General features: G+C 57.3%; 84 protein-coding genes, 4 tRNA genes, 1 pseudogene and 1 riboswitch. Of the genes and pseudogenes, 37 read left to right on the top strand and 52 right to left on the bottom strand.

Annotation, left to right across the window (positions count from 1 at the left end; genetic code table 11):
- Nucleotides 1-53: 53 nt before the first annotated feature.
- Both AB5Z02_RS03135 and AB5Z02_RS03130 read right to left on the bottom strand, forming a co-directional pair.
- A complete protein-coding gene (locus AB5Z02_RS03135) occupies nucleotides 54-758 on the bottom strand; it encodes an IS6-like element IS26 family transposase (protein WP_001067855.1) in 705 nt (234 codons plus the stop codon).
- Nucleotides 759-822: 64 nt separating this feature from the next.
- Nucleotides 823-2,073: pseudogene (locus tag AB5Z02_RS03130) on the bottom strand (transposase); the annotation flags it as partial.
- Between the two features lie 191 nt (nucleotides 2,074-2,264).
- On the opposite strand from AB5Z02_RS03130, the gene AB5Z02_RS03125 reads away from it, so the two are divergent.
- Nucleotides 2,265-2,882, top strand: coding sequence for a recombinase family protein (locus tag AB5Z02_RS03125; protein ID WP_047439809.1), 618 nt, complete (start codon nucleotides 2,265-2,267; stop codon nucleotides 2,880-2,882).
- On the opposite strand, the gene AB5Z02_RS03120 is transcribed toward AB5Z02_RS03125, so the two are convergent.
- Nucleotides 2,879-3,202 (bottom strand): hypothetical protein, encoded by a 324-nt coding sequence (locus AB5Z02_RS03120; RefSeq protein ID WP_047439811.1) that lies wholly within the window; start codon nucleotides 3,200-3,202, stop codon nucleotides 2,879-2,881. The two genes, AB5Z02_RS03125 and AB5Z02_RS03120, sit on opposite strands and share 4 nt — an antisense overlap.
- Nucleotides 3,203-3,939: 737 nt before the next feature.
- Between AB5Z02_RS03120 and hsdR the strand changes: the two genes are divergently transcribed.
- The 10 genes from hsdR (at nucleotide 3,940) to repC (ending at nucleotide 15,018) form a co-directional block, all read left to right on the top strand.
- A complete protein-coding gene (gene hsdR / locus AB5Z02_RS03115; protein ID WP_103261034.1) occupies nucleotides 3,940-6,405 on the top strand; it encodes an EcoAI/FtnUII family type I restriction enzme subunit R in 2,466 nt (821 codons plus the stop codon).
- Between the two features lie 120 nt (nucleotides 6,406-6,525).
- Nucleotides 6,526-8,013 (top strand): N-6 DNA methylase, encoded by a 1,488-nt coding sequence (locus AB5Z02_RS03110; protein WP_103261035.1) that lies wholly within the window; start codon nucleotides 6,526-6,528, stop codon nucleotides 8,011-8,013.
- The gene (locus AB5Z02_RS03105; protein WP_103261036.1) at nucleotides 8,013-9,764 is read left to right on the top strand and encodes a restriction endonuclease subunit S; all 1,752 of its coding nucleotides are present in this window, start codon (nucleotides 8,013-8,015) and stop codon (nucleotides 9,762-9,764) included. Before AB5Z02_RS03110 ends, AB5Z02_RS03105 begins: the two co-directional genes overlap by 1 nt.
- On the top strand, nucleotides 9,764-10,471 hold the full coding sequence (locus AB5Z02_RS03100) for a DUF3800 domain-containing protein (RefSeq protein ID WP_081990753.1): 708 nt from the start codon (nucleotides 9,764-9,766) through the stop codon (nucleotides 10,469-10,471). Before AB5Z02_RS03105 ends, AB5Z02_RS03100 begins: the two co-directional genes overlap by 1 nt.
- Nucleotides 10,465-10,950, top strand: coding sequence for a hypothetical protein (locus AB5Z02_RS03095; RefSeq protein WP_197058106.1), 486 nt, complete (start codon nucleotides 10,465-10,467; stop codon nucleotides 10,948-10,950). The genes AB5Z02_RS03100 and AB5Z02_RS03095 overlap by 7 nt, the downstream gene beginning before the upstream one ends.
- A 395-nt stretch (nucleotides 10,951-11,345) precedes the next feature.
- On the top strand, nucleotides 11,346-12,128 hold the full coding sequence (locus AB5Z02_RS03090) for a hypothetical protein (protein WP_047439892.1): 783 nt from the start codon (nucleotides 11,346-11,348) through the stop codon (nucleotides 12,126-12,128).
- A gap of 20 nt (nucleotides 12,129-12,148) precedes the next feature.
- Nucleotides 12,149-12,751, top strand: coding sequence for a hypothetical protein (locus AB5Z02_RS03085; protein ID WP_047439890.1), 603 nt, complete (start codon nucleotides 12,149-12,151; stop codon nucleotides 12,749-12,751).
- A gap of 240 nt (nucleotides 12,752-12,991) precedes the next feature.
- The gene (locus AB5Z02_RS03080) at nucleotides 12,992-13,327 is read left to right on the top strand and encodes a helix-turn-helix domain-containing protein (RefSeq protein WP_015848536.1); all 336 of its coding nucleotides are present in this window, start codon (nucleotides 12,992-12,994) and stop codon (nucleotides 13,325-13,327) included.
- Entirely contained in the window at nucleotides 13,314-14,192 is an 879-nt protein-coding gene (locus AB5Z02_RS03075) for a helicase RepA family protein (protein WP_323136994.1), read from the top strand. The genes AB5Z02_RS03080 and AB5Z02_RS03075 overlap by 14 nt, the downstream gene beginning before the upstream one ends.
- A gap of 25 nt (nucleotides 14,193-14,217) precedes the next feature.
- Nucleotides 14,218-15,018: a replication protein C, IncQ-type gene (repC, locus tag AB5Z02_RS03070; protein WP_052200084.1), complete on the top strand. Its 801-nt coding sequence runs from the start codon at nucleotides 14,218-14,220 to the stop codon at nucleotides 15,016-15,018.
- Between the two features lie 201 nt (nucleotides 15,019-15,219).
- Here repC and AB5Z02_RS03065 read toward each other — a convergent pair whose 3' ends face one another.
- The 9 genes from AB5Z02_RS03065 to AB5Z02_RS03025 all read right to left on the bottom strand — a co-directional run bounded on the left by AB5Z02_RS03065 (nucleotide 15,220) and on the right by AB5Z02_RS03025 (nucleotide 22,787).
- On the bottom strand, nucleotides 15,220-16,359 hold the full coding sequence (locus AB5Z02_RS03065; protein ID WP_047439882.1) for a site-specific integrase: 1,140 nt from the start codon (nucleotides 16,357-16,359) through the stop codon (nucleotides 15,220-15,222).
- Nucleotides 16,360-16,520: 161 nt separating this feature from the next.
- Nucleotides 16,521-17,882, bottom strand: coding sequence for a tRNA uridine-5-carboxymethylaminomethyl(34) synthesis GTPase MnmE (gene mnmE, locus AB5Z02_RS03060; RefSeq protein WP_042063286.1), 1,362 nt, complete (start codon nucleotides 17,880-17,882; stop codon nucleotides 16,521-16,523).
- Between the two features lie 99 nt (nucleotides 17,883-17,981).
- Nucleotides 17,982-19,628 (bottom strand): membrane protein insertase YidC, encoded by a 1,647-nt coding sequence (gene yidC / locus AB5Z02_RS03055; protein WP_005355794.1) that lies wholly within the window; start codon nucleotides 19,626-19,628, stop codon nucleotides 17,982-17,984.
- Between the two features lie 5 nt (nucleotides 19,629-19,633).
- Nucleotides 19,634-19,882 (bottom strand): membrane protein insertion efficiency factor YidD, encoded by a 249-nt coding sequence (yidD, locus tag AB5Z02_RS03050; RefSeq protein ID WP_010672280.1) that lies wholly within the window; start codon nucleotides 19,880-19,882, stop codon nucleotides 19,634-19,636.
- The gene (gene rnpA / locus AB5Z02_RS03045; RefSeq protein WP_005339313.1) at nucleotides 19,849-20,208 is read right to left on the bottom strand and encodes a ribonuclease P protein component; all 360 of its coding nucleotides are present in this window, start codon (nucleotides 20,206-20,208) and stop codon (nucleotides 19,849-19,851) included. The genes yidD and rnpA overlap by 34 nt, the downstream gene beginning before the upstream one ends.
- Complete coding sequence (gene rpmH / locus AB5Z02_RS03040; RefSeq protein ID WP_005307156.1) at nucleotides 20,208-20,342, bottom strand: 50S ribosomal protein L34; 135 nt, start codon at nucleotides 20,340-20,342, stop codon at nucleotides 20,208-20,210. Before rpmH ends, rnpA begins: the two co-directional genes overlap by 1 nt.
- 270 nt (nucleotides 20,343-20,612) lie before the next feature.
- Nucleotides 20,613-21,347, bottom strand: a complete 735-nt coding sequence (locus tag AB5Z02_RS03035) for an amino acid ABC transporter ATP-binding protein (protein ID WP_005339311.1) — start codon at nucleotides 21,345-21,347, stop codon at nucleotides 20,613-20,615.
- Nucleotides 21,348-21,359: 12 nt separating this feature from the next.
- A complete protein-coding gene (locus AB5Z02_RS03030; RefSeq protein ID WP_013724235.1) occupies nucleotides 21,360-22,028 on the bottom strand; it encodes an amino acid ABC transporter permease in 669 nt (222 codons plus the stop codon).
- Nucleotides 22,029-22,787, bottom strand: coding sequence for an amino acid ABC transporter substrate-binding protein (locus tag AB5Z02_RS03025; protein ID WP_005339308.1), 759 nt, complete (start codon nucleotides 22,785-22,787; stop codon nucleotides 22,029-22,031).
- Nucleotides 22,788-23,098: 311 nt separating this feature from the next.
- Between AB5Z02_RS03025 and dnaA the strand changes: the two genes are divergently transcribed.
- From dnaA to gyrB, 4 genes are all read left to right on the top strand, one after another.
- Nucleotides 23,099-24,469 carry a chromosomal replication initiator protein DnaA gene (gene dnaA / locus AB5Z02_RS03020; RefSeq protein WP_005339307.1) on the top strand — a complete coding sequence of 457 codons (1,371 nt, stop codon included), beginning with the start codon at nucleotides 23,099-23,101 and terminating at the stop codon, nucleotides 24,467-24,469.
- An 83-nt stretch (nucleotides 24,470-24,552) separates the two neighbouring features.
- The gene (dnaN, locus tag AB5Z02_RS03015) at nucleotides 24,553-25,656 is read left to right on the top strand and encodes a DNA polymerase III subunit beta (RefSeq protein WP_005339306.1); all 1,104 of its coding nucleotides are present in this window, start codon (nucleotides 24,553-24,555) and stop codon (nucleotides 25,654-25,656) included.
- Nucleotides 25,657-25,658: 2 nt separating this feature from the next.
- Entirely contained in the window at nucleotides 25,659-26,762 is a 1,104-nt protein-coding gene (gene recF, locus AB5Z02_RS03010; protein WP_005339305.1) for a DNA replication/repair protein RecF, read from the top strand.
- Nucleotides 26,759-29,170 carry a DNA topoisomerase (ATP-hydrolyzing) subunit B gene (gyrB, locus tag AB5Z02_RS03005; RefSeq protein ID WP_043820698.1) on the top strand — a complete coding sequence of 804 codons (2,412 nt, stop codon included), beginning with the start codon at nucleotides 26,759-26,761 and terminating at the stop codon, nucleotides 29,168-29,170. The genes recF and gyrB overlap by 4 nt, the downstream gene beginning before the upstream one ends.
- 68 nt (nucleotides 29,171-29,238) lie before the next feature.
- Here the strand turns inward: gyrB and AB5Z02_RS03000 are convergent, their stop codons facing one another.
- The 5 genes from AB5Z02_RS03000 to AB5Z02_RS02980 form a co-directional block, all read right to left on the bottom strand.
- Nucleotides 29,239-30,003: a GNAT family N-acetyltransferase gene (locus AB5Z02_RS03000; RefSeq protein WP_368215254.1), complete on the bottom strand. Its 765-nt coding sequence runs from the start codon at nucleotides 30,001-30,003 to the stop codon at nucleotides 29,239-29,241.
- A 204-nt stretch (nucleotides 30,004-30,207) separates the two neighbouring features.
- Nucleotides 30,208-30,981, bottom strand: coding sequence for an alpha/beta fold hydrolase (locus tag AB5Z02_RS02995; protein ID WP_043820704.1), 774 nt, complete (start codon nucleotides 30,979-30,981; stop codon nucleotides 30,208-30,210).
- A gap of 89 nt (nucleotides 30,982-31,070) precedes the next feature.
- A complete protein-coding gene (locus tag AB5Z02_RS02990; RefSeq protein ID WP_368215252.1) occupies nucleotides 31,071-31,775 on the bottom strand; it encodes a helix-turn-helix transcriptional regulator in 705 nt (234 codons plus the stop codon).
- Between the two features lie 65 nt (nucleotides 31,776-31,840).
- Nucleotides 31,841-32,800, bottom strand: coding sequence for a helix-turn-helix domain-containing protein (locus AB5Z02_RS02985; RefSeq protein ID WP_231721191.1), 960 nt, complete (start codon nucleotides 32,798-32,800; stop codon nucleotides 31,841-31,843).
- Nucleotides 32,801-32,891: 91 nt separating this feature from the next.
- A complete protein-coding gene (locus AB5Z02_RS02980) occupies nucleotides 32,892-33,662 on the bottom strand; it encodes an MBL fold metallo-hydrolase (protein ID WP_231721192.1) in 771 nt (256 codons plus the stop codon).
- Between the two features lie 280 nt (nucleotides 33,663-33,942).
- Here AB5Z02_RS02980 and AB5Z02_RS02975 point away from each other — a divergent pair, with 280 nt between their 5' ends.
- Nucleotides 33,943-34,356, top strand: coding sequence for an Hsp20 family protein (locus AB5Z02_RS02975; RefSeq protein ID WP_041214186.1), 414 nt, complete (start codon nucleotides 33,943-33,945; stop codon nucleotides 34,354-34,356).
- 92 nt (nucleotides 34,357-34,448) lie between these two features.
- A complete protein-coding gene (locus AB5Z02_RS02970) occupies nucleotides 34,449-34,886 on the top strand; it encodes an Hsp20 family protein (protein WP_043126193.1) in 438 nt (145 codons plus the stop codon).
- Nucleotides 34,887-34,958: 72 nt separating this feature from the next.
- On the opposite strand, the gene AB5Z02_RS02965 is transcribed toward AB5Z02_RS02970, so the two are convergent.
- Nucleotides 34,959-36,209 (bottom strand): valine--pyruvate transaminase, encoded by a 1,251-nt coding sequence (locus AB5Z02_RS02965; protein ID WP_368215248.1) that lies wholly within the window; start codon nucleotides 36,207-36,209, stop codon nucleotides 34,959-34,961.
- Between the two features lie 293 nt (nucleotides 36,210-36,502).
- Here AB5Z02_RS02965 and AB5Z02_RS02960 point away from each other — a divergent pair, with 293 nt between their 5' ends.
- Nucleotides 36,503-36,736 carry a hypothetical protein gene (locus AB5Z02_RS02960; RefSeq protein ID WP_005339294.1) on the top strand — a complete coding sequence of 78 codons (234 nt, stop codon included), beginning with the start codon at nucleotides 36,503-36,505 and terminating at the stop codon, nucleotides 36,734-36,736.
- On the opposite strand, the gene AB5Z02_RS02955 is transcribed toward AB5Z02_RS02960, so the two are convergent.
- On the bottom strand, nucleotides 36,666-37,490 hold the full coding sequence (locus tag AB5Z02_RS02955; protein WP_368215247.1) for a helix-turn-helix transcriptional regulator: 825 nt from the start codon (nucleotides 37,488-37,490) through the stop codon (nucleotides 36,666-36,668). The genes AB5Z02_RS02960 and AB5Z02_RS02955 overlap by 71 nt on opposite strands.
- 92 nt (nucleotides 37,491-37,582) lie before the next feature.
- On the opposite strand from AB5Z02_RS02955, the gene AB5Z02_RS02950 reads away from it, so the two are divergent.
- Complete coding sequence (locus AB5Z02_RS02950) at nucleotides 37,583-38,710, top strand: multidrug effflux MFS transporter (protein WP_368215245.1); 1,128 nt, start codon at nucleotides 37,583-37,585, stop codon at nucleotides 38,708-38,710.
- A 4-nt stretch (nucleotides 38,711-38,714) separates the two neighbouring features.
- On the opposite strand, the gene AB5Z02_RS02945 is transcribed toward AB5Z02_RS02950, so the two are convergent.
- The 15 genes from AB5Z02_RS02945 to AB5Z02_RS02875 form a co-directional block, all read right to left on the bottom strand.
- Nucleotides 38,715-39,398, bottom strand: a complete 684-nt coding sequence (locus AB5Z02_RS02945) for a response regulator (protein WP_005357169.1) — start codon at nucleotides 39,396-39,398, stop codon at nucleotides 38,715-38,717.
- Nucleotides 39,398-41,986: an ATP-binding protein gene (locus AB5Z02_RS02940; RefSeq protein ID WP_368215243.1), complete on the bottom strand. Its 2,589-nt coding sequence runs from the start codon at nucleotides 41,984-41,986 to the stop codon at nucleotides 39,398-39,400. Before AB5Z02_RS02940 ends, AB5Z02_RS02945 begins: the two co-directional genes overlap by 1 nt.
- 126 nt (nucleotides 41,987-42,112) lie before the next feature.
- The gene (locus AB5Z02_RS02935; RefSeq protein WP_042022978.1) at nucleotides 42,113-42,640 is read right to left on the bottom strand and encodes a potassium-transporting ATPase subunit C; all 528 of its coding nucleotides are present in this window, start codon (nucleotides 42,638-42,640) and stop codon (nucleotides 42,113-42,115) included.
- Between the two features lie 62 nt (nucleotides 42,641-42,702).
- Entirely contained in the window at nucleotides 42,703-44,760 is a 2,058-nt protein-coding gene (kdpB, locus tag AB5Z02_RS02930) for a potassium-transporting ATPase subunit KdpB (protein ID WP_368215242.1), read from the bottom strand.
- A 67-nt stretch (nucleotides 44,761-44,827) separates the two neighbouring features.
- Nucleotides 44,828-46,522, bottom strand: coding sequence for a potassium-transporting ATPase subunit KdpA (gene kdpA, locus AB5Z02_RS02925; protein WP_139746950.1), 1,695 nt, complete (start codon nucleotides 46,520-46,522; stop codon nucleotides 44,828-44,830).
- 1,047 nt (nucleotides 46,523-47,569) lie between these two features.
- Entirely contained in the window at nucleotides 47,570-48,529 is a 960-nt protein-coding gene (locus AB5Z02_RS02920) for a hypothetical protein (RefSeq protein ID WP_368215240.1), read from the bottom strand.
- A gap of 308 nt (nucleotides 48,530-48,837) precedes the next feature.
- Entirely contained in the window at nucleotides 48,838-49,296 is a 459-nt protein-coding gene (locus AB5Z02_RS02915) for a hypothetical protein (RefSeq protein ID WP_368215239.1), read from the bottom strand.
- Nucleotides 49,293-51,338: a hypothetical protein gene (locus AB5Z02_RS02910; protein ID WP_368215238.1), complete on the bottom strand. Its 2,046-nt coding sequence runs from the start codon at nucleotides 51,336-51,338 to the stop codon at nucleotides 49,293-49,295. Before AB5Z02_RS02910 ends, AB5Z02_RS02915 begins: the two co-directional genes overlap by 4 nt.
- 4 nt (nucleotides 51,339-51,342) lie before the next feature.
- A complete protein-coding gene (locus AB5Z02_RS02905; RefSeq protein WP_368215236.1) occupies nucleotides 51,343-53,070 on the bottom strand; it encodes a hypothetical protein in 1,728 nt (575 codons plus the stop codon).
- Complete coding sequence (locus tag AB5Z02_RS02900; RefSeq protein ID WP_323936516.1) at nucleotides 53,063-54,388, bottom strand: site-specific integrase; 1,326 nt, start codon at nucleotides 54,386-54,388, stop codon at nucleotides 53,063-53,065. The genes AB5Z02_RS02905 and AB5Z02_RS02900 overlap by 8 nt, the downstream gene beginning before the upstream one ends.
- Before the next feature lie 100 nt (nucleotides 54,389-54,488).
- A complete protein-coding gene (gene gorA / locus AB5Z02_RS02895; protein WP_368215233.1) occupies nucleotides 54,489-55,838 on the bottom strand; it encodes a glutathione-disulfide reductase in 1,350 nt (449 codons plus the stop codon).
- 76 nt (nucleotides 55,839-55,914) lie between these two features.
- A complete protein-coding gene (locus AB5Z02_RS02890) occupies nucleotides 55,915-57,882 on the bottom strand; it encodes an ATP-binding protein (protein ID WP_193861270.1) in 1,968 nt (655 codons plus the stop codon).
- A gap of 118 nt (nucleotides 57,883-58,000) precedes the next feature.
- Entirely contained in the window at nucleotides 58,001-61,081 is a 3,081-nt protein-coding gene (locus AB5Z02_RS02885) for a multidrug efflux RND transporter permease subunit (RefSeq protein ID WP_005339270.1), read from the bottom strand.
- Nucleotides 61,082-61,096: 15 nt separating this feature from the next.
- Entirely contained in the window at nucleotides 61,097-62,230 is a 1,134-nt protein-coding gene (locus AB5Z02_RS02880; protein WP_005355753.1) for an efflux RND transporter periplasmic adaptor subunit, read from the bottom strand.
- A complete protein-coding gene (locus tag AB5Z02_RS02875) occupies nucleotides 62,227-62,823 on the bottom strand; it encodes a TetR/AcrR family transcriptional regulator (protein ID WP_005339267.1) in 597 nt (198 codons plus the stop codon). The genes AB5Z02_RS02880 and AB5Z02_RS02875 overlap by 4 nt, the downstream gene beginning before the upstream one ends.
- Nucleotides 62,824-63,055: 232 nt before the next feature.
- Between AB5Z02_RS02875 and AB5Z02_RS02870 the strand changes: the two genes are divergently transcribed.
- The 5 genes from AB5Z02_RS02870 (at nucleotide 63,056) to AB5Z02_RS02850 (ending at nucleotide 64,213) form a co-directional block, all read left to right on the top strand.
- Nucleotides 63,056-63,132, top strand: a tRNA-Arg gene (locus tag AB5Z02_RS02870).
- Nucleotides 63,133-63,183: 51 nt separating this feature from the next.
- Nucleotides 63,184-63,259: transfer RNA gene (locus AB5Z02_RS02865), tRNA-His, on the top strand.
- Between the two features lie 20 nt (nucleotides 63,260-63,279).
- Nucleotides 63,280-63,365, top strand: a tRNA-Leu gene (locus AB5Z02_RS02860).
- Between the two features lie 76 nt (nucleotides 63,366-63,441).
- A tRNA-Pro gene (locus AB5Z02_RS02855) sits at nucleotides 63,442-63,518 on the top strand.
- Between the two features lie 179 nt (nucleotides 63,519-63,697).
- Nucleotides 63,698-64,213, top strand: coding sequence for a ricin-type beta-trefoil lectin domain protein (locus AB5Z02_RS02850; RefSeq protein WP_064339092.1), 516 nt, complete (start codon nucleotides 63,698-63,700; stop codon nucleotides 64,211-64,213).
- Nucleotides 64,214-64,247: 34 nt separating this feature from the next.
- Here AB5Z02_RS02850 and AB5Z02_RS02845 read toward each other — a convergent pair whose 3' ends face one another.
- From AB5Z02_RS02845 to AB5Z02_RS02810, 8 genes are all read right to left on the bottom strand, one after another.
- Complete coding sequence (locus AB5Z02_RS02845) at nucleotides 64,248-65,063, bottom strand: Cof-type HAD-IIB family hydrolase (RefSeq protein ID WP_368215256.1); 816 nt, start codon at nucleotides 65,061-65,063, stop codon at nucleotides 64,248-64,250.
- Nucleotides 65,064-65,152: 89 nt separating this feature from the next.
- Complete coding sequence (locus AB5Z02_RS02840; RefSeq protein WP_368215231.1) at nucleotides 65,153-66,193, bottom strand: alpha/beta fold hydrolase; 1,041 nt, start codon at nucleotides 66,191-66,193, stop codon at nucleotides 65,153-65,155.
- Nucleotides 66,193-66,852, bottom strand: a complete 660-nt coding sequence (locus AB5Z02_RS02835) for a CatB-related O-acetyltransferase (RefSeq protein ID WP_368215229.1) — start codon at nucleotides 66,850-66,852, stop codon at nucleotides 66,193-66,195. The genes AB5Z02_RS02840 and AB5Z02_RS02835 overlap by 1 nt, the downstream gene beginning before the upstream one ends.
- Entirely contained in the window at nucleotides 66,852-67,583 is a 732-nt protein-coding gene (gene trmH, locus AB5Z02_RS02830; protein WP_236767853.1) for a tRNA (guanosine(18)-2'-O)-methyltransferase TrmH, read from the bottom strand. Before trmH ends, AB5Z02_RS02835 begins: the two co-directional genes overlap by 1 nt.
- A gap of 44 nt (nucleotides 67,584-67,627) precedes the next feature.
- Nucleotides 67,628-69,745: a bifunctional GTP diphosphokinase/guanosine-3',5'-bis pyrophosphate 3'-pyrophosphohydrolase gene (gene spoT / locus AB5Z02_RS02825; RefSeq protein WP_005339255.1), complete on the bottom strand. Its 2,118-nt coding sequence runs from the start codon at nucleotides 69,743-69,745 to the stop codon at nucleotides 67,628-67,630.
- A gap of 131 nt (nucleotides 69,746-69,876) precedes the next feature.
- Entirely contained in the window at nucleotides 69,877-70,152 is a 276-nt protein-coding gene (rpoZ, locus tag AB5Z02_RS02820; protein ID WP_005307060.1) for a DNA-directed RNA polymerase subunit omega, read from the bottom strand.
- A gap of 79 nt (nucleotides 70,153-70,231) precedes the next feature.
- On the bottom strand, nucleotides 70,232-70,858 hold the full coding sequence (gene gmk, locus AB5Z02_RS02815; RefSeq protein WP_005339253.1) for a guanylate kinase: 627 nt from the start codon (nucleotides 70,856-70,858) through the stop codon (nucleotides 70,232-70,234).
- 303 nt (nucleotides 70,859-71,161) lie between these two features.
- A complete protein-coding gene (locus tag AB5Z02_RS02810) occupies nucleotides 71,162-72,214 on the bottom strand; it encodes a glycosyltransferase family 9 protein (RefSeq protein ID WP_368215227.1) in 1,053 nt (350 codons plus the stop codon).
- Nucleotides 72,215-72,436: 222 nt separating this feature from the next.
- Here AB5Z02_RS02810 and AB5Z02_RS02805 point away from each other — a divergent pair, with 222 nt between their 5' ends.
- A complete protein-coding gene (locus AB5Z02_RS02805) occupies nucleotides 72,437-73,150 on the top strand; it encodes a 3-deoxy-D-manno-octulosonic acid kinase (protein WP_005339249.1) in 714 nt (237 codons plus the stop codon).
- Nucleotides 73,151-73,220: 70 nt separating this feature from the next.
- Nucleotides 73,221-74,084, top strand: a complete 864-nt coding sequence (locus AB5Z02_RS02800; protein WP_216956763.1) for a sensor domain-containing diguanylate cyclase — start codon at nucleotides 73,221-73,223, stop codon at nucleotides 74,082-74,084.
- Nucleotides 74,085-74,090: 6 nt separating this feature from the next.
- On the opposite strand, the gene AB5Z02_RS02795 is transcribed toward AB5Z02_RS02800, so the two are convergent.
- On the bottom strand, nucleotides 74,091-74,945 hold the full coding sequence (locus tag AB5Z02_RS02795) for a carboxylate/amino acid/amine transporter (protein WP_368215225.1): 855 nt from the start codon (nucleotides 74,943-74,945) through the stop codon (nucleotides 74,091-74,093).
- A 39-nt stretch (nucleotides 74,946-74,984) separates the two neighbouring features.
- Between AB5Z02_RS02795 and AB5Z02_RS02790 the strand changes: the two genes are divergently transcribed.
- Nucleotides 74,985-75,446: a DUF6314 family protein gene (locus AB5Z02_RS02790; protein ID WP_279464078.1), complete on the top strand. Its 462-nt coding sequence runs from the start codon at nucleotides 74,985-74,987 to the stop codon at nucleotides 75,444-75,446.
- 124 nt (nucleotides 75,447-75,570) lie between these two features.
- Here the strand turns inward: AB5Z02_RS02790 and AB5Z02_RS02785 are convergent, their stop codons facing one another.
- Both AB5Z02_RS02785 and AB5Z02_RS02780 read right to left on the bottom strand, forming a co-directional pair.
- Complete coding sequence (locus AB5Z02_RS02785; protein ID WP_005339236.1) at nucleotides 75,571-75,732, bottom strand: hypothetical protein; 162 nt, start codon at nucleotides 75,730-75,732, stop codon at nucleotides 75,571-75,573.
- Nucleotides 75,717-76,616 (bottom strand): DMT family transporter, encoded by a 900-nt coding sequence (locus AB5Z02_RS02780; RefSeq protein ID WP_005357113.1) that lies wholly within the window; start codon nucleotides 76,614-76,616, stop codon nucleotides 75,717-75,719. Before AB5Z02_RS02780 ends, AB5Z02_RS02785 begins: the two co-directional genes overlap by 16 nt.
- 91 nt (nucleotides 76,617-76,707) lie before the next feature.
- Here AB5Z02_RS02780 and AB5Z02_RS02775 point away from each other — a divergent pair, with 91 nt between their 5' ends.
- Nucleotides 76,708-77,667, top strand: coding sequence for a LysR family transcriptional regulator (locus AB5Z02_RS02775; protein WP_106844425.1), 960 nt, complete (start codon nucleotides 76,708-76,710; stop codon nucleotides 77,665-77,667).
- Here AB5Z02_RS02775 and trpS read toward each other — a convergent pair.
- Together trpS and AB5Z02_RS02765 are read right to left on the bottom strand one after the other, a co-directional pair.
- On the bottom strand, nucleotides 77,646-78,659 hold the full coding sequence (gene trpS / locus AB5Z02_RS02770; RefSeq protein WP_368215223.1) for a tryptophan--tRNA ligase: 1,014 nt from the start codon (nucleotides 78,657-78,659) through the stop codon (nucleotides 77,646-77,648). The two genes, AB5Z02_RS02775 and trpS, sit on opposite strands and share 22 nt — an antisense overlap.
- A 192-nt stretch (nucleotides 78,660-78,851) precedes the next feature.
- Nucleotides 78,852-79,289 carry a universal stress protein gene (locus AB5Z02_RS02765; RefSeq protein ID WP_005339229.1) on the bottom strand — a complete coding sequence of 146 codons (438 nt, stop codon included), beginning with the start codon at nucleotides 79,287-79,289 and terminating at the stop codon, nucleotides 78,852-78,854.
- Between the two features lie 401 nt (nucleotides 79,290-79,690).
- On the opposite strand from AB5Z02_RS02765, the gene fabV reads away from it, so the two are divergent.
- From fabV to AB5Z02_RS02735, 6 genes are all read left to right on the top strand, one after another.
- Nucleotides 79,691-80,878: an enoyl-ACP reductase FabV gene (gene fabV / locus AB5Z02_RS02760; protein WP_368215221.1), complete on the top strand. Its 1,188-nt coding sequence runs from the start codon at nucleotides 79,691-79,693 to the stop codon at nucleotides 80,876-80,878.
- 92 nt (nucleotides 80,879-80,970) lie between these two features.
- A complete protein-coding gene (gene ftnA, locus AB5Z02_RS02755; RefSeq protein WP_005339225.1) occupies nucleotides 80,971-81,495 on the top strand; it encodes a non-heme ferritin in 525 nt (174 codons plus the stop codon).
- A 150-nt stretch (nucleotides 81,496-81,645) separates the two neighbouring features.
- Nucleotides 81,646-82,830, top strand: a complete 1,185-nt coding sequence (locus AB5Z02_RS02750) for an NAD(P)/FAD-dependent oxidoreductase (protein ID WP_204384766.1) — start codon at nucleotides 81,646-81,648, stop codon at nucleotides 82,828-82,830.
- 81 nt (nucleotides 82,831-82,911) lie between these two features.
- Nucleotides 82,912-84,585 carry a sensor histidine kinase gene (locus tag AB5Z02_RS02745; protein WP_201914571.1) on the top strand — a complete coding sequence of 558 codons (1,674 nt, stop codon included), beginning with the start codon at nucleotides 82,912-82,914 and terminating at the stop codon, nucleotides 84,583-84,585.
- A gap of 46 nt (nucleotides 84,586-84,631) precedes the next feature.
- The gene (locus AB5Z02_RS02740) at nucleotides 84,632-85,375 is read left to right on the top strand and encodes a LytTR family DNA-binding domain-containing protein (RefSeq protein WP_194495417.1); all 744 of its coding nucleotides are present in this window, start codon (nucleotides 84,632-84,634) and stop codon (nucleotides 85,373-85,375) included.
- Nucleotides 85,376-85,484: 109 nt separating this feature from the next.
- On the top strand, nucleotides 85,485-86,675 hold the full coding sequence (locus AB5Z02_RS02735; RefSeq protein WP_005339218.1) for an MFS transporter: 1,191 nt from the start codon (nucleotides 85,485-85,487) through the stop codon (nucleotides 86,673-86,675).
- Between the two features lie 73 nt (nucleotides 86,676-86,748).
- On the opposite strand, the gene AB5Z02_RS02730 is transcribed toward AB5Z02_RS02735, so the two are convergent.
- The 4 genes from AB5Z02_RS02730 to AB5Z02_RS02715 all read right to left on the bottom strand — a co-directional run bounded on the left by AB5Z02_RS02730 (nucleotide 86,749) and on the right by AB5Z02_RS02715 (nucleotide 89,676).
- Nucleotides 86,749-87,873: a 5-(carboxyamino)imidazole ribonucleotide synthase gene (locus AB5Z02_RS02730; RefSeq protein WP_368215218.1), complete on the bottom strand. Its 1,125-nt coding sequence runs from the start codon at nucleotides 87,871-87,873 to the stop codon at nucleotides 86,749-86,751.
- Complete coding sequence (purE, locus tag AB5Z02_RS02725) at nucleotides 87,870-88,379, bottom strand: 5-(carboxyamino)imidazole ribonucleotide mutase (RefSeq protein WP_368215216.1); 510 nt, start codon at nucleotides 88,377-88,379, stop codon at nucleotides 87,870-87,872. Before purE ends, AB5Z02_RS02730 begins: the two co-directional genes overlap by 4 nt.
- A 63-nt stretch (nucleotides 88,380-88,442) precedes the next feature.
- Nucleotides 88,443-88,745 (bottom strand): hypothetical protein, encoded by a 303-nt coding sequence (locus AB5Z02_RS02720; protein WP_005321666.1) that lies wholly within the window; start codon nucleotides 88,743-88,745, stop codon nucleotides 88,443-88,445.
- Between the two features lie 4 nt (nucleotides 88,746-88,749).
- Entirely contained in the window at nucleotides 88,750-89,676 is a 927-nt protein-coding gene (locus AB5Z02_RS02715; RefSeq protein WP_127007931.1) for a sodium-dependent bicarbonate transport family permease, read from the bottom strand.
- 108 nt (nucleotides 89,677-89,784) lie between these two features.
- Here AB5Z02_RS02715 and AB5Z02_RS02710 point away from each other — a divergent pair, with 108 nt between their 5' ends.
- The 3 genes from AB5Z02_RS02710 (at nucleotide 89,785) to murI (ending at nucleotide 93,730) form a co-directional block, all read left to right on the top strand.
- Nucleotides 89,785-90,687, top strand: coding sequence for a LysR family transcriptional regulator (locus AB5Z02_RS02710; RefSeq protein WP_107683393.1), 903 nt, complete (start codon nucleotides 89,785-89,787; stop codon nucleotides 90,685-90,687).
- 35 nt (nucleotides 90,688-90,722) lie between these two features.
- Nucleotides 90,723-90,901: riboswitch (cobalamin riboswitch) on the top strand.
- A gap of 51 nt (nucleotides 90,902-90,952) precedes the next feature.
- Nucleotides 90,953-92,818, top strand: a complete 1,866-nt coding sequence (locus tag AB5Z02_RS02705) for a TonB-dependent receptor (protein WP_368215213.1) — start codon at nucleotides 90,953-90,955, stop codon at nucleotides 92,816-92,818.
- Nucleotides 92,819-92,926: 108 nt separating this feature from the next.
- Nucleotides 92,927-93,730, top strand: a complete 804-nt coding sequence (murI, locus tag AB5Z02_RS02700; RefSeq protein WP_368215212.1) for a glutamate racemase — start codon at nucleotides 92,927-92,929, stop codon at nucleotides 93,728-93,730.
- A gap of 7 nt (nucleotides 93,731-93,737) precedes the next feature.
- Here the strand turns inward: murI and AB5Z02_RS02695 are convergent, their stop codons facing one another.
- Entirely contained in the window at nucleotides 93,738-94,229 is a 492-nt protein-coding gene (locus AB5Z02_RS02695) for an RNA-binding protein (RefSeq protein WP_005342104.1), read from the bottom strand.
- Between the last annotated feature and the right edge of the window lie 578 nt (nucleotides 94,230-94,807).

Genomic DNA, 94,807 nt, shown 5'->3' with positions numbered 1-94,807 from the left:
CGGCACTGTTGCAAAGTTAGCGATGAGGCAGCCTTTTGTCTTATTCAAAGGCCTTACATTTCAAAAACTCTGCTTACCAGGCGCATTTCGCCCAGGGGATCACCATAATAAAATGCTGAGGCCTGGCCTTTGCGTAGTGCACGCATCACCTCAATACCTTTGATGGTGGCGTAAGCCGTCTTCATGGATTTAAATCCCAGCGTGGCGCCGATTATCCGTTTCAGTTTGCCATGATCGCATTCAATCACGTTGTTCCGGTACTTAATCTGTCGGTGTTCAACGTCAGACGGGCACCGGCCTTCGCGTTTGAGCAGAGCAAGCGCGCGACCATAGGCGGGCGCTTTATCCGTGTTGATGAATCGCGGGATCTGCCACTTCTTCACGTTGTTGAGGATTTTACCCAGAAACCGGTATGCAGCTTTGCTGTTACGACGGGAGGAGAGATAAAAATCGACAGTGCGGCCCCGGCTGTCGACGGCCCGGTACAGATACGCCCAGCGGCCATTGACCTTCACGTAGGTTTCATCCATGTGCCACGGGCAAAGATCGGAAGGGTTACGCCAGTACCAGCGCAGCCGTTTTTCCATTTCAGGCGCATAACGCTGAACCCAGCGGTAAATCGTGGAGTGATCGACATTCACTCCGCGTTCAGCCAGCATCTCCTGCAGCTCACGGTAACTGATGCCGTATTTGCAGTACCAGCGTACGGCCCACAGAATGATGTCACGCTGAAAATGCCGGCCTTTGAATGGGTTCATGTGCAGCTCCATCAGCAAAAGGGGATGATAAGTTTATCACCACCGACTATTTGCAACAGTGCCCATCGGCGTAGTAGTGGATGTGGTCGATGACAAAGCCGGTGCGGGTCAGCGTGCGCCGGAGGATCGGCAGAAAATCGACCAGGAACGAAGTAGCGCGTGTGACGACGGCCGGTACGCCGACACGCGCCACGGCCTCGGCCCAGCGCGCGGCCGGCGGTTGGAGCAGGCCGTTGTGCACCGAACCGTGGTAGGTGCCGACCGCCAATGTGAGCCAGCGCTCTAGCTCGCGCAGCGTCAGGGCGGCCTTGTTTTCGGAATCGTAGTCGCCGCGCTGGTCAGGGTTGGAGAAGGTCGTTCCCGGCAGTTCGTCGTGAATCATCTGCATCGCCGTGCCGATGATCCGTTCCACGATGCCGCCATAGTGCGGCTGTCCCAGCGGGCGATAGTCCAGCCGGATGCCATGCTGCTCGCAACCCCGGCGCAGGGCCTCGCTCTTGAACTCGGCCGCGTTGTCTAGGTAGAGCAGCAAGGGCTTGCCGCTCATCTGCCAATCCATTTCCACGTTCAGTCCTTCCAGCCAAGGGCGCTTGTCGCAGGCGACATGCACGAGGCACAGGCCAACCGAAACGGCAGACGGCGCTTCCAGCGTGACGACCATGCCGAGCACGCAGCGGGTGAACACGTCGATGGCGAGGGTCAGGTACGGGCGGCCAATAGGTTGCCGGTCGCGGTCATCGACCACGATCAGGTCGATGACCGTATGGTCTATCTGCACCTGCTCCAGCGGCGCGGTCACGGCAGGAGGCTCGCCGCCCACACCTTGTAGGTCACGAGCGGCATCCTGGCCTTCCCGCCGGCGGATGACCTTGCGCGGGTCAAGGCTAGCGATCCGTAAGGCCACGGTATTGCGCGCCGGCACTCGCAGTTTTTGAGCCTTGCACACCTGAGTGACTTCGCGGTGAAAGGCCGCTAGGCTGCGCTTCTGCTTGGTCAGGAACCGCTTTTGCAGTAGCTCGTGGATGACGCGCTCGACCGGTTCCGGCAAGCGCCCCTTACCTTTACCTCCACCGGACTGGCCGGGCACCAGATCCGTCACGAGGCCGCTGCCTTGCCGGGCACGCCGGATCAGAACGTATACCTGGCGCCGAGACAAGCCCAGCGCCTGAGCCGCCATATCGGCCGCTTCGTGCCCGACCGTCTCCGACTGCGCCAACGGACTGATGATCTCCGCACGACGGCGCGCACGCTCCCAAGCCTCATCAGGCAGAGTGGCCACGCCTTGTTCTGGAATCCGTGGGGTGTCCGTCGCCATGCTCACCTCGCTTTGGTGCACACGAGTATTGAGCATAGTCGAGATTGGTGCAGATCACTTCTGATATTGAACTGTCAGGAGCTGGCTGCACAACAGCCATTACGCCCAATCAACTGGTGCAGTCGTCTTCTGAAAATGACATATTGAACCAATAATTAGGAACCACTTTAAACAGACCGATGGGGGTTTCAATGTTCATACGGGCGTATTTACGTGCATCGACAGTGGAACAGGATGCTGAGCGGGCACGAGAGCTTCTGATAGGTTTTGCTGCTGAGCATGGCCATCAGATTGCCAGTTTCTATGTGGAGAATGAGTCGGGAGCGACGCTGGACAGGCCTGAGCTTATGAGGCTGATCCGCGACGCTGCAGATCGTGACATTGTGCTGGTAGAGCAGATTGATCGTCTGGCCCGTCTCAATCAGACGGATTGGCAAACACTGAAGCAGCTTTTGGCACAGAAACAGCTCTCCATCGTTTCTCCTGAGCTTCCGACTTCCTGGGTGGCATTACAGGGGGACAGCCGCTCCGAGTTCACCAGCGCCATTTTGCAGGCTGTAAATGGCATGCTGTTGGATATGCTCGCAGCCGTCGCTCGTAAAGACTATGAAGATCGCCGTCGCAGGCAGCAGCAGGGTATTGCCAAGGCCAGGGATGAAGGGAAATACCGTGGTAGGCAGAAGGATGAGAAGAAGCGTCAGCACATCGCCAGGCTGTTGGTGACAGGCCACAGTTATTCCGCGATTCAGGAGATGCTTGGTTGCTCAAGGTACCTTATCGCCAGTGTGGCCAAGGAGGCGCGCAGTTAGCTCCAGAAGTAGTAATTTTTGATGACCGGCCCACCCTTGCGTTTTGGGCGTGGGGTTGTCTTGAGGGTTTTCGCTGTCCAGATAAGAGCGATGCTCAGCGCAGTGAACAGCCCGGCGGGCCAGTGCCAGCAGGCGAGTGCGGCAAGAGCCATTAACTGCAACCTGGCCGTGATGGGGCGCCTGGTAGCCCAGGCCAGTATTGGCCAGCACCAGTAAACCGGTGGCAGGCAGATCAGTAGCCATGCAAACAGCGTGTCGCCAAGTGCCATCAAGCCCAGCGCAACCAACGCCATGAGGGCGATATCAGCGATCGGTTTCATGGTGTCTCTCTTTTGCATGCGCCTTGTAGCTATACAGACTCCACACGAAGACAAGCGTGAAGAAGGCCAGCAAGCCTACCATTCCCCAACTGAACGCATCCATCGTGTTACTCCACCAATGAACATGATTTCAGCATGGCACTGAAGGTCTTGGTATTCAATCAACTTATTGAAAATGTTGACTTTGTTCGTTCGTGACAAAGTTGGAGTACTGGAATCCAGTGGCTTATTGACCAGTGGAATCAGCGCCCTTATCCCCGGCCAATCCCTGTCCAATTCCTTTCCACATAACTATCTATCTGGAATCTTGGTGCGGATATTCCAGATAGTGGAATGTCGCTTCAGAACGAGCACCTGGAATATTGATAGGGGCCTTCCCATCTATCTGGAATGTTCGTGCTGTTTTTCGCTCTGGAATGTTGGCCACTCTGTCTGAGGTGAGTGGGAAAACCCGGTGTGCTGGAATTGATGGGGGCAGATTCCTATCTATCTGGAATCTTGGCCTCTGCATTCAGCGAGAGCCAAACCGGCTGACTTGCTATGGGACTAACTCAAGCGATGCCCTTCAACAATCATTCACTACGACCTAGTTACGCCATTACCAGACGTTTCCTTGACCCGAAGGCATGCCATCAAGAGCTGCACCCATGTTGCTTTATGAGTCTGAAATCAATAAAACCCGGCTGAATTTATGAGAGAATCTTGAGCAATATTGTCCCCCGACCGGAAGAGTGCTCATGGCCGAGATCAACAAAGCAACCCTCACCGAAGCCGACATCATCTCGAAATACCTGCTGCCTGCTATCAAGGCTGCGGGGTGGGATGACCTGACTCAGGTTCGCCAAGAGGTGAAGCTGCGGGATGGCAAGGTGGTGGTGCGCGGCCAGATGGCGGCACGCAAGAAGGTCAAATCGGCCGATATCGTGCTCTATCACAAGATGGGCTTGCCACTGGCGGTGATCGAGGCCAAAGCCAACAAGCATGAGATTGGCAAGGGGATGCAGCAGGGGCTCGATTATGCCCGTCTGCTGGATGTGCCGTTCGTATTTGCCAGCAACGGCGATGGTTTTGTATTTCATGACAAGACCAATCCGGCCAAGCTGGAATCCGAGATCGCGCTGGAGGACTTCCCCAGCCCCGGCCAGCTTTGGGACAAACTCTGCACCTGGAAGGGTTACACCCAGGCACAGTTGCCTGTCATCAGTCAGGACTACTACTCGGATGGCAGCGGCAAATCTCCCCGCTATTACCAGCTGCAGGCCATCAACAAGACCGTAGAAGCCATCTCGAAAGGTGAGGATCGGGTATTGCTGGTGATGGCCACCGGCACCGGCAAGACCTACACCGCATTCCAGATCATTTGGCGTTTGTGGAAGGCGGGCGCCAAGAAGCGCATCCTGTTTTTGGCCGATCGGAATGCGCTGGTGGAACAAACCAAGCGTAATGATTTTCAGCCTTTTGGCTCGGCCATGGCCAAGGTCACTGGGCGTACTGTCGATCCTGCCTATGAGATCCACCTTGCCCTCTATCAGGCGCTCACCGGACCAGAAGAGTCACAGAAAGCCTTCAAGCAGGTCTCACCCGGTTTCTTCGACCTGATCGTGGTGGATGAGTGCCATCGGGGCAGCGCCGCCGAAGACAGCGCCTGGCGCGAGATCCTCGAATACTTCTCATCGGCCACCCAGATTGGTCTCACTGCCACGCCCAAAGAGACCGCAACCGTCTCCAGCACCGATTATTTCGGTGACCCTGTTTATACCTACTCCCTCAAAGAGGGAATCGAAGATGGTTTTCTTGCCCCCTACAAGGTGGTGCGGGTCGATATCGATGTCGATCTGCAGGGGTGGCGTCCCACCAAAGGGCAGATGGACAAACAGGGCAACCTGATTGAAGACCGTATCTATAACCAGAAGGATTTTGACCGCACTCTGGTGATCGACGAGCGTACCCAGCTGGTGGCCGAAACCATCACCAACTACCTCAAGAAAACCGACCCGATGGCCAAGACCATCGTGTTCTGCAACGACATCGATCATGCCGACCGGATGCGACGGGCGTTGGTCAACCTCAACCCGGAACAGATGGCCAAGGATGAGCGCTATGTGATGAAAATCACCGGCGATGATGAGTTGGGTAAGGGGCAGCTTGAGAACTTCATTGAGCCGAAAAAGCCCTATCCGGTCATCGCCACTACTTCCGAGCTGATGACCACTGGCGTCGATGCCAAAACCTGCAAGCTGGTTGTGCTGGACCAAAATATCCAGTCCATGACCAAGTTCAAGCAGATCATCGGCCGTGGTACCCGCATCGATGACAAGTACGGCAAGCTCTGGTTCACCATTCTCGACTTCAAGAAGGCCACCGAGCTGTTTGCCGATCCCCGTTTCGACGGCGAGCCGGAGCGCGTCATGGTGATCAAACCGGCAGACATCAACAATCCGGATGAAGGCTTGGGCGATATCATCGGCGATGCCGATCTGCTGCCAACCGATGAACCCGGCGACAATGACGATCCGTTTGCTCCCGGAGTCGATGAACAACCCGGCAGCTACACAACCGGTAGTGATGGTGGCCAGAGTAGCGCTGGGGGCCAGGGCGCAGGCCCGCTGGGTGGCCCCGAGCCCGGGGTCAGCAAGTATTATGTCAACGGCGTGGCGGTCAGCGTCATCGCCGAGCGGGTGCAGTATTACGATGCCGATGGCAAGTTGGTGACCGAATCCTTCAAGGACTACACCAAAAAGACCCTGCTCAAAGAGTTTGCCACCCTCGATGCGTTCACCAAACGCTGGCAAGCCGCCGAACGCAAGCAAGCCATTATGGATGAATTGGCTCAGGCGGGCGTGCTGTGGGAGGTGTTGGAGCAGGAAGTGGGCAAGGAGCTCGACCCGTTCGACCTTATCTGCCATGTGGTATACGATCAGCCGCCACTGACCCGCCGCGAGCGGGCCAACAACGTCAAAAAGCGCAACTACTTCACCAAGTACAACGACACCGCCCAGCAGGTTCTTACCAGACTGCTCGACAAGTATGCCGATCAGGGGGTGACCGAGATTGAGACCAAGGATGCGCTAAAAGTCGCCCCCTTTACCGAGTTGGGGCGCCCGCTGGAGTTGGCCAAGAAGGGTTTTGGTGGCCCCAAACAGTTCGAGCAGGCCATCACCGAACTGGAGCAAGAAATTTACCGTGAGCAGCAGAGCGCCTGACGACCTGACTGCTTCTGAACTACCATGCGGCCATTCCAATGATGGCCGCTTGTTTTATCGATACTCCTGACGCATTCGCCCCTGTATTCGTCATCATTTTTGTAAAAAGCAGAGAATTCCATGTCATCCATCAGCTCAGTCATCAAATCCATTCAGGACATCATGCGCAAGGACGCCGGTATCGACGGCGATGCCCAGCGCCTCGGCCAGCTCTCCTGGCTGCTGTTTTTGAAAGTGTTCGACGCCCAGGAAGAGGAGTTGGAGTTTGAGCAGGATAACTACCGCTGCCCCATCCCCGAGCGCTTCCTGTGGCGCAACTGGGCGGCCGATAGTGAAGGGCTGACAGGCGATGCCCTGCTCGATTTCGTCAACAACGACCTGTTCGACAGCCTGAAAAACCAGCCTGCCAATATCGATCTCAACCCCCGTGGCTATGTGGTGAAAGAGGCGTTCAGCGATGCCTTCAACTACATGAAGAACGGCACCCTGCTCAAGCAGGTGATTAACAAGCTAAACGAGATCGACTTCACCGACAGCAGTGAGCGCCACCTGTTTGGTGATATCTACGAGCAGATCCTGCGCGACCTGCAAAGCGCCGGTAACGCGGGCGAGTTCTACACCCCCCGCGCCGTCACCCGCTTTATGGTCAACCGCATCGACCCCAAACTCGGCGAGCGGATCATGGACCCGGCCTGCGGTACCGGCGGCTTTCTCGCCTGCGCCTTCGATCATGTCAAAGAGCACTATGTCGAGACCTCAGCCGACCACCAGACTCTGCAGCAGCAGATCTTGGGGGTCGAGAAGAAGCAGCTGCCGCACCTCCTTTGCACTACCAATATGCTGCTGCACGGCATCGAGGTGCCGGTGCAAATTCGCCATGGCAACACCCTCGACAAACCGCTGTCGAGCTGGGATAGCGATATCGATGTGATCCTCACCAACCCGCCCTTTGGTGGTACCGAAGAGGATGGCATCGAGCAGAACTTCCCGGCCGATCTGCGCACGCGCGAAACTGCCGACCTGTTCCTGCAGCTGATTATCGAGATCCTGAAAAAGGGCGGTCGCGCCGCCGTGGTGCTGCCTGATGGCACCCTGTTTGGCGAAGGGGTCAAAACCAAGATCAAGCAACTGCTCACCAGCGAGTGCAACCTGCACACCATAGTGCGGCTGCCCAACGGCGTGTTTGCCCCCTATACCGGCATTAAGACCAATATCCTCTTCTTCACCAAGGGTCAGCCCACCAAGGATGTCTGGTTCTATGAGCACCCCTATCCGGCTGGGGTGAAAAACTACAGCAAGACCAAACCGATGAAGTTCGAGGAGTTTGAAGCCGAGATCGCCTGGTGGGGCGATGAGGCGGACGGCTTTGCCGCCCGGGTAGAGACCGAGCAAGCCTGGAAGGTCAGCATCGACACCATTATCGAGCGCAACTTTAACCTCGATATCAAAAACCCCCATGTTGGTGAGCAGATAAGCCACGACCCTGAGGAGCTGCTGGCGCGCTATGCCAAAGAACAGGCTGAAATTCAGACCCTGCGTAACCAGCTAAAAGCCATTCTGGGCGACGCCTTGGGCAAAGGTGCGGCCAAGCAAGGGGGGCAGGCATAATGGCGATCGAGAATCTGATTACCGACCACCTGGATCTATGGACCGCGGCGGTTCGCCCCAAAAGCAGTGCCGGGCGCGGTAGCAACAGCAAGCTGGAACTCACCGGCATCAAAAAGCTGCGAGAGCTGATCCTAGAGCTGGCCGTGCGCGGTAAATTGGTGCCGCAAGACCCCAGCGATGAACCGGCCTCCGTGCTGTTGGAACGGATCGCCGCCGAAAAGACGCGGCTGGTGAAAGAGGGCAAGATTAAAAAGCCCAAAGCCTTGCCAGAAATTGGTGAGGAAGAGAAGCCGTTTGAATTACCGGATGGGTGGGTGTGGTCAATGCTTGCAGAGATCGCAGAGATCAATCCACGTAATGAAAGCGATGATACTGTTGACGCATCATTTGTACCCATGTCTTTAATCAGCACCGCATATAACGGGCAGCATGAATTTGAAGCAAGGAAGTGGGGCGAGATAAAGAAAGGTTTTACCCATTTTTCTAATGGGGATATTGGCATAGCAAAAATAACACCATGCTTTGAGAATAGTAAGGCTGCAGTTTTTCGTGGTTTAACTAATGGAATAGGTGCAGGAACGACAGAGCTTCATATAGCTAGACCATATACAGATTATGTTTCAGCATTCTTTATATTATTAAATATAAAATCGCCTATATATCTCAAAAAAGGTGAGGCAGGAATGACCGGAACCGCAGGTCAAAAGCGACTTGCCAAGGACTTTTTCTCATTCTATCCATTGCCAATTCCGCCATTTGCAGAACAGCACCGCATCGTTGCCAAAGTGGATGAGCTTATGGCCCTCTGCGACCAGTTGGAGCAGTGCAGCGAATCGCAGTTGGCGGCCCATCAGACGCTGGTGGAGACCCTGCTCGCCACACTGACAGACTCCTGCGATGCCGACGAGTTGGCGCAAAACTGGGCGCGGCTAAGCACTCATTTCGATACCCTCTTTACCACTGAGGCCAGCATCGACGCCTTGAAACAGACCATCCTGCAACTGGCAGTAATGGGTAAGCTGGTACCGCAAGACCCAAGCGATGAACCCGCCTCCGCCCTGCTGGAACGCATCGCTGCCGAAAAGGCGCTGCTGGTCAAAGAGAAGAAAATCAAAAAAGAGAAACCGCTGCCGATGATTCGGGCGGAGGAACAGCTATTTGAGCTACCAATAGGTTGGGAATGGGTTAGATTTAGCCAAGTTGCACACTCTCGCCTTGGAAAAATGCTCGATAATGCAAAAAATATTGGCAATGAATTGCCATATTTAAGAAATACAAATGTGCAGTGGGATCTGATTGAGCTTGATGATATAAAACAAATGAAAATCGATGATAATGAAAAAGATGAGCTAGCTCTTAGGTATGGTGATTTATTGATATGTGAAGGTGGTGAACCTGGAAGATGTGCTATTTGGAAGCATCATAATAAGGAAATGTATTTTCAAAAAGCACTGCACCGAGCAAGGCCTTATCAAGGGGTAATGGCAGAGTATTTACAAATTTGTTTAACTAATGATGCTGCTACGGGAACCTTAGAACAGTATTTTACAGGAGCAACAATTAAGCATTTTGTTGGTGCAAAACTGAATGAATATTCAATTCCTCTACCTCCTACTGCGGTACAAAAATTGATAGTAGCTAAAGTCGATGAACTGACGACACTCTGCGATCAACTTAAATCCCGCCTGCAAACCAGCCAGCAGACCCAACTTGCCTTGGCCGAGTCGCTGGTGGAAGGAGCCCTTGCCTGATGAGCCGCATATTTAATGTCTATTGTGATGAGTCCTGCCATCTGGAGAACGATGGTCAATCGGCCATGGTGCTTGGGGCTGTATGGTGTCCGCTGGATAAGCGCCACGAGATCGTGCGTCGCTTGCGGGAGATCAAGCAAAAGCATGGGTTGGCGCCGGATTTCGAGGTGAAGTGGACCAAGGTTAGTCAGTCGAAACTCGCCTTCTATCGTGACCTGCTGGATTACTTTTTCGATGATGATGACCTTCACTTTCGTGGTCTGGTTATCCCGGATAAATCACAGCTAAATCATGAAGCGTTTGGGCAGAGTCATGACGACTGGTACTACAAAATGTATTTCGTCATGTTGAAGACGATCTTTGAGCCGCAGAATGGCTATCGAGTCTATATCGATATCAAGGATACCTTGGGGCATGAGAAGATCAGCAAGTTGCATGATGTTTTGTGCAATAACACGTATGACTACTCGAAGAAAATCATTCATCGGGTGCAGCGGATCCACTCTCATGAAGCCGAGTTGCTGCAAGTTGCGGATCTTTTGATCGGAGCCCTGAGCTATCTGCATCGAGGGTTGACCAGCAGCCAAGCCAAGCTGGCGTTGATTGAAAGAATACGGCAACGAAGTGGTTACAAGCTGACACACAATACCCTTCTGCGAGAGAGCAAGTTCAATCTGATGGTCTGGTGCAGCAGGGGTGGATGGTGATGCAACCTATATGGCTACCTGACCTCATTCTGATGACCGCCTCTGGCGGTGATTGGGGGCGTTTTTTCTCTGCTGTTTATGCGGCCTTCGAACAAGACTTTGTACTCAACAAACCCGAGTTCAGAGGCAAGCGTCTTGGTCTGAAACGTCATCCTGAATATGCCGGGAAATCAGCGACCTTCTGGCACATGATTTCAACTGGAGAAGTTGAAGCAGAGCGAGAACCCGATTTACGTCGATGCGAACGCATCCGCTGGCCCAAACCCATCATCGAGAATGATAGCGATCCTGAGCTGAAGGTGTGGGCTGAGCCTCGTGGCAAGCAACAACGCATCCATATCTGGTTTGAAGCGGAAGGCTACCTAGTCGTGCTGGATGATCGAGGAGAATACATCCTGCCGTGGACGGCATTTTTCATCGAACATGAGCACGAACGGCGCAAGTACAACAAGCGCTGGGAACGGTATGGGAGTTATTGACTGCTAGGGGAGGGAATTAAGCTGGCCGCGCCCTCCGGAGAGGACGGGGCCGTAACTCCTTCTACGCTGACGCCAAAGGCTGGTAGATGAGATGCGCAAAGTGTAACGGTTACCCCGATGATTAGCAACCGACTGGCTGTATGGCGAAGTAATAAGGCGTGTATGCCGACACAAAGACAGATTCAAAAAAACAACCCCGGCGTAAGTTGCAAAGCAACCAAGAGGCCGGGGTCATGTTGCGGGAAACCTTAAAGAGACGCCCTCTTTCAGTCAAACATTTTTACCCCATTTTGTGATGGATAGAGTGGTAGTCGAGTGGATATCAAAGCAGGATCTCGAAGGCTCTTCAGCTAAGTGAGAGCCTGCTTGAAATATCAATATTACAAGGAGTTGCGATGCTACATGCAATCCTGCATGGCAAGGCTGGGCGTATCGAGCGGGAAGGGGAATCCCTGCGCTGGCGCGACCTGTTTAAAGGCAGCGAAGATCTGCTAACTGCCACTTTCTTTGGCCGTCTGCCCCACCTCTCGGACGGTACTCTGGGGGCCGTGCTGCACTTTCTACTCGGTGACAATCCGCTAGACCCGGCCAGCTTTCAACGGCTGGAGCTGTGGCCAAAACTGGTATCGCTGCAGGATCGCCGTTATGTCGAGCCCGATGTGCTGCTCCACTTTGACGACACGCTGGTGGTTATCGAGGTGAAGCCCCCGTTCGGTGGCGACCAGTATCGGGAGCAGTGGCTGGCGCAGGTCAATGCTGTGGTCAGTGAAGCCGAGTTTGATGACTATGAAGACCGGCTCTATTACGTGGCACTTGGCAATATCCCTGTCGCTCCGCTGTCTCCCCCCGATCTGCCGAAGCGCTTTGTCCAGATGACCTTGCGTGAATGGGAGCCACTGCGCCGCTATCTGCAAACTGCCTCCGAGTTTGAATCCTGCCGTCAGGATCGCGCCATCCGCGATGAGTGGCTGCAGGCGTTTGAGCTGTTTGGCATGGCCCCGGTGGTACCTGAATGGGCGCCGTTGTTTGCCTACGCAGGGCGGCTGGATCTGGATTGCGGGGTGATGTCAGAGCGGCAAATTACCCCACCCGCTGAGCCTACTGGTTGGGCTGCTCTGCTCGATTATGCCGGGACATTCCACCTATCTCGCCCCGATTTCTCTTTTTTGAATCACTGACTCTGGCTAAGGATGCCGTCATGCCACACGATCTTGAACAGACCACCCAGCTGGTGACCCAACTGCAACAAGCTCACCGACTCGCAGCCGGTTTCTACCAGCGTATCCTCCCGCTATTCGATCAGATCGCCAGTCAGGCGCTGGACGCCGAGTTCTGGTATTGGGAGCCCAGCGAAAATAGCCGCCCCTGCCGCTCAGGAACCCGCCCTTCCAGCAGCTGGGCATGGGACTATCTGCCACTGTTTGCATCGAATCACGCTTACCGGGACAGGAATGGCGATAAGGCTCTGCAAGGTGATAAGACGCTGATTTTTCGCCTCTATATCGATGATGATTTCCGTCAAAACTCAGCCTTGCGTGCACATACGAAGGGTCAGCCTGATCCTTTGCAACTGTCTGGCAACGCCGTGGTTGAAGTAAATCTGTACCGTTGCCTGCAGGATAGTGATAACCACCTCTGGGATCTGCTCAAGCAGGTTAGCTGGCCTGCTCATCAACCTGACTGGCAGCAAAGTGACAAATGTCATCAGCTTGAGATCTGCTCCAATCATCTGCCGCTCGCCCAGCTGCTTGCCGACCCTGATAGCGTGGCCGATTGGATCAAAGAAATGAACCATCGCTGAGCCTGTGGTTGGCTTGGGATAGCCAACCTAGTGGAGCCTAATGACTTTACTGGCGGTCTCTCGCCCAAATGTCATTTGGCTCTACCAACCCCCCTTCCTGTTCCCATCTTAAATTTCACATCCGAAAATTTTCCAGAAAACGCTGTAAGTGCCCAAAACGGGCACTTACAGCGGTCTGGATTTCGTTAGGTCCCCGGTACGCTCTTGCATGCTGATGTTTGTAACTAGGAGACAATCTGCATGCGCGAACAAAATTCGTCAGTTTTCAGTGATCCGAATGGGGCAATCCTGAAAGAGCTTTATGAGCTTAAGCAGTTGGTAATCCAGCAAGGACAGGCGCAAAAAGAGGTGCTTTCTGCCGAGGAGTGCGCTGAGTTGCTGGGGGTTTCTGTCTGCTATGTGTACCGGCTGACCAGTGAAAAGCGTCTGCCGCATTACAAGCCACAAGGCAAAAAGATCTACTTCAAGCGCGTTGAGCTGCTGGACTGGCTGCTCTCCCACCGCATTTCACCAGACGCCGAACTCACTGAGCATGTAACCAAGCGTGTGCGGCAAGCTAGCCATGGGCGGTTGTGAGGTGGGTATGACACAGGATCTGATTACATCTCTCTGCCCCCGGGATCTCCGGTCGGCTTTTATTGAACCTCCGAAACCCCTCGATTTTGTCCTACCGGGGCTGCCTGTTGGCTGCGTTGGTGCGTTGGTGTCACCGGGAGGGGTGGGCAAATCGATGTTGGCATTGCAACTGGCAATGCAGATCGCCGGTGGGCCGGATTGGATTGGACTTGGCAAGCTGGGCAGGGGAACCGTGCTCTACCTGCCTGCTGAGGACCCTTGGCCTGTACTGCACCAGCGCTTGTTTGCCTTGGGCGGAGGTCTTGATGCTGAACTTCGTGCCAACGTCGAACGAAACCTTCGTCTTATACCGCTGCAGGGCTCCAGTCCGAATGTGCTGGATAGCCATTGGTGGGAAGCGATTGCTATATGGGCTGAAGGGGTGAGGTTGATTGTCATCGATACTTTGAGGCGCTTCCACGATGCCGACGAGAACGCGGCCTGTGCCATGACGCAGGTACTGGGTCAGTTGGAGCGGCTGGCCATGAGGCTGGGATGCGCTGTGTTGTTTGTACACCACACCAGCAAATCCGCAGTATTCCAAGAAGTTGGCGATCTGCAGCAGGCAAGCCGTGGTTCGTCGGTGCTGGTAGACAATGTGCGCTGGCAGGGCTACCTCGCCACTATGACCAAGAAAGAGGCGCAGCAGCTGGGAGTATCGGCAGAGAAGAGCAAGCTTCACGTGCGGTTTGGGGTAAGCAAAAGTAATTATGGGCCGCCACTACCGGAGCGCTGGTTGGTGCGGGGGGAAGGTGGCGTGCTGTATCCCGCTCCCGCTAGGTTGGGCGTAACACGCCGAGCGGGAGGCAAACGTGTCTTGCTTTGAATTGACTCATGCTAGGCATGACCATATGCACTGTCTTGCACCCGGGTTGTTTAGGGCGATCTCGCATGGCCAACGCCGCCGTGACAAGCTGGAGGTGATTTACCGTTTCGGTGGTGGCAATCAGATCGAGTTCTCCGGGCCTGAGCCGCTGGGTGCAGATGACCTCCGTGTGCTTCAGGGGTTGGTTGCCCTGGCTGGACTTGAGTCACAAAGTAACGAGATTGAGCCAGTTGCGGTGAGCGAAACTGGGGCGATATTGCGAGATCTTCTGGATCTTCGTTGGGCTGCCAACCAGCAAAGGGTATTGGTGGTCAGAAGCAGCCTGCGCAAACTGGCCAAGGAGGTTGGATACGCCAATCCTCGGGATACCAATACTGTACGTTGCTGTATCGAGCGATTGTGGAAGGTGTCGGTGATCGCAAAGGTGGCTGGCCAGCGTAGCGGCTTTCGCTTATTGGCGAACTATGTCAGTGACACTCAGACTGATGGACTTTTTTTGGCGCTTAATCCCTTGCTGACCTACGCCATTATGGGTAATGGTCGCCATGTTCGTATCGACATGACAGAAGTTCGGCACTTGAATGGCAGCATCGCTCGGTTGTTGCATCAGCGGCTATGTGCCTGGGTGGATTGTGGTCAGAAAAGGGCAGTGCAGTTAGACACCTTGGTCGCTTATGCCTTTCCCGATGAGGTCAGCACGGCCACCCATCGCAAGCGGCAATCAAGAGTTCGTAAGGCATTGGATGAGCTGACTGCTTTGGGCTGGTCTATCTGCGAACATGCCAAGGGGCGGTTTACCATCGGCCGGCCTGCACTATCACGATAACGGTCACAAACTATCACGAAAGTGGTCACAAAGTTCACGATAACGGTCACAAGCCAATTCAGTGAAACCCAGTTACCGCTTGGGCTGCAGGGCGATCCTGAAATCCGATCTATATTATCTAAGATAATCTAGGCCAGCGCATGGTCGCGCTGGCCTATTTGTTGGCTCTTCCTGGCCATGATCTCGTCGAGGGTGCTTCTATCACTCCAATACGTTGGGAAAATCGAGCATGGCATCTCTACGCCGTGATTCAAGGATGTCTGCATAGATCTCTGTGGTTCTCAGCTCACTGTGTCCCAGCAAGCGGGAGAGGGCATAGATATCGACGCCGCGGTTAAGCTGGATGACGGCGAAGGTATGACGCGCGCTGTGGAAGGTTACCTTCTTGGTTATACCCGCCTGCAACGCCCACCGGGTGAGCTCCATGTTGTGCCAAGCCGAGTACTTGAGGCCCTTGAAGATCCGCTCTGTTGCCTTGCCTGAGCGCCCCATCAGCTGCATCGCCATGTCATTCAAATCCAGGTATTGCAGGCCGCTGGTCTTTTTCTGGGTGAAGACGATACGGTAATGGCCATAGAAAGGCTCCAGCTCGGCCCAGGTCAGCTTGTGAATGTCGGACCAGCGCAAGCCAGTGCAACAAGAGAACAGAAAGGCGCGCTTAAGAACGTCATAGCGGCACTCAGCCTGGGCCATGGCCCGAACCTCATCTTCGGTCAGATAAACCCGCTTGTTCTTCTCCCCCTGGATGACTTTGACGCGTCGTACCGGATTATCCATCAGCAGCCGCTCCTGCTCTGCTTGGTTCAGGGCTGCCCTCAACTTGTTGAAGTAGGCACTTTGGGTGTTGCGGCTCAGTGGCGTGCCGCTTTTGGTGCGGGCCTTGTGCATCAGGTAGTGCCGAAAACCCTCCAGGAACAGCTGATCGACCTCCTCGAAAGTCAAATCAGGCAGTTTATGGTACTGGCGCAAATGCTTGAGGGTAGACACCCAGATGGAATAGTTGCTCTTGCTGCCTGCCGCCTTTTGGTCGGTCACTTCCTGGAAGTACTCAAAGAAGCTGGCCTTGTGGGCGCTCGATAAATCCAGATGGTGTTTGCCGGTCTCGTATTCGAAGAGCCGCTTGGCGCGAATGGCTTCGGCTGCCCGCTGGGTTTCTTTGTTGTGAAGCCGCTGTGCCGGGGTACGCGGCTTGTCGTACAGGAAGAGATCCAGGGGCTCTCTGCTGCGCTTGTGCTTGCGGATGCCTGTGGCGGGATCAAGGTAGGAGCCGGCGTAGTAGGTTAAGCGCGCAGTGCGCTTGCCTTCGGCGTCCGGTTCGCGGAATTCGATGCTGATCTTCATGAGTGTCCCCCAAAAGTACCCCAAGAGGTTACTTCGGGGTACTCTCGGGGTAAATTCTCACGAAACAAGATCAGGTAAGAACAGCCAGTAAAAACAAAGTCCAATATTTACAATGTCTTATGTTCTTTATGGCTGCTTTTTATTGCTGATTTTTCACCACATTACTTGCCGATGCAGAAGCTGGAGAAGATACGGCCCAGCAGATCGTCGGAGCTAAATTCGCCGGTGATCTCGGAGAGGGACTCTTGCGCCAGGCGCAACTCTTCGGCCACCAGCTCGCCGGCCACGAACACTTCCAGCTGCTCTTTGGCCACCAGCAGCCGCTCGGCAGCACGCTCCAGCGCATCCAGATGGCGGCGACGGGCCATAAAGCCCCCTTCGGTGTTGCCCTGGAAGCCCATGCAGGCTTTCAGGTGCTCGCGCAGGGCAGGCAGTCCCAGCTCGGTCTTGGCGGAGATGCGGTAGACGGCGTGGCCCTGCTCCTGGCTCGGTGCCAGATCCTCGCCGGTCAGATCGGCCTTGTTGCGAATGACGGTGAGGCCGATGTTTTTTGGCAACCGATCAACAAATTCCGGCCAGATCTCTCGCGGGTCAACCGCGTCCGTGGTGGTGCCATCCACCATAAACAGCACCCGATCGGCCTGTTCGATCTCGGCCCAGGCGCGCTCGATACCGATCTGCTCCACCTTGTCCTGAGTGTCGCGCAGACCGGCGGTGTCGATGATGTGCAGCGGCATGCCATCGAGATGGATATGTTCGCGCAGCACGTCGCGGGTGGTACCGGCAATCTCGGTGACGATGGCCGACTCGCGGCCCGCCAGGGCATTGAGCAGGCTCGATTTGCCGGCGTTGGGACGACCGGCGATCACCACCTTCATCCCTTCCCGCAGCAGAGCGCCCTGTTTGGCTTCCCCGCGCACGTCGTCCAACTCGGACATGATGGCGTAGAGGTCGCCCGCCACCTTGCCGTCGGAGAGGAAGTCGATCTCCTCGTCCGGGAAGTCGATGGCCGCTTCTACATAGATGCGCAGCCGGATCAGGCTCTCCACCAGTTGCTGGATTTTGCTGGAGAACTGCCCCTGCAGGGAGTGCATGGCGCTGCGGGCGGCCTGTTCGCTGGAGGCTTCAATAAGGTCAGCGATAGCTTCGGCCTGTGCCAGATCCAGCTTGTCGTTGATGAAGGCGCGCTCGCTGAACTCGCCGGGGCGGGCAGGACGAATGCCGTCGATTTTCAGAATGCGGCGGATCAGCATGTCCATGATGACGGGGCCGCCGTGGCCCTGCAGCTCCAGCACATCCTCGCCGGTGAAGCTGTTGGGGGCTTTGAACAGCAGGGCGATGCCCTGATCCAGTACCTGGCCTTGCTCATCCCTGAACGGCAGATATTCGGCGTAGCGCACCCGCGGGAGCTTGCCGAGCACTATCCCGGCGACCTGTTCGGCGGCGGGGCCGGAGACCCGGACTATGCCGACGCCACCACGGCCTGGCGCGGTGGCCTGGGCCACGATCGTATCTGTTGTCATCTTGCTTGGCTCGTTTGTTCGCTGATAGGAAAACGTAGTGGGAGACATTGTAATAAAAAAGGCGGCCCGAAGGCCGCCTCTTTTGTCATCACGGGAAGATTAGCTGCGTGAATGCAGTCCTTTCTTCTCCAGCTGACGATAGATGATGGTCTGCTGGATGATGGAGATGACGTTGCTCACCAGCCAGTAGAGAGTCAGACCAGCCGGGAACCAGAGGAACATGAAAGTGAAGATGATCGGCATGAACTGCATCACTTTCTGCTGCATCGGGTCGGTTACGGTGGTCGGGCTCATCTTCTGCAGATACCACATGGAGGCACCCATGAGGATTGGCAGCACGAAGAAGGGGTCCTTCACTGACAGGTCAGTGATCCACAGGGCAAACGGCGCGTGACGCAGTTCAACGGACTCCATCAGTGCCCAGTAGAGGGCGATGAAGATCGGCATCTGAACCAGGATCGGCAGGCAGCCACCCAGCGGGTTGACCTTCTCCTTCTTGTACAGCTCCATCATGCCCTGAGACATCTTCTGGCGGTCATCGCCGAAGCGCTCGCGCAGGGCCGCAATCTTGGGTTGCAGCATGCGCATCTTGGCCATGGAGGTGTACTGGGCCTTGGTCAGCGGGAACATGATGCCGCGCACCAGAAGGGTCAGCATGATGATGGCCAGACCCCAGTTCTGGACGAAACCGTGGAACACAGTCAGCAGCCAGTGCAGCGGTTGGGCGATGAACCACAGCCAGCCGTAGTCAACGGTCAGGTCGAGGTGGTTAGCCACCTTGGCCATCTGGTCTTGCAGCTTGGGACCGACCCACAGCTTGCTGGTCACTTCGGCCTGTTGGCCGGCAGCCACGTCAACCAGCGGCGCCTTGTAACCGATGATGGCCTGGCCTTTGCCCGGGATCACACGGCTGTAGAAGCTGTTGGTATCGTCGGCATTCGGTGCCCAGGCAGAGACGAAGTAGTGTTGCAGCATGGCGACCCAACCACCCTTGGTGGTCTTGTTCAGGTCGGCATCCTTCATCTCGTCGAAGGTGTATTTCTTGTAGCGGGTATCTTCAGTGGAGAAGGCACCACCACGGTAAGCGCTGGCTACCATGGCATGACCTTCCTGATCCTTCGGCGTTGCTACGGTCTGCTTCAGCTGACCATAGAACTGCACCTGAACCGGCTCGGCAGATTTGTTGTCGATCTTGTAATCAACGCCAACGGCATAGTCGCCACGCTTGAGGATGAACTCCTTGGTGAAGACCACGCCCTTGCTGTCGGTCCAGGTCATCGGAACGACGACTTGATCCTGACCATCGGCCAGCTGATAGCTGGTCTGGGCGGCTTCATAGGTAGGACGACCTTCGGCCTGACTGTCCGGACCGTTGCGACCCACCAGACCGCTCTGGGCGATATAGAGGTGCTCAGGCTTGCTGGTCAGCAGCACGAACGGTTGGTCCTTGCCCTCTTCCAGTTTGTGAGACAGCAGTTCGGCAGACACGACGTCACCACCCTGGGTATCCAGGGTCAGCTTGAGCACGTCAGAGGAGACGGTGATCAGCTTGCGTGCGGCAGTCGCGTTGGCTTGCTCGGAAACCTGAGGAATATCACCGGTCTGACCGGCTTCAGGTACGAAATGTTCGGTTTGGGCCACGGTAGTCGGGGCCGGCTTCGGAGCCTTGTCGGACTCCCACTGTTGCCAGAGCAGAAAGCTCACGAACAGCAAACCGATCAGGAGTAGATTGCGTTGTGATTCCATAGTCTTCAGTTTCTTCGCTTTGGTTGCGGAACCGGGTCATAACCACCCTCGGATAAGGGATGGCATTTTAATAGACGTTTGCTAGCTAACCAAACGCCTTTTATGAAACCGTGAAGTCGGATGGCTTCTATCGCAAATTGGGAACAAGTTGGAGTAAAACGGCAGCGCGGCCCGAGCAGAGGGCTAATGATTAGCTGATACAGGCGTATCAGTTTGATAGCTACCCATTGCAACGGCGTGACAGAGTGCGCCATAGCTTTTCCAGTAACTTGAACAGTTCCTCGTTATCCATCTCTTTAACACCGGCCTTGGCGATCACCACGATGTCGATAGCGGGCAGCTGATGTTGTTTGAGGCGGAAACTTTCCCGGACCACCCGTTTGACACGGTTACGCCAGACGGCACGCTTGAGTGCTTTTTTAGGCACAGCGAGACCAAGACGAGAGTGTTCGAGTGAATTGGGGCAGGCGAGAAGCGTAATTTGCGGGGAAGCAGCCCGGACAGGCTCGGCGAAAACGCGTTTGAAGTGTTCGGGAGTTAACAGACGTAACTCCCGAGAGAAGGTGTGCTGGGTAGGCATTAAACTACCAGACGGGCACGACCCTTGGCACGACGAGCGGCCAGAACTTTACGACCGTTGGCAGTTGCCATGCGGGCGCGGAAACCGTGAGAGCGCTTGCGCTTCAGGTTGGACGGTTGAAAAGTACGTTTCATGATTCGATTCCGTATTTCTGTACAGTTTTGATTGTCACACTTAGCCGACGCGCCAGCTATAGCGTGTGACGACTAGCAAAAGAGGCCGAATTCTAAACAGAGTTCGGCTTTTAGTCAATCCGCCGTTCCCTCTCATCCTGCCGTGGTCTTGAAAAGGCCGCTGCCGAGCGTGAGGATCCAGAGGATCAAGGGCTCCGGATTATACTGGCAACCCGGGGTTAAACAAGGGATCCCTCAATAAAAAAGGCGGCCAGGCCGCCAAAGAGAGAGCTATTTAAGGACTTTCCGCAAGAACTCCCGGGTACGGGGATCCTTGGGATCGACCAATATCTGATCCGGCGGGCCCTGCTCGACGATCCGCCCCCCTTCCATGAAGATCACCCGATCGGCAACATCACGAGCAAATTCAATCTCATGGGTCACCACCACCATGGTCTGGTGCTGGCGGGCCAACTCTTTCATCAGTCCCAAAACCTCGTCGACCCACTCGGGATCGAGGGCCGAGGTGGGCTCGTCAAACAGGATCACCTTGGAGTGGGCCGCCATGGCGCGGCCAATGCCGACCCGCTGCTGCTGGCCGCCGGAGAGGGAGGCCGGATAGGCATCCTGCTTGTCGGCAAGACCAATGTCCTTGAGGATGCCGAGCGCTGTGGCGCGGGCCTCCGCTTTTGGCTGCTTCCAGACGGTGATCAGCCCTTCGGCGATGTTGTCGAGCGCTGTTTTGTTGGCAAACAGGGCGTAGTTCTGGAACACGAAGGAGGCCCGCTTGCGCAGCTCGATCGCCTGCTGTTCACTGGCCTTGGCCAGATTGAGCTCGAGATCGTCGATGGCCAGGGTGCCCGCATCCGGGGTCTCCAGCAGGTTCAGGCAGCGCAACAGAGTCGATTTGCCGGTGCCGGAGGGGCCGATGATGACGACAATTTCCCCCTTTTTGACCTCCAGATCGATGCCGTTGAGCACCTGATTGCCGTGATATGCCTTGGAGAGGCCGGTTAGCTTGATCATAAGAGCCCTCCTTTAATAGGCACGGTTAAGACGAATTTCCAGCAGATGCTGCAAGCGGGTAAAGAAGATCACCACCACCCAGTAGATCAGCGCCACCGCCATAAAGCTCTCGAAGAACTTGAAGGAGGAGGAGGCTTCCATTTGCGCCTTGCCCATTATCTCGGCCACCCCCAGGGTGAAGGCCAGCGAGGTGCTCTTGATCATATCGATGAAGTAGTTCATCAGCGACGGGGTGGCGATACGTGCCGCCTGCGGCAGGATGATCCGCTGCATCGCCTGATAACGGCTCATGCCGATACTGAGCGCCGCTTCCATCTGGCTTTTGTGAATGCCGAGGATGGCTGCGCGGATCGACTCGGCCATGTAGGCGGCGAAGTGCAGGGTCAGACCGACGATGGCGGCGGTAAAGGCATCCATCCCCACGAAGATCGGGAACAGCTGCGGCAGTCCGTAGTAGAGCAGGAACAGCTGAACGAGTAGCGGTGTACCCCGAAAGAACGAGATATAGAGCATCGCCAGCCAGTGAATCGCAGGGACGCGAAACACCCGTACTATCGCCAGGGCCAGCGAGAGTACGAGTGCCAGCACGAATCCCCACAGGGCCATTTCCATCGTGGTGCCCAGGTATTTGAGCAGGATGGGAAACAGCCCCAGCGTGTATTCGAGGTCAAATTCCATCATTTATTTGTCGGTGATGTCGGAAGCGAACCATTTCTCGGAGATCTGACGCAGGGAGCCATCCTTGCGCATGGCGGTCAGGGCCTCGTCGACCTTCTTCAGCAGCGCCTGTTTCTCCGGGGTCTTCAGGAAGGGCAGTGCGTTCTCGATTGTCTCGAACGGTGCGCCAGCCTGTTGCAGCGGCAGCTTGGACTCTTTGATCAGCTGGGCGGTGGAGACGCGGTCCATCACGAAGGCATCGATGCGACCCAGGGCGACATCCTGCTCGAAGGCGGAGTCATAGGTGCGGATGTCGATCTTCTTGTTCGGGTCGTTCTTGCGCAGCAGCTCTTCGAAGTTGGAACCCAGGTTCACGGCCACCTTCTTGCCTTCCAGATCCTTGATGCCATGAATGGTGCTGTTGCCCTTGCGTACCACGATCTGGGCGCCGTCATAGACGTAAGGCTGGGAGAAGTCGTACTTCGCCTTGCGCTCGTCGGTGATGGTGATCTGGTTGGAGATGGTATCGATGCGGCCGGTTTCCAGCATGCCAAACAGGCCGGAGAAGCTGGCGGTCACGAATTCGACCTTGTAGCCGGTGCGCTCGCCGATCTGGTTCCACATATCCACTTCAAAGCCTTGCAGCTTGTCCTGCTTGACGAAGGTGAACGGGAAATATTTGCCAGACATGCCGACCTTGATGGTCTCCTGGGCGATGGCCTGACCGGACAGGGTGGCGAGCAGGATGGCTGCGCCGGAAATCAGTTTGATGGATGTTTTCATGGTGTTTCTCTCTCTCAATGTCTTGTATTTGTAGTTGTAATAACTGGTTTGGCCCTGATGTTATTGGAATAAAATTTAAAAAATAAATGACATTTGGTTATATGAAATAACAGGAGAGAAGCACGGGATCGACCAATCCGGACGGTGGATCAAGCTGTGGGTAACTTTGGGGATGAAATCCGATCCAAAGGCGCTGGATCCTTGAAAGTCAAGGATCTTATTTGCTGGATCCACCGGGCGATGGCTGGAGATCCGGCGGCTAAAAACGTAGAATAGCCGGTCTTTAGTTAATCAATCGACAGGAGTTTAGAGTGACTGCTTCGCTATGGCAGCAGTGCCTTAACCGGCTGCAAGATGAGTTGCCCTCGGCAGAATTCAGCATGTGGATCCGGCCGCTTCAAGCGGAGTTGAGTGACAATACTCTGACCCTGTATGCACCGAATCGCTTTGTTCTGGACTGGGTACGAGACAAGTATCTCATCCGGGTTAACGGCATCATCAACGAACTCTGCGGGGTCGACGGCCCCGCCCTGCGTTTTGATATAGGCAATCGTCCCCATCCTGTTGCTGTCGCCAGAGCACCGGTACAGGGTGCCGCGCCTGTGAATAACTTGCAGAAGAGCTGGGAAAGCAAGGCTGAAGCCAAGCCCGAGCCGAACCACAAGAGCAACACCAACGTGAACTATACCTTCGAGAATTTCGTCGAGGGTAAGTCCAACCAGTTGGCGCGTGCGGCTGCCCGTCAGGTAGCGGACAATCCGGGTGGTGCTTACAACCCGCTGTTCCTCTATGGCGGCACCGGCCTGGGTAAAACCCACCTGCTGCACGCCGTTGGCAATGCCATCAAGGAGAGTAAAAAAGATGCCAAAGTCATCTATATGCACTCCGAGCGGTTTGTTCAGGACATGGTGAAAGCGCTGCAAAACAACGCCATTGAAGAGTTCAAGCGTTACTACCGCAGTGTCGATGCCCTGCTCATCGATGACATCCAGTTCTTCGCCAACAAGGAGCGCTCCCAGGAGGAGTTCTTCCATACCTTCAATGCCTTGCTGGAAGGTAATCAGCAGATCATCCTGACCTCGGATCGCTATCCGAAGGAGATCAACGGTGTCGAGGATCGCCTCAAGTCCCGCTTCGGCTGGGGCCTGACCGTGGCGATCGAACCGCCGGAGCTGGAGACCCGCGTCGCGATCCTGATGCGCAAGGCAGACGAGAACCAGATCCATCTGCCGGACGAAGTGGCCTTCTTCATTGCCAAACGTCTGCGATCCAACGTCCGTGAACTGGAAGGCGCCCTCAACCGGGTGATCGCCAACGCCAACTTCACCGGCCGTGCCATCAACATCGATTTCGTGCGCGAAGCGCTGCGAGACCTGTTGGCACTGCAGGAGAAGCTGGTCACCATCGACAATATCCAGAAGACGGTGGCGGAGTACTACAAGATCAAGCTGGCGGATCTGCTCTCCAAGCGTCGTTCCCGCTCTGTTGCCCGTCCGCGCCAGCTGGCGATGGCACTGGCCAAGGAGCTGACCAACCACAGTTTGCCGGAGATAGGTGATGCCTTTGGTGGTCGTGACCACACTACCGTTCTTCATGCCTGCCGCAAGATCGAGCAGCTGAAGGAGGAGAGTCATGACATCAAGGAGGACTATTCCAACCTGATCCGTACCCTTTCTTCCTGATAACGGAATCGAGTGGACAGATGCAGCGCGAATATTCCAACCTGATCCGAATCTTTTCCTCCTAATCACAACGGAGAGCACAGATGCAGCTCGAAATTAGCCGTGAGGCCCTGTTACGTCCTCTGCAACTGGTGTCCGGCGCCCTCGGCGGCCGACCGACCCTGCCGATCCTCGGCAACGTGCTGCTTGATGTCAGCAACGGTCTGCTGTCACTGACCGGTACCGATCTCGAAGTAGAGATGATCGGTCAGGTCTATCTGAACGGGGCCAGCGAAGATGGCCGCACCACAGTACCGGCGCGCAAGCTGCTGGATATCTGCCGTGGTCTGCCGGAAGGCGCCGAGATCCGTCTCAATACCGAAGGCGAGCGCCTGATCATCCGCTCCGGTCGTTCCCGCTTCAACCTCTCGACCCTGCCGGCGACCGAGTATCCGAACATCGAGGATTGGGAATCCGTGCTCGAGTTCGATATCAGCCAGCTGGAGCTGAAGAAGCTGATCGATGCGACCCAGTTCTCCATGGCCAGTCAGGACGTGCGTTACTACCTGAACGGCATGCTGTTCGAGAGCGAAGGTCACGGTCTGCGCACCGTGGCGACCGACGGTCACCGTCTGGCCACCTGCCGCCGCGAGGTAGTAGGGGAATCGCTGCCCGATCATCAAGTTATCCTGCCGCGCAAAGGGGTACTGGAGCTGGTGCGTCTGCTGGAGGCGGAAGACAAGCCGGTGCGGCTGCAGATCGGTCGCAGCAACCTGCGGGCTGCGCTGGACGGCTTCATCTTCACCTCCAAGCTGGTGGATGGCCGCTTCCCGGACTGGCGCCGCGTCATTCCGCGCAACAGCGACAAGGCGCTCATCGCCGGCCGTGAGGATCTGCGTCAGGCGTTTGCCCGCGCCGCCATCCTCTCCAACGAGAAATTCCGTGGGGTGCGTCTCAATCTGCAGGAAAACCTGCTGCGCATCACCGCCAACAACCCGGAACAGGAAGAAGCCGAAGAGCTGCTTGACGTACAATATGCCGCTGGCGAGATGGAGATCGGCTTTAACGTCTCTTATGTGCTCGACGTGCTGAATACGTTAAAATGTGACCAAATTCGGATTAGCCTGAGCGATTCCATCAGCAGTGCCATTATTGAGGATTTTGAACATCAGGATGCTCAGTACGTGGTGATGCCGATGCGGATCTAGTCGTGTCCCTGGTCAAACTCCAGCTCAGCGACTTTCGCAATATCCAGCAAGCCAGTCTCAAGCTGTCACCCGGCCTCAACATTCTGGTCGGGTGCAATGGCAGCGGCAAGACCAGCGTGCTGGAAGCCATTCACTACCTTGGTCTGGGGCGCTCCTTTCGCACTCATTTGACCGGGCGGGTCATCCGCCAGGGGGAGAGGGCGTTTACCCTGTTTGCCCAGTGCGAGCTGGAGGGGCGTCAGGTACCGATCGGTCTTGCCAAAGACAAGAGTGGCGAGACCCAGCTCAAGATTGCCGGGGCACAGGCCCAGCGGCTGGCCGATTTGGCGGAGCTGTTGCCGGTGCAGTTGATCCATCCCGATGGCTTCAACCTGCTGACGGGCGGGCCTCAGGCTCGCCGTGCCTGGCTCGATTGGGGCGTTTTCCATCAGGAGCCGACCTTCTTTGCCCTGTGGGGGCGAGTGCGGCGGCTGCTGAAACAGCGCAATGCACTGCTGCGCCAGAGCACCCAGTACCGCCAGCTGGCGTTCTGGGATCAGGAATTGGTGCGGCTGGGGGGTGAGCTGGCCGAGTTTCGCGCCAGTTATTGTCAGGCCATTACGCCCCTGATCAAGGAGATGACGGCGGATTTTCTGCCGGAATTCGATATCAGTCTCGGCTTTTACCGGGGCTGGGAGAAAGATACTCCCCTCGGCGATCTGCTGGAGGCGGGGTTTGAGCGGGATCGGGCGCTGGGCTATACCGGTGTCGGTCCACAGAAAGCCGATGTGCGCCTCAAGGCGAACGGGGTACCCGCTCAGGATATTTTGTCCCGGGGTCAGCTGAAGTTGCTGGTCTGCGCCATGCGACTGGCCCAAGGGCTCTATTTGAATCAACATAGCAGCCGTGGCTGTATTTTTTTAATTGACGATTTTGCCTCTGAACTGGATGTCGACAAGCGCCGCTTGCTGGCCGCAAGGCTGAAGCAGTGTGCGTCCCAGGTGTTTATCACCGCCATCGACACCGGTCAGCTCGCAGACATGATGGATGCGAATGACTGTAAGTTGTTCCACGTGGAACAGGGTAAAATCTCCGAAACGTTAGAGAAGGCAGAGAGTAAGCTATGAGTGAAAATACTTACGACTCCTCGAATATCAAGGTGCTGAAGGGCCTGGATGCGGTCCGCAAGCGCCCGGGGATGTATATCGGCGATACGGATGATGGCTCGGGTCTGCACCACATGGTGTTCGAGGTCGTCGATAACTCCATTGACGAGGCGCTCGCTGGCTACTGCTCCGATATTCTGGTCAAGATCCATTCCGACGGTTCTGTCTCTGTGCGTGACAATGGCCGGGGTATCCCGGTAGACATGCACGAGGAGGAGGGCCGCTCCGCCGCAGAGGTCATCATGACCGTGCTGCACGCAGGCGGTAAGTTTGATGACAACTCCTACAAGGTATCCGGCGGCCTGCATGGCGTGGGTGTCTCGGTAGTTAACGCCCTCTCTGACAAGCTGTTGCTGACTATTCGTCGTAACGGCCACGTCTACGAGCAGACCTATCATCTGGGTGAGCCACAGGCGCCGCTCAAGCAGATTGGCGACAGCACCGGCACCGGTACCGAAGTTCGCTTCTGGCCGAGCCCGGCCATTTTCAGCGATACCCTGTTCCACTACGAGATCCTGGCCAAGCGCCTGCGCGAGCTCTCCTTCCTCAACTCCGGTGTCTCCATTCGTCTGCAAGACGAGCGTGATGGCCGCGAGGCGCATTTCTGCTACGAGGGTGGCATCAAGGCGTTTGTTGAATACCTGAACCAGAACAAGACCCCGATCCACCCGAAGGTGTTCCATTTCACCACCGAGCAGGATGGTATCGGCGTTGAAGTGGCGATGCAGTGGAACGACGCCTATCAGGAAGGGGTCTACTGCTTCACCAACAACATCCCGCAGCGGGATGGTGGTACTCACCTCGTTGGCTTCCGTACCGCGCTGACCCGTACTCTGAACTCCTATATGGACAAAGAGGACTACAGCAAGAAGGCCAAGTCTGCCGCCAGTGGCGACGACGTGCGTGAAGGTCTGATTGCCGTTATCTCCGTCAAGGTGCCGGATCCCAAGTTCTCCTCCCAGACCAAAGACAAGCTGGTCTCTTCCGAAGTGAAGACCGCCGTTGAGCAGGCGATGGGTGAGAAGCTGGCGGACTTCCTGCTGGAAAACCCGGGCGATGCCAAGATCGTGGTCAACAAGATCATCGATGCGGCCCGTGCCCGTGAAGCGGCCCGCAAAGCCCGCGAACTGACCCGCCGTAAAGGTGCACTGGATATCGCCGGTCTGCCCGGCAAGCTGGCTGACTGTCAGGAAAAAGACCCGGCTCTCTCCGAACTCTACATAGTGGAAGGGGACTCTGCTGGCGGTTCCGCCAAGCAGGGTCGCAACCGTAAGAACCAGGCCATCCTGCCGCTCAAGGGTAAAATCCTGAACGTAGAGAAGGCCCGTTTCGACAAGATGATCTCCTCGCAAGAGGTGGGCACCCTGATCACCGCACTGGGTTGCGGTATCGGTCGCGACGAGTACAACCCGGACAAGCTGCGTTATCACAACATCATCATCATGACCGATGCGGACGTCGATGGTGCGCACATCCGAACCCTGCTGCTGACCTTCTTCTATCGTCAGATGCCGGAAATCATCGAACGTGGCTACGTCTACATCGCCCAGCCGCCGCTCTACAAGGTTAAGAAGGGCAAGCAGGAGCAGTATTTGAAAGACGAAGACGCGCTGCTGCAGTACCAGACCGCCATGGCGCTGGATGGTGCTACCCTGCACGTTAACGAGTCTGCCCCGGCCATCGGTGGCGAGGCGCTGGAGCGTCTGGTCAACCAGCACCGCTCGGTGACTCACCTGATCACCCGCATGTCTCGTCGTGCGCCGGAAGCCGTGCTGACCCAGCTGATCTATCAGCCGGAGCTGAACGAAGCGCTGCTGAACAGCGAGAGCGAACTGCTGGCCTGGTGTCAGGGTATGGAAGCCGTGCTCAACGAGAGCAACCACGGTATCCAGTACCAGATCCAGGTTCGTCGTGATGAAGAGCGCAGCCTGTACGTTCCGCACGCCGTGGTACGTCAGCACGGTGTCGACCGCGAATATCCGCTCAGCTACGACTTCCTGCAATCCGGTGAGTACCGTCAACTGGTCTCGCTGGGCAAGGAGATCGCCAACCTGATCGAGGAAGGTGGTTTCATCAAGCGTGGCGAGAAGGTCAAGCCGGTCGCCAACTTCGTGGAAGCCGTCGAGTGGCTGATGGGCGAAGGCAAACGCGGCATCTACATCCAGCGCTATAAAGGGCTGGGTGAGATGAACCCGGACCAGCTGTGGGAAACCACCATGGATCCGGAAGCCCGCCGCATGCTGCGCGTCACCATCGACGACGCCGTCGGCGCTGACCAGCTCTTCTCCACCCTGATGGGTGATGCCGTTGAGCCCCGTCGCGACTTTATCGAGACCAACGCCCTGCGCGTGGCCAACCTCGACGTCTAATCAGACTCGCTGATTGCAATAAAAAGCCGCTCACAAGAGCGGCTTTTTTACATTTGTAGTCTGCTTTATCAGAGTATTTTGCTCATGATGACCAGGTTGTGGGGTAGCACCGCGCCATCGCTAGCTGTGCGGTGACGCAACGCTGGCACTATGTGGTGAATGGTCTGGAAGCCCAGTTTGGCATAGAAGGGCTCGGCGGTCTGGGTACCGAGATTGACCTCATAAACCCCTTGCTGCGTCAGGTACTCCAGCACGGTATTGGCGAGCAGGGTGCCGGTTCCCGCGGGTTGTTCCGGTCTCACCACTACTGTGCCGATATAGGCGTAACGTCGCTCATCCTGGTTCCAGATTGATCCGGACATACCACCCTGTAATTCACCATTTTCATCGCGCAGCATCAACACAAAGGTGGGCCGGATCTTGGGATCCTGCTCGTTGACGGCCTCGATATAGAGGGTTTTACCTGTCGGGTAGGAACCGCAATGCATCCTGAAGATCGCCGTATGGTCGGGGCCTGCGGGCATATGAACCGCTTCATGCAGATAGTCACGCTCGACCAGTGGGGTGTGCACCTGAGGGTAAGTGGTGAGTATCACCACCTCATTGATGAGGTGACCCTGTTGCTGCTGTTCCAGGATCAGCTGATCCAGATAATCGAGCGGAGCGGTGAGAAAGCTCGCTTCCGGGTAGTGGACGATTACGTTCTGGTTGAAGCCAAACTCCTGCTCACGCTGTTGTAGTAGGGCAAATAGCATCAGCTGTAGTTCGCTCAGTTTATCGGGGGAGCTGTTGTCCGGCTGGTACAGTTCGAGCGGATTATGTCGAGTGGTCATTGTTTCTCCAGAGAGTAAGGAGCGGGGATGATAGCACAGACGGCCCAGCCGGATGCCGCCCGACGTTCCACGTGAAACACTGGCAGTTGAAAGGATGGGCGATCGGGCTGAGATAAAGAAAATGCCGAATTTGATGTTCGGCATTTTGATGATGAGTTCACTTGCACAGAGCTGATTCTTTATATGCAGTGTGCTATGGAAGAGTTAATAGTTTTTATGCTGTGACATGAACTGTTGAAGCATTTTACCTACCAGTTCCGGCGATTCTTGATGAGCTGAGTGAGCCGCGAGTGGAATATTGGCAAAACTGGAATCTGCGATTTTTGCTTTTAAAGCCACAGACTCCTCAAGCGAAAATATGACATCGTTATCACCCCTCATGATTAATGTCGGACAACGAATTTTTTCAACTAGGTTACTCGGGTAGCCAGATGGTGTTGTATCAAGCCAAACAGCCTTTACAGCATCGACCAGTTTTGGGAAATCAGGCTCGGGATTTGACACCTTATATAGCGCGACATCATCGGCAAACTTTGAAATCCAAAAGTCTGCTGTTAAGCCGCTTAGCAACCCGAGTGATGGATCATCAGGCTCTAATCGCCACGTTGCACCAAGTGTAACCAAACAAGAAACGCTATCGGGTTCTTGTACGGCTAGTCGATAACCTACGATACCACCATCACTAAAGCCAAATATTGAATATTTATCAACGCCCAGATAGTCGAGGAGTGTTTGGATATCTTGCTGATACTGCAAGTAACTCAGTGGCTTACTACCTAGAGGGGATTTTCCATGGCCACGGAAATCTACACTGATCAACTGATAATCCATGGCAACATATCTTTGAATGGGTATTAGTTCATTAAGGGAACCAAGGCCACCATGAAGCATCAATAAAGGCTCACCATCAGGATTACCCGAAAGTTCGTAATACAACTCACCACCGTTGACGCCGATATAACCACTTTTATTGTTCATGTTTTTGAGCAACCTCGTTTCGATCTATATGACCTAACAGATGAAATAGCACATCTGCGTCGACCCCCTCAGGATGGCGCTACCTGCTGTCAGTTTCTGTCAGCAATGAATTTCGGCTGCGGGATTTGCTGGGTGGTGCGCCACTCCTTCAGCAGGCTCTCTCTGTTTTTTGGATAGCGGCAATCTTGCGGCTGCATCCGGGTGATGCGATCGACCCGAAAGTGGCGAAAGCCCTGACGCAGTTCGCACCAGGCCACCAGTACCCGCACCTGATCGAAGTAGCCGAGGGCACAGGGCCAGACGGTGCGCTCCGAACTCTCCTCCTTGAGATCCCGATAGCTCAGGCTCACCTTGCGCTGCTGGCGGATGGCGCTGCGCAGCTGAGCCTCGTCGACGGGGCTGTCACCGCGAGAGGTGCCGATCAGCAAGGCATTGGCATGCAGCTGTTGGCGGTAGTCGGCGGGCAGCACGGCCTCTATCTTGGCCAGCGCGCTGCTGGCGGCGGTACTGAGGGCATGGTCGGCATGGGCCGCTACCCAGCGTGAGCCCAGCACCAGCGCATCCAGCTCCTCCTCGCTGAACATCAGCGGCGGCAGCATGAAGCCGGGGCGAAGCACATAGCCGATGCCCGCTTCCCCCTCGATGTGGGCGCCCTGTGCCTGCAGGGTGGCGATATCCCGATAGAGGGTGCGCAGGCTGATGCCAAGCTGGCTGGCCAGTTCCACGCCTGTGATGGCGTAGCGGTGGCCGCGCAGCAGCTGGAGCAGGGCCAGCAGGCGTTCTGAACGGGACATGGAATGACTCCTCGGGATCTCTGATTAGCCTGCCATAGCGAGGTGAGCAGGTACAGCGGGCATCATCAGGAGTTATGGCCACGAAAAGATCGTCGCCACTCGCTGGGGGAGATGGCAAAGCGGGAGCGAAAGTGATTGCGCAGGGAGGTGGCACTCTTGAAGCCGACCAGCTCGGCAATGCGATCGATGGAATGGCCGCTTACCTCCAGCAGCTCCTGACTGCACCTGAGCCGCTCCGCCAGCAGCCATTCACCCACCGAGAGGCCGGTTGCCTGATGAAAACGGCGGGTAAAGGTGCGTCTGCTCATCAGGGTGTGATCTGCCAGAGAGTCCAGGGTGTGAGGCTCGGCCAGATGGGCACGCAGGTGATCGAGCAATTGATTCATCCGGACATCGCGGGTGGAGGCGGGCACCGGCTGCTCGATAAACTGGGCCTGCCCCCCTTCCCGGTGAGGTGGGATCACCAGCCGCCGCGCCACCTTGTTGGCGATGGCCGAGCCGTGGTACTGGCGCACCAGATAGAGGCAGCAGTCCAGCCCGGCGGCAGTACCTGCGGAGGTGACCAGCCCATCATCATCGACATAGAGGGCGTTGGTATCGAGCTGCACGCAGGGAAAGCGGCGGCAGAAATCCTGCTCGTACTCCCAGTGGGTCGATGCCTTGCGACCATTGAGCAGCCCGGCGTAGGCGAGCACATAGGTGCCGAGGCAAAGCCCGACCAACCGGGCACCTCTGGTTCTGGCGGCAATCAGGGCATCGAGCAGCGCTGCGGGTGGCCGTGCTGCCGGGTCGTGCCAGAAGGGGATGACGATGATCTCCGCCTCGGCCAGCACCTCCAGCCCATGGGGAGCCTGAATGGTGAAGCCTTGCGCCGAGCGTGACTGAGGGTTGCCATCCCCGCAGCAGATCTTGAGCTCGAACAGTGGCTGGCCCGGCAGAATATCGCCGAAGATGAGGCAGGGGACGGCGCAGTGAAAAGGGCTGAAGTGATCGAAGGTCACCACGGCAACGATCGGGGTGGTCATGGTGTAGGCTCCTCTCTGCGCGCAGGCCTCTCATCATAAGCGTTCGGCAGTGAAAGCCGAAGGGTCATGTCTGGCATGGACCTTTTGTGGATCACAGTGATATCGCCTCGCCATCTTCTGGCACCCGTACCCGATCCATCATGCCCCGTTCCGCCAGATAGTCGCGCAGCTCTAGGCGTGACAGCACGGCGTGGTTGACCGCCTCCATATGGCTGGCGATCAGCGTGGCTTGCGGTGCGGCCTGATAAACGGCGGCGATATCCTCCTTGCCCATGATGATGGAACCGAGCCCGGGCACCTGTGCATTGCCACAGTTGAGGATGATGACCTCGGGCTGATGCTGTTGCAGGGCTTGCTCGACAGAGGGATGCCAGATGGTATCACCGGCCAGATAGAGGCACTGTTCATCGGGGTGGGAGAAGACCACGCCGCACACTTCTCCCATTCGCTCGCCCAGTACAGCCATCAACTGGTCGCTGCCGTGCTGGCCACCGGTCTGCTGCAGGCGAATGCCAGCAAACTCGGGCTGGTCGCTCAGCAGGCGCACATCTTCAAAGCCACTGGCACGAATGGCATCAGCATCTTTCTGATGTTGTACCAAGAGCGGCAGATGTTTGGGGATCAGGGCTCTGGCGGCATCATCCCAGTGGTCGGGATGGTCGTGGGTGACGATAACGGCGTCCACATCGACCAGCTCATCGATCGGTAGCGGCAGCTCGACCAGCGGATTGCGCAGCTGGCTGTTGGCAGTGCCTTCAAAGCCGGGGAAGGCCCCCTTGGCAGAGAGCATGGGGTCGATCAGAAAGCGGGTGCCGGCATAGTCGAGCAGCAAGGTGGCGTTGCGAACCTGGGTAATCTTCATGGGATGGCTCCATGTTGGCTGGTGGATATGCAACCAATTATGGGAGACGGAGTGAGTTGCCATCAGTGGCCCACGGGTCGATTATCATCACTATCGGGCCAACAGGTTGATGTTCTACAGGTCTGCACGGCCATTTAAAAAATTTGAAAAAATCCCCTTGAAAGGAAAAAGTGAGCCCCTATATAGGTAACAAGGCCGGAACGCTCGACAGAGGTTTCGACCAGGCGCCCGTCCATAAGGAGGGCAAACAATCCGTTATCGCTCACAAGAGGGTAATACTATGCGTTCTATCGACTTTTCTCCGCTCTATCGTTCTGCCATCGGTTTCGATCGTCTGGCGAATCTCATCGAATCTGCGGCCAGCAATGGCAATGCCGGTTATCCCCCCTACAACATCGAGCAGCTGGGTGATAGCGACTACCGCATCAGCATGGCGGTAGCGGGCTTTACCCAGGAAGAGCTGGAGCTGAGCTTCCAGGAAAATCTGCTGACAGTGAAGGGCAACAAGCAGTCCGATACCGAGCGCAACTACCTCTACCAAGGCATAGCCGAACGCGGTTTCGAGCGTCGCTTCCAGCTGGCCGACTATGTGCGGGTGAAAGGCGCCGATCTGAAAAACGGTCTGCTGCACATTGACCTGGTACGCGAAGTGCCCGAGGCGATGAAGCCCCGCAAGATTGAGATCAACGGCTGATAGCCTGACCTCATTGAATTGTTGACGTTTCCCGGGTGCCGATGACGGGCCTGTGGAGAAGTAAAACCTGTTGCTTATAGAAGGATAGGATTATGCGTAACCTCGATTTTTCTCATCTTTATTCCAATGCCGTTGGCTTCGAGCGGATGGCCCGTGAGCTGGAAGGTCTGTTCGAGCAGAAGACCGCCGCTTACCCCCCGTACAACATCGAAAAGCGCGATCAGGACGGCTATCGCATCACGGTCGCCGTGGCCGGCTTCGAGCGCGAAGAGTTGGAGCTGGAAACCGAAAACGGCACCCTCAAGGTGAAGGGGCGAAAGGCCGCCGCCGATGAGCGCCAGTTCCTCCATCAGGGGATCGCCGAGCGCGACTTCGAGCTCGCCTTCAAGCTGAGCCAGCATGTGGAAGTGCAGGGCGCCAAGCTGGAACATGGGCTGCTGACCATCGATCTGGCACGCGAGCTGCCTGAGGCGCTCAAGCCCCGTGCCATTCCGATCGGCAAGCCCGATCAGCTGGCACTGCCCGGTTAAGCAAACCGGCGTGTGATAAACAAGAGAGGCCTGCATGTGCAGGCCTCTCTGTTTTTGTATCGTCGAACTGGCTTAGTCGGCGTAGAGGGTGTTGATCTCGTCGGCCAGGATGGCGATGCCGCGTCGCACCAGCTCCTCGCTCTGGGAGTAGTTGAGGCGGATGCACTCCTGGCTGTGGCGCCACTCTGGGTCGTCGATGCCGGGGAAGAAGTAGTGCCCCGGCACGATCAGCAGGTTCTTCGCCTTCAGTCGTTCGTACAGCTCCTGACAGTGGATCGGCAAGCCCTCGAACCAGAGCCAGAGGAAGAGGGCGCCTTCCGGCTTGTGGATGTGGAAGCGCGGATCGGGGATCGCTTCGCGCAGCAGTTGCACCGCCAGCTCTGCCTTCTGCTGATAGAAGGGCTTCACCACCTGTTCGCTGAGGGCGATGATCTCGCCGCTCTCGATCATCGGGATGGTAATGGCGGGGCCCAGACTGCCCGGCGCCAGATTGATGATGCCGCTCAGGTTGGTGATGGCCTGAATGATCTTCTCGTCGGCGATGACGATGCCGCAGCGGGTGCCCGGCAAGCCGAGCTTGGAGAGGCTCATGCAGAGGATGGTGTTGGTGTTCCAGAATGGCTTGGCTTCGCTGAAGATGATGCCCGGGAAGGGGACGCCGTAGGCGTTGTCGATCAGCAGCGGAATCCCCTTGTCGCGGGCGATCTGATCGAGATGTTCGATCTCTTCGTCGGTCAGAACATTGCCGGTCGGGTTGGTCGGGCGGGAGACACAGATCACCCCGATATCGTCACCTACCTGCAGGCTCTCGAAATCCACGTGGTATTTGAACTGGCCATCGGGCAGCTTCTCGATGGTGGGCTTGTAGGCCACGAAGTAGTCGTCCGCCAACGCCGAGTCGGCATAGCCTATGTATTCGGGGGCGAGCGGGAACAGCACCTTTTTCTTGCGGCCATCGGCAAATTCACCGGCCAGCAGGTTGAACAGGTAGAAGAAGGCATTCTGACTGCCGTTGGTCAGGGCGATATTGCGGGCCGAGATATCCCATCCCAGCTCCTTGCTGAGCAGGGCAGCCAGCGCTTTGGTGAACCTGTCTTTGCCCTGGGGGCCGTCGTAGTTGGCCATCGCTTTGACCAGCTCGCCGTTGTCGAGCAGGCTCTTGGCCTCGGCCTGAAAGCGTTCCAGCATGGCGGGGATTGGGGCCGGATTGCCGCCACCCAGCATGATGGCGTCCGGATTGGTCAGCCCCTGATTGAGGTCATCCATGAGTTGGGTAATACCGGCGTGGCGAGTGAACTTCTCGCCGAACAAGGAAAATTCCATTCGGTGACAGATCCAGATTTGAGTTACGGGGATGTAGCACCATAGCTCAGTTTAAAAGCGGGTGTCGATCAAAAAGATGGGACGTTCCACGTGGAACATGGCGCAAAAATCAAGCGTGGTTAAAAGCACCAACTGTTGGTTTAAAAATGACCGAGCGGGATGCATTTTGCGACTCAATTTGGTATCGAGATATAGTTAATTTAAACAAAATCATCATGTTATGAATTGCGTGAGGATTGGCACAACTATTGGAATAGCTATCTGGTCATCTCAACCATACCGGAGCAAACCAGATGAAAAGCCTGATCGCTACCCTGATTGTGAGTGTCCTGAGCCTGAACGTGATGGCCAACGAAAACCCGCGGCCCGAGCTGGAGAGTGTCCAGCTGGAGCAGGATGTGCAGAGCGAGTTGCAACAGGCATCCCATGCCGTGGTGCAGGATGCGCTGCATAATCTCAAGCCGCTGGCGCTGGATACCCTGGTGGTGGAGGCGAGTCAGGCTGTGGCGACTCACCCCGAGAGCTGAGGTAGCGCAGGGGGGTCTGTCCCGTATGTTGTTTGAAGAAGCTGATAAAGGCGCTGTCGCTGGAGAACTCCAGCGCAGCGGCAATCCGGCTGATGGACTCGCTTTCTGCCAGCAGCTCCATGGCGCGCAACAGCCGCCACTGCTGACGCCACGCCTGATAGCTCATGCCGGTCTCCCGCATGAAGATGCGGCCAATGGTCTTGTCACTGGCACCCACCCGCTCGGCCAGCCGGTTGAGCCGATCGGGCAGGGCATCCCCCCGTTTCAACTGCTGTAGCCAGTCGCCCAGTCTGGGATCCATCGGCAGCGGCAACTGCCACGACTCCCGCGGCGCCAGCCTCAATTCTTCCATAAACAGAGCCACCGTCCGTTGTTGCTGCTCTTGCGGTTTGTCCCACGGCCAGAGCGCCATCCGTTCGATCAGTTCGTGCAGCAGCGGATTGACTGCCAGCACTTCGACCGTGCCGGGCAACTCGGGGTGCGGCTGGAAGTAGAGGGAGCGGTAGGCCACCACACCGCGCATCAAGATCCGGTGTGAGGTGCCTGCAGGCAGCCAGGCGGCGCGGGTGGGTGGCAGCAGGCAGACCCGACCTTCCAGCTCCATGGTCATGCAGCCGGATTGGGCGAACAGCAGCTGATGACGTTGATGTTGATGCAGGCCCGAGTCGTGCCAACCGAGCGCGGAGGCAATGCCGATCACGCTGCCCGTCAGCTGGTCGGGGTCAAAAGGGTGATCGGGAAGAATAAAGGCCATATGTCCGATTTTTGATGTTTATAGTCCTGCTTATTGTAATCAGACAATCGGCATCTCTCTAGAATGACGACCTCTTGTGAAGGAGGTTTGTCATGAACAACAAGTTGCCACCGCTCTGGCTGGTGGTGGGATTGATGATGTTTCCCCAAATTGTGGAGACCATCTACAGCCCGATCCTGACCCACATCGCCAGCCAGTTTCAGGTGAGTGAAGGGCAGGCATCCCAGACCCTGTCGGTCTATTTTCTGGCGTTTGCGGTGGGCGTGGTCTGCTGGGGGCGGCTCTGCGATCTGATTGGGCGCCGTCCCGCCATGCTGGCGGGTCTGCTTACCTATGGCGTCGGCACCCTGCTGGCGCTGCTGGCCAACCAGTTTGAAACCCTGCTGCTGGCCCGGGTTATCTCGGCCTTTGGCGCCGCCGTGGGCTCCGTGGTGACCCAGACCATGCTGCGCGATAGCTATCAGGGCAGCGATCTGGCACGGGTCTTCTCGGTGATGGGCATAGCGCTCTCCTTGAGCCCGGTGCTGGGGCTGCTCAGTGGCGGCCAGCTGGCGAGCGGGTTCGGCTATCTCGGGGTGTTCAGCGGTTTGCTGATACTGGCGGTAGGCTTGCTGCTGGTGACCTGCTGGCAACTGCCGGAAACCCGCCCGGCCACCACCCGGCAAGTCGCACTCTGGCCGCTGGCATGTCGGATGATGAAAGATGGCGGGCTCTGGCGCAGTGCCATGCTGGTCGCCCTGTTCAACACCATGCTGTTTGGCTACTACAGTCTGGCCCCCTTCCTGTTTGCCGGATTGGGATTGAGCACCGGCGAGTTTGGCTATTCGGGGATCTTGCTGGCGCTGGCGACTCTGCTTGGCAGCCTGCTCAACAAGCATCTGCTGGGGAGGGGGTGGCTGCCGTCATCTCTGGTCAGGTTGGCTTGCGCTCTGGCGCTGGTCGCCGGGCTGCTGGTATGGGCGAGTCAGGCCAACTTCTGGTTCCTGTTGCCCATGATGGGGATTGTGGTGGCCTTCGGGCTGGCGATCCCCAATGTGCTGAGTCAGGCGCTGCTGGCCTATCGCGAGGTGGCTGGCAGCGCTGGCGCCCTGTTCGGGCTTGGCTACTACCTGCTGCTCAGTCTGGGGTTGGCGGTGGCGGCCGGATTGCAGGATCTCGGCCTGTTGCAGAGTGGCTGCGGTCTATTGGCGCTGATTTGCAGCGGGCGTCGTTCCACGTGAAACGTCAGTTGCCGATAAAGCGGTAGCCGATACCGGATTCGGTCTCGATAAGCGTCGGTTGCTGGGGGTTATCCCCCAGCTTTTTGCGCAGACTGGCGATGACGATGCGCAAGTAGTGGGTATCCTCCTTGTGGCTCGGCCCCCAGATGTCGTTGAGCAGCTGGGTCTGCATCACCAGCTTGCCGGGGTGGCACACCAGCGCCTGCAGCAGGGCGAACTCCTTGCGGGAGAGAGGGATCTCCTCGTCTTTCATGGTCACCTTGTGGCTGCTGACATCCAGCGTCAGGCCGCACTGGGGGAAGTGGCGCCGCTCGCCGCTGCTGACGCCAGCCCGCTGGCGCAACAGCACACGGATGCGGGCCATCATCTCGCCGATGCCAAACGGCTTGCTCATGTAGTCGTTGGCGCCGGCATCCAGTAGCCGCACCTTCTCCTGCTCCGAATCGCGGGCCGACAACACCAGCACCGGATTGGGGTGATGCTCGCGAATGGCCTGCAACACCTGAATGCCATCGCCGTCCGGCAGACCGAGATCGAGGATCACCAGATCGGGATTGAGGTGGCGATACTGCTCCAGCCCTTCATTGACCCCCACCGCCTCACTCACCTGATGGCCCTCGGCAATCAGGCTGATCCGCAGAAAGCGACGGATCGCCGCTTCATCATCTATGACCAGAATGTGCGCCATCAAACCTCCGGTGAATTGAGTGCGAGCGGCAGGGAGATGCGCATGCAGGTGCCGTTGCCATTGGGGCCGGAGAAGGCCCAAATCTTGCCGCCGTGGGCCTCTATCATAGCGCGGGAAATGGCAAGGCCAAGCCCTGTGCCGCGGCTGCCGCAATCGCCAACCGGCTGGGTGTAGAAGAGGTTGAAGATCTTCTCCCGATCCGATTCGGCGATACCGACCCCGATATCGATGATGTCGATGATGAGGTCGGGTTCGGCCACCATCACCTTGAACTCGATGGGGGTGCCTGCCGGCGAGTAGCGGGAGGCGTTGTCGAGAATGTTGACCAGCACCTGCTCGATCAGGGCGCCGTGCACATAGAGCTGGGGCACATGCTGATCGAAATGGACCAGCAGCTTGTGCTGGCGCCAGGAGGAGTCGAGCCGCTTGCGGGCGCTCTCCACCAGATCCGCCAGATCGACCCAGTCCCGTTTCAGCTGGAAGTCGGGGGAGCCGATACGAGTCATATCCAGCAGATTTTGCACATAGCTGTGCAGGCGGCGCGCCTCCTCCTGCACCGAGTGGAGCAGTTCGTCGCGGTCTTCGGCGGGGATCCGGTCACCATATTCCAGCAGGGTGCTGCCAGCCCCCATGATGGTGGCCAGCGGCGTCTTCAAATCGTGGGAGACCGAGGAGAGCAGGGCCGCGCGCATCCGGTCGGTCTCCGCCTGCAACTGGCTGTCGGCCAGCCGCTCGTTGAGGTCGATCCGCGCCAGCGCGGCGCGAATGTCGGTGAGCAGCGCCTGCAGCTGATGTTCGGCAGAGGAGGAGAGCGGATTGGCCAGCGTTATGCCGATCACCAGGTCATCGCTGAGGTGGTGATACTGGGCCTCGGCGGCATTGAGGGTGGCGGTGTGGGCCCCGGCGCTCTGCTTCTGGGCCAGACACCAGTCGATGGCCGCCTTGTCGGTCTGGCCGGGCCTGTGCTTCTCGTTGCCGAGCATGTCGTTGAACTCCTTGTCGATCACCACGGTCGGCTGGCCGAGCGCCAGTGAAATGGCCTGGGCACCTTGTCTGAGCACCTCCTCCGGGCTGCTGGCGGTGGCCAGCCCCTGACTGAGGGAGAGCAGGGCATTACCCAGCTGCTGGGTCTCTCGCAGACCGATCAGCTGTTGCCGCTGGCGGGAGGCGAGCCGTCCCGCGGTCATGCCGACGATAAGCAGCACAAACAGGGTGAGCAGGTCGCTGTGGTTGGCGACGCTCAGGGAGAAGTAGGGGGCGGTGAACAGCAGATTGTGGGCGATAAAGCCCAGCACCGCCGCCAGCGTAGCGGGCACCAGACTGGTGGTGAGGGCGGTCGCCAGCACCCCCAGCACGAAGATGAGCGGCAACGCTGCTGGTGGCAGCCAGTAGGAGAGCCCCCAGGCGGCGGCCGAGGTGATCCCCATGATGGTCACCGCCAGCAGGCTGTGGTGGATATCCTTCGGCGTCGGGGCGTGCATCCCCACTTTGGGCTTGTGTTTCTCGGTATCGACCAGAGTGATTTCGAGCCCCTGCGCCTGTTTGAGCAGGTGCTGCACCAGCGAGCGGCGCCACGGCGCCTTGTGAGGTTTGCCGAGCAGCAGCTGGGAGACCTGTTGCTGTTCGGCGGTCTCCAGCAGGGTGTTGGCGACCGCCGGGCTGGATAGCGTCAGCACCTTGGCGCCGAGGTGGGAGGCGAGCGCCAGCGCCTGCTCCACATCGGCAGAGCGGCGGCCATTGCTGTCGACATGCACCACCAGCCAAGGGAGTTGGCGGCGCTGGGCAAAGCGGTGGCCGTAGCGCACCAGCGCCGAGCCGTGCAGGTCACCGAGGCAAACCATCAGCTTGCCCCGCAGCGGCAAGGTGCTCTTGCCTGCTGCCTGCCACTGCAGTTGCAGATCGCCCTCCACATGGCTGGCAGCAGTCTGCATCGCCAGCTCCCGCAATGCGGTGAGGTTGTTGAGGGAGAAGAAGGATTGCAGCGCCGCCTTGGCCTGATGGGGCACATAGACCTTGCCCTCCTTGAGGCGGCCGAGCAGCTCCTTGGGGGGCAGGTCGATCAGCACCAGACTGTCGGCTTCCAGCAGCACCTGATCGGGCAGGGTCTCTTTCACCCTGACCCCGGTCAGCTGCCACACCAGATCGTTGAGACTCTCCAGATGCTGCACGTTGAGGGTGGTGTAGACGTCAATCCCGGCGTTGAGCAGCTCCTCCACATCCTGCCAGCGCTTCTCGTGGCGGCTGCCGGGGGCGTTGCTGTGGGCCAGCTCGTCCACCACGGCGATGGCCGGTTTGCGGGCGAGCAGGCCGTCGAGATCCATCTCCTCCAGTCGCTGCTGGCGGTGCATGTGGATCTTGCGCGGCATGATGGCGAGCTTGTCGAGCAGAGCCAGGGTCTCCTGACGGCCATGGGTCTCCACCACGCCGATCAGGATGTCTACCCCCTCTTTGGCCTGCTCCCGCACCGCCTGCAGCATGGCGTAGGTCTTGCCCACGCCGGGAGCGGCGCCGAGAAACACCTTCAGCTTGCCCTTGTGCTCCTGTTCCAGGCTCGCCAGCAGGGCGTCAGCCCTTACCTCATCACGCATCCCCATGCTCCTGCATCAGAATCGCCAGCAGGGCGTCGGTGCTTGCTACATCAGCCATTGTTATCCCTATCGAGCCAGCCGCCCGTTTCGAAAATCGAGGTCATCACCAAACCGGAATGGGCGCCATCAGGCGCCCTTTTTATGATCCAGTTGCAGATTCAGCTGGAGAATGTTGACCACCTGCGGGCCAAGGATACCAGCTTGTGTGGCCGACTTGACCTGCTCCGTCAGTTGGGCGGGATCCAGTCCACGTTCTTTGGCGACGCGGTCGACCTGAGCCAGCACCGCATCCAGCGGCAGGTGGGGATCGAGGCCGGAGGCGGAGCGGGTCAGCATGGCGGGGGAGCTGGTTTCAGGCTGTGCCTTGGCGGCCTGTTCGGCGAATTCTGCCCGCAGCGGCGAGCTCATCCCCAGATTGCTGGCGCTGCCGCCTATGGTGTTGAAATCGCTGGCGGAGGGGCGGGGATGGAAGTAGTCAGCTCGCTCGAATTTCTGCCCCAGCAGGGCGCTACCGATGAGTTGCTGCTTGCTGTCGGTCAGCTGGCTGCCGTTGGCCTGCCAGGGGAACAGCAGTTGGGCCAGCCCGGTGACGGCCAGTGGATAACCCACTCCCAGCAGCAGGGTCAGGGTCAACAGGGTTCTGATTGCTATCATGATTCTCTTGCTCCAAAAGGATGGCTGGGGATGCGGGTCTGACCCGCATCCCGATTATGTCGTTACACCAGACCCAGGCCGGTAATGACCAGATCGATCAGCTTGATGCCGATAAACGGCACCAGCAGGCCACCGACACCGTAGATCAGCAGGTTGCGGCGCAGCAGGCTGGCGGCCGAGCCTTTCAGGTCGACACCACGCAGTGCCAGCGGCACCAGCGCCACAATGATCAGGGCGTTGAAGATGATGGCCGACAGGATGGCGCTCTGCGGGCTGCCCAGCTGCATCAGGTTTAGCGCCCCCAGTTGCGGGTAGGCGGCGATGAACAGGGCTGGCAGGATGGCAAAGTACTTGGCCACGTCGTTGGCGATGGAGAAGGTGGTCAGGGCGCCACGGGTCACCAGCAACTGTTTGCCGACCAGCACCACATCCAGCAGCTTGGTGGGGTTGGAGTCGAGATCCACCAGATTGCCCGCCTCCTTGGCGGCCTGGGTACCCTCGTTCATGGCCAGCCCCACATCAGCTTGCGCCAGCGCCGGTGCATCGTTGGCGCCGTCACCGCACATGGCGACCAGACGGCCATCGGCCTGCTCCTGCCGGATATAGGCGAGCTTCTTCTCTGGCGTCGCTTCGGCGATGAAGTCATCCACCCCGGCTTCGGCGGCGATGGCGGCGGCGGTTTTCGGGTTGTCGCCGGTGATCATCACGGTGCGGATCCCCATATGGCGCAGGATCTGGAAGCGAGCCTTGATACCGGGCTTGATGATGTCCTTGAGGTATACCACTCCCAGCAGTTGCTCATGGGTACAGACCAGCAGCGGGGTACCACCCTGACGGGCGATGCTGTCGACTGACTTGAGCACCAGCTCAGGCACCGCCTTGCGGTCGAGGCTGAGGTAGTTCAACACGGCATCCACTGCCCCCTTGCGATATTGATGACCGTTGCGATCCAGTCCGCTCAGGCGAGTCTCGGCGCTGAAGGGGATCACCTTGTCGCTCTCCAGCTGGCTCGGCTTGGCCATGCTCTTGCTGGCCAGAGTCAGGATGGATTTGCCCTCCGGGGTGTTGTCACCCAGCGAGGCCAGCATGGCCGCTTGTGCCAGCAGGGCAGGGTCGACGCCGGGGGCCGGGATCAGTTCGTCAGCCATCCGGTTGCCGAAGGTGATGGTGCCTGTCTTGTCCAGCAGCAGGGTGCGCACGTCACCGGCCGCTTCCACGGCACGGCCAGACTTGGCGATGACGTTCAGCTTCACCAGTCGATCCATACCGGCAATGCCGATGGCGGAGAGCAGGCCGCCGATGGTGGTCGGGATCAGGGTGATAAAGAGAGCGATCAGGTAGAGACGCGGGACCTGGGTGCCGTTGTAGTCGAGGAACCAGGGCAGGGTGGCGACCACCAACAGGAAGATCAGGGTCAGGCCCACCAGCAGGGCGTCGAGCGCCATCTCGTTGGGGGTCTTCTGGCGCTTGGCCCCTTCCACCAGTGCGATCATCCGATCCAGCGTGCTCTCGCCCGGATTGTTGCTGACGCGCACCCAGATCTCGTCGGAGACGACCGTCGTGTTGCCGGTCACGCCGCTGCGGTCGGTGCCCGACTCGCGAATGACGGGTGCTGATTCACCGGTGATGGCCGCCTCGTTGACCGAGGCGATGCCGGCGACCACTTCGCCGTCGGCCGGGATCATCTCGCCGCTGCGTACCAGCACTAGGTCCCCCTTCATCAGGCTGGTGGCGGGCACCCACTCGCCCTGACCATCTTTGGCATTGGTCACCCGACGGGCCTTGAGCTGGCTCATGCCCGCTTTCAGGCTATCGGCACGGGCCTTGCCGCGTCCCTCGGCCAGAGTTTCTGCGAAGTTGGCAAACCAGAGGGTCAGCCAGAGCCAGGCGGTCAGCTGCCAGGCCAGCGAGGGGGCGACGCCGGAGAAAGGCTGCCCCAACAGCGATTCCACGGTCGCCATGACTGCGGCCAGCCAGAGGGTGAACAGGATGGGGCTGCCAAACAGCGCCTTGGGATTGAAGCGATAGAGGGCCTCAATCATTGCCTGGATGATCTGTGATTTCTGTTTTTTGCCCTTCACCAACATGGTGTCGGTGCTCATTGCAGTGGACTTGCTCATTGGAAAGCTCCCAGCATCAGATAGTTGGCCATTGGCATCCGGATGGTGATCGACAGGGTCAGGTTCATCAGAATGCACCTCCGATCAGACTCAGATGTTCAGCCACCGGGCCCAGTGCGAGCACCGGCAGGAAGGAGAGGCCACCTATCAGCAGGACGGTGATGATCAGTAGGGTAACGAACAGCGGGCCGCTGATGGGGAAGTCCCCTTCGCTCGTCTCCTGACGGGGCGCGCGGGCCAGCTGACCGGCGATAGCCAGTACCGGAATGATGTAGCCGAAGCGACCGAGCAGCATGGCCAGACCGATGGCGATGCACTGCCAGTTGTCACCGGCGGCAAAACCGGCAAAGGCGGAGCCGTTGTTACCAGCAGCCGAGGCGTAGGCGTAGATGAGGCGTGACAGACCGTGCGGGCCATCATGGCCGATGATGGTGCTGGCATCCGGCATCAGCAGGGTGACACCACCGATCACCAAAACCCCCACCGGCATGACCAGCATGCTGGCGACGACCCACTTCATTTCGGTGATGCCGAGGCGTTTGCCCAGATAGGTCGGGGTACGCCCCACCATCAGGCCGCACAGGAACACGGTCAGAAGCACGAACAGCATCATGCCGTAGATACCGGAGCCGACCCCGCCGAAGATGACCTCACCCAGCAGCATGTTGATCATGCCCACCATGCCGCCGAGCGGAGTAAAGCTGTCGTGCATGGCGTTGACGGCACCGTTGGAGGCGGCAGTAGTCGCCACTTCCCAGATGCTGGAGAGCACAGGGCCGAAGCGGCTCTCCTTGCCTTCCCAGTTGCCAGTCATGTTGCTGGCGTCAGTGGTGAGGTGGGCGAGGGCGGGATCCGGTTTCAGCTCCTGGGAGAGGGAGACGAAGAGCCCCAGCACCAGCATGAGGGTCATGGCACCGAGAATGGCGCGGCTGTGGGCCATGTCTTTCACATAGCGGCCCAGAGTAAAGACCATGGCGGCGGCGATGGTGAGCAGGGCGACCATCTCCAGCCAGTTGGAGAGGGCGGTCGGATTCTCGAACGGATGTGCCGAGTTGATGCCGAAGAAGCCGCCGCCGTTGGAGCCAAGCTGCTTGATGGCGATCTGCGAGGCCGCCGGGCCGAGGGGCAGCAGCTGCTCCTGACCTTCCATACCGTGGAACGGCAGATAGGCGGAGAGGCTTTGCGGCACCCCTTGCCATACCAGCACTAGCGCCATGATCAACGCGATGGGCAGCAGCACATAGAGGCAGAAACGCACCAGATCCTGCCAGAAGTTGCCAAGGTTGATGGTCTGCTGGCGGGCGATTCCGCGGAACAGGGCAATGGCGACGGCTGCGCCCGTCCCTGCGGAGACAAAGTTCTGGGTGGTCAGCCCCACCATCTGGCTGAAGTAGGAGAGGCTGGCCTCACCGGAATAGGCTTGCCAGTTGGTGTTGGTCATAAAGCTGACCGCGGTGTTGAATGCCAGTTGCCAGCTCAGACCCGGCAGTTGCTGCGGGTTGAGGGGCAGCAACCCCTGAGCCATCAGGATCAGGAACAGCAGACCGAAACCGGCGCCGTTGAAGGCCAGTAGGCTGAGGGCGTAGGACTTCCAGTCCTGCTCCCGCCCATCGGTGCCACAGCAAGCCAGTGTGGCGCGCTCGACCGGTGCCAGCCAGCGAATTTTGCCTTCAAATACCCGGTAGATGTAGTTGCCCAGCAGCGGTGCCGGCAGCAGAACCAGCAGCACGAAGGCCACCGGATAGATTATTTCTTGCCACATGTTCTAGTTCCTCACTCGTGGTCACGGTGCGTCAGGGCACGCATTGGATTGCTCACGAGGCTCGGCAGTTTGCTGGCCACCGGGTAGATAATTTCTTGCTGCATATAGGTAGTCCCTCACTCGTGACTGCGCGTGAGTGCGCGCATCAGATAGGCCATCAAGGCGAGGACGAGCAGCAGATATAGCCAATTCATATCGACTCCATTGAGATAATTAGCTGCGAGAGCCGATGTAAGACCACATCGACTCTGTTGGTGTCATTGACGCTGAAAAGGGTATGTAAAACAGGCGTAAAGGCGCCATAAAGCGCCATGTGGCAGGCGTAAAATCGGCGTAAAGAACGACGGATTTGCGAGATAAATGGCGAGGAGTGATCAAAAAACCCGGCCTGAGCCGGGTTTGGATGAAGGGATTACATGGCTGTAGAAGCCGGCTGCTCGTGACAGGCCAACTTCATCAGCCCTTAGCGCATAGTGTCGGACTACCTACACAGATTGACTATGAAATAAATCTGGAAATCCTTGTATGATAAGGCTTAGTGGCCTTTTCCAGAAAAATAGTAATTTTTTGCTATTTTTCCTAAATATCGACTTTGATAGTACCAATTTCCAGAAAAATAACAATATCTAGGGCAACCGTCATCGCATGGTCATAGCGAGCAGCTTCTCGCTCAAAATCGATAACTCTACACAATGCTCAGGCGGGTAGTGCGGTCAGCGCAGCTTGTCAATCAGCTTGTTGGACTGCTCCAGCGTGAGCTGCACGTCCTGGAAGTGGTGTGGTGTTTTTGCTTGCCTGACAGAGTGGATCAAGCAATAGAAAAAGTGGGATCACTATACGATAGTCCCACTTTTCCTTGTATCAATACAGTCCCAGCGAATGATTATCCCAGCAGTGGCGGCGATTGTCAGCCCTGTATCGAGAAGACGGATTACCACATTCCGGCGAAATTGATGCCAGCAACCTCATCTCGGTGAACAGTTCTCTTATTCGTGCCATCCCCATGAGATATGCGGCGCTGAATCGGGTGCACACGCCAACATATTGCTACGGTATATCTATCTTAAACTTATAATTTATTGTTTGGTCTGTTATTCCATTAAGCGTAAATTTCTCTACAAGATTACCAGACAAATTCTCTCCAAATTCGCCTATTAACATCCTAACTGATTCTGGTTGGAGCTTTGCGAATGGAGTGCTAATGGTTATTTCATACGGCCCAGCTCTTAGTGGCGTTTCGTTATTTGAAAATGGCTTAAACCGCATAGAACCATTAATTGTTACAGTAGTGTTTTGTTGTGCCAAATAACCATCGCCGCCTATCATTATTGGACTTACTACCATCGCCATCACTGGTGAATCTTTTGGTAAGTTAGTTTCTGCACTTATCAGTAATTTGCCATCTTGAATATCTACTTCTGGATTGATAAACACATTTATTTCTGGTGGCTTACAGGCTGAGCCAGCGCATTTTGTATCTTTCTGCATTGGCCCTGCATCAGACGAATCTGTAGCTAACACTTTATTATGTGCGCTACATTGGTATTTTTCGCCACCATGCTCGTGCATTAAATAACTCACAGCCACACCTGTAAGGCGGTTTATTTCGACATGCTGCATTGGCCGCCAAGAGTTTCCCCGAGACCATTCGATGGTGTATTTAATATAATCTTGGTTGAACGTCGGTTTTAATAAGCGGAATGCAGTTAAGTCCCTACCTTGTGATTCTCCGTCTTCATCGACGATCACCAGGCCTGTCCAGCTAGCGCCTTTACCATTAGCTGCGCAATTTGAACCTGAATATCCGGGCCACCCTTTAACATCAAAACAAAGCAAGCCGGAATCGGATATATAAGGAGTTGGCCATATGGATGTTATGTAATCATATTTATCTTCCCTCTCGCAATTTATCCACATCACGGCATTCGCCATCTTTGGAAAAATCACAACCAATAAAACAGTTATGATTCCCCGCGATATGCCGACACAAGTCTTCCAGTCTTTCATACTCGCCACTCCACTAATCGCTTTAGTCACAGTAACACGAAGCCCTGCCTCTGCGCACTAAAATCAAAAAAATATCAGATAACCACGCTCAGGTGATGTAGCCAATCAGTTGATAGTGCATCGATGTTATTATATTGTCGTATGCATCGTTCAGGAATATTGCCTAAGGAAGAGGCAAGCAAGTCACCAAACACCAAAACATGTATCTATAACCAACTGAATTTAAATGGTTCAAAAATTTCAGTTTTATTGTAAGTGATATATATTCAAACCCGCCCTAACTATCGATAGGCCTTAATCATCATAATCTATTTTATCGCTGTGATATTGTCACGATTAGCTCTTATCAGTTTCTCTTTCAGCTCCTCATTTTCGTACTCAAGTTCACTGATTTTCGCTAGGGCCTTGACGAGTTTGTCGTTTAATTGATGCTGGGCCGCAGCGAACAAGGCCAGCTTGTTTTTTTCAGCCTCGTACTTCTCCTTGTAGTTCGTTTTAATTCGCTTTTGCTCGTTGAGCTTGGCTCGCACGGCCTGAATCTCTGGCACTACCAGGTTGCCTCTATCTGTAGAGATTTTTGATTTGGCGGCTTTTACCTTGGCAACAAACTCAGGGTAGTAATAGCCGCTGCCATTGCCTAGGTTAGCCTCCTCCTCTACAGCTCTTACGCTGAGTTTGCGGCTCTTAGGGATACGTTTAGGCTGACCTTGTATGATGCGTTCCAACGCCGCCTCTAAGATCATTAAGGTGTTCTCGCTTTTGTTCATACTGTCGTTACCTTAAGTTCCGGCTCAAAGGGAGTAAATATCATGCCAAAGTCTGACATTACATTTTCTGCTGCTCGTATCTGAGTGATGTAATGGCTGCGTTCGGTCACAGAAATATCGTCACCTAACGCCATATAAGCGATTAAACTGCGGTGTTTTTTCTGCCACCATGTGGCTTGTTGTTCGTCAATAATGCTACTGCCAGAACCACAATCTACGCAGAATTGTGGTGTGACCACACCATCCATATCGCAGTCATATCCCGACTTACAATAGCTGTGCATAGAGCCATGAAGGGTTAGTTTCCCCTCTTTAACCGCTTTGTAAATCACCTCCCAAGAGCCATAAATGGTTGGCACATCACCGCGCATCTTCATAATGGCCTTACCATGAGTTCCTGACAGTGTTTCATCCGAGTGCCATTGGTTGAAAATTTTATTTGCTGTGCATTCGGCATTAATATCAGCCAACAAGTTACGCATCTTGTCATCAATTTTTAAATTGTGCAGATTAGCTAGTTTGCCGCCATTGGTGTACCACTCCGTCATAGACAAATATAGATGCTTAAACTGTTGCTTAAGCGCAACCAAGGTGCCAAAGCGGTTTTTAATGCAATAAAATGCCAGCGTGCGCCGAAATTGGTGTGGAGTCAAAGGCCAAGGTTTCCCTGGTACTACATCCTCTTTCACGCGTACCAATGATCGAGGATTAGACATAAGGCACTCTTGGTAGTCGGCTTCGGTAACAGAGAAATCAAACTGCCGACAAAAGCGCTTTAATCGCTCACTCCAATTGTTGATAAGTACAGGAGGTCTTGAGCGTTTATATTGATTTACCCATAGTGTATTGGCGTATTTTTCATTCGGGTAGTTAACGTCTTTTCGCCAGTTTTCCGTAAGTACGGTCATCAGTTCAATGGCAATTTTTGATGATGCAGCCGTCACCCATGTTTCACGCTTTTCACCTAGCTTAAAGCTGTGAGATTGCAGCATGTGGTAATCCCGCCCCTCGAACGTATCTTTGTAGTAACAGCCAGGAGCTAGTTTATTCAGTTCCGAGTCTCGCATTCCACTAAAGCCGCCACAGATAATGTAACTTGCGGTGATGAGATTTGATAAGTAACGTTGGAAATGGTCTCCATGCGTTAATTTAATGCTGGGGAGTTTGTTGGCTAAAGTGGATAGAATTTTTCTCTGCTCTTGAGGTTTGTTATCTATGATTGCAGCAGCGTATTTATGTCTATTGATACTCCCATCCATATTAATAAAAGAAAACATTGAGCCAGATTTAATCTTCACATCCAAGTTGTTCTTAGCTAAATTATAGTTTTCTTGTAGGGCTTTTTCTGTGTCTGAAATTAGTTTCCGGTGTGGGTAAGCACTCTCTACTAACTCAATCGCTTTACCATAGATGGCATCACATAAACGCTCTGGAATTACGAGAGTTTGTTGCGCCTCCTTCGAACTGAGGGACTTCGCTTTTATATTGGCTTTAATGGGAGTTAAGCCCAATTCTAACTTGTGCCATGAGGCAAAGTCAGTCGCAGCATTAACTGCAACAAAAGTTTGTTCGAGCGCACTCTGGGAGAATTTTTGGGATATCAAATAGTTCTCAAACTCTACCCAGATGTTTGAATGAGATAGTGCGCTTAGGGAGCTGTGATTGCTTTTAAATAAAAACTGGTAAGCGCGTTTAATTGCAGTCAGCCGAACATAAATACTCGAGAATTTCACTGCCTTTATATTCTTAGGGCTTTTGTTAAATAACCAACCATAGGTGATGAGTTTAAGCTCTCGTTGCAATTTTGGCGTATAGTCGAACTCTTTGAAATTTAGGTTGTTTGCATTTTTTTTTCGAGAAAATGGCATGCAATTCCAAACATTTTGTCCAAAGCAGGCAGTAACCTGACCATCTCTGTCTTTGCAGACTGTGACAATATCAAGTTTGTCAAATTGCCCTTCATGGTAGAGTTTGACCACATCTATGTCCTGAACTTTATGCTGATCAGGAAAACTGCTGGAATAGAGGTGTGTAGTGTCCATTGTTTTACCTTCTGGGTGGGGGCAGCAGATTTAACAGATATGCACTGTCGTCCCAGGCTGGGTGTAAACCTTCGTCGTTTAACTTTTTTTCGGCTTGCTTTAGTATCTTTTTATTGATGGTCGGGCATATATTTACATCTATAAAGTTAATGATTTTCTGGAAATTTTTTCGGTAGTGGCTGGCATCCAAATGTAGATACAGCGACTCCTCAATACATGCCTTAAACGACAGTAAACACCAAATGTCAGAAACAGACTGAACTATTACTTGGTCAGGGCAGCCGAAGCAAGCTAGCAGATCTGCGCAGGCTAAACGCTCCCCCTCTTTTAGTAGTCCATGCTGTTGCGCTTTGCGTGAGTATTTATCAGACCTTTCGCCAAAGGGTGCCTTACAACTTCCACCGTTGGGTGTTCGACTTAAATTAGGGAGGTTGACATTATATTCCGCATCAATAACTAGTACCTCAATCCCTAAGCTTTTCTGTGCCTCTTTTACGTCAATCTTATTTTTTATCTGTGCCTCACGAATGGAAATAGTATCTTGCATCATGCCATTGTTAGCGATTTTACTCCCTTCGCTATAATGTTTTTTGCGCGTTTTAGGGGTATTGTTGAGCATGAGATCGTTAGCCAGGTCACCTTGGTGGTAAGCTGTTAACTGTGCTCCTGTTTCGCGAAAACGGCTTATGACTGGTCGTAAGCGGCGGTTAGTTTGATCGGTAAAGGTAAAGTGCTTTTCGACCCACATACTCAGGAAGGTCTCTAGCACCTTTGATGTTAAAGGTTGTGTTTTTTTTGAGATAACCGTTTGCAGCAAAGTGGCGTTTTCACCATTATGGATACATTTGGATGCAGCCAGCAATTTATCAAAAAAATCCAAGGCATACTTGGGGATTTCTAATTCATGTCCACCTATCTCAAGTTGGATGGTTTTAAACGCACGGCGCTTAAACGCTGGCATGGTGTACCACACTTCACCAGCCTTTGTTGAGGCGTTGTTCGGCTGTTTTAGTTTGAACAAATCACTGGTGTTGGCGTAAGTGTAGTAAGACAGTAAGTAGGTCGCTGCACACATCATTTTTGTTATTCCTATGGCTAGCGGGTACTGCTGCCCTTGCCACTGAAACGTCATCGTTTTTGTTTTGAAGCTACTGTTAATATGTTTTTCTGGGTTTTGGATGAACTGCTGATAGGTTTGCTTAAACAGCGACCTTAGAAATGGTAGTAGTTGATTTAGATCGCTGCGACTGTAAGCTTCAAATGGCTCACAATCGCTCCCATCTCTGATCACTATTCTATCGAAATAACTTGTCGGTAGTTCTAGATACTTAGTAAATAACGTGACCATGACTGAGCGGGTTCTTTTATAGCTATTTCCTTTGTATTGTCCTAGCATCACTTTAGTATCCATATAAGACATATAGCCTTCTAAAGATCGCTGGGTAAATGCGGGTGTATTATGCTCGTCACACCATTTTAGATACTGAGCTGTTTGTACAAATATAGTTTTATGTGAGGCTAGACTGCCGCCCTCTTCAATTTTTTCGTCGAACTGTGACTTTAATTGGTAAATAATTTGCTTGCGGTCGGCCTCGTTAAATTGCCCACCTTGTTGCAACGCTACGGTCGAAGGTAATCCCTTGAAAAGGTAGCGATTGAAGTCAGCCCTGTAGTCATCAAGCTGAATACACAACTTGGGATTCCAACCACTGATGTAGGTAACATTATTCATCGTTACCACCCAACGCCTCATGCATGATGCTATCGAGCATCCCCAATTTTACTTTGAACGCCTCTTTCTGTTTTAAGAAACGTAGATATTTCCAAGTGGTAGACTCGTTTTTGTGTCCCATCCAGCCCATTAGCAGCTCCATACACTCCACGGCTGGAAAGTTGGCTTCCAACAGATCATTGAGACGATAGGTGCCGTAGGTGGAACGCAGATCATGAAAGCGATGTGTAAATGATGGATGAACCTGTTTGAGCTGAGTCCTGAACTCTGTCCAGCGAGCCTCGATGGATTTAGCGGTTACGGGATTTCCTTGGTTGCTGACAAAAAGTGGTTCGTGCTTTTTGCACCATTGAAGAGTATCTATTGCCGCTTGATGAAAAGATGCTTGAGGAGCGCTCAAGAGCTCAATTTTTTCGTAGAGTTTGGTTAAGCGTTTTAGGCGGCGCTCTGAGGCGCGATATTCATTCAACACTGCTAACAATTGCGCTGAGATTTCAATCTGTCTTGATTTACTATATTTGGTTTGAACACCAGTTACTTGTGGTGAGAGCAATAGTTCATAGCGGTGTTGGCTTTCAGCCAGTGGCGTGGCCGTATTTAGAGCATCAATGGTTAATGTTGCGACTTCATTAATGCGTAGCCCAGTATCAATAGATAGCAGCACTTGTAAACGCAGTTCCTCTGCTGTTTGTGGTAAATGCTGGGTCAAGATAGCCAATGATTCACGACTTAATGGAGATAAGGGGCGAACGTTTTTGCTGTTCGCGTCACGTGCGACTTTTATCCTCAAATCGCTGGTTTGCACGTTATAGGTAGGGGAGAGATGTGCCAGCATCCCTGTATTTTTGACAGAGACAAATTCAATTTTAAAGGGCGCTTCCTTCTCATTCTTGATTCTGAGGTAGCCATCGTGCATCAACCACTTGTAGTAATTCACTACATGGTTCATGCGCACACTGGCAGTGCTTTTTGCCAGCTCTTCAAGTTTGACTTGTTTCAGTAAATGAGAGCGAAACTGGTATGTAGGCTTTAAACGCTTTATTGGCGGGAAGTGATCCCAAGTCAAGCCGTTATCTTCAAGGAACTGATAGTAGGCGTAAAGAGCTTTGGCACAAGAAGAGAGGTCTTTGGCTTGATTAATGGCCTTTTGATAGAACAGGTAGCTGTTCGCTTCGTGATTAAAGGTGCCATCCTGGGTAAACAGGGTGGGCAAGGAGCCAATGTTGCCACTGATGGGATCGCAAGACAACGCGCCTTGGGCATCGGTTTGAAGCTTAGTTTTGGTGCATACGTCTGCTGAAGAAATGAGATAGGACATAAATCTACCTAGAAGATGCCACTGACCATACATACAGTATAGACAGTGGCAGGGCCTTTTCCAGATTTACTTATGTGTGTGGGTTGCTTTTCCTACACCGCTACCTAAGGGTAACGAACTCTTCAGCACTGGTCGGATGGATAGCCACGCAGTTGTCGAAGTCCGCCTTGGTGGCACCCATCTTCATGGCGACGCCGAAACCTTGCAGGATCTCGTCCATCGCAAAGCCGATACCGTGCAGACCGACCACCTTCTCTTCCGGGCCGACACAGACCAGCTTCATCCGGGTGGGCTGGCGATGCTGGGTCAGCGCAGAGTACATGGCGGTGAACTGGCTGCGGTAGACCTTCACCTGGTCCTCGCCGTATTGGGCGATGGCTTCAGGTTCGGTCAGGCCTATGGTGCCGATGGGCGGGTGGCTGAACACCACGGTCGGCACCAGATCGTAGTTGAGGTGCTCGTTCGGCTTGTTGTTGAACAGCCGCTCGGAGAGGCGACGGCCCGCAGCGACGGCCACCGGGGTGAGCTGGATGCGACCCGTGTTGTCACCCACTGCATAGATGTTGGCGGCGGCGGTGTTCTGGAACTTGTCGGTCGGGATAAAGCCCTTCTCGTTCAGCGTGATGCCAGCGGCAGCCAGATTGAGGTTGTCGGTAGCCGGTACCCGGCCGATGGCCCAGATCAGGCAGTCGACGGTGAGGTGGCGACCATCTTCCAGTTGCAGGGTCAGGCTGTTGTCAGCGTTCTTGAGCACGGCTTTGGGAATGGCGTAGGTGTGCAGCTTGGGCCCTTCCTGCGCCATGATTTCGACCAGTGTCTCGTGGATCATGGGGTCGAAGTTGCGCAGCGGCGCGTGCTTGCGCACCACCAGATGGGTCTCTGAGCCGAGCGCCTGCATCACCCCTGCGATCTCGACTGCGATGTAGCCCGCGCCCACTACGGCAACCCGCTTGGGCTGGCTTTGCAGGTCAAAGAAACCGTCGGAGTCGATACCCAGCTCGGCTCCCGGGATCGCCGGAATTTCCGGGCGGCCACCGGTGGCGATCAGGATGTGATCGGCCGTGTAGTGCTCGCCATTAACCTCGATGGTGTTGCTGCTGACGAAGCGGGCGAAGCCCTTGATGACGGTGATCTGGTTCTTGCCCAGCACGTTCTGATAGGACTGGTGAATGCGGCCGATGTAGGCCTGGCGGGACTCGACCAGCTTGGCCCAGTTGAAGTTGTTGAGGGTGGTGTCAAAGCCGTAGTCGGCGCCATATTTCAGGGCATCGGCAATCTGGCCTGCATACCACATGGCCTTCTTCGGTACGCAGCCTACGTTGACGCAGGTTCCACCCAACTCTTTGGCTTCAATCAGGGCAACTTTCTTACCGTACATGGCAGCCCGGTTGGCAGAGGCGATACCGCCGCTGCCGCCGCCGATGGCGATATAGTCAAAATGCTGTGCCATTGCGAGGTTCTCCGCTCATTAAGAATGCAATCACAGCATGATGGGGATAAAGCGGCTGGCTCACAAGAGCCAGCGCTCAGTTATGTTGAATCGGCAGGCGAATATGGAACTGGGCGCCCTGGCCCGGTTCGCTGGCACAGCTGATACGGCCTTTCAGCAGTTGCACCACCAGGTTGTAGATGATGTGGGTGCCCAGACCGCTGCCACCCTGACCCCGCTTGGAGGTGACGAAGGGATCGAAGATGCGCGGCAAGATTTCTGGCGGGATGCCGCGGCCGTTGTCCGAATAGTCGATAAACAGCTCTTCTCCCTGTTGTTCCACCTTGATGGTGATCTTCTTCGGTTTGTCCCAGCTGTCGAACCCGTGGTTGATGGAGTTGAGGATCAGGTTCGAGTAGATCTGGGTAAAGCTGCCCGGGAAGGAGAAGATCGACAGCTTGGGATCGCACTGGATATCCACTTCGCACTGGCTCTTCTTCAGTTTGTGGCCAAGCGAGACCACTACCTGATGGAGGTTGTCGGCGAGGCTGAAGTTGTAGCGTGCTTCCGATGACTGGTCGACCGCTACCTGCTTGAAGCTGGCGATCAGCTCGGAGGCGCGGCGCAGGTTGCTCTGCAGCAGTTGCATCGACTCGTCGAGGTTGACGGTGAACTCGTTGAGATAGGAGCGAGACAGCTGCTTGGAGTCGATATGAGACTTGAAGTCGGCGACCCGCTCCTGCAGGTAGGAGGAGGCGGTTACGCTGATGCCGATCGGAGTGTTGATCTCGTGTGCTACCCCGGCCACCAGCGAGCCGAGGGAGGCCATCTTCTCCGACTCCACCAGGGTCTGCTGGGCCTGTTTCAGGTCATCGTACGCCTTGCCGAGCTGGTTGTTGGCTTCACTCAGGCTGCGGGTACGTTCCACCACCTTGCCTTCCAGCTGTTCGTTGAGCTGGATTATCTCCCGCTCGACCTTTTTCAGCTGGGTGATGTCGTAACCGAAGCCGATCTGGTACTTGAGGTTGGGGCCATCGTAGAAGGGTACGAAGGTCCATTGCAGTACCAGCTCATGGGCCTGCTGGTCATGCATGATGACCTCTTTGTCGGCCAGTGAACCTTCCGCCGCCAGAATATCGTTCAGCTCTTCCCGTTGCGCCGGGCTGACAAAGAGATCCAGCCAGTTGTGCTGCAACAGCTCCTGCTGGTGGTAGCCGGTCAGCAGTATGGCTGCCGGGTTGATGCTGGCGATGGTCAAATCCGGTTCCATGCAGCAGATGACCATGTTGGCGGAGTTGATCAGGGTGGCGGAGAAGTCCCGTTCCTTTTGCAGTTGTTCGACCGCCTGATGGCGAGCAACCAGCTCGTCACGCAGTCGGGTACGCATCTGGTTGAGGGTGGAGACCAGGGTATCCAGCTCATCGGGTTTCTTGCGTGGCTGCGGGCGGCCTTCCAGCTCCAGCTCCATGTCGAGCCGATCGAGGTTGAACTTCTGGGCGTAGTTGGCGATGCGGTTGATGTGCCTGACCACCAGATAGTAAATGATGATCAGGATGCAAAATGAGACCACCAGGGTCTTGATGGTCTGGCTGACCATGATCAGCACCGATTTTTCGATGAGGCGCTGGTAGATCTGCTCGAGAGAGGCGGCAACGAACAGCTTGCCGACGATTTCACCCTGATAGGTGAGGTTGAATTCGCGGGAGATATCATAGCTTTCCCGCTCGACCCCCTGGGTCAGTAGCGGGACTTCGGAGTTGCCGAGCATCTCCTTGACCATCACGAACTGCATGTTGGGCAGGTTCATGATCCCTTCAATTTGCACTTTGACCTGCTCTTCATCCAGGTTCCACAAGCTGGCGGCGATGGGTTGCAGGAACGAGGCCTCGATCTGGCCGATGCTGTCTTCGATGACGGCAACATCCTTGCGGTAATCCCAGGCGAGTTGCAGCGCCGTAATGATCATCGCCAATACGGTACTGCAGACCAGAATGTAGGAGAGCAGGCGATATGAGAGTCCGTTGCGGCCTACGGCCCTGGCGGTCTTGGTGAAGAGTCCTGACATGGCGTCCTTGCGGTCTGGATGTGGTGTTTTTTAGTTTAACTGCTTCATGCACTTATGTCGTCTTTCCTGCGAAGCATAAAAAAGGCCCCGTATCGGGGCCTTTGCATGTGATTGATGATTAATGTCCGCCGTTTGCTTTGGGCGGAATGGTTTCATCGAATACCGGCAAGGGTTTGTGCTCGGAAGCCAGATAGGTGTAGATCACCGGCAGCACGAACAGGGTAAACAGGGTGCCGATGGCAAGACCTGCCACGATGACGATACCGATACTGAAACGCTGTGCCGCACCGGCGCCAGCGGCGTAGAGCAGTGGGATCAGGCCGGCAATCATGGCGGCCGTGGTCATCAGGATCGGGCGCAGACGAACCTTGGCGGCTTGCATCACGGCTTCCATCCGGTTCATGCCGCGCAGCAGCTGCTCTTCCTTTGCTACTTCACAGATCAGGATACCGTGCTTGGTAATCAGACCCACCAGGGTGATGAGGCCCACCTGGGAGTAGATGTTCATGGTCGCCATACCCCATGCAAGGGCAATCAAGGCCCCGCTGATGGCGAGCGGTACAGAGACCATGATGACCAGCGGGTCACGCACCGACTCGAACTGGATTGCCAGCACCAGGAAGATGATGGCCAGTGCCAGCGCGAAGGTGGCATAGAGCGCATTGCCTTCGGTGACGAACTGACGGGCTTCACCCATGAAGTCGTAACGATAGCCTTGCGGCAGCTTCTCGTCGGCGGTGGTCTGGAACCAGTTGATCGCATCACCCATGGCCACGCCCGGAGCCGGAACGGCGCCTATGGTGGCGGAGTTCAGCTGGTTGAAGTGGGGCAGGGCGCGGGGCTCGCCAACCACTTCAATGCTGATCAGGCTGCCGAGCGGGATCGACTTACCGTCTGCGGCCCGCACGTAATAGCCCTTGATGGACTCCGGATTGAGACGGTACTTGCGCTCGACCTGCGGGATCACCTCGTAGGAGCGGCCATCTAGGTCGATACGGTTGACGTAACCGTCTGCCATCATGGTGCCCATGGTGATACCTATATCCTGCATGGTGATGCCGTAGGCACCCGCCTTGTCCTTGTCGATGCGGATCTTCATGGTGGCGGAGTCGTAGTTCAGATCGAGATCCGAATAGACGAACTGACCGTTACTCTGCGCCGCTGCCAGAATTTCACCGGCCACCAGGAACAGGCTTTCGAAGCTGTTCGGGGTGGTGATGACGAACTGGATAGGCAGACCACTCGATGCACCCGGCAGTTCCGGGAACTGGAAGGTGGTGATGGCCATACCCGGGATGTCTTTCACCAGATTGGCGACCCGGTCCAGCACCTCTTTCTGGCTCGCTTCACGCTGGCTCCAGGGCACCATGGAGGCGATACCGAACGCCTGGTTGGCGTTGAACACCCCGGAGAAGACCTGGGAGAAGGCGATCTCGGGCTGGTCGTCCAGGATCTTGTTCACATCCGCCATGGTGTTTTCGATGTAGTCCAGGTTGGCGTTGGACGGTGCGGTACCCAGCACGGCCATTACCCCCTTGTCCTCTGACGGTGCCAGTTCGCTCGGGATGAACTTGAACAGCAGCGGCAGGCTGGCGAAGACGATGACGGCGAACACCACGATGACGGGGCGCTTTTTCATCACGGCGTGCAGCATGCTGTCGTAGCGATCGGTCATCCGTTCCAGCAGGTGGTGGACTGTGCTCTCGAATTTGCCCGGCTTCTCGTTGGCCTTGAGCATCTTGGAACACATCATCGGTGACAGAGTCAGGGCGATGATGCCCGAGACGAACACGGCGCCAGCCAGCGTCAGGGCAAACTCCTTGAACAGAGAGCCGGTGATGCCCCCCATCAGGGCGATAGGGGCGTATACCGCAGCCAGAGTAACCGTCATGGCGATAACCGGCACCGCAATTTCACGGGTACCGATAATGGCGGCCCGGAACGGTTCTTCCCCCTCCTTGATATGACGGTCGACGTTCTCCAGCACCACGATGGCGTCATCCACCACCAGACCGATCGCCAGCACCATCGCCAGCAGAGTCATCAGGTTTATCGAGAAGCCGAACATATCCATCATCATCACCACGCCGATAAGACTGAGCGGAATGGTGATGATCGGGATGATGACCGCGCGGAACGAACCGAGGAACAGGGTGATGACCACCAGAACGATGGCGGCTGCCTCCAGGATGGTCTTGATAACCTCGTGGATGGACTCGTTGATCGCCACGGTGGAGTCATACATCACGTTGAGACGCATGGTGCTCGGCATGTTGCGCTCAAGGCTCGGCAGCAACGCCAGCACATCGTGGGCGATGTTGATGGGATTGGCTGTCGGCGCGGCGTTGACCGCCATGACCACAGCTTCGCGGCCGTTGGCGCTGGCGCGATAGATGTCGTGGCTCTTCTCAAGGGTCACCTTGGCAATGTCGGAAAGGCGGATCACCTTGCCGTCACGGGTAGCAACCACCAGACGCTTCAGCTCGTCGACATCCTTGACCTGGGTCTCGGCGTTGCCGTTGAACAGGGTGAAGTAACCGGTCGCCTGACCTGTCGCGGACTGATAGTTATTGCTGTTGAGCACCGTCATCACGTCGCTGGCGGTCAGGTTGAAGGCCGCCATCTTGGCCGGATCCAGCCATACCCGCAGGGCAAACTCGACACCGCCGTAGAGGTCAACCTTGGAGACCCCGCCCACGGTAAAGAGCTGCGGCTTGATAACCCGCTCCAGATAGTCGGTGATCTGGCTGGAATTGAGCTCCGGGCTGGTAAAGCCGAGGTAGAGCACCGCCGTGGTTGAACCGGTGGAGGAGGTGACCGAAGGGTCTTCCGCCTCTTTCGGCAACTGGGAGCGCACCGAGTTCACCTTCGCCAGGATGTCGGACAGCGCGGCGTTGGGGTCGGTGTTGAGCTTCATGTACGCGGTGATGGTGGAGCTGCCCAGCTGGCTGGAGGAGGTCATGAAGTCGATGTTGTCGGCTTGCGCGACCGCCTGTTCCAGTGGCTGGGTGATGAACCCCTGGATCAGATCAGAACTGGCGCCATAGTAGCCAGTGCTGACGGTGATCACCGTGTTGGTCACCTCGGGGTATTCCCGTACCTGCATCTTGAAGATGGCCTGAAAGCCCAGCAAGGCGATCAGGAAGCTGAGCGAGATCGCCAGCACAGGCCGTTTTATAAATATGTCAGTAAATCGCATCGCAGATCTCCGCGCTTACAGCATCGGGGTTTGTGCCGGAACGGCCAGGGCATCGTTCTCGACCACATGCACCTTGGTGTCGTTGCTCAGGCGAACCTGACCCGACAGTACGATCTGGTCACCGGCCTGGATGCCGGAGAGCACATGCACATCGTTGCCACGGCGCTCACCGGCCTTGACCACAACCTGCTTGGCTCGCAGCACTTTTACCTTGTTACCCTCTTTGTCGGTCTCTTCGCCCTCTTTGAGCACGTAGACGTTCTGACCGTAAAGGGTGAAGGAGATAGCGGTCTGCGGGATCACGATCTGATCTTTCACCGTCGGCAGAATGATGCTGGCGCGGGCGAACATACCGGAACGCAGCTGACCGTCGTTGTTCGGAATGTCTGCCTGTACCTGGATCAGGCCGCTCTGGAAGTTGACCGCAGGCTCGATGGCGGTGATATGACCGTCAAACTGGGTTTGCGGATAGGCATCCACATTGATCTTGATGGTCTGGCCCAGCTTGATTTTGGAGATATCGGTCTGGGGCACGGTGAAGCGCAGGCGCATCACGCTGGTATCCTCCAGGCGCACGATATCTGTGCCCGGCTGCAGATACTGACCGAGGAACACATTGCGCAGGCCGACCACGCCGCTAAAGGGCGCACGGACTTCACGACGGGCAATGGTCGCCTTCAGACTCTCGATATCCGCTTCCAGCGAGCGATAGGCCGCTTCCGCCTCATCCAGCTGCTCTTTGGAGATGGAGCTGGTCTTGTAGAGGTTCTGGAAACGATCGAACTTGGCTTTTGCCGCCGGCAGCTTGGCCTGGGAGGCGCGCAGATTGGCCCGCTCCACGGTGGAGTCCAGGCTCAGCAGCAGCTGGTCTGCCTTGACCGGTTTGCCTGACTCGAAGGTGATGGCGTCAATGGTACCTGCCAGTTCGGTGGAGAGGGTCACCCCCTGATTCGGCTCGATGAAGCCGATCGCTTCGATGGTCGGTACCCAATCCTGCGCCTTGGTCACCATGGCGGTGACGGGGAACTCGGGTTCCGGCCGGTTGGCCATGTATTGGGCAATCATCTTCTGTTTGAACAAATTGAAGCCGATGACGCTGCCAAACAAGGCGATCGCTATCAGCAACATAATGGCCATCCACTTTTTCATGAACAGGCTCCTGAGGTGGAAAGATTGGGGGATAAAATGGCATTCCAGCTGGCCCGGATCGCGGTTTCCAACTGCGATTCGGTCAGCGTGATGTTGTGCACCCTGCACTGCAGGGCCAGATGCATGACACTGTCCAGACTCAACACCTGGAGTGCCCGTATCGGTAAATCAATAAACAATCCTTGTTCAACGCCCTGTTCAAAAAATCGGTCCAGAGGCTCCCAGGCAGCCAGAATGACAGGATTGGTCTCCAATTCTGCCCCTAGCGGAGAGCTCTCGTACTGCAATTTGCACCGGATAGCGTTGGGTTCGTTAACAAAAATGGCATGAATATTGAGCCATAATTGGCGAAATTGTTGAAATGAAACTTTATCGATTGCTACATCGGCCATGACCATGGGCACACACTGCAAGATAGTGTGCTGGTGCAGTTGCCGGATCAGATCATCCTTGTCGCCGAAGTAACGATAGATAGTGCCGGTGGCAACATTGGCCTTCTTGGCGACTTCTGCAATCGACAGACCATGAAAACCCCGTTCACCCAGCACCTCATGGGCCGCGTTGAAGATGCTCTCTTTTTTATCCAGAATCATCAGTGTGACTTTCGATTGAATGAACGTTCATTCATTCTAGATGGGCACCAAATCAAGTCAAGGCAGCAAGGCGATTTGCGACTGCGATCTGCCCCTTTTCGGCTGGCAGCAGGGGAATAGTGGAAGAAAAGTGCGCAATATGCTTGAAAAAACAACGAACAGTGTTTCGGTGACAGAAAAGTGTAGACAAACCAGCAACCATCATTAATAATGCGCCCCGTTCGACAGCGTAGCGCCCGTAGCTCAGCTGGATAGAGCGCTGCCCTCCGGAGGCAGAGGTCACAGGTTCGAATCCTGTCGGGCGCACCATCAAAAGTGCGTCGGTTAAACGGGCGTTGTTGTGGAACGAAAACAGCTGTGGTGGCTGTAGCTCAGTTGGTAGAGTCCCGGATTGTGATTCCGGTTGTCGTGGGTTCGAGCCCCATCAGCCACCCCATTTTACAGCTTGTCAGGTACGCGAAGGTGGCGGAATTGGTAGACGCGCTAGCTTCAGGTGTTAGTGCCCCCCGGGTGTGAGGGTTCGAGTCCCTCTCTTCGCACCATACTTGCTGTATGACGAGGATGACCATAAGGTCGTCTTTGTTTTTTTGAAGTAAACTATTTTGAAAGAAATAGCCTCGGTGATTAGCGCAGTCCGGTAGCGCATCTGGTTTGGGACCAGAGGGTCAAAGGTTCGAATCCTTTATCACCGACCACATTTTGAAAAACCTCGCTTCGGCGGGGTTTTTTGCTTTCCGGCCTCCGCTGGGCCAGTATTCTCTCCCTGTTACGTCTGTTTACACTCTATTTGGGCAGCGCGCCCCGCCTTTCGGTTATGCTTCAGCCTCGAGTCACTGACAACCGGATGTCATCGGCCCATTTCAGGCATTTTTCCATGAATGACAAAATTTCCTTTGCTTGCTCTCCCGCCCTGCTGGCTGCCTTGCTGCTAGGGGGCTGTACCATCAAGCCGCCATCCACCGATGTGATGATGGGCTCAATTGCATCACAACCGCAGGAGGAGCGCTCTCTCTCCCCCTTGCTGACCAGCGGTGATTTTTGCGTTGCGGTTTCCCAGCAGAAGGTGTTGGCACAACCTTGCAGCGGAAAAGACGATCAACTGTTCGAGTGGGATCTGGGTGAGTTGCGCCTGCAGGATCTCTGTTTGCAAGCCAAAAACGACAGCGAAGTGATGCTGGCACCCTGTGACGGTCAGGCGCAGTGGGAGTGGCAGAAAGACAGGCTGTTCAACAGCAAGGTCTCCCGCTGCCTCGATGTGGCCGGGCGACGCCATACCCCCGGCACGCCGCTGCGGCTGGCTGAATGCTACGGCGGGGCGAACCAGAGCTTCAGCTGGCAGCGGCCCAATCCCTGGCTGGAGACCCTGAAAAAACAAAGCCTCACATGGTGAGGCTTTGTTGAATCGAATGTCGGGATGAAGAGGATCAGGCTGCGCTGACGCTCTCCAGCTCGAACAGTTTTTCCAGATAGGCAGCGACGCCATCTTCATCGGAGGTGAGGGTCTGCTCATACTCCGGCAGCGCCATTTTCAGGCGGTCATGGGCGTTGCCCATCACGATGCCGCGTCCCACCATGGTCAGCATCTCGAAGTCGTTCATGCCATCGCCGAAGGCGATCGCCTCCGACATATCGAAACCATTCTGCTCCAGCACGGCTCGCACCGCATTACCCTTGTGCACCCCGGCGTGCATCACTTCGAGGCAGTCCGGCAGGGAGAAGGTGACGTTGAGCTGCTCGCCATAGCGCTGGTTGAGGTGTGCCTCGATCTTCAGCAGCTTCTCGTGGTCACCGATGTAGAACACCTTGTTGATCTGCTCTTTCGGTTCCTGCTTCAGGTCATCGACCAGACGGTAGGTGAACCCTGACTCGTCGTGGAACTGCAGCAGCCAGGGCAGCTCTTCTTCCACCACCCAGTCATCACCCTGATAGACATTGAGGTGGATAGAGGGGTCGCGCTCCAGCGCAATCAGTTCGGCGGCGATCTCGGTCGGCAGCGGCTGGTTGAAAATCAGCTGATCCTGTTTGTCATGGACCACGGCGCCATTGGAAGTAATGAGGTAGATGTCCATCCCCAGCGCATCGCGGAAGCTGCGAACGTCAACGTGATGACGGCCGGTGGCGACCACGAATTTCACACCTTGCTCTACCAGGCGGTGCAGGGTATCCCGGGTACGGGGAGAGATCTGGTGCTGCTTGTTGAGCAGAGTGCCATCGAGATCGGATACAACTACCTTGAACATCATTACCTCGGCATCGATTGAAAACAGGGGCAGTTTACCTTAGCCCGCACTGTCACCCCATTTATTTAGGGTTACAAAAAATAGCCAGCTCAGAAGCGGGCGAAAAAGTCGACCATCGCGGTCAGGGCGGGCTGGCGCTTGTCATCGGATTCGATAAACAGCTCGTGCCAGGCACCCTCGATGCGCAGTGGTTTGCCCCCTTCGCACTTGGCAATGGTGCAGAAGCGATCCTGTGCGGCATTGTCCACCACGCTGTCGTTGCCAGCCTGCAGCACCAGCAGCGGGGTTTTGATGGCGCCTGCATCGGCGATGGCGGCATCGGCACCGGTGATCCCCTGATAAATCCAGTGGGCGGTGGCGCCACCCAGCTTGAGCTGCGGGTGCTGCTCGTAGATTTGGCGGAAGGCTTGATAGCGGGGTTGGCTGTGAGTCAGTTCGTTATCGGCAAAGCCGTGATCCTGATAGGCGCCCTGACCGGGGCCGTAGGGAGGCTCACCAAGCCAGCCGCCGACCGTGCCTATGGTGCTCGCCAATCCCTTGGCCAGCCACTTGGGCAGACCGCCGAGATTGATGCCCAGCATGGGGGAGGAGAGCACGGCCGCCTTGATATCATCGGGCCAGCGTTCCAGATAGCGGGCCGAGATGGCGCCGCCCATGGAGTGGGCCAGCAGGAACAGCTTGGCAGGTTGGTCCGCCATGATGATCTGGTCGTGAAACTGCTTGAGATCGACCACATAATCGTCGAACTGGTCGACATATCCCTTCTGCGGGTCATCCAGCATCCGGTCGGACATCCCCTGACCGCGATGGTCGATAAGGTAGAGGCTGTAGCCCTGACGCCAGAGATCCCACGCTAGCTCCTGATACTTGAGGTAGCTCTCGACCCTGCCATTGACGATCAGGATGGCGCGATCGACCTTGGCTTGCCGTAGCGCAGCATAGCGGATGGTCACCCCATCCTTGCCCTTAAACTCTCTTTCCACCGCATGCTGGCGCCAGAAGTCTGGCAGGGTTTGCTGGTAGAGGCTGGGTACATCGGCTTCGCTGGTGAGCTGATAGGGATTGGTCACGGCAAGGGCTCCGGCAGAAAACAGGGTCAGGGCCAACAGGGAAAGAGAGAGGGGTTTCATCAGGCACACTCCTGTTGCCAATGGTGATAAAGGGCGGCGATATCCCCCGAGCAGAGCAGCGCCATGCTGGCTTGCAAGTGAGGCAGGGGCCAGTCCCACCACTGCATCTCTTGCAGCATGAGGATCTGCTCATCGTTGAAACGGCGGCGGATCGGTTGGGCCGGGTTGCCGCCGACTATGGTGTAAGGGGCCACATCCTTGGTCACCACGGCGCGGGTGGCGATGACGGCGCCATCACCTATGGTGATGCCGGGCATGATCATCGCTTCCGAGCCGATCCAGACATCGTTGCCAATCCGGGTGTCCCCCTTGCGCTGGAAGCCGCTGCGGGCCCCTTCGCCAAAGGTGTCGGGGTTGAACGGGAAGGTTGAGACCCAATCCAGCCGGTGGCCCTGATTGCCCGCCAACATGAAGGTGGCGCCCGAGCCGATGGAGCAGAACTTGCCGATGATCAGCCGATCCACCTCGCCCCAGAGGCCGCTCTCCCAGGTGTCGCGGGTCGAGCCATCGCCGAGCAGGTAACGGACGCAGTGATCCTCGAACGGCTTGCCGTGGTAGTAGCCGGAGTAGTAGCTGTAGTCGCCGGCCTCTATGTTCGGGTTGGTCAGGTGATCCCGGATGATTTGCGATTCCAGCCAGCTGCCAAAAGGGTTCTCCATCACTCCTCCTGCGGATCGTCCTGTTCGCTCTGCTGGGCCCACCCTTTGCGGGTCAGCTGCATCCGTTGCCACCACTCTTCGTCCGCCAGAATTTCACCGGCCGGGCCGAGCTGGGGGTAGGACATCTCTTTCTCTTTGCAGAGCTGGGCATAGATAGGATAACCCCCCTCGAACAGGATGCTGTTCTGCTCCTCCAGCGTGAGCGGGCAGCCGCGCTGATAGCAACCGGCCAGCTCGCGCTGACGCTGCGCTTCGTAGAGGATGGCGGCGGCAGCCACCGAAACGTTGAGGGACTGCACCATGCCCACCATGGGGATGACGATATGGTGGTCGGCCAGCGCCAGCGCCTCTTCACCGATGCCGTGTTTCTCCTGACCCACCAGAATGGCGGTCGGTTTGGTGTAGTCGATGGCGCGAAAATCGACCGAGCTGTCGGAGAGGTGGGTTGCCAGGATCTGCATGCCGGAGGCTTTCAGCTCGGCTACCGCGCTGCCGATATCCGGGTGCAGTTTTACATCCACCCAGTTCTGGCTGCCGCGGGCGGTGCCTTTGCGCTTGTGGATCCAGGTTTTGGGCCAGACCGCGTGTACCCGGTGGATGCCGATGGCATCGGCGGTACGCACGATGGCAGCCAGATTGTGAGGTTTGTGGACCTCTTCCATGCAGACGGTCAAATCGAGCTGACGCTGGGCCAGCATGTCGGTGATGCGCTTGAAGCGTTCGGGAGTCATGGCTTGTCTCTATAAAAGCAGCAGGCGGCTTGCGCCGCCTGTGTTCAGTTCTTCTGTCGGCTCACCTTGAGCACGTTGGGCATCACGCGGATCTTGCGCATGATGTTGGCCAGGTGGATGCGGCTCTTGGTGGTGATGAGCAGGCTGACCTGATAGACCCGGCCATCCTTCTCTTCGGTGCTGATGGCGTGAATATTGGCGCCGGTGGCGGCAATCACGTTGGCCAGCTCGGCCAGCGCACCCTGATGGTTGACGATTTCGATGCTGATGCCGGTGCGGAACTCCTGTTCCTGCTCCTTGTCCACTTCCCACTGCACCGGCAGGTACTTGTCCGGCTCCTTGCTGTAGCCCTTGATGTTGCGACAGGCTTCCTGGTGGATCACCAGACCCTTGCCCGGGCTGATGTGGGCGATAATGGCATCCCCCGGGATCGGGCGGCAGCAGTTGGCGAAGGTGACCAACATGCCGTCGGCACCCTTGATCGGCATCTTTTTGCTGCTGGTTTTGGGCTGTTCTTCCGGCGGCAGTTCATCCCCCAGCATGCGGCGCGCCACCATAACACTCATGGCGTTGCCGAGGCCCACATCGGCCAGCAGCCCCTGCAGGTTCTCGTGCTTGGTGTCGGCCAGCACCTGTTTGATGCGCGGCTCGGGAATGTCTTCGATATTCTTGGCGCCCAGAGCATGGTTGAGCAGGCGGCGACCCAGTACCACCGACTCTTCGGTGCGCAGGTTCTTGAGGAACTGGCGGATCTTGGAACGGGCCTTGGTGGTCACCACGAAGTTGAGCCAGGCCGCGTTGGGGCGGGCGCCCGGCGCAGTGATGATCTCCACCGTCTGGCCCGAGTGCAGCGGACTGCTGAGCGGGTAGGGGTGGCGGTCGACCCGTGAACCAACGCAGGCGTGGCCGATGTCGGTGTGCACTGTGTAGGCAAAATCCACCGGCGTGGCGCCAGCGGGCAGCTCCATGATGCGTCCTTCCGGCGTGAACACGTAGATCTCGTCGGGGAAGAGGTCGGTTTTGACCCCTTCGATAAATTCAAACGAGCTGCCGGCGCTCTGCTGCAATTCCAGCAGGCTCTGCATCCAGCGCTGGGCGCGGATCTGGGCAGTGGTGCCCGAACTGTCGCCATCCTGCTTGTAGGCCCAGTGGGCGGCAACCCCTTTGTCGGCCATCTGATCCATGAACTCGGTGCGAATTTGCACCTCCACTGGTACCCCGTGAGGCCCCACCAGCGAGGTATGCAGCGACTGGTAGCCGTTGGTCTTGGGGATGGCGATGTAATCCTTGAAGCGGCCGGGGCGCGGTTTGTAGAGGCTGTGCATCTGTCCCAGCACCCGGTAACAGGTATCTATGTCCTTCACTTTGACACGAAAGGCGTAGATATCCATTACCTCATGAAATTGCAGCTCTTTTTTCTCCATCTTGTTGTAGATGGAGAACAGGTTCTTCTCGCGGCCACTGACCTGATGCTCGATCCCCGCCTCTTTCAGGCGACCGCTGATTTCGCTCTGGATGGAGTCGATGATCTCGCGGCGATTGCCACGGGCGCGGCGCACCGATTCGCGCAGCACGCGGGATCGCATCGGATAGAGCGCCTCGAAGCCCAGCTCTTCCAGCTCGTTCTTCATGGTGTGAATACCGAGGCGGTTGGCGATGGGGGCGAAGATTTCGAGGGTTTCCCGGGCGATGCGGCGGCGTTTGTCCGGTCGCAGGGAACCCAGGGTACGCATATTGTGGGTGCGGTCGGCCAGCTTGATCAGAATGACCCGGATATCCTGGGTCATCGCCATCACCATCTTGCGGAAGTTCTCGGCCTGCGCCTCTTTGCGATCGCGAAATTTCAGCTTGTCGAGCTTGGAGACCCCGGCCACCAGTTCTGCAACCGCATTGCCAAACTGTTCGGCCAGATCGGCCTTGGTGACAGAGGTGTCTTCGATGACGTCGTGCAGCACGGCGGCCATCAGGGTTTCATGATCGAGGCGCATGTCACCCAGAATCCGGGCAACGGCAACAGGGTGGGTGATATAGGGTTCGCCACTAGAACGCATCTGGCCCTGGTGGGCATCACGGGCCACCACATAGGCTTGCTTGAGCTTCTCAACCTGCTCTGGCGGCAGGTAGGAACTGGCTATTTCTTTAAGGTTTTCAAATAAATACAAGACAGTCCCCGCAGCGGTAAAACGGCAATTCGTGGAATTGAGGGTATAGCCCTGAGTTTGCGAGGTTTTCGAGCGGTTGTAAATGGGGATGAACAGTCGGCACCCGGGCGGGTGCCAACCGGAGGAATAACTTAACCGCGGCCTTCGGCGATGGCAGCAACGGCAGCCAGCTCGGCGGCTTCCTGCTCTTGCTGTTCGTAGCGGTCCTGGGTGTCCATCACTTGATTGTTCACCAGACCCAGCTCGATCTCACGCAGGGCGATCACAGTCGGCTTGTCGTTCTCTTCGTCGACCAGGGGATCTTTGCCTTGTACCGCGATTTGACGAGCGCGGCGCGCGGCGACCAGCACCAGGTCAAAACGGTTACCTACCTGTTTTACAGCATCTTCTACAGTAACGCGTGCCATGCAGGACTCCAGTGTTTGGGCTTTCTGTATTTAGAAAAGCAGTGTTTAAAAATGACGCAAAAGTTTACTTGTTTTTGGCTTACTCTGCCAGTAGCTGTTGCAGCAAGTTTTTTTGAGCCTGTTGCTGGTGACGCATCTCCAGCCGTTGGCACTCAATAATGGACCTGAGCTGGAACAGCGCCTGCTCGAAGTCTTCATTGATAATGACATAGTCATACTCGTCGTAGTGCACCATTTCGGCAATGGCTTTCGCCATTCGGCCGGCAATCACTTCGGCGCTGTCCTGACCGCGCCCAATCAGGCGGCGTTCCAGCTCTTCGCGGCTGGGGGGCAGGATGAAAATGGATTTGGTCGGCATCTGCTCGCGGATCTGGCGGGCACCCTGCCAGTCGATGTCGAGGAATACGTCGATCCCCTTGGCCAGACAGGCTTCGATGGCGGCGCGTGAGGTGCCGTAGTAGTTGCCGAACACTTCGGCCCACTCCAGAAAATCACCGCGTTCGATCAGTGCCTTGAATTCTTCCACCTGAACGAAGTGGTAGTGTACGCCGTGCTCTTCGCCAGGACGGGTGGCGCGAGTGGTGTGGGAAACCGACAGCTGCATCTTGCCAGCTTGATTGTGGTTGGTCAGCAAGGCATTGAGCAGACTGGATTTACCAGCGCCGCTCGGAGAAGAGATGATATAGAGAGTGCCTTGTTGCGCCATATTATTACCTTTAATCGAAACCGCTGTTTTGGTTGTAGCAGAGACCGCCGTCTTGTGCCCGAAAGGGAGACAGCCAAACGCAAAACGCGGAAAATTCTTGAGTCAGGAGGATGTAAAGGCGACGAATTTTACCAGAATGCGGCGAATAAAAAAACGGCCGGAATCATATTCCAGCCGATCAAAGTATTCGTAGCTTGCTGCGGGAGCGTAACCCACATCAGCCTACATTGTGCCTTTGACTGAGGGCAGGGGCTATCAGGTTATCCCTGCCTGATGGCTCGGAATTCCCGAGGTGCCCTGTCACTACGGCAGTTGACGATCTGCACAGAGCCGATCGAACGCGGCGGTCACCTGCTCGCTGGTGATTTTTCGCATGGCCTCCGGGTCTTTGAGACGGGTGCGCCAGCTCAATTCGGCCAGCGGCTTGCCGGTCTCCTGTTCGACCAGCTCCTGATAGACGCTGACCACGTAGTCGCGGCACAGATATGGGCCGGTGCGTGCCGGATTGTGGTGAGCATAGAGGCCGATCACCGGCGTGCCCACTATGGTGGCCATATGGGTGGGGCCGGTATCGGGGGCCAGTACCAGACTCGCCTCGCCAATCAGCGCCAGCAGCTGCTTGAGGTTGGTCTGCCCCACCAGATCGACCGGCTTGCTCTGGCTGAGTTGCCGGATCTCGGCGGCCAGATCCCGCTCCAGCTTGGCCGGCCCGCCACAGAGATAAACCTGAAAGCCCTTGTTGGCGGCGTGATCCGCCAGCGCAGCATAGCCTGCGGCTGTCCAGTTCTTGAACGCCTTGCTGGCGGCGGCGCAGATCAGCAGGGTCGGTTTACCGCCAATCTTCTCCTTTGCCCACGCCTGATGTTCGGCGCTGATGGGCAGTTGCCAGTCCGGGGTCAGATCCTTGATGCCGAGCTCTTTGGCGAAAGCGAGGAAACCGTCCAGCACATGGGGGGAGGCAGGCGAAGGCACCTTGTGGTTGGTGAACAGCCACTGGCCGTCGTTGGCCCGTTCCCGATCAAACCCTAGTTTGACCTTGGCGCTGATGCCGAGGGTGGCGATGCTGGCTCGCATCGCTGCCTGCAGGTGGAGCAGGGCATCGAATTTGCGCCCCTTGAGGGTCTGCCAGAGATCGCGATAGCCGCGCCACCCCTTGCTCTTGTCGAAGGGGATTACTTCGACGCCGGGCAGATCAGCAAACAGGGTTGCCTCGATTTTGCCGGTGATCCAGGTGATGCGGGTTTGTGGCCACTCCCGCTGGATGACGCGCACCAGCGCCAGTGCGTGGCAGCAATCCCCGATGGCGGATAGCCGCAGGATGCAGATGGAGGAGGGGGGCGTTTGAAATAGCGGCATGTTGTGGCGCACGGCTGGCAAAAAGGGTGGATGGCATTATGCAAACTCCCCTCTGGATTGTAAAATTGCGCACAATCGTCAGCCAGGATAGGCCGGGCCCAGTGCCATGACCTGTTTCTGCACGTCGTTGATTAAAGGCAACTATTGCGGGCATGCCAGAGCGGCAGCCTCATCGCCAATTGAAAAATTGCGATCCATGACCCACCGAGCGGGATCTCCACGATGCGAGTACAGACCGAACACAACCAGATCTGCTGGTATGCCGAAGGGGCCTTTCGCGACCCCTCTCCCCAGTTATTCGATCCTGCCTGGTGGCAGAACAACCGTCAGGTGGTGGGAACCTCCATCGGGCGGGGGGTGACCTGGTTCGTCAAGGATGAGTCCCGCCATCTGGTGCTGCGCCACTACTATCGCGGCGGCATGGTGGGCAAGGTGGTGCGGGATCGCTTCTGGTTCGAAGGGGTCGAGTCGAGCCGTGCCATGGCCGAATACACCCTGCTGGCCAAGTTGTGCGAGCTGGGGTTGCCGGTGCCGCGTCCGTTTGGTGCCCGTATGGTCAAACAGGGCCCCTTCTATCGCGCCGATATCCTGATCGAGCGAATTCGCGGTGCCAAGGATATGGTGGCGTTGCTCAAGCAGGGGCCGGTGGCGACCGAGGTGTGGCACAAGATCGGTCAGACGGTACGCCAGCTGCACGATGCCGGGGTCTATCACGCCGATCTCAACAGCCACAACCTGCTGCTCGATAAAGAGGGCAAGGTGTGGGTGATCGATTTTGACAAGGGGGCGATCCGCTCCCCCGGCGAATGGCAGAAGGCCAATCTGGAACGCTTGCTCCGTTCATTCAATAAAGAGTCTCAACTGCACACCAGTTTCCACTTCGTACCGGAGAACTGGCAGACCTTGATGAACGGGTATCAGGGAAAAGCGCTCTGACCCTGTTGCTCGGCGTGAACGCCAATGTTACTTATTGAGCAGGTATTCAGATCCTGTTTCGAGGCGCCCCATGGAAATGCTCAAGACACCTTTGGTCGATGTGACTGCCCGGCTTGATCCGGGTCTGCTGTCTGATGCCATGGCGCTGCTGGAGGCGGGGATCTGGAGCTGGTCAGCCCAACATGGACTGCAGCGTGATCCCTCCTGCCTGCGCCTGTTGGGATTGGGAGAGTGCTGGCCGGATGATCTCGGCTGGCTGGATCGGGTTCATCCCGACGATGTTGCCCGGCTGGAAGATGCCCTGCTAGCCTGCCAGAGCGGCCGCAGCAGCGGTCTGCGCCTCGAATACCGCATTCTGCATCATCACGGTCACTACATCCGGCTGGAAGAGCGGATGCGTCGCGATGAGCGGGGGTATCTGCTGGGGGTTGTCCGTTACCTCGATCCAGCTGCCGTGCTGGTGGAGGAGCGACATGGCACCGATCCGTTGACCGGACTGGAGAGCCGTGGCCGTTTCGAGCAACTGCTTGAAGAGCGGCTGGCGACCGAGAGCGGCACTTTCAGTCTGCTGCAGTTTTCGGTCGATCACATGGCCAAAATCCAGCAATTGTTTGGCGAAGCGGCTTGCGACGCCATGCTGGCCAAGCTGGCGCGTATCGTGCGCCACGAGCTGCGGCGGGAAGATCCCTTCGCCCGCTGGGATGAGGACGGTTTTATCCTGATGCTCTCCCAGACCGAGCGGATGAGTGCGCTGGAGATCGCCGAGCGGCTGCGCCTCGAGATTGCCGATGCCAGCCTGCTGTCACAGCGGCCGGTCACCGTCAGCATCGGGCTGGTGCAGAGTCAGGCTGGCGAGCAGCTCGATCATCTGCTGGCCCGGCTGGCCAGCTGTCACAGTCAGGCCAGACGGGAGCACAACACCGTCGTCGGCTGAGTGCGGTCAGGGTTGGCCGCGCTTGTCACGCTGGCAGACCCAGAGCGAGGCCAGTATCAGCAGGCCGCCGATGGTCAGTCGGGTCAGGTCGGTATCCTTGCCCCAGAGCAGCAGATTGACCAGCAAGCCGGCCGGAATGAGCGCATTGTTCATGATGGCCAGCACCCCGCTGGTGACCAGCGTCGCCCCCTTGTTCCAGAGGAAGTAGCCGAGGCCGGAGGCTCCCACCCCCAGCCAGAGCAGAATGCCCCACTGCAACCCTGACGTTGGGTATTGCGGCTTGCCCAGCAGCCACCAGGCGGGCAATGCGATCACCAGCGCTCCCAGATAGAAGCAGCCGAACACCGCCAGTTGCGGCGGTTGCTCCGCCTCCCGTGCCAGCAGTACCTTGTAGCCCACCTGACCCAAGGCGAAACAGAGGTTGGCCCCCTGCACCACCAGAAATCCCAGCACATAGCTTTCGGTCAGGCCGTCGAAGCGGATGACGGCAGCCCCGAGCACCGCCAGCAGGGCGCCCCACAGATAGGTGGGCTTGAAGCGCCCTTCCAGCAGATCGTGGAGCAGGGTGACGTAGATGGGGGTGAAGATAGTAAAGACCAGCACTTCCGGCACCGTCAGCAGCAGGAAGGAGTGGTAGTAGAAGAGATACATGATGCCGAGCTGGATGGCGCCCAGCGCCATCAGCTTGGCCACCAGATCGGGGCGCAGCCAGCGGCGGCGCAGGAAGGGCAGAAACACCAGACTGGCGAGGGCGATGCGGGTCAGCACCGAGAAGTAGGCATCGACCTGACCAGCGAGGTAGACCCCGATCAGGCTGAAGGAGAATGACCAGAGCAGGGTGACCCCTATCAAGTAGTTCATGTGTTTGATTTATCATCAGTTGTCAATTTTAAGGGGGCTATGATGGCCGAGATGGAAGCGGCAATCCAGCGTTTATGGGGGCGATTGCCACAGGTCGGAGCATTTTCCTTTACCGCCAGCAATGGCGAGAGGTCGGCGACCGACTGGAATGGTCGTGGCGAGGGGGTTGTGGCGGTGATCGATCATCAGGGGGGCTGGCTGTTTAACGAGCAGGGCCGTTACATCACGCCCCATGGCAGGGAACTCACCATGCACAACCGCTTCTGGTGGCAACGCAGTGAACGGGGGATCCGTCTCTCCCATTTGCGTTATGAAGCGCCGGTCGAACTGTTCGAGCTGCTGCCGCAAGGAGATGGCCGCTGGCTGACCGCCGAGCCCCATCTGTGCGGGGCGGATCACTACAGCGCCGAGTTGACCGAGATCGACGGCGGTTTCTTGCTGAGCTGGCAGATCACCGGGCCGCGCAAGAACGAGCGACTCAGCTATCGCTATCTGCTCTGACGCCGGCTGGCAGGCATAAAAAAACCGGCGCAGAGCGCCGGTAGCGGGGGACAAATCGGAGGTTTTTTAAAACAGTCCCAAAAACAGGAGAGATAGACTCTCGTCACACATTCAGAGATGGACTTCAGGCATTCAGGGCATAGCTCAGCATGGCTTGCAGCTTGCTATCGAAGAACCAGGGCAGCAGTACCATCAGCAGGCCCAGGATCCCGGCCAGCCGCTGGCGATATTGCCAGCCGGCAATCAGTACCAGACCACCGCACAGTGTGGTCAGGATGCCTGACATAGGGAGACCTCGCGCTGCATGCGACGCTGCTGCGCCCACTGGTTCATGGCGACCGAGCCGAGGATCAGGGCCAGAGCAACACCTGTGGTGGGGTGGATCTGTTCGCCGAGGAACAGGGCACCCAGCATCACGCCGAACAGCGGCACCAGATAGTTGCTGAAGGAGGCGAACGTCGGGCCGGCCTTCTGGATCAGCGCCATGTAGAGGAAGTAGACCAGACCGGTACAGAGGGTACCCAGCACGGTAATCGCGCTCAGGGCCTGGGTGCTCGGCAGGGTCAGGCTGCCGAGATCAACCATGAAGGGGGCGACCAGCAGCAACTGGATTGCCGAGGAGATCAGGATATTGCGGGCGACCACGACCGGATGGTCCTTGGCGAAGCGCTTGATCATCAGCAGGCCGATGGCGAAGCAGCTGGCACCCAGCAGGATGGCCATGGCACCGAGCAGACCGGCGTTCATACCCTGAGAGAGTTTCGGCCAGAACAGGGTGAGTACACCGGCAAAGCCGATGATCACGGAAAGCAGTCCGGTTTTGGTGATTCTTTCACCAGAAATAAACAGCGGTGCAGCCAGAATGGTCACAAACGGGATACAACCCATGACTACGGCGGCGATGGCGCTATCCACATACTGTTGGCCCCAGGCGACCATGATGAAGGGGATGGTGGCATCCAGCAGGGCGATCAGCATATAGGTGCGCCACGGGGTGTGCTCACTCTTGAGCCGCATGAACAGGCAGAGCAGACCCAGGGTCAGGCTGCCGCACAGGGCACGACCGGCAGCCACCAGAATGGGGGGCAACTCGGCAACGGCCTGGTGCATGAAAATGAATTGGGAACCCCACAGCAGGCCAATGGCCAGCAATAACAGATAGCTACGCATTTGAATCTCCGATGTATTAAGCCAGCGCATTCTAGGCAATCTGTTACTATGGTAAAAATGAATTATTGGCATTTAACTATGGCTAATATCGATGGATAGCTCGCTCGCCCGTCTCGACCTAAACCTGCTCGCCGTATTCGACATGCTGATGCAGGAGCGCAATGTCACCCGTGCCGCCGAACGGCTGCATCTCTCCCAATCCACCGTCAGTCACGCCTTGGGGCGGCTGCGAGTGGCGCTGGATGATCCGCTGTTCGTGATGAGTCGGCGCGAGATGATGCCGACCGAGCGAGCCAAGGCGCTGGCCGGTCCGGTGCGCCAGGCGCTGGCGATGCTGGAGCAGGGATTGCGGCAGGCCAAAGGGTTTGATCCCGCCAGCGCGCGGCGGATTTTCCGTATCGCCACCCCGGGCTCGGTGGAGCATGGGTTGGTGCCGGTGCTGGTGGAGCGGCTCCATCGGCAGGCGCCTCACTGTCGGCTTGAGGTGTGCGAGCTGGCCGACAGCAACTACGAGCGGGAGCTGGAGAAGGGGGAGCTGGATCTGGTGATCGGTTTCGCCGGGGCGAATCATCTCTCACCTCGCTTGTGGCGGGAGGAGTGGTTCAACAACCCGCTGGTCTGCCTGTCGCCGCTCGGCAGTGAATTGCCCGATGTGCTGACCCCGGTCGAGCTGGTGAGCCGTCCCCACATCCACACCTCCAGCTGGGGTCACAGCCAGGCGATGGTGGAGCTCTGGCTGGCTCGCTTCGGGGTGGAGCGGGAGTTGGGCGTGCGGTTGCCGAGCTTTATGGCGGTGCCGCCGCTGATGGCGACTGGCCGCTATCTGGTGGTGGTGCCCGAGATGATCGGGCGCCACTTCTGCCGCTACTACCCGCTGCGGATGCACCAGCTCGACCCCGCCATCCCTATCGTCTACCTGATGGCGGGGCACCCGCTGACCGCTCACGACGAAGCGATCGGCTGGTTCAAGAGCCTGCTGCACCAGCTGGTGTTCGACCTCTATGGCGACGATGCGCTCGGGACTCCCGCTCAGCGGATGCTGGCGAAGTAGTCGAGCCCCATGGCGCTTTTCACCTCCGCCAATACCTCATCGGTGATGATGCGAGCCTGCTCGGTGCCCTGATAGAGCAGTTCCAGCAGCATCTTCTTGTCGGCAATGGCCGCGGCACGGCGCTCCCGTATCGGGGCGAGCAGGGTCTGCAGGCAGTCATTGAGCACCTGTTTGCAGCGCATGTCCCCCAGTCCGCCTCGTCGGTAGTGGGCCTTCATCTCGGCGACCAGCGCCTTGTCGGGGTGGAAGGCATCGAGATAGGCGAACACCGTATTTCCCTCCACCTGACCCGGATCGCTCACCTTGAGGTGGTTGGGGTCGGTATACATGGCGAACACCGCCTGTTTGACCTCTTCCGCCGACATGCCGAGTTCGATGGTGTTGCCGAGGGATTTGGACATCTTGGCCTTGCCGTCGATGCCGGGCAGGCGGCCGGTGTCGCTCAGGATCGGCTGGCACTCGGTCAGCACTTCTTTGCCTACCAGAGAGTTGAAGCGGCGGACGATCTCGTTGGTCTGCTCCAGCATCGGCAGCTGATCCTCCCCGACCGGCACATGGCTGGCGCGAAAGGCGGTAATGTCGGCGGCCTGACTCACCGGATAGACCAGAAAACCGGCCGGCAGCGTGCGTTCGAACCCTTTTTGCTGGATTTCTGCCTTGACGGTGGGGTTGCGCTCCAGCCGGGCGACGCTGACCAGATTGAGGTAGTAGCAGGTGAGTTCAGCGAGGGCGGGCAGGGCGCTTTGCAAACAGAAGGTGGTCTTGGCCGGGTCGAGGCCGACCGCCAGATAGTCGGCCATCACCTCCAGTACGTTGTCGGTCACCTTGGCCGGGTTGTGGCCGTTGTCGGTCAGCGCCTGCAAGTCGGCGATCATCACGAATTGACGGTAGTGGTGCTGGGCTTCGACGCGCTGGCGCAGGGAGCCAACATAGTGGCCGATGTGCAGTTTGCCGGTGGGACGATCGCCAGTCAGGATTACGGGGTTGTGCATGTCACTCTCTCCAGTTGGGTGAGCCGGGAGGCGACAAAGGGATAAAAACAGTTGACCGCCTCTCGGCGGTCACGGTGTTTTCTTTGGGAAATTTACAATAGAAACGCGGTGCCGCCTGTTTAGGAGCAGCACCACCAGTAGTTGTGATTGAATGCGGTCATATTCATAGCAAATCAAACTACGCCGGTTTCATTACTTCTGCAAGGGGACGACCAGCAGATCGCACGGCACCGTATTCATCAGCTGACGGGCGCTGGAGGTGAGCAGGCTCCAGAAGCTCTGGCGATGGCCGCACACCAGCAGGTCGATCTCGTACTCCTTGACCGCCTGATTGACCCGCTCGCTCAGATCGCCGCAGATCACCAGCTTCTTCTCGATGGGATAGTCCACCGAGGCCAGAAATGCCTCCAGCTTCTCTTTCGCTTCGGCGATCACCTGATCCTGCACGTTGTCGATGTCGATATCGATCATCTCGGTGTAGAGATCCTTGAGGTCCACATCGACATGGATAACCGACAGCTTGGCGCCGTTGGAGCGGGCTCTGTCCACCGCCTTGTCGATCACCTTGCGGTTGTCTTCAGAGAGGTCGATCGCGGCCAGAATATGCTTGTAATAGGTTGTTCCACTCATGGGGGTTCTCCTTACCGATCCTTCAGCCCACTATACCAATCTCTGCTGAAACTAAAATGGTGCCTCAGGCACAGTTTTGGGATTTAAATGAGTTTAATGACGTGTGACACAGGGTCAGCCACTCAGTTATTAACCACCATTTGCCTATAAATTAAACAAGAGTTTGACGCCGGTCACACCCCTCGGCTTGCCGATCAGGGGGGAGAGGCATAGGATGGGCCCGTGCTTCGCAATGAACACAAAACAACAAAAAGCATCTGAATACCGCTTTGGGGAGCCACGTGCTCCCTTTTGTTTATCCGCCTCATTTCTTGCCGCTTTTCTGACTGATAGCGATCCGGCATCAAGTTAATCTCCTTCGATTTGGTTATGCTGTAGCCAGTTTCTTTGGAGGCCTTCCCATGATCATTCATCCCCAGATTCAAGGTTGTGTTGCCCGCAACTGTCACCCCATCGGCTGTCGCGCCGCCGTGCAGCAGCAGATCGAACGCATCAAGGCTGCTGGCCCGTTCAACGGCCCCAAGCGGGTGCTGGTGCTGGGTGCCTCCTCCGGGTTTGGGCTGGCGTCGCGCATTGCACTCGCCTTTGGTGCCGGTGCCGACACCATCGGTATCTCGTTCGAGCGTGGCCCCTCCGACAAGGGGCTCGGCAGCGCCGGTTGGTACAACAACATCTGGTTTCGCAAGGAGGCGGAGCAGGAGGGGCGTATCGCCATCAACCTGATCGGCGATGCCTTCTCCGACGGCATGCGCCAGCAGGCCATCGATACCATCCGCCAGCAGCTTGGGCAGGTGGATCTGGTGATCTATTCGCTGGCGAGCGGCATCCGGGTGCTGCCCGATGGCACGCAGGTGCGTTCGGTGCTCAAGACCACCGGCCAGCCGTTCAGCGGTTGGGGGCTGGATCTGGAGCGCGATACCTTGGTGCAGCAGTCGCTGGCACCTGCCACGCCGGAGGAGATCCGCGACACCGTCACCGTGATGGGGGGCGAGGATTGGCAGCTCTGGATGCAGGCGTTGCAGCAGGCCGATTGTCTCGCTCCCGGCGCGCAGACCGTGGCCTACTCCTACATCGGCCCCGAATCCACCTATCCCCTCTATCGGGATGGCACCATCGGTTATGCCAAGGAGCATCTGCACGCCACCGCCGAGACCATCAACCTGCAACTGGCCGAGATTGGTGGCCACGCCTGGGTGTCAGTCTGCAAGGCGCTGGTAACCAAGGCGAGCGCCTATATTCCTGTGCTGCCGGTTTATCTGGGCCTGCTGATGGGGGTAATGAAGGAGCGCGGTGTGCACGAAGGCTGCATCGAGCAGATGCAGCGACTGTTCGCCGCCAAGATGTACGGGCCCAATGGGGTGGTGGCCGATGGTAACCGGCTGATCCGGATGGATGACCACGAGCTCGACCCGGCCATTCAGGCCGCCGTTTCGGCGCTCTGGCCCAAGGTGACGCCGGACAATTTCCACGCCCTGGGGGACTTTGCCGGGCTGCGGCAGGATTTCATGCAGCTCAACGGCTTCGAGCTGCCGGGTGTCGATTATGCTGCGCCGGTGGATGTCGCCTCCCTTAGGGAGCTGACCCCCTGAGCTGAAAGAAACGGGATCTCCCTCTCGTTGGCGGGTTGATTCGCGGCGGGAGTGTGGCGACAATCGATACCAAATCACTGAGGAGAAACAAGATGCTGGCCCAAGCCATGATCGAGAAGTTGAACGAGCAGATTAACCTGGAGTTCTACTCCTCCAATCTCTATCTGCAGATGAGCGCCTGGTGCGAAGACAAGGGCTTTGAAGGGGCGGCGACCTTCCTGCGTCAGCACGCGGTCGAGGAGCGCCAGCACATGGAGCGTCTGTTCACCTATGTGAGCGAGACTGGCGCCATGCCCAAGCTGGGTGCCATCGATGCCCCTCCCCACGAGTTCAAGTCGCTGGGCGACGTGTTCCGTACCACCCTGGAGCACGAGTACCACATCACCAAGTGCATCAATGGACTGGCTCACGTGGCCTTCACCACTCAGGACTACTCCACTTTCAACTTCCTGCAGTGGTATGTGGCCGAGCAGCATGAAGAGGAGAAGCTGTTCAAGAGCATCGTGGACCGTCTGGGTCTGGTGGGTGAAGATGGCAAAGGCCTCTACTTCATCGACAAGGAGCTGGCCGAACTGGCCAAGGGCGCCCCTGCCAGCATCATGGACAGCAACGCCTGATAGTCGTGGACACTTAGTGTTCAGCCAGTACAATAACGGCCCTTTTAAGGGCCGTTGTTTATTCTGGTGGGCTGCCACTATGGTTGTGTTCCGCCAGAGGTAATCACGGTTCTGGCCAGGTGCCGTTTCTATTTTGATAAGTGAGTGATGATGAAGCAGGTCGATGTGGTGGTGATCGGGGCCGGTGCGGCCGGATTGATGTGTGCGGCGCAGGCGGGCTATCGGGGCCGCTCCGTGCTGGTGCTCGACAATGCCAAGAAACCGGGCCGCAAGATCCTCATCAGTGGCGGCGGTCGCTGCAACTTCACCAACCATCAGGCTGGCGCTCACGCCTACCTGTCGGAGAATCCCCACTTCAGCAAGTCGGCGCTGGCCCGCTACACCCAGCAGGACTTTATCGATCTGGTGGACCGCCACGGGATCAACTATCACGAGCGCACCCTGGGGCAGCTGTTCTGTCTCGAGAGCGCCAAGGATATCGTCGATGTGCTGCTCACCGAGTGTGACTGGGCCGGGGTGACCCTGCAGTTCCAGACCGAGATCCTCACCGTCAGCAAGCAGGACGAGGGCTTTCTGCTGACCACCAGCAAAGGTGAGGTCGGCTGTCACTCGCTGGTGGTGGCGACCGGCGGTCTCTCCATGCCCAAGCTGGGGGCGACCCCTTATGGCTTCAAGCTGGCGGAGCAGTTCGGCCTCAAGGTGCTGCCGACCCGCGCAGGTCTGGTGCCATTCACCCTCCATCAGGCAGAGAAAGAGGCGTTCGCCGATCTGGCGGGCATCAGCCTGCCGGTGGCGGTGACCGCCGAGGATGGCACCCGCTTCAAGGAGGCGATGCTGTTCACCCATCGCGGCCTCTCCGGCCCCGTCATCCTGCAGATCTCCTCCTACTGGCATGCGGGTGAGAAGATCCACATCAACCTGCTGCCGGAGCTGGATATTCCGGCCGCCCTGCGTGAGTGGGCGCAGGCACACCCGGCGCAGGAGCTGAAAACCGTGCTGGGGCGCGAGCTGCCCAAGCGCTTCGTCGACAAGTTGGTGGAGCTGGGTCAGCTGGTCAGCAAGCCGATGCGTCAGTACAACGAGCGGGAACTGGAAGCGGTGGCCAACTTGCTGGGTGACTGGCAGATCCTGCCCAACGGCACCGAGGGGTATCGCACCGCCGAAGTGACCCTGGGCGGCGTCGATACCAACGAGCTCTCCTCCAAGACCATGGAAGCGCGAAAGGTGCCGGGTCTCTACTTCATCGGTGAAGTGGTGGATGTGACCGGCTGGCTCGGCGGCTACAACTTCCAGTGGGCCTGGTCCTCCGGCTGGGTGGCCGGTCAGTACTGTTGATGTCACAGGGGCTGGTTTATCCGGCCCCGATTTATTGGTCAGGGTTATGGTGATCGGTCGGGTTGCCGCAAGGGGGCGCAGATGCTTGAGAATCAGATGATGTTGTTGGCGGTGTTCGAGCGGGCAGCGCTGATGCTGATGACCCTCTTCTTCCTGACCCGCACCCGGCCATTCCAGCGGCTGTTCCAGAAGCGGGATCACACCCCGGCCGAGCTGGTGCTGGTCGCCACCATCTTCTGTCTGTTTGCGGTGTTCAGCACCTACACCGGTATTCCGGTGGAGGGGGCGCTGATCAACGTGCGGATCATTGCCATTATCTCCGGTGGCATCCTGTTCGGTCCCTGGGTCGGCATTCCGGCCGGGGTCATCTCCGGTTTGCACCGCTACCTCATCGACATGGATGGTCACACCTCTATCCCTTGCCTGATTGCCAGCATCATTGCCGGTCTGCTCGCCACCTGGCTGCACCTGCGCTGCCGCAAGTCGCGGCTCTGGCTCTACGGCATTCTGGCGGGGATGCTCTGCGAAGGGCTCACCATGCTGCTGATCTGGCTGCTGACCGAGCCCCACGAAGTCGGGGTGGAGATCGTTAACCATATCGCCTATCCGATGATCGCCGGGGCGCTCTGCATCGGCCTTATCATCAAGCTGGTGCAGGATCTGGATGACGAGAAGGAGCTGATTGCTGCCAAGCAGGCCAAGCTGGCGCTCGATATCGCCAACAAGACGCTGCCCTTCTTCCAGAACATCGATCGCCACTCCCTCAGTCAGGTGTGCGATGTGATCCGGCGCGACATCAGCGCCGATGCGGTGGCCATCACAGATACCCATGACGTGCTGGCCTATGTCGGGGTGGGCAAGGATTACTACGAGCTGGACGAGCACCACGCCATCAGCGGCATGACCCAGCAGGCGGTGCTGCTCGACCAGATCATCATCAACAACGATCTGCGCCAGTATCACCTCTCCGATTTCCACTCGGTCATCATTATTCCGCTGCGGGAAAACGGCTCGGTGAGCGGCACTCTCAAGATCTATTACCGCCGCACCCACAGCATCACCAGCTCGCTGCGGGAGATGGCGGTGGGCCTGTCCCAGCTCATCTCCACCCAGATGGAGGTGTCGCGCATCGAGCAGCTCAAGGAGATGACCCGCAAGGCGGAGTTCACCGCCCTGCAGAGCAAGATCAACCCGCACTTCCTGTTCAATGCCCTCAACGCCATCTCGTCGCTGATCCGCATCCGGCCCCAGCAGGCGCGCCAGCTCATTGCCAATCTGGCGGACTACCTGCGCTACAACCTCAACAAGGGGGATGAGCTTATCGACATTCAGGAGGAGCTGCAGCAGGTGCGCGACTACGTGGCCATCGAGCAGGCCCGCTTTGGCGACAAGCTGGAGGTGGTGTTCGAGGTGGACGATGTGCACATTCAGGTGCCGAGCCTGCTGTTGCAGCCGCTGGTGGAAAACGCCATCCTGCACGGCATCCAGCCCCGCAGCGCGCCGGGTCGGGTTACCATCGAGGTGAAACAGCTGGCGGGGGGCATCCGGGTCGCGGTGCGGGATACCGGTTATGGCATTAGTCAGGCTGTAATCGACGGGGTGGCCGCCGGTCGGGTGGAGAGCCGCAGCATCGGCCTGATGAACGTGCATCAGCGGGTCAAGCTGCTCTATGGCGACGGCCTGCACCTCAAGCGGCTGGAGCCGGGTACCGAAGTGAGTTTCTATCTGCCGGATCAGGAGTCGATGCCATGCTGAGTGCCATCATGGTTGAGGATAAGTGTGTGCCGCGAGAGGTGTTGTCATGCTGAAAGCGATCATTGTGGAAGACGAGTATCTGGCCCGTGAAGAGCTGGCCTATCTGGTGGGGCAGCACAGCCAGATCGAGATAGTGGCGAGTTTCGAGGATGGGCTGGAGGCGTTCAAATACCTGCAGGATCATGAGGTGGATGTGGTCTTCCTCGATATCCAGATCCCCTCCATCGATGGCCTGCTGCTGGCCAAGAACCTGCACAAGTCGAGTCATCCGCCCCACATTGTCTTCGTTACCGCCTACAAGGAGTTTGCGGTGGAGGCGTTCGAGCTGGAGGCGTTCGATTACATCCTCAAACCCTACAACGAGCCGCGCATCATCAATCTGCTGCAAAAGCTCGAGCATGCGGGCAAGTCGCAGCCAGCCACCACAGGGGAGGCGAGCGGCGAGGGGAGCAGCCCCCACAATCGCACCGTCAATCTGGTGAAGGGGGAGCGCATCATCGTCACCCCCTGCGAGCAGATCTACTACGCGGAAGCCGACGAGAAGCTCACCTATGTCTACACCCGCGACGATCGCTACGTGATGACCATGACCATCAGCGAGTTTGTCAGCCGGCTGCCGGCCGAGGGGTTCTTTCGCTGCCACCGCTCCTACTGCGTCAACATCAACAAAATCCGCGAAATAGTCCCCTGGTTTAACAGCACTTATCTCATCCGGCTCCATGATCTGCCGTTCGAGGTGCCGGTCAGTCGCAGCAACATCAAGGCGTTCCGTCAGCTGATGCGGCTCTGATTGTCATTCATTCCCGCCGATCTGCATTTCATGCCTTAATCGATCGGCGCGAACTGCGTCTTGCCTATAGTGGCCTCAATTTCCTTAAGGCCATCGACCGAGACGCATCATGACCATCGATCTGAACCGCACCCGGTACCTGACACTGATCGGTACCATTATCACCCAGTTCGCACTGGGTTCCGTCTACACCTGGAGCCTGTTCAACGCCCAGCTCTCCGACAAGCTGGACGAGCCGGTGAGTCAGGTCGCTTTCGCTTTCGGCCTGCTCAGCCTGTCGCTGGCAGTTGCCTCCTCCATGGCGGGCAAGCTGCAGGAGCGGTTCGGGGTGCGTAACGTGACGCTGGGTGCTGGCGTGCTGCTCGGCATCGGCTTCTTCCTCACCGCCCATGCCAGCAATCTGGCGATGCTCTACCTCTGCGCGGGCATTCTGGTCGGTTTTGCCGACGGTACCGGTTACCTGATGACCCTCTCCAACTGCGTGAAGTGGTTCCCGGAGCGCAAGGGGCTCATCTCCGCCTGCTCCATCGGTGCCTATGGCCTCGGCAGTCTCGGTTTCAAATACATCAACCTGCTGCTGCTCTCCAGCTCCGGCCTTGAGACCACCTTCCAGCTGTGGGGGCTGATCGCCATGTCCATGGTGCTGGTGGGCGGTATGCTGATGAAGGATGCGCCCAAGCAGGCCGCCTCCGTGCAGCAGAGCGAGAGCCGTGACTTCACCCTGGCCGAGGCGATGCGCAAGCCGCAGTACTGGATGCTGGCGCTGATGTTCCTCACCGCCTGCATGAGCGGCCTCTACGTCATCGGCGTGGCCAAGGATATCGGCGAGAAGATGGTGGGTCTGCCTGCCGTGGTCGCCGCCAACGCCGTCGCCATCATCGCCATGGCCAACCTGGGTGGCCGTCTGGTGCTGGGTATCCTCTCCGACAAGATGTCCCGCATCCGGGTCATCACCATCGCCCAGCTGATTACCCTGGCGGGCATGGCGCTACTGCTGTTCGTGCCGCTCAATGCCAACCTGTTCTTCGTGGCGGTCGCCTGTGTGGCATTCAGCTTCGGTGGCACCATCACCGTCTACCCCTCGCTGGTGAGCGACTTCTTCGGTCTCAACAACCTGACCAAGAACTACGGCGTCATCTATCTGGGCTTTGGTCTGGGCAGCATCATCGGCTCCATCGTGGCCTCCCTGTTTGGCGGCTTTATGGCGACCTTCCACCTGATCCTGGTGTTGCTGGTGGTGGCGCTGGTGCTCTCCCTCACCATCCGCCTGCCGGCACCGGTAGCGGTGGAGCGGGCCTGATAAGCCTCCCTGCCATAGCAAACAAAAACAGAGACCCGGGCCATGCCCGGGTCTTTGCATTTCCGATGCTCGATCAGCGTGGCGCTAGCCCCAGCAGCTGGCGGGCCTTGCGGCAGGTTTCCTCCACCGTTGACCAGTCGTCACCGGTTACCGTGATATGACCCATCTTGCGGCCGGGGCGGGGTTCGCTCTTGCCGTAGAGGTGCAGATGCAGGCCGGGCAGCGCCAGCAGGGAAGCCCAGTCGGGCGTGCCGTTCTGCCAGAGATCCCCCAGCAGGTTGATTAACAGGGCGGGCCGCACGGCGTTCAGCTTTGGTAGCGGCAGATCGCACAGGGCCCGCACCTGCAGCTCGAACTGGCTGCATGCGGCGTTGTCGAGGCTGGGGTGACCCGAGTTGTGGGGGCGGGGCGCCAGCTCGTTGACCAATAGCCTCCCCTCCACCAGAAAGAATTCCACCGTCAGCACCCCGACGTAATCCAGGGCGGCGATCAGTCGCTCAGCGATCCCTTTGGCTTCGTTCTCCAGCGCCGGCACGTTAGCCGGGGAGCGAGTCTGGTCGAGAATGCCGCCGCTGTGCCAGTTCTGCACCAGCGGCAGGGCGCTGATGGCGCCGCTCGGACTGCGCGCCAGGGTCAGGGCAAGCTCCCCCTCCAGCGCCAGCCGTTTTTCCAGCACGCAGGGCACACCACTCGCTGCCAGCGCCGTCGCCAGCTCATCCAGATTGTTCACTTGCCACTGCCCCTTGCCGTCGTACCCTTCGCGGGCCGTTTTGAGAATGGCGGGCAAGAGTTCGCTGGCCTGTGCGGGGATGGGCTCTTCCGGCAGTAGCGCCAGATAGGGGGCGACCGTGATGTTGGTTCCGCGCAGAAAGGCTTTCTCCTCGCGGCGATCCTGACAGATGCGCACTGCGCTGGCGGCCGGGCGTACCGGCTTTTGTTGTTCGAGCAGAGCGAGGGTGGCGGCTGGCACGTTCTCGAACTCGCAGCTGATGGCCTCGCAGCGGCTGGCCAGTTGGTGCAGAGCTGTCTGGTCGTCATAGGGGGCGACAATATGGTGATCGGCGGCGGCCCCGGCGATGCTGGCCGGATCGGGATCCAGTACCACCACCTTGTAGCCGAGGCGGTGGGCGGCCATCACGAAGTAGCGGCCAAGCTGGCCGCCCCCCAGCATGCCGAGGGTGGCGGGAGGCAGGATCATGTCGGCTCCTCCAGCGTGAGGGCCAGCACCCGGTCGCGCTCGCGGGTGCGGAAGTCGTCGAGCTGCTGCCGGTAGCGGGGAGCATCGTCATCCCGGGCGACCGAGAGCAGGGAGACCGCAAACAGGGCGGCGTTGGCTGCCCCCGCTTCGCCGATGGCGAAGGTGGCGACCGGCACCCCTTTAGGCATCTGCACGATGGAGAGCAGGGAGTCCATTCCCTTGAGATGGCGCGAGGGAATGGGCACCCCCAGCACCGGCAATGTGGTCTTGGCAGCGACCATTCCCGGCAGGTGAGCGGCGCCACCGGCCCCAGCGATGATGGCGCGCAGACCGCGCTCGCGGGCAGTGGCGGCATACTCGAACAGCAGAACCGGGGTGCGATGGGCCGAGACCACCTGTGCCTCGTAGGGCACGCCGTGCTCCTTGAGGATGCGGGCGGCGGCCTGCAGCACGGGCCAGTCGGAGTCGGAGCCCATTACCAGGCCGATCAGCGGAGGGGTGTTCATGTGTATTTGTTCCTTGCTGTTAAACGTTTGCTTTTGGTAAACAAAAAGAGCCGGCAAGCCGGCTCAGAATTTCTCGGGTCGCACGATTTCGACCGGTTGCAGAAAGGCGATCATGGCGTAGTCGGGGTAGTAGCGACTCTGCAGGTGGGCCAGCAGCCGCTCTGCCTGCTCCCGACTGCAGATCGCCTCCAGCCGGATGTTGCCGCTCTCGCTCCAGCTGGCGTTGCGCTCGCCATGATCCCCCCGGCCGCGGGCATCTGTGATGGTGTAGCCGCGCAGCCCCTCGCGGGTGAGGGTGCGCAGCAGGGTCGGCTCCAGATTGGCTTCCGTAATGACGGTCAGCAGGGTGCGGGTCTCGGTCTGCATGTGGCTACTCCGTGAAGTGGCGGGCCCAGCTGTGGTAGAGCGGGATCCCCAGCATGATGTTGAACGGGAAGGTGACCCCCAGCACGGCGCTGAGGGACAGCCCCGGGTTGGCCTGAGGCACGGCGATGCGCATGGTAGCCGGCACGGCAATATAGGAGGCGCTGGCCGCCAGGGTAGCCAGCAAGGTCAGGCCGCCGAGAGAGAGGCCCATCAGCTGGCCAGCCGCCAGCCCCAGTCCCGCCGAGGCGAGCGGCATCAACAGGGCGAAGCCGAGCAGGAACAGGCCGTGGCGGCGCAGATCCTGACACTGACGGGCGACGATCAGGCCCATCTCCAGCAGGAACAGCGCCAGCGCACCCTTGAACAGGTCGACAAACAGCGGTTTGAGTGGGGCAATTCCGTCCGGCCCGGCCAGATAGCCGATGGCCATACCGCCGAGAAGCAGGGTTACCCCTTTGCCGAGGAAGGTCTCGTGGGCCAGCATGCGCCAGCGGGTCTCGCGGCTGATGCCGCGGGCCAGCACTATGCCCACCAGAATGGCGGGGATCTCCATCACCGCGAGGAAGATGGAGAGCTGTGATTCAAAGCTGATGCTCCGCTCGGTGAGCCAGTTCACCCCGACCGCAAAGGTGGCGACGCTGACCGAACCATAGTGGGCGGCGGTGGCGGCGGCATCGACCCGGTTCATCTTGAGGCGCAGCACGGCAAAGCCGAGCAGGGTCTGCACCACGCCGAGCAGGATCACTAGCGCCAGTTGTGGCAGCAGAGGTTGCAGGGATTGCTGGGCCAGACCGACGCCGCCCTTGAGGCCGATGGCCAGCAGCAGAAAGAGAGAGAGGGTGTCGTAGAGGGCGGGCGGCAGCTTGAGCTCGGATCGCACCAGACCGGCCAGCAGACCAAACAGAAAGAAGAGTACAACAACGTCCAGCATGATGGTTCGCAGGGCAGTTCAGATAATGGTTGCATGCTAGAGCCCGCAATGTTTCGATAAAATCAGATTTTCGCTGATGGTTGTTCGGTAAAAACTGATAGGGACGGCATGCTCAACTACAAACAGCTCTACTACTTCTGGCATGTGGCGCGCAGCGGCAGTGTGACGCAGGCCGCCGAACAGCTGCATCTCACGCCGCAGACCATCAGCGGTCAGGTCGCCGAGCTGGAGCAGTCCCTTGGGGTGGCGCTGTTCAACCGGGTGGGGCGGCGTCTGGTGCTGACCGCCGCCGGACGGCAGGCGCAGGAGCAGGCGGGGGCGATTTTCTCGCTCGGTGCCGAGCTGGAGCACACCCTGCGCCACGCCAGTCAGGAGCTGACCATGCAGGTGGGGATCGCCGATTCGGTACCCCGCACCCTGGCGTTCGAGCTGCTGGCTCCCGCCATGGCGCTGGCGACGCCGCTGCGGCTGGTGTGCCACGAGGAGCGGGCCGAGCAGCTGTTCAGCGAGCTGGCCCGTCACAAGCTGGATATGGTGCTGATCGATCGCCCGCTTCCCCCCGACAGTGGCGTGCGCGGCTACAACCACGAGCTGGGGCGCAGCCCGCTGGCGCTGTTTGCCAGCCCGGAGCTGGCGGCTCGGGCGCGGGACGGCTTTCCCGCCTCGCTGGAGGGGTTGCCGCTGCTGATCCCCGGAGAGAAGTCTGCCACCCACGATCGGCTGCTGGCGTGGTATCGTCAGCAGGGCATTCATCCCCATCTGGTGGGGCAGTTTGATGACTCCACCCTGATGAAGTCGTTCGGCAAGGCGGGGATGGGGATCTTCCCGGCACCGCTGGCAATGGCTGACGAAATTGGCCGCCTCTACGGGGTGGAGCGAATTGCGACCCTCACCGATGTCACCCTCTCTTACTATCTGGTCTCGGCAGGACGCCATCTCTCTCATCCCGGGGTACAGGCGGTGATGGAGGGCGCCCAGCAGCGGTTGGCGGCGCTGGCTGGCAATAAATAGAAATCTGGATGGCTATACATCCAGCTTGGCTCTGCCTATAATCCTCCCGCTTTGGCGCATCATGCTTAATAGGGAATCCGGTGAAAATCCGGAGCTGGCGCGCAGCGGTAAGGGGGAACGAAGCGACATCAGGGCACTGCCGTCAGGCGGGAAGCCGTCGCCGTAGGCCATCAGCCCCCGAGCCCGAAGACCTGCCAGAGTTCGTATTTCGGGCCGAGAGAAACCGGCCACGAAGTAGATACTTACGCGAACTTAAGGATCTCTCATGTCGAAGAAATTTCTGGCGGCTGCCCTGTTGCCGACGGCGGCGTTTGCCCAGCAGCTGACCATTCCCGTCAATCCTACCATGGTGGTGACCGCTACCCGCGTCGCCCAACCTGCCTCCAGCGTTCTGGCCCCGGTCAATGTGGTGACCCGGGACGAGATCGATCGCCTGCAAGCCCAGACCGTGACCGATGTGGTCAAGACCCTGCCCGGTGTGGAAGTGGTCAGCAATGGTGGCCGAGGCCAGCTCAGCTCGCTGCGGGTGCGTGGTGGCACCTCTTCCCAGACGCTGGTGCTGGTGGATGGGGTACGCAGTGCCTCCCTGACCGCCGGGATGACCGAACTGAACAATCTGCCACTCAATCAGGTCGAGCGGATCGAGTATCTCCGCGGCCCGCGCGCCACCATCTACGGCTCCGACGCCATCGGCGGGGTGATCAACATCATTACCCGTCCCGACAAGGGGACAAATCAGCACAAGTTCAATATCGGTGCTGGTTCCCATCAACAGCGTCAGGCCGCTTTCAGTAGTGCCAGCCAGGTAGGTGAGGCGGGTCAGCTCAAGGTGGCTGGCGGTTTTGATGATGAAGAGGGTTACAACGTACACCCCTTGCCCGGCATCAACGATGGTGATCGTCACGGGCATCAGGGCTACAACGCCATGCTGGACTACCAGCAGGCGCTCGGCAGCAATTGGGATCTGTTCGGTACAACCCGCTGGTTCCGCAATGTCGCCCAGTACGACCGCTCTTCTGCGGCTTCCGCCTGGGGGCCTGCCACCCATCAGCGCAACGAGACCTGGACTGAAAACCAGAGCTATCAGCTGGGGTCGCGCTATCACGATGAGCGCTATCTGAGTGAGTTGCGTGGCGCCTTCTCCAAACAGGATGCGTACGACTACCAGGACAACAGTGGCCGCGATCAGGCCAATACCCGGACCTACACCCGCCAGTACAGTCTGAACTGGGTCAACAGCTTGAGATTGAACGAGAGCTGGACGCTGGGAGGCGGGGCCGATTGGCAGAGTGATCGACTGGATGATCGCTCCCTCTCTTCTGGTGTGACTTACCCAGCCGATGCCAAAGAGCGCGACAACACCGGCCTCTATGCCCTTGCCCAGTTCGACAACCATACCTGGCAGGCCGAGCTGAGCGGCCGTAGCGATGACAACGAGCAGTTTGGCCGCCACAACACCTGGCAGACCGGCGCAGGCTGGCGCTTTGTCGAGGATTACCGCCTGAGTGCCCGCTACGGCACCGGTTTCCGCGCCCCCTCCTTTAACGACCTCTACTATCCGGGGTCAGGCAATCCTACCCTGAAGCCGGAAGAGTCGAAGAGCAGCGAGCTGATGCTGGACGGTCAAACCGCTGGCGTGGAGTGGCGAGCCACCGGTTATCGCAACGACTTCGAACAGATGATCCAGTGGGCACCCAACAGTCAGGGTATGTGGACACCACAGAACGTTGGCAAGGCGCGCATTGAAGGGATCGAGCTGGAAGGGGAGTTCGACACTGGCTGGTTGAGTCATAGGGTTTCTGCCGAGTACAAGGATCCCAAAGACAAGGTGACCGACAAGCAGTTGCAGCTGATCTCCCGTAAAGGGGCCAAGTGGGTGACTCAGGCGCAGTGGCAGCAGTTTGATGGTTCATTGAGCTGGATCTATCAGGGTGAGCGCTATGGCGATGTGGCTAACACCACCAAACTCGGTGGCTACAGCGTGTGGAATCTGGCTGTCGGCTACAAGGTCACCCCGGCGCTCAAAGTATCTGGCAAGATCAACAACCTGCTGGACAAGGACTATCAGACGGCGGTGGGTTACCCTGCCGATGAGCGCGCTTACTACGTGACAATGGATTACTCACTCTAAGCCGGACCCGGCCAAGCGGAAAAATCAGGGGCCCTGCCATTGGCAGGGCCTTTTCTATTGGCGGCAGGCGGGAGTATGATCGCCGCCTTGCAGCAAAGGGGAGCTCAAGTGGCCAATATTCTCGTGTTTGATTCCGGTATGGGTGGCCTGACCATCTACCGCGAGATCCGCCGCGTTCTGCCGGCACACAACTATTTCTACTGCTTCGACAACGCCAACTTCCCCTATGGTGAATTGAGCGAGCCCGCCCTGATTGCTGCCTGCACCCGCTTGGTGACCACCATGGTAGCCCGTCATCATATCGATCTGGTGGTGATTGCCTGCAACACGGCCAGCACCATAGCGCTGCCGGCCTTGCGTGAGGCACTGGATATTCCCGTGGTGGGGGTGGTGCCAGCCATCAAGCCCGCCGCTGCACAGACTCGCAACGGTTGTATCGGTCTGCTTGCTACGCCGGGCACCGTCAGCCGCGACTATACCCATGAACTGATCGCCCAGTTTGCTCCCGGCAAGCAGGTGCTGCTCAAGGGCACCACCGAGCTGGTCATAGAAGCCGAACACAAGCTGGCGGGCCTACCGGTCAATATGGCGCTACTGCACGAGGTATTGGCCGATTGGCTGGAGGGGGAAGAAAAGCCGGATACGCTGGTGCTTGGTTGCACTCACTTCCCGCTAATCAATGAAGAGATTGGGCAACTGATGCCGCAATGTCAGCTTATTGACTCGGGCAGTGCTGTTGCCAAACGGGTGGCCTGGTTGCTGAACAATGGCGGGCATACCGTCGTGCAGCCTGTACATACAGAAGAGGTTATTGCCAGGGCTTACTGTACCCGGCTGGATGGGGAGGCTCAAAAACTGACAGCCCCCTTGCAAGCATGGGGGCTGTCATCACTGGAAGAGGTGAAGTACTGACGAGCGGTTAGGCGTCAGCTTCGCTACCTTCTCTTTCCTCTTTATCACGTTTGTCATTTGCTTCACGCACCTTGAGGGTGCGCTGCTGATACTCTTTATCATTCAAAGCGGCAATCGCTTTGGCGGCATCGGCGGCGGGCATCTCTACGAAACCGAAACCTCTGCGCTTGCCGGTTGCCTTGTCTTTCATCAACCGTACGGAAATGACCTGGCCCTGTTCGGCAAACAATTCGCGCACTGCAATCTCGTTGGCGCGATAGGGCAGGTTGCCTACATATAAGGTGCAAGTCTCCTGATTGGCGATCGACTCGGCGACATTAGCCGGGGTTCGCTTCAGGAACAGCGGTACCACGAAACCGCCGATGGCCAGACCTGCTGCAAAAATCACTTCCGCTTTCAAAGAGAACTGCAGGGCCTGGGCAACCAGGTAGCCAACCACTGCCAATACCAGAGCAAGGATTGCGGCCTGCATATATACGGGAAACTTGGATAAATTCATCTTAAAAGACCTTTTGTAAATGAAAGCAAAAAAGGTGCAACACTATATTCACCTCCATGGTAACCAGCTTTCCTGATTGGCGCTACCATGGACTACTCGGGAGAGGTTATCGGCTCCAGTATGGCATTCCCAAGGTCACTAAAGGCGACATAAATGACGCTAAAATGGGAGTGAAATAACCGGATTGTGGATAACATTGTATATATACACTGAATAAGCTGTTTCTAATTGAATAATTTGAAATTTTCGTGATTTTCTTCAAAAAAAGTCTTGTCATCGCAGCGCCGCTCCCTATAATGCGCCCCTACCAGCACGGCGGAACACGCCAACCTGATGAGCCAGCTTCATAGTGAAGTGGGCGCCGAAAGAAAAGCGAAAACAATCGCTTGACTTTCGAAGTGAGAAGCGTAATATGCGCCTCCTCAACGCGACAAGCGTGACGCTCTTTAACAATTTGAATCAAGCAATCTGTGTGGGCACTCACAGCATCGAACATCAAAAACAATTTTTGATTTTCAATGTCTGGTGAAGTGACCAAGACGATTTCTTAGCAATAAGAAGTCGAACAGTTTATTTCA

The organism is Aeromonas sp. R2-3 (genome assembly GCF_040908375.1).
GTDB lineage: Bacteria > Pseudomonadota > Gammaproteobacteria > Enterobacterales > Aeromonadaceae > Aeromonas > Aeromonas veronii.
The sequence above is the reverse complement of the archived record's forward strand: the minus strand, read 5'-3'. Positions and strand labels throughout refer to the sequence as shown.

Bases quoted from the DNA above. Each gene is read 5' to 3' on its own strand.
- AB5Z02_RS03135 (WP_001067855.1), bottom strand. From the start codon at position 758: ATGAACCCATTCAAAGGCCGGCATTTTCAGCGTGACATCATTCTGTGG.
- AB5Z02_RS03125 (WP_047439809.1), top strand. From the start codon at position 2,265: ATGTTCATACGGGCGTATTTACGTGCATCGACAGTGGAACAGGATGCT.
- AB5Z02_RS03120 (WP_047439811.1), bottom strand. From the start codon at position 3,202: ATGAAACCGATCGCTGATATCGCCCTCATGGCGTTGGTTGCGCTGGGC.
- hsdR (WP_103261034.1), top strand. From the start codon at position 3,940: ATGGCCGAGATCAACAAAGCAACCCTCACCGAAGCCGACATCATCTCG.
- AB5Z02_RS03110 (WP_103261035.1), top strand. From the start codon at position 6,526: ATGTCATCCATCAGCTCAGTCATCAAATCCATTCAGGACATCATGCGC.
- AB5Z02_RS03105 (WP_103261036.1), top strand. From the start codon at position 8,013: ATGGCGATCGAGAATCTGATTACCGACCACCTGGATCTATGGACCGCG.
- AB5Z02_RS03100 (WP_081990753.1), top strand. From the start codon at position 9,764: ATGAGCCGCATATTTAATGTCTATTGTGATGAGTCCTGCCATCTGGAG.
- AB5Z02_RS03095 (WP_197058106.1), top strand. From the start codon at position 10,465: ATGGTGATGCAACCTATATGGCTACCTGACCTCATTCTGATGACCGCC.
- AB5Z02_RS03090 (WP_047439892.1), top strand. From the start codon at position 11,346: ATGCTACATGCAATCCTGCATGGCAAGGCTGGGCGTATCGAGCGGGAA.
- AB5Z02_RS03085 (WP_047439890.1), top strand. From the start codon at position 12,149: ATGCCACACGATCTTGAACAGACCACCCAGCTGGTGACCCAACTGCAA.
- AB5Z02_RS03080 (WP_015848536.1), top strand. From the start codon at position 12,992: ATGCGCGAACAAAATTCGTCAGTTTTCAGTGATCCGAATGGGGCAATC.
- AB5Z02_RS03075 (WP_323136994.1), top strand. From the start codon at position 13,314: ATGGGCGGTTGTGAGGTGGGTATGACACAGGATCTGATTACATCTCTC.
- repC (WP_052200084.1), top strand. From the start codon at position 14,218: ATGCACTGTCTTGCACCCGGGTTGTTTAGGGCGATCTCGCATGGCCAA.
- AB5Z02_RS03065 (WP_047439882.1), bottom strand. From the start codon at position 16,359: ATGAAGATCAGCATCGAATTCCGCGAACCGGACGCCGAAGGCAAGCGC.
- mnmE (WP_042063286.1), bottom strand. From the start codon at position 17,882: ATGACAACAGATACGATCGTGGCCCAGGCCACCGCGCCAGGCCGTGGT.
- yidC (WP_005355794.1), bottom strand. From the start codon at position 19,628: ATGGAATCACAACGCAATCTACTCCTGATCGGTTTGCTGTTCGTGAGC.
- yidD (WP_010672280.1), bottom strand. From the start codon at position 19,882: ATGGCGCACTCTGTCACGCCGTTGCAATGGGTAGCTATCAAACTGATA.
- rnpA (WP_005339313.1), bottom strand. From the start codon at position 20,208: ATGCCTACCCAGCACACCTTCTCTCGGGAGTTACGTCTGTTAACTCCC.
- rpmH (WP_005307156.1), bottom strand. From the start codon at position 20,342: ATGAAACGTACTTTTCAACCGTCCAACCTGAAGCGCAAGCGCTCTCAC.
- AB5Z02_RS03035 (WP_005339311.1), bottom strand. From the start codon at position 21,347: ATGATCAAGCTAACCGGCCTCTCCAAGGCATATCACGGCAATCAGGTG.
- AB5Z02_RS03030 (WP_013724235.1), bottom strand. From the start codon at position 22,028: ATGATGGAATTTGACCTCGAATACACGCTGGGGCTGTTTCCCATCCTG.
- AB5Z02_RS03025 (WP_005339308.1), bottom strand. From the start codon at position 22,787: ATGAAAACATCCATCAAACTGATTTCCGGCGCAGCCATCCTGCTCGCC.
- dnaN (WP_005339306.1), top strand. From the start codon at position 24,553: ATGCAGCTCGAAATTAGCCGTGAGGCCCTGTTACGTCCTCTGCAACTG.
- gyrB (WP_043820698.1), top strand. From the start codon at position 26,759: ATGAGTGAAAATACTTACGACTCCTCGAATATCAAGGTGCTGAAGGGC.
- AB5Z02_RS03000 (WP_368215254.1), bottom strand. From the start codon at position 30,003: ATGACCACTCGACATAATCCGCTCGAACTGTACCAGCCGGACAACAGC.
- AB5Z02_RS02995 (WP_043820704.1), bottom strand. From the start codon at position 30,981: ATGAACAATAAAAGTGGTTATATCGGCGTCAACGGTGGTGAGTTGTAT.
- AB5Z02_RS02990 (WP_368215252.1), bottom strand. From the start codon at position 31,775: ATGTCCCGTTCAGAACGCCTGCTGGCCCTGCTCCAGCTGCTGCGCGGC.
- AB5Z02_RS02985 (WP_231721191.1), bottom strand. From the start codon at position 32,800: ATGACCACCCCGATCGTTGCCGTGGTGACCTTCGATCACTTCAGCCCT.
- AB5Z02_RS02980 (WP_231721192.1), bottom strand. From the start codon at position 33,662: ATGAAGATTACCCAGGTTCGCAACGCCACCTTGCTGCTCGACTATGCC.
- AB5Z02_RS02975 (WP_041214186.1), top strand. From the start codon at position 33,943: ATGCGTTCTATCGACTTTTCTCCGCTCTATCGTTCTGCCATCGGTTTC.
- AB5Z02_RS02970 (WP_043126193.1), top strand. From the start codon at position 34,449: ATGCGTAACCTCGATTTTTCTCATCTTTATTCCAATGCCGTTGGCTTC.
- AB5Z02_RS02965 (WP_368215248.1), bottom strand. From the start codon at position 36,209: ATGGAATTTTCCTTGTTCGGCGAGAAGTTCACTCGCCACGCCGGTATT.
- AB5Z02_RS02960 (WP_005339294.1), top strand. From the start codon at position 36,503: ATGAAAAGCCTGATCGCTACCCTGATTGTGAGTGTCCTGAGCCTGAAC.
- AB5Z02_RS02955 (WP_368215247.1), bottom strand. From the start codon at position 37,490: ATGGCCTTTATTCTTCCCGATCACCCTTTTGACCCCGACCAGCTGACG.
- AB5Z02_RS02950 (WP_368215245.1), top strand. From the start codon at position 37,583: ATGAACAACAAGTTGCCACCGCTCTGGCTGGTGGTGGGATTGATGATG.
- AB5Z02_RS02945 (WP_005357169.1), bottom strand. From the start codon at position 39,398: ATGGCGCACATTCTGGTCATAGATGATGAAGCGGCGATCCGTCGCTTT.
- AB5Z02_RS02940 (WP_368215243.1), bottom strand. From the start codon at position 41,986: ATGCGTGATGAGGTAAGGGCTGACGCCCTGCTGGCGAGCCTGGAACAG.
- AB5Z02_RS02935 (WP_042022978.1), bottom strand. From the start codon at position 42,640: ATGATAGCAATCAGAACCCTGTTGACCCTGACCCTGCTGCTGGGAGTG.
- kdpB (WP_368215242.1), bottom strand. From the start codon at position 44,760: ATGAGCAAGTCCACTGCAATGAGCACCGACACCATGTTGGTGAAGGGC.
- kdpA (WP_139746950.1), bottom strand. From the start codon at position 46,522: ATGTGGCAAGAAATAATCTATCCGGTGGCCTTCGTGCTGCTGGTTCTG.
- AB5Z02_RS02920 (WP_368215240.1), bottom strand. From the start codon at position 48,529: ATGAAAGACTGGAAGACTTGTGTCGGCATATCGCGGGGAATCATAACT.
- AB5Z02_RS02915 (WP_368215239.1), bottom strand. From the start codon at position 49,296: ATGAACAAAAGCGAGAACACCTTAATGATCTTAGAGGCGGCGTTGGAA.
- AB5Z02_RS02910 (WP_368215238.1), bottom strand. From the start codon at position 51,338: ATGGACACTACACACCTCTATTCCAGCAGTTTTCCTGATCAGCATAAA.
- AB5Z02_RS02905 (WP_368215236.1), bottom strand. From the start codon at position 53,070: ATGAATAATGTTACCTACATCAGTGGTTGGAATCCCAAGTTGTGTATT.
- AB5Z02_RS02900 (WP_323936516.1), bottom strand. From the start codon at position 54,388: ATGTCCTATCTCATTTCTTCAGCAGACGTATGCACCAAAACTAAGCTT.
- gorA (WP_368215233.1), bottom strand. From the start codon at position 55,838: ATGGCACAGCATTTTGACTATATCGCCATCGGCGGCGGCAGCGGCGGT.
- AB5Z02_RS02890 (WP_193861270.1), bottom strand. From the start codon at position 57,882: ATGTCAGGACTCTTCACCAAGACCGCCAGGGCCGTAGGCCGCAACGGA.
- AB5Z02_RS02885 (WP_005339270.1), bottom strand. From the start codon at position 61,081: ATGCGATTTACTGACATATTTATAAAACGGCCTGTGCTGGCGATCTCG.
- AB5Z02_RS02880 (WP_005355753.1), bottom strand. From the start codon at position 62,230: ATGAAAAAGTGGATGGCCATTATGTTGCTGATAGCGATCGCCTTGTTT.
- AB5Z02_RS02875 (WP_005339267.1), bottom strand. From the start codon at position 62,823: ATGATTCTGGATAAAAAAGAGAGCATCTTCAACGCGGCCCATGAGGTG.
- AB5Z02_RS02850 (WP_064339092.1), top strand. From the start codon at position 63,698: ATGAATGACAAAATTTCCTTTGCTTGCTCTCCCGCCCTGCTGGCTGCC.
- AB5Z02_RS02845 (WP_368215256.1), bottom strand. From the start codon at position 65,063: ATGTTCAAGGTAGTTGTATCCGATCTCGATGGCACTCTGCTCAACAAG.
- AB5Z02_RS02840 (WP_368215231.1), bottom strand. From the start codon at position 66,193: ATGAAACCCCTCTCTCTTTCCCTGTTGGCCCTGACCCTGTTTTCTGCC.
- AB5Z02_RS02835 (WP_368215229.1), bottom strand. From the start codon at position 66,852: ATGGAGAACCCTTTTGGCAGCTGGCTGGAATCGCAAATCATCCGGGAT.
- trmH (WP_236767853.1), bottom strand. From the start codon at position 67,583: ATGACTCCCGAACGCTTCAAGCGCATCACCGACATGCTGGCCCAGCGT.
- rpoZ (WP_005307060.1), bottom strand. From the start codon at position 70,152: ATGGCACGCGTTACTGTAGAAGATGCTGTAAAACAGGTAGGTAACCGT.
- gmk (WP_005339253.1), bottom strand. From the start codon at position 70,858: ATGGCGCAACAAGGCACTCTCTATATCATCTCTTCTCCGAGCGGCGCT.
- AB5Z02_RS02810 (WP_368215227.1), bottom strand. From the start codon at position 72,214: ATGCCGCTATTTCAAACGCCCCCCTCCTCCATCTGCATCCTGCGGCTA.
- AB5Z02_RS02805 (WP_005339249.1), top strand. From the start codon at position 72,437: ATGCGAGTACAGACCGAACACAACCAGATCTGCTGGTATGCCGAAGGG.
- AB5Z02_RS02800 (WP_216956763.1), top strand. From the start codon at position 73,221: ATGGAAATGCTCAAGACACCTTTGGTCGATGTGACTGCCCGGCTTGAT.
- AB5Z02_RS02795 (WP_368215225.1), bottom strand. From the start codon at position 74,945: ATGAACTACTTGATAGGGGTCACCCTGCTCTGGTCATTCTCCTTCAGC.
- AB5Z02_RS02790 (WP_279464078.1), top strand. From the start codon at position 74,985: ATGATGGCCGAGATGGAAGCGGCAATCCAGCGTTTATGGGGGCGATTG.
- AB5Z02_RS02785 (WP_005339236.1), bottom strand. From the start codon at position 75,732: ATGTCAGGCATCCTGACCACACTGTGCGGTGGTCTGGTACTGATTGCC.
- AB5Z02_RS02780 (WP_005357113.1), bottom strand. From the start codon at position 76,616: ATGCGTAGCTATCTGTTATTGCTGGCCATTGGCCTGCTGTGGGGTTCC.
- AB5Z02_RS02775 (WP_106844425.1), top strand. From the start codon at position 76,708: ATGGATAGCTCGCTCGCCCGTCTCGACCTAAACCTGCTCGCCGTATTC.
- trpS (WP_368215223.1), bottom strand. From the start codon at position 78,659: ATGCACAACCCCGTAATCCTGACTGGCGATCGTCCCACCGGCAAACTG.
- AB5Z02_RS02765 (WP_005339229.1), bottom strand. From the start codon at position 79,289: ATGAGTGGAACAACCTATTACAAGCATATTCTGGCCGCGATCGACCTC.
- fabV (WP_368215221.1), top strand. From the start codon at position 79,691: ATGATCATTCATCCCCAGATTCAAGGTTGTGTTGCCCGCAACTGTCAC.
- ftnA (WP_005339225.1), top strand. From the start codon at position 80,971: ATGCTGGCCCAAGCCATGATCGAGAAGTTGAACGAGCAGATTAACCTG.
- AB5Z02_RS02750 (WP_204384766.1), top strand. From the start codon at position 81,646: ATGAAGCAGGTCGATGTGGTGGTGATCGGGGCCGGTGCGGCCGGATTG.
- AB5Z02_RS02745 (WP_201914571.1), top strand. From the start codon at position 82,912: ATGCTTGAGAATCAGATGATGTTGTTGGCGGTGTTCGAGCGGGCAGCG.
- AB5Z02_RS02740 (WP_194495417.1), top strand. From the start codon at position 84,632: ATGCTGAAAGCGATCATTGTGGAAGACGAGTATCTGGCCCGTGAAGAG.
- AB5Z02_RS02735 (WP_005339218.1), top strand. From the start codon at position 85,485: ATGACCATCGATCTGAACCGCACCCGGTACCTGACACTGATCGGTACC.
- AB5Z02_RS02730 (WP_368215218.1), bottom strand. From the start codon at position 87,873: ATGATCCTGCCTCCCGCCACCCTCGGCATGCTGGGGGGCGGCCAGCTT.
- purE (WP_368215216.1), bottom strand. From the start codon at position 88,379: ATGAACACCCCTCCGCTGATCGGCCTGGTAATGGGCTCCGACTCCGAC.
- AB5Z02_RS02720 (WP_005321666.1), bottom strand. From the start codon at position 88,745: ATGCAGACCGAGACCCGCACCCTGCTGACCGTCATTACGGAAGCCAAT.
- AB5Z02_RS02715 (WP_127007931.1), bottom strand. From the start codon at position 89,676: ATGCTGGACGTTGTTGTACTCTTCTTTCTGTTTGGTCTGCTGGCCGGT.
- AB5Z02_RS02710 (WP_107683393.1), top strand. From the start codon at position 89,785: ATGCTCAACTACAAACAGCTCTACTACTTCTGGCATGTGGCGCGCAGC.
- AB5Z02_RS02705 (WP_368215213.1), top strand. From the start codon at position 90,953: ATGTCGAAGAAATTTCTGGCGGCTGCCCTGTTGCCGACGGCGGCGTTT.
- AB5Z02_RS02695 (WP_005342104.1), bottom strand. From the start codon at position 94,229: ATGAATTTATCCAAGTTTCCCGTATATATGCAGGCCGCAATCCTTGCT.